The sequence below is a fragment of the Aliidiomarina celeris genome, assembly GCF_003316875.1.
GTDB lineage: Bacteria > Pseudomonadota > Gammaproteobacteria > Enterobacterales > Alteromonadaceae > Aliidiomarina > Aliidiomarina celeris.
The window spans coordinates 54,906-158,886 of sequence record NZ_QMIL01000007.1; the positions used below are offsets into that span (position 1 = coordinate 54,906).

Genomic DNA, 103,981 nt, shown 5'->3' on the forward strand with positions numbered 1-103,981 from the left:
GCGGGCCTTTATTTTTTTCAGTCGCATATTCCGTTACACTTCCTTCCATGTTCCAGTTCAATAACGAGAATTAAATTTGAATCAATATACGGTTACACCACCCCGTTTTGAGTGGTCATTTCTTCTCCCAAAATATTGGCCGACCTGGCTTAGTATTAGTTTCTTGTACCTTATTTCATGGCTTCCCTATCGGCTGCAACTCATGCTCGGCACGATGCTCGGGGTGGTGTTTTTCAAATTAATGAAAAAACGCGTGCAAATTACCCTTCGCAATCTCGAATTAGCCTACCCCGAAAAGCCCGACAGTGAACGGCGCCGTATAGCCCAAGAAGTATTTAAAAATGCAGGCATTGCACTGTTTGAAACCGGCATTGCGTGGTGGTGGCCCGACTGGCGGTTAAAACGAAAAGTAAAGCTAGAAGGGTTCGCGCTTGTTGAACAGCAACTCGCACAAAAAAAAGGCGTTTTCCTACTGCTCTTTCATTTTCTTCCACTCGAAATTCATGCGCGTGGGGTAGGTCTTTATCATCCGTCCGTTGGGCTTTATCGCCCCCATAACAACGCACTCATGGAATACATGCAAACAAAGGGGCGCAGCCGCAGCAATAAATACATGCTGGGCAAGAAAGACGTAAAAGGTATGCTCTGGTCACTCGCCCAAGGTGAGCTATGTGGTTACTTGCCCGACCAAGATTATGGGCCGAACCGAGCGGAATTTGTGCCCCTGTTTAGCGTTCCCGATGCAGCCACTACCACCGGCACTAGCATTTTTGCGAATCACTCCAACGCGGTTACATTGATTTCTACCATTGAACGCTTACCTTCTGGTCGTGGCTACTGTATTCGCTTTAACGAGCCTCAGGCAGCAATTCCGTCGGGTAACGACAAAGACGACGCCATACGGGTAAACCAAGAGGTTGAGCGGGCCGTAAATGCCAACCCTGAGCTGTACATGTGGATGCATCGGCGGTTTAAAACCCGCCCGCCAGGGCATGAAACAAGCTATTATCAGCGTTCTCACATTAAGAAAAAGCGCAGCAAGAAAAAGCGCAAGGACACAGCCTAATGGATATCAAAAAGCGACTTGAAAAAAGAAAAAAGCGCCAACAGCGTGCTGTTGTCTTTATTATTTGCGCCAGCATTGTTGCCGTCACAATAGCTTTTTTCGCCGCTCGCAACCTCTATTTTTCTGACCCCAGCGCAGAAAACATTAGTGACGCAATGGCAACAGGTACGAATCGTTCACGTAATTTACAGGGGGAAATTGAACGCTTCTTCGGCGGTGTGCGCGACAGCGCATGGGCGCGCAATGGTTCGTCGCAATGGATCATCGAACTCGAACCGAATGCGCGGCCACTTGCCGACATTATTGCCGAGCGAATTCGAGAGGAAGGCTACCCGCTCGACTACACATGGCGCGGGCCCGTGCAGTCTCGTTGGTTCATGGAGGGCGACTCATTAAAAGACAAAGCAGAGCAACTCGCAACCGAAGAAAGTGTGTATTTAATTTGGTGGCTCGACAAAGACTACATTGTGCGTGCGACCTTCGAGGTATATTCCGACTTAGTCAACTCGCTTGACCGCTTAGCCCGCTCGCTCAACGCGCAGCACGCAGACCAAGTCGAAGCCTATTTATGCCCACGTGCACGTGCAATTCTAATTGCTGGCTCAGAAGACGCCGCTCTGGTCAGCTCTGACTGCAGAGCGGTAAGCAGCTTGCCGCGTTAAGATACCCCCGAGTGTTCCTGTTAATTCGGCAGCAACTCTTGCCAAACAGCAACCACAATGTCGCGCTCATGCGACATTGAGTTGCCACTCAAGTTACCGAGCTCCGCCAACGCTAAACGGTGCAGCTCTCGACGCAGTTTTTGATAAATCTCAATTAATTGCTCACTCGAGCGTGCGCTAAGCAGCCGAACCTCAGCAGCCCGCTCTAATATCCGAATATTATCCGTATATTCAATTAGGTGCGGGTACTTGTGGGCGTAACTCAAGGCTAAGAATTGGGTAATAAACTCAATATCCGCAACGCCGCCTGGCATTTGCTTAATATCAAATTGCTCAGCGCTTTGCTTCCACAAATGCTCGCGCATTTTTTCCCGCATTTTCTTTATTTCAGCGCCCACTTCTTGCTGGTCACGCGGCTTGGTTAACACTTCTGCTCGGATGCTCTCAAACTGAGCTTTCGCATTCGCCGTACCGAAAACATGTCGTGCCCGCACCAACGCTTGTAATTCCCAAAGCCACGCGTCGTTGAGTAAATACTGCCGGTAGGTAGACGCCCTGACCACCAATAGGCCCGACTGCCCCGACGGCCTTAAGCGCATGTCAACATCGTAGAGCACGCCATTCATAGAGCGCGTGGTAAACAAGTGCAACACGCGCTGCGCCAAGCGCAAATAAAACTGTTGGGTATCAATTGGCTTCGCGCCGTCGGTTTGTCCTTCAAGCTCATCGTCACAAACAAACACGAGATCTAGATCGGAGCCGTAGCCTAATTCAAAGCCGCCGAGCTTGCCATAACCAATGACACTGAATCCGGTATTTCCTTCATGACGCCCCTGCGGCACGCCGTGCTTATCGGCCAGCTGACGCCACGCCATTAACACCACTTGTTCAATCATCGCTTCGGCCAACGCGGTTAAATGATCGCTCACTTTCATGAGTGCTACGCCGTCACTTAAGTCGGCAGCAGCAACACGCAGCTGAAAAATTTGTTTTACCTGGCGCAGCGACTCCATTTGTGCTTCTGCGTCGTCATGAGCAAAGCGATTCACATACTCTGCAACCTGCTGACGGTATTCCGAAATATTTGGCAAATCATAAAGCTGTTGCGGGTCGATCAATTCGTCGAGCAACATTGGGAAGCGAGCGATTAAATGAGCCACCCACGGGCTTTCGCGGCATAAAAACACCAATTGCTTGCGCGCTCCCGCATTACCCGCAAGGAGCTCGATATAGGTCGTTCTAGAGCTGATTTGCTCGAGTACGTCGAATACCCGCATTAAAACCTGTTCGGAATTTGCTTGCGCCACAAGGTCTTCGATGAGCCAAGGCACCAAGCTCGCGAGCAATTCACGGCCACGCGGGCCGCTCGAGCGCAGCCTTAAGCGCTGTCGAAAATCGCGAATACGCTGCCAGCAGAGCTCCGCCTGCTCAACTCCGGCTTCGGCTAAAACGTTTATCGCGGTTTCGTCTTCAATTAAATCTTGCCACAACAGTGCAAAATCACTGTCTTCGGCCGTAATCATTTCGGCTTCGCCGCCAATTACGTCCAGAAACTGCTGGTGCACTTGTTTGGTTATACGCTTGTAGTCGCTCATAAACGACGCCCAAGTTGAATACCCGAGAGCAATCAGCACACGCCTTTGGTTTGTGTCGTCCGCGGGCAAGGTTTGCGTTTGTTCGTCGTTTATTTCTTGCAGCGTGTGCTCTACTTTTCGCAACCAAGCATAGCCGTATAAAAGTTCGTCTCTATCCGCTTCGGAAATAACCCCAGCATGACTTGCCGCATGTAAAGCTTGCCGCAAGGAGCGGGTGCGAAACTCCACCTCGCGACCGCCGCGAATGAGCTGGAATACTTGAGCCACAAACTCCACTTCACGAATACCACCAATCCCGAGCTTTACATTGTTCTTTACCCCTTGCCGACGCGCCTCCTGATTAATCAGCAGTTTCATTTTTCTAAGGGCGTCAATTGCGCTGTAATCGAGATAACGACGATAAACAAAAGGCCGCATCAGCTCCGCAAACTGCGTTTGAATGTGCGCGTTGTTGGTAATTACCCGGCTCTTAACCATTGCGTAGCGTTCCCAGTTTCGTCCTTGCTCTTGGTAATAGTCTTCAAATGCTGAAAGGCTAGTAACCATCGGCCCCGAATGACCAAAAGGCCGCAACCGTAAGTCCACACGATATGCTTGCCCGTCTGCGGTCATTTCTCCGAGCACTTTCACTAACCGCTGTGCCACCTTAGTAAAATAGAGTTCATGCTCAATGGCTTTGCGCCCGCCGCGCGTTTCGCCTTGCTGTTCGAAACAAAAAATGAGGTCAATGTCCGACGAAAAGTTCAGTTCATGCCCACCCAGTTTACCCATGGCGATACACCACAGCCGTAACACCTTGCCATTCTCTGCATACGCTTGACCATAACGCTCAGCATACGACACATGAGACCATTCAAGCGCCGTAGTAATTAAGCCGTCGGCCAATGCACTAATGGCGTGTAATGCCTCAGATAGAACAAGTTCGCCGCGAAGATCCCAATAAGCAATGCGTGCCATTTCGAAGTTTCTGAGCTTGCGAATAATGGCTTGCGCTTGCTGCTCACGCTCAACTTGGTCAAGTGCATGAGCAAGTTGCGTGTTTGACCAACCGCTCGCATTTTGCATAAATTGCCACGCCGCTATGCCATAGCGCAGCAAAACTCTTGCAACAAAAGGGCTGAGCTCAATCACCCATTGCACGCTTAAGCGCGCTTCCTCAGCAAGCTCGGCAAACTCATTGTGTTGTTCGCAGAGCAATTTCCACTGCGTAAGTTCAGTGTCGAGTGACGGCTGCAGTTGCGTTGGCTTTAGGGGGGGTGCTGGAAATTCGCTCAAACTTCTTTCTCCGATAAGGAAGTCTCCGATAAGGAAGTCTCCGACAAGGAAGTCTCCAACAATGCATAGCCGCGTTGCGCTTTGCTTTTTGTGCCGGCTTGTAAATTGAAATGCTGAGTTAAATTTTCAGCCCATTTTAACAGGCTGCTTTCATTACCGCTTTTTAACTCTAGCTCAAGCTCGAGTATAGCTTCTTGCTTTCCGCCCGCTTTTATTAAGCCCTCATCCAGCGCAACTTCGAGTAAACTGTCCGCCGTATCCACATGCCAGAAACGGCGCTGGAAACTCACCTCGAACTGCAATTGTAAGCGCGGCGTAATCACCTGTGGGTCGATTCCTGCCGGCCATATATGAGCCGGAAAGCGGGTTAAGTCAGGCACAGACGCAGAGGTCGGTACATTATATTCGGGCCGTGCCGACAACGCGCCTTCTTCCCGCCCCTGCAGTTTAACGGTTTGCTCCGCTCCTCCTGGCCAGCGCCGAATGCGCAAACCAATCTTTTGTACGCCTAGTTCTTGTTCTTCCGTATCAAAATAAAGGTTCTCTAAGTGTTTTTGGCCTACCGCCATGGCATGCGCATTCAGCCATGCAACCAATGGCTCAACGTGCTCGGCCGTAAGCTGATACTTTAACTCTGTTTCCGCATTGACTAGGGTTGCCATTGTTGGTCCTTAAAGCCCAAAAATAGAAAAGTAGAAGGCTATTGTGAGTGCTGTTGAACATGGGCGTCAACATTCGTTTGCACGCATTTTAACTTAGCAAATGAACGCTCTGTCGAATGCCCGTGTAAAGAGGCAAATATTTCTTCAATTCTGTGCGACTTTCCTTTACTGCAGCAAAATTCTTCTTATACTTGCGCCCATATCCATACCGTGACAATCAACGTTTGATCATTCGGTATTTGGTCACAGGAGATGCAATGTTTAAAGCGAGTCAGGTGTTAACCCAGCGGTACGAACCCGCACAGTTGAGCGAGCTCTGGCAGGCCATCAGCAATAACTACATTGTGGATGAAAATGCGTACCTTGAAGAACTCATCAAGCTGGTCGACAGTGATCCAGAGCGAATGAGTGTACTCAATAAAAATGCTGAAGGATTGGTAAGCCGCGTGCGTGAGCAAGCGAAGGGCGGCGAAGCTGTCGATGCGTTTTTACAACAATACAGCCTGAATACCCAAGAAGGTATTGTGCTGATGTGTTTGGCTGAAGCGCTACTGCGCATTCCAGACGGTGCCACCGCCGACGCGCTCATTCGTGATCGGCTCGGCCTTGGTGCATGGCGCGACTATAAACGCAAAAGCGAGTCGTTGTTGGTCAATACCGGTACCTTTGCACTGAATTTTGCCAACAACGTGATCAACCCTGCAGGTCGCATTGAACTTGAGCCTGTGTCGTATTTTCGTCGTATGGTTCGGCGGTTGGGCTTACCTGTGGTCCGCCAAGCAACCTATCAAGCTATGAAAATGATGGGCAAGCAGTTCGTGCTTGGGCGTACCATTGAAGAAGCATTGAAGAACAGTCGCGATAAACGCGACCAAGGCTATACCCATTCATACGACATGCTCGGTGAAGCGGCTTTAACAGCCCACGACGCCGACCGTTTTCGCCAAGCTTATGTAAACTCGATTAATCGCGTTGCGGCGGAGAAGTTTAATAACCCAGACGTAGTGCGGCCAACCATCTCAATTAAGCTGTCGGCGCTGCATCCGCGCTATGAAGTTGCTAACCGCGACCGCGTATTAACGGAGTTAGCAACAACATTAACCGAGCTTATTACACTGGCAAAGAACGCCGACGTGGGCGTTACCATAGACGCTGAAGAAGTAGACCGCTTAGAGCTGTCGTTAGAATTATTTGAAAAAGTTTACCGTAGCGGCGTTTGCAAAGGCTGGCCTCGTTTTGGTTTAGTGGTACAAGCCTATTCTAAACGCGCCCTACCTACGCTTTGCTGGCTCACCGCACTAGCGAAAGAATGCGGCGACGAAATTCCCGTACGCTTGGTGAAAGGCGCCTATTGGGACACGGAAATTAAGCTTTCTCAACAGCTTGGATTAACCGGATACCCTGTGTTTACGCGTAAAGCGAGCACTGACGTTTCGTACATGGCCTGTGCGCGGTTCCTACTAAGCGAACACACCGAAGGGCTCATTTACCCACAATTTGCCACGCACAACGCCCACACTATTTGTGCAATTCAACAAATGGGCGGCAGTCGGCGTTATGAATTCCAGCGCTTACACGGCATGGGTAAAGAACTTTACGACCAAGTGCTGCGCGAAGATAAAGGCCGCAGCGTGCGAATTTACGCACCGGTTGGCGCACACAAAGACTTGCTACCTTACTTGGTTCGTCGCCTATTAGAAAACGGAGCCAACAGTTCGTTCGTGCACAAATTGCTCGACCCGAAAGTGCCCGCCAAAGCACTTGCCGAACATCCGCTCACCTTGCTACGCGAAAAGCCAAGCTTAGCAAATGATCAAATTCCGTTGCCGACTGAGATTTTCGGCACACGCAAAAACTCTTTGGGGTTAAATATGAATATTCAGTCGCAAGGCGAAGCCTTTTTCGAAAAAGTACGTAGTTTCCAGAACAACCAATGGCAAGGTGGCCCGATTGTTAACGGCCAGTTAGTTGAAACCGGGCAACGTGTAGGGGTAACCTCACCACAACAACGAACTCACCAAATCGGCACCATTGGTTGGGCCGACGCGGAACTCGCAGAAAAAGCTCTTGCGGTTTCTAATAGTGCATTCCAACGCTGGACGCGCACCGACGTAGACGTGCGGGCAAAGGCGCTCGAAACACTTGCCGACAAGCTCGAAGAAAATCTGCACGAACTCATTGCCCTGTGCACACTTGAAGCCGGTAAAACCCTACAAGACGGTATCGACGAAGTTCGTGAAGCGGTTGATTTTTGTCGTTACTACGCTATTCAAGCGCGTAAGCTCATGGGTGAAGGCGAAAAATTGCCAGGGCCTACGGGTGAAACCAATGAATTGTTTGTGCAAGGGCGCGGCACTTTCATTTGTATAAGCCCGTGGAACTTCCCGCTTGCTATATTTCTTGGCCAAATTACTGCAGCCCTCGCTACCGGCAACTGCGTAATTGCCAAGCCTGCGGAGCAAACTGGTTTAATTGCCTACCGTGCGATTCAGCTAGCGCACGAGTCGGGTATTCCCGGCGACGTACTTCAGTTCTTACCCGGCAAAGGCGCTGAAATTGGCTCATATTTAGTGAGCCAAGACGCCATTGGTGGTGTGTGCTTTACCGGTTCAACCACCACGGCACAAGCAATTAACCGCGCGCTAGCCGCTCGCACCGGCGCTATTGTGCCACTTATTGCAGAAACGGGTGGCCAAAACGCCATGATGGTTGACTCAACTGCGCTTCCTGAGCAAGCGGTGAACGACATTGTTGGCAGCGCCTTTAAGAGTGCCGGCCAGCGCTGCTCGGCGTTGCGGGTACTCTATGTACAAGACGACGTTGCCGACCGCATTTTGGAGCTGATGGCCGGCGCTATGCAAGAACTTACCGTAGGCGACCCGATTGATCATAAAACCGATGTGGGTCCGGTAATCGACGGTGTAGCCAAAACCAACCTTGAGCAGCACATTATTGATATTCAACACACAGGTAAAATTTTGGCCGAAGCGCCAATGCCAGACTACACGGCAAATGGTACGTTCGTAACGCCAACCGCTATCGAAATTGACAGCATTAGCATGCTGGTACGCGAGAACTTTGGTCCAATTTTGCACGTGATTCGTTTTAAGCGTGAGGATATTGATCAGGTTATCGACGACATTAACAACACCGGCTTTGGTTTAACCTTTGGTATTCATAGCCGTAATGAAAGCTTTGCCTACGACGTAGCCAAACGCATTAACGTAGGTAACGTGTACATTAACCGCAACCAAATTGGTGCTGTAGTTGGCGTACAACCTTTCGGTGGCCAAGGCCTTTCTGGCACAGGCCCGAAAGCCGGCGGCCCGCACTACCTGTATGCCTTTATGACCGAAAAAACCTTCACCGATAACATCACAGCAGTGGGCGGTAACGCCACGTTGTTGTCACTGGGTGACTAATTTAGGTATTTGAAAATACAAAAGGGCCGCTTTCGCGGCCCTTTTTGTTACCTCTTTAGCACCCTTAATACTCGTTTGCCTAAAAGTGCTTAGCCCCTTGGCCCGAGCAAAAACCAAATGATAAATCCAACATAGGGCGCCAAAATAACCAAAACAATCCACAGCGCTTTGTGCAAATTGGGCGAGCGACTTCCCGCAATATTCAATACCGCGTAAATAATTAACACTAAGTGCAGAATACTTAAAATAGTAGCGAGCATTACTCAACTCCTTTGTTGTTGTCATTCCAAGCTCCACGTACACTATTAGTATAGTCATTGAATTAGGAATTCGCCGTGCCGTCATTGTTAGATCGCCGTAAAGGTTTTCGACCACAGAAAAAGAAGCTGAGTCAGCAAGCTCTACAAACCGCTGTTGTCGGCGAACAGCAAGGCTGGCAAATTTTACGTTTAAACCATGACGGTCGCGGCGTTGCAAAAAATGTAAATGGAAAAACCGTTTTTGTTACCAATGCCCTACCCGGCGAGTCGGTGCGGATTCGTATTGATCAGAACCACTCACGGTTCGATGAAGCCACCGCCGTAGAAGTACTCAAGGCAAGTGCGCAAAGAACAGAGCCATTTTGTCCACACTACCAGAGCTGCGGAGGCTGCCAACTTCAGCATCTGCACTACGCGGAGCAAATGAATTACAAAGAGCAAGTGCTTCGCGAACAGCTTGATCACTATTCTGCGTTAAAGAATGTTACGTTCTCGGCCCCTGTCAGCTGTGCGCAGCAACAACAAGGGTATCGCCGCCGTGCCCGCTTAAGTATTCCCGCGCCAAATAGCGCAGCCCCTTACTTAGGCTTTCGTGGCAAAGGCAGCCAACGGGTTGTGGCGATTGAGCAGTGCGCCGTTTTGCACCCGTTATTGAATGCTTTGATTAAACCACTACAAGATTTAATTGCACACTTTCCAAAACGCCATACGCTTGGTCATGTTGAGCTGCAACTCAATGAGCACAATGAACAGAATACCGTTACCATAATTATTCGTACATTAAAGCCTTTTTTACCCAATGAGCGGGAGCTTATAGAAGAGTTCGCAGCACAACACGGCTGCGACGTTATTGCCGACTATGGCGACTCAGTAGAGGTACTGCACGCTCATAGCGCAGCACCACTCGAGCTTGGCTACAAACTGAAGCAAGCTCAGCTCACCTTTGGTTTTAACGAGTTTGTGCAAGTGAACCCTTTTGTGAATCAAGCTATGATCGACCAAGCTCTGGACTGGCTTAACCTTTCGGGTAATGAGTATGTACTCGAACTCTTTGCAGGCTTTGGTAATTTCAGTATTCCATTAGCCCAATCCACAAAAGCTGTAGTTGCAGTAGAAGTTGCCAGCGCTCAAGTTCAACGGGGGCAGCAGAATGCGGCGGCAAACGGCTGCCGCAACCTCGAGTTCCTGCAAGCAGACTTAAGCCAACCCTTTCGCCAGTTTCCATTTGGTCAAAAACCGGTCGACGTATTGTTTTTAGATCCCCCGCGCGCTGGAGCCTTGGAAGTGGTCGAAGATTTATCCACCATACAACCCAGCAGAATTCTTTATGTGAGTTGTAACCCAGCAACCTTAGCACGCGACATTGCCACCATGGTTGAGCAAGGGTATAGCCTCGAAAAGATTTGCGTGATGGATATGTTCGCCCATACTTCACATACAGAAGCCATGGCGCTGTTACACCGCAACCCCTGAGGGCGAAGAGAAACTTATGCAAAAATCGACATCGGCAATACTGGCCACACTCATGCTCTGGTCAATGTCTATGCAAGCAGTCGCAATGGAGCGCGTTCACGCTCAGCAGTTGTATTTAGACTTTGAGTCAAGTTTACATGGCAATGACGCAGCGGCAGCAGCGCTCTGGCTGAGCGAACAGTATCAACTCGAGCAACAGCAAGCGCTTTCGGGCTTTGCTGAAGAAAAGCGCACACTAAGCCGCGAACGTGTATTGGTTAATATTGAACAAAATGCTTATGCAAAGGAAGTGGCGAGCGTTCCTGCAAATGTTCAGGTTGTTACATTGGAGCCGGAGTACTTTTGTGTAGAAGCACAGGTTGAAGGGGAAACACAAAAGCTAGGCCGTACTTTATGGCAACATATCTCTCGAAATGCTTGTTTTTCATTGCAGGGCTCTCAGTGGCAAGTCGTTGAACACCGCATAAATACAACGCTTTTCCTTGCTAAACCGCCCCAAGGCGCTACTGCTTTTCCGGCAGAGGGTTAGGTAGAGGCGAAGACAAACTTGCCGCTAGCCATGTTGTGCCAGCAATAACGGCAAATACGGTGCTATACACGGCTTGGAATTCGGCCATGTTGAGCGCATGCGAAAGCAAAATCTGAACAATACCGAGCCCTGCAATTAAGCTGGCTACAAAAAGAAATGACTCGCTCGAAGCAACCCATAACATGGGGAACAGCAACGCGAGTAAAAGGAAGCTCGCTTCAAAACTCTGCAAGTGGCTGCTGAGGAGCAACAATCCCACCAAGCACAAAGTAGTTAGCAGCACTTTAAACGCCTTAACCCAACGCGAAGAGCCATTATTTAGTGCCAGAAAACTTTTTAATTCACGCGACAAATCAGTTTGGAATCGACTTAATAAAAATATACACAAGGGCGAGAAAACAATAACCGCCACTAAGTCACCGAGCCAACGCGGAAGAAACATTTCTGCGCGCATAAAATCGAACACGGCTTCGGTAGCAATCAGGGCTTCAACACCCACATAGGCCACGCCAGCGGTTGCCACGACCGACAACGCTAAGAATGAAAAGACAATGTAAGCAGGCGAATGGCGCACTTCGAGCATGATCTCACGCACCACATAAGCCACCAACCAATAAATAAGTGCATGTGCTACCCAAGAAAAGAGAATCGAAACCAGTAAGTTGCTCGTGCTTAATTGCGTATTGTACTGAATATTTGCAATCACCGAGGTAACCGCAATTCCAATGAGAACGCCGCCTACTGCGCGCAGCCCAAAGACGCAAAAAGCGGCAAAGCTCAACGCAGCGGGTGGAAACCACGAGCTTGCATACGGCGCATATTCTTGCAGCCCTGCAAACAGCCACAATAAAATCCATGCAGCAGCAAGTATCACTGTGAGATAAGGCGTTCCTAGCCTTAACGGGGTTTGCAGCAAACCAAAGGCCCTCTATTTTTGAATTATGTTATTGTACGAACAGAAGTTTATAGTGCCTTTATCGCCCGCTAAGAACAAGTAACTGCTCATAAAAAAGGAGCGCAAGCGCTCCTTTTTAGATAGAAAAGAATAATTAAAACTCGTCGTTACTGAATGCGAACAATTCCTTCGAGCCGGCTTCAATTGCTGGCAGTATTCCGTATACCCGCGGAAGAATTCGAGCGAAGTAAAACTGTGCCGTTTTTTGCTTGCTCTGAATAAAGCTTGCCGAATAACTAGAGCTTTCTGCCGTTCGCGCCATTTTCAGCCATAACCAAGCAAAGCTTACGTATCCCACAAGGTTCAAGTAATCTACCGCAACGCTATTAATAATGTTCTCGTCGCTGCTTACTTGCCCCAGCACTTCTTGGGTAATACGCTCGAGTTCATCCGTTACAATAGCCAGCTCTTCGTATTGTGCTTGCCATTCTCCAGCGTCACCGTCGAGGAAACCACGAATTTCAGCCAGTAGCGGCTTTAATAACTCACCACGCGAGCCTGCCACTTTACGGCCAAGCAGATCTAAAGCTTGAATACCGTTGGTACCTTCGTAAATTTGTGCAATACGACAATCACGAACCCACTGCTCTTGGCCCCATTCGCGTACATAACCATGACCGCCAAGAATTTGCTGACCATGAATCGTTGCTTCTAATCCAGTGTCGGTTAAAAAAGCCTTTGCTACCGGTGTAAGTAACTGCACTAAGGCTTCGGCGTCAGCTCTTTGCTGTTCACTTACGGCATATTTTGCCCGGTCAAGTTGCTGGCCTACGTACGTTGAGAACGCTCGGCCACCTTCGATAAAGGCTTTCATGGTTAACAACATGCGCCGAATGTCACCATGAACCAGTAATGGATCGGCTTCTGCACTTTGGTCTTGCGTCGCCTTAGCCCCACGCCCTTGTTTACGATCCAGCGCGTAGTCTAAGGCGGTGCAGTATGAGCGTGCTGCTGCACCTAAGCCTTGAATCCCTACACCTAGGCGCTCATAGTTCATCATGGTAAACATAGCCGCTAAGCCGCGATGTGGTTCGCCAACGAGCCACCCTTTTGCACCGTCGAAGTTCATTACGCACGTTGCCGACGCATGAATACCCATCTTGTGCTCGGTAGAGCCGGCCACAGCGCTATTCCGATCCGTAATATTACCCTGCTCGTCAGACAAAAATTTAGGCACTAAGAACAACGAAATGCCTTTAGTGCCCGCTGGTGCGTCGGGTAACTTGGCCAATACGAGATGAACAATGTTCTCGGCAAGATCGTGCTCGCCACCGGTAATAAAGATTTTAGTTCCGGTTATAGCGAAACTACCGTCTTCGCTCGGTACGGCTTTGGTGCGAATTATACCTAAGTCTGTACCCGCATGCGGCTCAGTTAAACACATAGTTCCGGTCCACTGGCCCGAGGTCAATTTCGGTAAATAATGCTTTTTGAGGGTATCTGAGCCATGTAAATCCAGCGTCATAATGGCGCCGGCGGTAAGGCCTGAATAGAGCGAGAATGAAATATCGGCGGCGCACATCATTTCTTCGTACTGTGCCGACAGAACCTTGGGCAAGCCCATACCGCCAAACTCAGGGTTCGCGGTTACACCAACCCAACCGCCCGCTGCAAGCTCAGCAAATTGCTCTTTGTAGCCTTTTGGCGTAGTCACCACACCTTGCTCAAAGTGAATACCCTCTTCGTCTGCTGCACGCGCATTGGGTGCAATAAGGGTTTCGGTGAGCTTAGCTGCTTCTTCAAGAATAGCTTTTGCCGTGTCTACGTCTACCATTTCGCTTAACGCAGGCATTTGTTCCCAGTCGTTGGCAACGTGGAAGACGTCGTCGAGCAAAAAGTTCATATCTTGTAAATTTGCTTTGTAATCGGCCATGGTGTTCTCCTCTTTTCAAACACGCGTTTGATTATGCCCACATCATCGCAAAGGTACGACCACTTCGCAAGCCTGAAAAGCAATTAAAGGCTTTCCAATGCTTCCACACGAAACAGCACATCGCCCTTCGCCAAAATGCTGTACCCTGCCTGAATACTGATCACCGTAACGCCCTCCAATTGGTCGCCCTCAGCTAACCGCTGATTGCCGAGTACAATCCAACGCTGCGCAGGGTCGCCACGGTAGTTATGTTGGTCATAGTTCAAGGCTGGTAAGTCGGCACGCGCATCAGCACTTAACTCGCTCAGCCACGGTAAAGTCGCGTTACTCGGCACTGGCTCCTCTGTTTCGGGTTCCTGAGAATCTGCCGCCTGCGGCTCTGGCACCTGCAACACGGGCACAGGGCTGTTCAAATCAAAGCTCCATTGTGTTGCTTCCACGGGGGGTGGAACATTACGAACTGCGTCGTCAAACAAAGCTCTCAGGGTATCTGACACAGGCGCTTCTGCAACCGCAGCTTTATCTTCGGTTGCCACTGTATTACTTTGTGCCGCAGCTACTCGTTCCGCTAATGCGGGCCATTCAATCTCAATAGGCGCTATAGCAAGCATCTCCATGGGCAAATTAGGCGAATCTGCAGCAAAGCCTGCTACAAAATCGGTCACTTCCATTACCGCATCGCTGTCGTTTGCGCTGTCATTATCTCGCGTTTTAAATAGGCCTCTGAGCGCGGCATAGCTTTCGCTACGGGCGAATAACCGTGCAAAAGTCCAACTGTCGTCGCTGGCAAAGGTTTTGCCGCTGTCGTTTAGCCATTGACGCTGCTGCTCTTGAGTGGCCGACTGCAACGACAAAGGCAGCAATTTAACCACGGCGCTATCGAGCCAATCTTGCCATGCCTCACTTTCATTGTTATTAAAAAATGACGGCTTAGGAATGAGCAACAACGCACCTTCACTTAACCCCGTTTGCAGGGAAGCTGTTGTTACCCAACGCTCTCCATCGGCATCGGCTATTAATACTTGGCTTTGCGCTTCATTGGCGCCGAGCACCGTAATAACACCTCCGGCCTGCACGCTTTGTATGAAAGGTATTTTTAACCGCAGAACATCCTGAAAAGGTGCGCTCGTTTGCACACAATGAAGGTTGTAGCCTTGCAATTGCACGCATGGCTGCTCTGTCATCGCCACCGCTCCAAGTTGCCAAGGCTCTCGCAAATAAGAAAAACCAGTCGCGGGTGTAACGCTTTGCACCACGGTTTGCGGCGTGCTAACCACTGTCACCGCCGGCTCGGGCTTCATTTCGTTTTCGCTGCTTGTACCAGCCAGGTAATACCAAGCTGAAGTGCTTATTAGTGCGATAACCAGCAGGCCAAGCGCAAAGCGCCCTCTAACAGGCCGAGAGGTTGGCGCTGTCGCGGTGCCGTAATGCTGCGACAAATAGTGCTGCGGCAAATAATGCTGCGGCAAAACGTCTCGTGCGTTGTGAATTGTCGCTACCGATACCGTTTTTTCCTTTGCCATTGCAGCACGCTGCAAGGCCCGATCACACAGTAAGTTAATTAACCGTGGTGTGCCTTGGGTTAATTTCCAAACCAAGCGCTGTGCTGCTTTGTCGAAAATTTCGTGCTTTGCCCCAGCTATTTCTAAGCGGTGCTGAATATACTGTTTGGTTTCAGCTTGGGTAAATGGCATTAACTGATAGCGCGCAACAATACGTTGTGCTACTTGGCGCAGCTGATTTTGTTGCAAGAGGTCATGGAGCTCAGGCTGACCAATTAAAACCACAGAGAGCAACTTACGCGCGTTTGTTTCTAAATTGGTGAGTAAGCGCAGTTGTTCTAATGCATTCGGGTACAAATGTTGCGCTTCGTCAATCAAAACTACAGGCAACTTGCCCACTGTGCTCGCGTGCTGCAAATACTGGCTAATAGCGTCGGTGAGTGATTTTAGCGAGTCGCTTTCACTGGCGTTTTTGAGCCCAAACCCTTGCGCTATAGCGGCAAGCAACTCGCGCTCGCTGAGCTTTGGATTTAGAATAAAAACGACCTCGAGGTTGTCGCCCAGCTCCGCCAATATAGCGCGCGACAAGGTGGTTTTCCCCGTGCCTACCTCTCCGGTTAACAGCAGGAAGCCACCGCTGCCCATAAGCCCATGGCGTAAGTGCTGCAGCGCCTCTTGGTGGCGTGGCCCCAAAAATAGAAAACGCGGATCTGGAGCAATTGAAAACGGTTGCTGAGAAAATCCAAAATAATCCACGTACATAACAGCGTTGCCTTTCAGTTTTCGGAGTGTGCAAACCCTAGCAGGCGTTGGGCCTTCGCGCAATCTATTGCTTTTCAACTGGGTTCACGGGATCATGACCCCATTATAACGACCCAAACAACGAACCAGAGTTCCTATGAAAATATACCTTGTCGGTGGTGCGGTGCGTGACGCTTTACTCAACTTGCCCGTGGTTGAACGCGACTACGTTGTGGTTGGCGCTACTGCCGAGCAGCTTATTGAACTTGGCTACCAACCTGTGGGCAAGGACTTCCCGGTATTTTTACACCCAAAAACCCACGAAGAATATGCGCTTGCGCGCACCGAGCGTAAATCAGGAAAGGGTTACACTGGCTTTCAAGTGTATGCCAGCCCCTCGGTTACTTTAGAGCAAGATTTAGCGCGCCGCGACTTGACCATTAACGCGATGGCGCAACAAAACGGTGTACTCGTAGACCCTTTTCATGGGCAGCGCGATATTGAGCGCAAAGTGTTACGCCATGTGAGCCCTGCTTTTGTTGAAGATCCGCTGCGAGTGCTTCGTGTTGCGCGTTTTGCTGCGCGCTTTGCTCACCTTGGCTTCACCATTGCAGCCGAAACACAAACACTCATGCGCCAAATTGTTGCACAAGGCGAAATAAGCCACTTAGTTCCCGAGCGTGTTTGGGCAGAAACGGAAAAAGCATTGGTAACGCAATCACCGGCCGTGTTTTTTCAAGTTTTACACAACTGTGGTGCATTGCAGGTTTTACTCGAGCTCCCAGACGAAGCCGCCGCAATGCTCAGTGACAACCGATGGCCTACACTCGGCCGTTCAACAACTATTGTCGAGAACATGGAGAAAGAACACTGTGTTTCTCTGCGCTACGCCTGTTTTGTCTACGACCTCGGTACCGCTATTAAGAATCATCATGCCGCTTATCAGCTTTGCAAACAGCACTTGCGCGCACCGAACCGATGTCACGAACTGGCGGCGCTAAACCTTGCCGCCACAGAGTTACTGGCACGCTCGAACATTAGCGCAGACACAGCTCTTGCTTTTTACCAACGGCTCGACATTTGGCGCAAACCCGAACGCGCTGAACAACTGCAACAACTACTCCAATGCATACCTACAAGCACAGAACAGCAACAGCGCGTTGATAAGCTTTTTGCAGCTATTCCTAAGCTCCGTTCAATTCAAGTGCAGGATCTGGTGGCCGAAGGATTAACAGGGCCAGAAATTGGTAAAGTATTAACACAGCGGCGCTTACAAGTTTTGCAGTCAATCTGGCACTAACGTCCAGTCAACGGCCACGCTACCCATTAATCCGTTCGGCGCTTTGAGCGAATTAAACTCACGCCAATGCTGGCGAAAAGACTTTTGTGTTTCGGGGTGTTTTAACAGCGGCGCTAACTCAGCCATTGGTTTTAACACATAGGCTTGGTGTAGTATTTCTTCGCGCGGTAATTTGGGGCTTTGAGGGGTTAATTCACAACACAAATTACCATAAAGCAAAATATCTATATCGAGCGTTTTCGAACAAAATCGTTCCGCGTTTACTGCGCGGCCATGGTGTTGCTCTACCTGCTTACACCACTGCTGCAAGTCAACGAGGCCTTTGTCGGTGTAAATACTCGCCACTAAATTGTAAAAGGGTGGGCCTATGAACCCTGCAGCTTCGCTTTCATACACCTTCGACAAGCGCACGGTTTCAAATTCTTGTTCTAAAGCACGTACCGCCGCCACAATGTTTTTATCGCGTTCAAGGTTAGAGCCTATGCCCAAAAACACTAAGGTCACGCGCTCGCCTCACGTTCAATACTCACCGCTACAGTAGTCGCTTGCTTTACTGCTGTGGGTTTGGCTACACGTACGCGAACTTGCGGTACCGAGAAGTCTTGCAAAATAAGTGCTGCAACACGCTCTGCCACGTCTTCAATCAGCCCCCACGGCTGCGCTGAAATAAGATTAACAACCGCGTCGCTCACCGCTGCGTAGTCAAGCGCGTCGGCTATATCTTTTGTTTGCGCCGGCTTGGCGTTATTCCATGCCATGTCGAGGTCAATTACCAACGGCTGTAAAATACGCTGTTCCCAATCAAAAATACCAATGGTTGCGTTAATGGTAAGCCCCTCAATTACTACTCTGTCCACCCGCACTCCCCTTATTATAATTCGCTTACATTTTATCAGTAGAAAGACCAAGAGGTCGGATAGCATTCATCGCCGTTTGCTTATATGCTAACCAAAACCCAAGGAAGACTATAAAGAATGACATCTGCCCTCGGCCTCTTAATGATACTGGTTGCTTATTTGTTCGGCTCTATTAGCAGTGCCGTGCTCATTTGCCGCGTATTTGGGTTAGACGACCCTCGCCTACGCGGTTCCGGCAACCCCGGCACAACCAATGTTTATCGATTAGGCGGCCCTTTGCCCGCCGGGCTCACCCTGCTCTTCGACGTACTCAAAGGCATGATCCCAGTTTGGAGCGCCTATTTTCTCGGTTTGTCGCCCATGGTACTCGGCCTCGTGGCAGTAGCCGCATGTTTGGGCCATATTTACCCACTGTACTTTCATTTTCAAGGCGGCAAAGCTGTTGCAACCGCCTTAGGTGCAATGTTCCCGGTTGCCTTTGAAATGGCTCTCATGCTTATTGCAACCTGGATTGTGGTATTTTGGGTTAGCCGGGTAAGCTCTTTGGCTGCACTTATTACGGTAAGCTTGGCCCCGCTTTACGCCTATTTGGTCAAACCCCAATACACGGTACCCGCTTTTATGCTCTCGGCCCTTATCATTTGGCGTCATCGCGCGAATATTGTGCGTTTATGGCAGGGCAAAGAGAGCGGCTTTCGCTCTTAGCCTCACCCGTATTTTGCTCCTATTTTAGGCGGCGCCGGGCACCTTTAGCTCAGTCATTGGCCAGCGCGGCCGCACTTTTACACTGTCGACAACCTGTTCACCCGCGGCTAACCGGTAAGCGCCAGCAAAGGCAATCATTGCGCCATTGTCGGTACAAAACTCCGAGCGCGGATAAAACACCTCCCCACCCAAAGCGGCCAAGGTTTCTGCAAGTGCGGCGCGTAGTTTTGTATTCGCGCTTACTCCACCCGCTATCACCAAACGCTTAATCCCCGTTTGCTTCAACGCTCTTCTGCATTTGATCACCAGCGTGTCAACCACTGCGTCTTGAAAGGCTCGGGCAATGTCTGCTTTGTTCTGTTCAGTTAAGCCATTACTCGATTGCTCGGTAGCACCATGAATTGCGTTAGCTGCAGCTGTTTTTAGCCCGCTAAAAGAAAAGTTCAAGCCTGGCTTGTCGGTCATCGGCCGGGGAAATTGATAAAGCCCTTCGTGCCCACTGTTGGCTAACGCGGCCAAGCGCGGCCCGCCCGGATAATCTAACCCTAACAGCTTAGCGGTTTTGTCGAAGGCTTCGCCGGCAGCATCGTCCACAGACTCACCGAGTAACACGTAGTCGCCCACTTGGTTCACTTGTACTAATTGCGTGTGGCCGCCAGAAACGAGCAAGGCAATAAAAGGAAATTCGGGTTTATTCGCTTCCAACATGGGCGCTAACAAATGCCCTTCCATGTGGTGCACCCCTATAGCCGGAATATTCCAGCCAAATGCCAAACTACGACCAATAGAAGCCCCCACCAACAGGGCACCAATCAGACCAGGCCCCGCAGTATAGGCAACACCGTGCAAATCGCTTGGTGTTGTGTTTGCCTCGCGTAATGCCCGCTCAATTAACGGTAGTGTTTTACGTACATGGTCGCGAGAGGCTAATTCGGGCACCACGCCACCATAATCGGCGTGCAGTTTTACTTGGCTATAAAGCGCATGCGACAACAGCCCCTGCTCCGTATCGTAAACCGCAATACCGGTTTCGTCGCACGAGGTTTCAATTCCTAATACACGCATGGGCTTACTCCTACTGCTATCGCTATTTAAGGCGCGCTAGTGTACTTAATTTCATCCGCTGTTTCACCCGCTCTGTCGCAAAATCGCGCGCCTTAGCCGCCTACTTGTTCAAGCTTAGCGCGCACCGCTTTCGGCGACACCACACCGGCGTCGAGTAATCGATTCAACGACTGCTCCATGGTTTGCATACCTAATGCGGCGCCGGTTTGAATAGACGAATACATTTGTGCAATTTTGTCTTCTCGAATTAAGTTCTTAATGGCCGGTGTAGCCAGCATAATTTCATGTGCAGCCACTCGGCCGCCGCCTTCTTTTTTCACCAACAACTGCGATATAACCGCCCGCAACGACTCCGACAGCATAGACCGAACCATTGATTTTTCGTCGCCGGGGAACACATCTACAATCCGGTCTATGGTTTTCGGTGCCGAAGTGGTGTGCAAGGTGCCAAATACTAAGTGCCCGGTTTCAGCCGCCGTGAGCGCTAACCTTATCGTTTCTAAATCGCGCATTTCGCCCACCAGAATTACATCAGGGTCTTCCCGCAGCGCCGCTCGAAGTGCATTGTTAAAACTCAAGGTGTCGCGGTGAACCTCTCGCTGGTTAATTAGGCTTTGCTTACTTTCGTGCACGAATTCAATTGGGTCTTCAATGGTTAAAATATGGTGCGGATAGCTGTGGTTAATATGATTCACCATAGCCGCTAGGGTAGTTGATTTACCCGAGCCTGTAGGCCCAGTAACCAGCACTAAGCCACGCGGATAATCCGATATTTTCCGCAGAATGTCGGGAGCATTCAGTTGTTCAAGCGATAAAACTTCACTGGGAATGGTTCGAAACACAGCCGCGGGCCCGTGACGCTGCATAAACACGTTAACCCGGAATCGAGCGAGATTGTCGATGGCAAAAGAAAAGTCCGACTCCAACTGCTCTTTAAATTCGGCCTGCTGTTTACTCGACATAATACTGTGCACCATCGACAGTACATTGTCGGCGGTAAGAGCTGTGTCGCCTATTTTTACTACGTCACCGTCGATTCTTAGCATCGCCGGCGAGCCCGCAGAGATATGTAAATCAGACGCGCCTTGCGCTACGCCTCGTTCGAGTAGTTGCTGTAAGTCCATACGTGCTCCTCGTTGCCTGTAACCAACCCTTGGTTTACCGCGAATATACTGTATATTTCAATGCCATAACGGTAGCATATTCTGCCTGAAACACAGACACAACAAGAAGGTACGTATGAGTAACGAAACAACAACGGGCTCTCCGGCCTTGGCCGAACGTATTGACAAGGTTCGCGCACGCATTCGTATGGCCGAAGTGGGCGCAGAGCGGCCAGAGAATAGTGTAACCCTTGTTGCCGTTAGCAAAACCAAGCCGACAAGTGCTATCGAGCAGGCGTATGCGACTGGCCAGCGCGCGTTTGGCGAAAACTACGTGCAAGAAGCCGTTGATAAGATCAACGCATTACAACACTTCACCGATATTGAGTGGCATTTTATCGGTCCTTTACAGTCGAATAAAACACGCTTAGTAGCCGAGTACTTTCATTGGATGCATACGGTCGACAGGCTCAAAATTGCTCAACGACTGAGCACCCAACGCCCCGCCGCATTGCCACCGTTACAAGTGCTGGTGCAGGTAAATATTGACGACGAAGACTCAAAGTCTGGGGTTGCCGCCCACGAAGCCTTAAAGCTCGCTAGCCAAATTCTCACTCTTCCCAATTTGCAATTGCGCGGCCTTATGGCCATCCCCAAAGCCAATGTAAGCGCCCACGAACAAAGCGAAACCTTAGCCGCCCTGCGCACTCTTTTTGTTGAATTGCAGCAACTCGACCCCAACATTGATACACTATCGGTTGGCATGAGTAATGATTTAGAAGCTGCGGTGGCTCATGGGTCTACCTTAGTTCGAATTGGTACAGATATTTTTGGACCACGCGAAACTGCAGCTTAGCCTGAACAAAAAACAAGGGGTTTTGAATAACATGACTGATTCGGCAAGCGAACGCATTATAGGCTTTATTGGCGCAGGAAATATGCCACGCAGTATTATTGGTGGCATGGTTCAGGGCGGCTATCCGGCGCATAAAATTTGGGCGAGTAACCCAAGCACACCCAAACTCGACAGCTTAGCCAACGACTTTAAAATTAATGTAACGCAAAACAACCACGAGCTTGTGGCCAACTGTGACGTTATTGTGCTCTCGGTTAAGCCGCAAATGATGAAAGACGTTTGTGCCGATTTAAAGGCGCATTGTCCTAACCTGGCAGATAAACTGGTCACTACCGTTGCTGCTGGCGTACCCATTGCCAAGTATCACCAGTATTTAGGCGAGGCGACACGCGTTATTCGCATTATGCCGAACACCCCAAGTTTGGTGGGTGAAGGTGTGTCTGGCTTATGCGCCGACGCCAAAGTTACTGCCGCCGATCGCGACTTCATTAACACGGTATTCCAGTTTGTTGGTATTACTATTTGGCTCGAAGAAGAAGCAAGCATAGATGTGCTCGGTGCGGTCGCTGGTAGTGGCCCGGCCTATTTCTTTGAATTTATGCATGGCTTACAAGAAGCTGCAGAACGCTTGGGCTTTAACGCTGAAACAGCCCGCGCCATGGTACAACAAACTGCTTTAGGCGCAGCTAAAATGGCCAGCCAAAGCGAGTTAAGCTTAGTGGAGTTGAGAAAGCAAGTAACCAGCAAAGGCGGCTCTACAGCGAAAGGCATAGAAGCGTACCAAGATGCAAAACTCAACGAGATTTCCGAAACAGCCGTACGCGCAGCTGTAGCGCGTAACCAAGAAATGGCCAAACTTTTCTAAGGAACCTAACCATGAATGAAGGTCTTCAATTTCTTATCTCCACGCTGTTTAGCTTATTTGCTATGGCGCTCATTCTTCGCGTGTGGATGCAGGCGGTTCAAGCGAATTATTTTTCCCCTGTGGCCAGCGCTATTCGCACAGTAACCGATCCGGTGGTATTGCCCGTTCGGAAAATTTTGCCAAGTATAGGGCGCTTCGATCTTGCCGCTATATTTCTGGCGTTAGTGTTCGTTTGGTTACGCTTTTTTATTACCAGCACAATGAACGGCATGAGCATTCATTGGCTGCCCCTGCTCGTTTTCTCAGTGCAGTATTTGTTCTTGTCAGTACTCCGTTTACTGTTCTGGATTCTCATTATCCGCGCAATTTTAAGCTGGTTTAGTCAGGGCCAAAACCCCATTGAACACGTACTTTATGAGTTAACTGAACCTATGTTAAGCCCAATTCGTCGGTTACTACCGCCTATGGGTGGGCTCGACTTGTCGGTGCTTGTACTGATTATTTTGGTACAGTTTTTAATGATTGTATTTGCGGTTTAACCGCTGGAGGTTGGTGTGTACTTACGAACCATTTTATTGAGTTTAGCGATAGCCACGGGCACTGTTTTTTCGGCAGGCACCGCCCTTGCCCAACAAGCAGAGGCGGTACAAGGTGGAAATTACCAACAACTCGGTAATTGGGAGGTTCATTACAGTGCCTTTCCAAGCACCTTTTTACAGCCAGAAGTAGCGCGCGCCAACAACCTACAGCGCAGTAATGCTCGCGGTATTCTGAACATTTCGGTACTCGACAGTAGCAAAACCGACAAACCAGGGGTTCGTGTGGCGATGAGCGGTTATACGCTCAACACGCTCGGCCAACGCCGCGACCTGAGTTTTAAACGCGTAGTAGACGAACCTGCGATTTACTATTTAGCCGAAGTGCCTCATGACCAAGAAGACAATCTCCGCTTCTTTATTACTTTACGGCAAGGCGATACGCAGCACACATTGCGTTTTAGCCATACCTTTTACCGTAACTAGAAGTGCAAAAAGAGTGAATATCTGGGGTTAAAGCAACGCAGCTTTAACCCCAACTTTCTTAATAGAGCCGTCGTCGTTGAGTTCACGCGCGGTAAACACCAAGTGCCCCACCACAATATGATCGCCCACCACGACTCTTCGGCGGAACTGCTGCGCAAACAGCTCTGCAATGGTTTCTTCCGGATGTTGCATGCCCTCAGGTAACACATAAAACCCAGCCAAGTCTGCCAAGGTAATGTCGGCATTGAGCACAAAGTCACCGAAGAACGACTTCTTGGTAAGCCGCTTGCCTTTACCATTCGCAGCAAGCACGTCACTAATACGCGGAATGTCTTCAGAGCGAGTCATCACCATCACGGTGTCGCCTGCGCGCAGTAAAGGATTACTCACCGTACGAATCCACTCACCGTTACGCACTAAACCAATAAACTCAACCGGTTCATGAATACTAATTTCGTCCCAGTGGTGGTCACAGGCTGGAGTGTCGTCGTCTATATTGAACCCCGCCACCTCTAAAATGCCGTCCGATGAAACTTGGTCAAGTGACATGCGAAAATTAGGCTCTGCTTCCGGTGGCACTTCCAGCCCTAACCAACGCGCCATCGGTGATATTGTCCAGCCTTGCAACATAAGCGACACTAACACCACAAAGAATGCGATTTCAAAATACAGTTGTTGGTTTTCTAGCCCCGAAATCCATGGGAATAACGCCAGTACAATGGGAACTGCGCCACGCAGGCCCACCCAACTAATAAAAAACTGATCGCGCCACGGGAAACGAAACGGCGCCAAACTGACTAAAACTGCTATGGGCCGAGCAATAAATATAAGAATACCGGCTAAGACGAGCGCGGGAAGCGCAATGTCAATTAACCTGCTTGGGGTCATCAACAAGCCTAACATCAAGAACATTACAATTTGGCTTAACCATGCTAAACCGTCATGCACACGCAAAATATTAATCACTTGCGGCAGCCGCGCATTACCCACCAAATACCCCATTAAATACACGGCAAGGAAACCGCTACCACCGAGCTGAGCAGTGACACCAAAGATTAAAATACTACCGCCTACCGCTAACAAGGGGAAAAAGGCCAAATGAAGTTTAAGTGCGCGGCACAACTTTACGAACAAGCGCCCGCCAATGTAGCCGACGGCTGCACCTACAACGGCCTGCTGTAAAACTGTAAACACCACCATACCGTTAACCGGCGTTTCTGGCATAGCCAAAACACTCACCAAGGTAACCGTAAGCATAACCGCCATGGGGTCGTTACTGCCCGACTCTATTTCGAGTGTTGCTGCCACGCGCTCTTTAATGCGTAAGCCTTGCGACTGGAAAATTGAAAATACTGCAGCGGCGTCGGTTGAGCCTAAAATAGCACCAAGTAGTAGCCCTTCTACCCAGCTAAAGCCAAATAGCCAAGCGGCACTAAGCCCTGTAATCAGGCAAGTAATAAGTACCCCAACAGAAGCCAACATTGCTGCAGGACCCAATGCCACGCGGAAGCGTTCTGGATGCGTGCGTAAACCGCCGTCAAACAGAATAACAATGAGCGCCAAGGTTCCAATAAGCAGTGCTAAATCCGGATTCGCAAATTCGATACCGAGCAAACCGTCTTCACCGGCAATCATGCCTAGCACTAAGAACACCAATAATAATGGCGCACCTAAGCGTACCGACACCTGCGTAGCCACAATACTGGAAAACAGTAAAAGCCCAGCAATAAGAATGGTGAAGTTAACGGCTTCCATGAATTAAGCTTGGCTCCTCTTTGAAGTTCCCTTCTTTCCCCGAACTTTCTTTTGCCCTTCTTTTACTTGGGATAAGTTGTTCTTTTTACTGGAAAGGACTGATTTCGTTGTGAAGCCATAATAACACAGCCTCATGAGTGCGCTATAATGGCAGGCTATTTTTCAGCGAAAGGAAAGCTTTTATGAAGCAGGTTGTGCTTGCCACCGGTAATCAAGGCAAAATTGTAGAGCTTGAAGACTTACTTGCGCCACTCGGCTTTGAAGTGTTGCCGCAAAGCGCTTTCCATGTGGAAGACGCAGAGGAAACCGGCCTCAGCTTTGTCGAGAATGCCATTATTAAAGCGCGCCATGCTTGTGCTGTTACTGGCCGGCCAGCCTTAGCCGACGACTCCGGCCTTGCCGTAGATGCCTTGCAGGGCGCACCGGGTATTTACTCCGCTCGCTATGCACAAGAAGTTACTGGCGAGCAGAGCATGGACCAAAAGAACATAGCAAAGTTGCTGCATGCACTTGAAGGCACACCGCAGCATGAGCGTGGCGCTGCGTTTCACTGCGTATTAGTATTTATGCTGCATGCCGGCGACCCAACTCCGCTGATAGCACACGGTATGTGGCACGGCGAAATTGCCACCAGCGCTCGAGGGGAAGGTGGTTTTGGCTACGACCCAGTATTCTATAGCCCTGAATTAGGCTGCACCGCTGCCGAACTGAGCAAAGAGCAGAAACGAGCGGTGAGTCACCGTGGCAAAGCACTTACAAAGCTCTATTCTCAACTGCAGGACATTGCAAAGTGATGTTGCCGCCCCTTAGCCTCTACATTCATATTCCATGGTGTGTGCAAAAGTGTCCGTATTGCGACTTTAATTCGCACGCTCAGCCTGAGGTGATCCCAGAAAACGTTTACATTAACTGCTTGCTCGACGATTTGCGTGCCGATCTCAACTATGTGCAACAACGCCCCTTGCAGTCCATTTTTATTGGCGGCGGCACGCCAAGTTTGTTCAGTGCAGAGGGTATAGCGCGGCTGTTAAAAGGGGTCGAGGCGCTTATTCCTTTCGCACCTAATATTGAGATTACCTTAGAAGCAAACCCCGGAACCTTTGAGCAAGAGCGCTTCAGTGGCTTTTTGCGGGCCGGAGTGAATCGGTTGTCGATTGGCATACAAAGCTTAAATAGCGAGCACCTGAAGCGCTTAGGCCGCATTCATGATCCGCAGCAAGCGCAACAGGCCGCCGCGCATGCTGCAAATTTACCGCTTACCAGCTTTAACCTTGATTTAATGCACGGTTTACCGAACCAAAGTCCTGAACAAGCACTCGCTGACTTGGACGGAGTGATCGCGCTCGGCGCGCCTCATATTTCGTGGTATCAACTCACTATCGAGCCCAATACTTTGTTCGCCAGTAAGCCGCCCACCCTGCCGAACGACGACGACTTATGGGCTATTTATGAACAAGGCCATGAAAAGCTTGCTGCCGCAGGCTACCAACAATATGAAGTCAGTGCTTACGGTAAAAAAGGCCACCGAGGTCAGCATAATGTGAATTACTGGCGCTTTGGCGACTATCTGGGCATAGGCTGCGGTGCACATGGCAAAATAACGCTACCGGCGGCAGGAGACCCGCCGGGTTTAACCATTATTAGAACGGAAAAAATAAAGCATCCGCGCGGTTACATGGACCTTACCCGCAACTTTTTAAACCGCCAATGGGACGTTGCTGCAGAAGAGCTGTGCTTTGAATACTTTATGAACCGGCTCCGTTTACTGGAGCCCGTGCCAAAACAAGAGTTTGTTGACCGAACGGGGCTCAGTGTCGGCAAAGCAGAAAGCAAGTTAGCGGCCGCAATTGCAAACGGCTTTATAACTTCTGAACCGGAGCATTGGCAAACCACAGAAAAAGGTCGACTGTACTTGAACCAAGTACTTGCCGACCTTCTCGACGACTAAACGGCTTTAAATTTCATGTCCCATACACCATGCCCCAATCGGTGACCGCGCTGTTCAAATTTAGTTAGCGGACGCTCATCGGGGCGTGGAATAAAGGTACCGTCTGTTGAGGTATTTTCAAAACCCGGCGCGGGGTTCATAACCTCGAGCATATGCTCAGCATAGTTTTCCCAATCGGTGGCTAAGTGCAATATGGCGCCATGCTTCATTTTGGTGCGTAACAACTGTACAAATTCTGGCTGAATGAGCCTGCGTTTGTGGTGACGCTTTTTATGCCAAGGGTCTGGGAAAAATATTTGCACCTTATCGAGACTATCGTTTTCAAGCCATTGCTCTAGCACTTCAACGGCGTCGAATTCAATAACCCGTAAATTCTCTACACCTTGCTCTTCTGCTTCCATAAGTAAGGCCCCAACGCCAGGACGATGCACCTCAATACCTATAAAATTCATTTCTGGAGCCGCCTTCGCCATGGCAACAAGTGAACGCCCCATACCAAAGCCAATTTCAAGCGCAACGGGCGCTTCACGACCAAAAAGCGCGGTAACGTTCAAACAACTACCCTGTGGCGGCGGGTTAATACCCCAAACTGGCCAGAGCCGCTCAAGTGCGGAGCCTTGGCCTTTGGTTAAACGCCCTTCGCGCTTTACAAAGCTGCGAATACGGCGCATGTATACTGAACCTGCATTTTCTTGTTCGGACATTAGATTTGAACCTGTTACACTGTTGGGGCGCTAATTATCCAAGCCTTGAGACAAAAAACAAGCAAACATGCAGATTAAAAACTTCGCCGAACGTGTTTTAGCCTGGCAGGCTAACCATGGCCGCCACGATCTCCCTTGGCAAAATCCCGCAACACCCTACCGAGTGCTGGTCAGCGAGATTATGCTGCAACAAACCCAAGTAGCCACGGTAATTCCCTATTTTGAACGTTGGATGCAAAGCTTTCCTACTTTAGAAGCGCTAGCCGCGGCAACCGAAGACCAAGTTATGGCACACTGGCAGGGCCTTGGTTATTACTCGAGAGCTCGAAACTTACACAAAGCAGCGCATTATTTATGTAAACACCACAATGGTGAATTTCCACAAGCGCTACCCGAACTCGAAAAAATACCCGGCGTAGGCCGCTATACAGCCGGGGCTATTCGGTCTTTTGCTTACAATGCTTACGGCCCTATTGTAGACGGCAATGTAAAACGCCTTTTCTGCAGACTCTTTGCTCTCAAAGGGCTACCAAATTCCACGGCCCTGACAAAAGAACTCTGGCAGTTAGCGGAGCAGCTTACCCCTACAACCAACAATCGTAAGTTTGCCCAAGGGTTACTCGACTTAGGCGCAACCCTTTGCAAACCGAAAGCGCCGCGCTGCAATGAGTGTCCATTCAATAGCGAATGCAAAGCCTTTAAGCTTGAGCAACAAGCGCTATTTCCTGAACGCAAAGCAAAAGTGAAGTTGCCAGAAAAAGACGCTCACTTTGCGCTGTATACCAAAAATGCGGGCCAAGCTCCGGCTATTCTAATTACCAAAAGACCAGACATTGGCCTATGGCGTTCACTGTGGTGTTTACCTACAATGGCGCAAGCTCCGGAAGCGGAGCCAAAGCCGAAAGTAAGTTTCCAACATACTTTTAGTCATTTTAAAATGCGCGGACACATTTGGCAGCAAAGCACCGCTCATACTCAGCAGCTGCATGAAAATAGCGAAAGCGCGTGGGTGACTGCGGCACAGCTCCACGAATTTGGCTTTCCGGCACCTATAATAAAAGAGTTGCGTAAGTTACTCGCAGCAGAAAGCAAATAAGAATACGCGAGTATAATTACAACGCATAAGTAGTATAAGAAGTATGAATAAAGCTTAGTGGGTGAATAGAAAATCAATTTAATTTTATTTTATGCAGCCTCGAATGCATAAAAACAAGGAGATATGCAATTATGTCACGCACCGTTTATTGCCAGTATTTAAAGCAAGACGCGCCTGGTCTCGCCTTTCAACTTTACCCTGGCGATCTAGGCAAAAAAATCTTCGACAATATCTCGCAAGAGGCATGGTCACTATGGCAGCAGAAGCAAACCATGCTCATTAATGAGAAGCGACTCAACTTAATGGATCCAGAAGCTCGCAAGTTTCTCGAAGCCGAAATGGTGGGTTTTTTATTTGAAGGTAAAAACGTAGAAATTGAAGGGTACACGCCGCCAAGCCCCTCTACCAAATAGTTTCAGTGCATACAATCAACTGCATAATCATTCATTTGATCAGCAGCGCATGCAACAGTGAACCCGCCTGCGCGTTCGAGAAACAGGGCCTGTTGTGTTAAGATATGCCGCTCATTTGCACCAACAAGGGAGTATTTTTCATGAAGATACCTACCTGGCGAAGAGCGGTTATCAAAGTCGGCAGTGCTCTTATTGCGCCAGATGGTAAAGGCTGCAGTTCCAAATACCTTCTCGCAATTGCACGCTTTATCAATGAATGTCGTGAACGTGGCCAAGAAATTGTTCTTGTGTCTTCAGGCTCGGTGGCCGCTGGTCGCCATCATTTCAAGTTCGATGAAAGTAAACCCATTCCTGTCGTGCTGAAAAAAGCCATGGCAGCGGTAGGCCAAACCCATGTTATGGAAAGTTGGTCGCGCTTTTTCGATTTCCCCAGTGCGCAAGTCTTAATGACACACGACGATCTTCGTGATCGTGAGCGCTATATTAGCATTCGGAACACTGTGAATGCCCTACTCGAGCAAGGCATTATGCCGATTGCGAACGAAAACGATGCACTGGCTACAGACGATCTCAAAGTAGGTGACAACGACAACTTGGCTGCCATGGTTGCAACTGTTGTTGACGCAGACGCTTTGTTTATTTGCTCGGACATTAACGGTCTCTACGACAAAGACCCAAATAAGCACAGCGATGCCACACTCATTCCAGAAGTCGAAACCATCGACCAAAGTATTTATGCGCTCGCGGGCGGTTCTGCTAGTGCGGTCGGTACCGGTGGCATGCGCACTAAAGTTGAAGCGGCGGAAAAAGCCACCACTCATGGTATCGACACCTATATTCTCAATGGTCGTAAAGGCACCATGTTCGAAGTGCTGTTACGCAATGAAAACCCAGGTACGTTGTTCCGCGCCAAAGAAGACCCACTCAGCAATAAGAAGCACTGGTTACGCCACACTCTTATTGCGCAAGGCGAGATTTTAGTTGATTCGCGCACTGTAGAAGCGATTCGCGACGAAGGCGCGTCGTTACTCACTACAGGCATTGTGGATATACAAGGTAACTTCAATCGTGGCGATGCCGTATTGGTGCGTAGTGCAGAAAGTACCGAAACCATCGCCAAGGGGATCTGTCGGTACAGTTCCCATGAGCTCCTTCATTTGAAGGGGCAAACCGACAGCAAGATCGCTGAAACTTACGGTTACAGCCCTATCAGCGAAGTTATTCACCGCGACGATTTAATGTTATGGAGTAAAGTATGAGTACGCTAAACCATAAAGAGTTAGCCCAACAAATTTCACAGCGCGCAGCGAAAGCCGCACGCACTATTGCCACTTTATCGACCGAAAAGAAAAATGCCGCTTTGCAGCGCATGGCCGACAGCATTCGATCCTACAGCGCCACTATTTTGGCCGAGAACGCCAAGGATCTCGCTGCAGGTAAAGAGAAAGGCCTCGACGCGGCCATGATGGATCGTCTCGAACTGAGCGAAGCTCGCATAGAAGATATGGCACGAGCCATAGAAGAAATTATTGCCCTGCCCGATCCGGTTGGTCAAAGCTACTTGTTAGAGGAACGCCCAAACGGCATGCGTATCGACAAAATGCGTATTTCCTTAGGGGTTATTTGCATGATTTACGAAGCACGCCCAAATGTGACCGCCGACGCCGGCGCTCTGTGCTTTAAAGCCGGTAATGCGGTTATTTTACGCTGTGGCCGAGAAGCCATTGGTAGTAGCAAGGCTATCGCAGCAGCCATGCATGAAGCCTTAGAGGCCTCTGGCATTAACAAAGACGTGGTAACGGTCGTACCCACGCCAGACCGCGACTTGATGGCCGAACTACTGCAACAAAAAGACTCTATTGACCTCGTGATACCTCGCGGTGGCGAAGGGCTCATTCACTACGTTAGCGACAACAGTAAAATTCCGGTTATTCAGCATTACAAAGGTGTTTGCCACCTGTATGTCGACAAAGACGCTGACTTAGATAAAGCCCTCGCCCTGCTGCTCAACGGCAAAACCCAGCGTACTGGTGTTTGTAACGCACTCGAAGGCTTGTTAGTGCATAAAGACGTTGCCGATAAGTTTCTGCCTATGGCTGCGAAAGCACTGGCCGAAAAACAAGTTAAAGTTCACGCCTGCAAAAGCTCGCTGAGTTACTTTAACGGTGCAGAAATTATTGCCGATGAAGACTTCGGCGAAGAATACCTCGCACTGGAAATTGCGGTACGCTTGGTCAACAGCTACGAGCATGCCATAGAGCACTTAGAGCAGTTTTCAAGCGGCCATACCGACGTAATTTGCACCGAGAACGAAGCCACAGCGAAACGCTTTATTGCCGATATTGACTCAGCCGTAACCATGTGGAATACGTCCTCTCGGTTCTCCGACGGCGGTCAGCTTGGTTTAGGTGCAGAAATCGGTATTTCTACGTCTAAATTACACGCCTACGGCCCCATGGGGTTAGAATCTCTTACTACAGAGAAATTCGTGGTGACGGGTAACGGACAAATTCGCGAATAAAATAAGCCACGCTCTTGACAGCAGCACAGAAAAACCGTTTAATACCGCCCGCTGTCAAGAACAGGCCCAGATAGCTCAGTCGGTAGAGCAGGGGATTGAAAATCCCCGTGTCGGTGGTTCGATTCCGCCTCTGGGCACCAAATACTAAAAAACCGCCCTTGTGGCGGTTTTTTAGTATTTGGTGTTTAGACGCCGGATGAGAACCACCTATCTGGTTCGACAAAATCGTCTGGAACGATTTTGGACGCACAACGTGCGGGCCGTAGGCCGAGCCCCAGGGATGGGGCGAGCATTCCGCGCATCCTTGCGCCTCCCCCCTTCGGGGCCGTTACTGCGTAACGTGCAATTTGTACGCGCGGCATTGCCGCGCTTACGACGCAAGAAGTGCGGGCCGTAGGCCGAGCCCCAGGGATGGGGCGAGCATTCCGCGCATCCATGCGCCTCTCCCCTTCGGGGCCGTTACTTCGTAACGTTCAAAATCGCTCCATGCGATTTTGTCCGCCTCTGTGTATTTGTACGCGCGGCATTGCCGCGCTTACGACTCACGAAGTGCGGGCCGTAGGCCGAGCCCCAGGGATGGGGCGAGCATTCCGCGCATCCGTGCGCCTCCCCCCTTCGGGGCCGTTACTGCGTAACGTTCAAAATCGCTCCCAGCGATTTTGTCCGCCTCTGTGTATTTGTACGCGCGGCATTGCCGCGCTTACGACGCACGAAGTGCGGGCCGTAGGCCGAGCCCTCGTTTATCAAAGCTTTTCGTCAAGAAACTCAAGCAATGCTTGCCAACTGGCACGGTCGGCTTTTAGATCGTAGTCTGAACTCCAAGGTACCGTAAACGAGTGCAAGGCACCGCCGTAAATCTCAGCGTTGTGCTCAACCCCTGCGGCCTGAAGGTCGTTCATTAAGGTTGCAAACTCGCTCATACCTGAAACCGGATCGGCAGAGCCGTGTAAAACGAGTACCGGAGCTGTTGCCGTACTGTAACTCTGCCCTTCGGGTAACCCTAAGCTTCCATGAAAAGACACAACACCGGCCAAGTCGGCGCCAGCACGCGCCATTTCTAACACAGCTTCACCACCAAAACAGTAGCCCATTGCCACTCTATTCTCGGTACCACCGGGAATATTTGGTACTTCAGAGAGGGCCGCCATTAGCCGTTGCTGAAAAAGTTCGCGGTTACCGCGAAGCTCACTCGCACGCGCTGCATTTTCGCGCATAGAGGTGGGCTGGCGGTCGCGGCCGTACACATCAATGGCAAAAGCGGTATAGCCTAGAGCCGCTAACTGGTGTGCGCGGCCTTTCTCGTAATCATTGGGGCCGTCCCAATCGTGCACAATAATAACGGTACCCAAGCTTTCTTCTAGCCGGCTATTATGTGCAACATAACCTTTCATAACTTGACCGCCTACGCGGTACTCATAGTCTTGCCCCACAATAGAAGCGTGAGCATTTCCACTCGACAATGCGAGCATGGTAACGCTCATCGCGAGCGCCATTAAACTATTCGATATTCTTGTCATTTTCTCTACCCCTCATTCAGCATGAATATGGACGCGAAGCAATCCACCGTTTTGAACTACAAGGATTATACGCGGAATACTCGCATTTCGGATTGCTCACTATCAGAGCACAAAAACCTAAATGATAATGATTGCTATTTGAGAGCAGTTAAATTAGAATAAGCCACAAATAAACGCGAGGTGTTTTTTATGAAATCTATCGTTAAACTCATTCCAGTTGCAGCGGCAATGGCCGCTTTCTTAAGTGCTTGCTCTCCTAGCCCCAGCCAAGAAGCAGTGAACATTTACTCGTCCAGAAACGAAGCGCTGGTAAAACCGCTACTCGACGAATTTACAGCGGAAACCGGTATTCAAGTAAACTTGCTCACTGGCTCTGGCGACGGTTTGCTCACGCGCTTACAGAACGAAGGTGAAAACAGCCCTGCAGATTTGTTCTTAACAGTAGACGCAGGCGCTCTTCACCGCGCTAAATCGGCGAATTTATTTCAAAGTGTGAATTCAACAACCTTAGCCAACGTTATTCCTGCTCACCTACGTGACAGCGACAACGAATGGTTCGGTTTAAGCATGCGTGCGCGCCCTATTTTTTATGCGAAAGACCGAGTTGACCCTGCGGAGTTAGGTTCGTATTTAGATCTTGCCGACGCTAAATGGCGTGGTCGTATTTGTGTTCGAAGTTCAGACAACATTTATAATCAGTCTCTTGTAGCCGCTATGATTGACCACTTCGGAGAAGAGCAAACTGAAGCCTGGGCGCGTGGTTTAGTGGCAAACTTTGCGCGCGATCCCGTAGGTGGCGACCGTGATCAACTTCACGCAGTAGCCTCTGGGCAATGTGATGTTGCTATTGCCAACACCTATTATTTCGGTGGTATGATCGCCAGTGGCGACGCGGCAAATTTGCAAACTACCGACCAGCTCGAAATTTTCTGGCCTTCGCAAGACGCTGAAGGTGTGCACGTTAACGTAAGTGGCATCGGCTTGTTACGTCACACCGAAAATACTGAGAACGCCATTAAGCTTATTGAGTTTTTAGCCAGCGAGTCGTCACAAGCTTGGTATGCAGAGGCAAATCAAGAGTATCCTGTGCGTCAAGACGCGGCCTTGAGCGATATATTACAGGGCTGGGGCGACTTTAAAGCCGACCAAATTCCAATGAGCCGGCTTGGAGAAAATAACGCTGCGGCGGTTCGCCTCATGAATAGAGCGGGCTGGCGCTAGTAAACAACCCCAAGACTAAAGAGCTGTATCTTTTGAGTCCAGACCGAACAACATCTTATCGGAACTATAAAAGCCTGCCCATGCAGGCTTTTAATCTACTGCGTAACGCGTCTCTCCCCGGTGTCGCGCTGCTCGTATGCATGCCGCTTCTGATTGTAGTAGGCGCTTTCTTTGTTGGCTTGTTCGGCGCTGAACAACGCGAAACTCTGGCGCACCTTTGGCAGTTCGTTATCGGCGAGTATATTCACCATACCGTCATTTTAATGGTGGGCGTTGCTTTGTTGGTGTCTGTTATTGGCGTAGCTACCGCGTGGTTAACCACTGCATGTACCTTTGCGGGCGTGAGCTGGCTCCGCTGGGCTTTATTGCTACCTTTAGCAATGCCTGCCTACATTACGGCTTACACCTACAGTGGCATGCTCAGCTTCGAGGGGCCGGTGCAGTCGTTTCTGCGGGCCGTTACCGGATGGCAATTCGGCGACTATTATTTTCCCGAAATTCGTTCCATTACCGGGGCCACTTTGGTAATGGGGTTTGTGCTCTTTCCTTATGTGTATTTAATTACCCGCGCAGCGTTCATTGAGCAGTCTAGAGCGGCAATAGAAGCAGCGCGAACTCTCGGCTTAACCCCGTGGCAAAGCTTTTGGCGGGTAGCATTACCCATGGCGCGCCCTGCTATTGCTACCGGCGTAACTCTGGCCCTTATGGAAACCCTAGCCGACTATGGCACCGTTCATTTCTACGGCGTAACTACCTTTACCACCGGTATTTTTAGAACCTGGTACGGTATGGGCGATCCGCTTGGCGCCCTGCAATTGGCCAGTATTTTGTTAAGCGCAGTAGTTGTACTTATTGTAGTTGAACGTATTTCTCGGCAAAAATCTAAATACCACCACGCAGGTCGCTCACAACAAAAAGCTCGGCCTTTTAAACTTACTCGTGGTAAAGCCTTTGCTGCCTTTGCTGTGTGCTTTACTCCGGTATTATTGGGCTTTATTTTGCCTGCGCTACAACTGCTGTTATGGAGTGCCGACCAACTCCATGTCTGGCTTGAGCCTGCCTTCATTAAACTTATTACGAACAGTGTGATGCTTGCAGTTGTGGCTTCGCTCGTTACGGTATTAGTTGCCCTTTGGTTGTGTTACGGAAAACGCCGTACGCCAACCCTACTTACCCGCGTGAGCATAAATTTTGCGTCGTTAGGTTATGCCATTCCTGGCGTGGTGGTTGCTGTGGGCGTTATTATTCCATTCGCTTGGCTCGACCACAGAATCATCGACATTTCCCGTTCGCTTTTTGGTTACAACCCCGGTTTGGTTTTGTCGGGAACTATTGTGGCCATACTTTTTGCTTATTTGGTGCGTTTTTTATCGGTTTCCATCCAAACCATCGACAGCGGTTTAGCACAAATTAAAACCTCTATGGACGAGTCGGGCAGAATTCTCGGGTTAAATCCACGCCAAATATTAACCCGCATTCATTTTCCGCTGCTGCGTACGAGTATTCTAACCGCTACGCTACTGGTGTTTGTGGACGTGCTGAAAGAACTGCCCGCAACCCTAATACTGCGCCCGTTCAACTTTAACACCTTAGCAGTACGCGCCTATGAGCTTGCCGGCGACGAACGCCTCGCCGAAGCAGGTCCTGCTGCACTGATGATCGTGCTCGCTGGTTTAATTCCTGTCATACTGCTAAGCCGCGCCATGCAAGAACGACATAATGACAAAGGCGCTGTAGTGGCCCCAAAAGTTGAGGAAATTTATGAGCCTGTTAAAGCTTAATCATGTTGCTGTAGGCTTCGACAGCCAGCTTATTGTAAACGATGTAAGCTTTAGTTTAGAGCCCGGTGACATTGGCTGTTTGTTAGGCCCAAGTGGCTGTGGCAAAACTACTTTATTAAGAGCCATCGCCGGTTTTGAGTCGCTGCGCAGTGGCAGTATCGAAATTAGTATGCGCTTGGTGAGCTCGCAAGCACAACACGTGCCACCAGAACAGCGTGGCGTAGGTATGGTTTTTCAAGACTTCGCTTTGTTTCCTCACCTCACCGTGGCGCAAAATATTAGCTTTGGTATTCGCACCCAAACACAGGCCGAACAAAGCGCTCGCGTTCGGCAACTGCTCGAACATGTAGGCTTAGAGGGCTATGGCCCTCGCTACCCGCATCAACTTTCGGGGGGCCAACAACAACGCATTGCACTGGCTCGAGCGCTCGCGCCGCGCCCGCGCCTATTACTTCTCGACGAGCCTTTTTCGAGCCTCGACGCCGAGCTTCGTGAGTCGTTGGCAACCGACGTGCGGGCGCTGTTAAAACGCGAAAAAATCACAGCTTTATTGGTTACTCACGACCAACAAGAAGCGTTCGCTATGGCCGACAAAGCGGGCGTAATGTACCACGGCAAGATGTTGCAGTGGGGCACCCCGTATGGGCTTTATCATGAGCCTGCACACCACTTGGTAGCCGACTTTATAGGTCACGGAGTGTTGCTGCGCGGTGCGATAACCCCTGAACAAGGTGTTGCTACGCCGCTCGGTATTTTGCGCGGAGACGAAGTGCCAGCCAATGCCGAAGGTGAAGCTGTCGACGTGTTGGTGCGGCCCGACGATATTTTGATTGACGACAGTAGTGAACGGCGAGCCAAAATTGTGGGCAAGGGGTTTCGTGGGGCGCACTACTTGTACACAGTAGCGCTTTCCGATGGCAGCCAGATTCTGTGTATGGCACCTTCACACCACCAATACGCCATGGGTGAAGAAGTGGGTTTACGCCTTAACCTTGACCACTTGGTGCTATTCCCTGCGGGCTACTGCGACACCTAGCCCGCGCTTGGCCCGCGCACGGAACACCCCACAGAATTACTTTAGGCTGCTGCATTAATTACCCAATATGCTAATCTAGGTTTTATAACAACAAGATTCGTAAAACAGGGTTCCTTATGGCTAACGCCGCACAAACGTCTCACCACCTAAATAGAATTCGTCGTTTAAATGCTATTGGCGTTGCCTTATCGGCGGTCGACGATCATATCGAACTTTTAGAGCAGATTTTAAATGGTGCGCGTGAACTTACCTGTGCCGACGCAGGAACCCTCTACTGGGTTAATTCAAACGCCGAAGGCAAACCGCAAAGCCTTTCATTTACCTTGGTACAAAATGACACCTTGAATATTCATTTGGGCGGCAGTGGTGAGCCGGTGGGCGGTACATTTTCCGAAATTCCATTGTATTTAACGAACCACGAGCCCAATGAACGCATGGTCGCGGCTTATGCGGTTTTGCATGAAAAAACCGTGTGTATAGCCGACGCCTACGAAGAGCAAGGCTTCGACTTTTCCGGTACCCGTAAATTCGATGCCAGCACAGGTTATCGCTCTCAGTCCATGTTGGTTGTGCCGCTCAAAAACCATGAAAACGACGTTATTGCGGCTCTGCAATTACTGAACAAGCAAGACAACGCAGGCAATACCGTTCAGTTTGACCAAGACGATATTGAAATTGCCTGCTCGCTCGCCTCGCAGGCCGCCATTGCGCTCACGAATCGCAAGCTTATCGACGACCTGCATACACTGTTTGAAAGCTTCACCCACGTAATCGCCAGCGCTATTGACGCGAAGTCGCCACAAACCGGAGCGCATTGTCGGCGCGTACCCGACGCAACCTTAATGCTGGCAAAAGCGGCAAGTGGTTCGAATTATCCGGGCCTCGAAGGGTTCAAGATGTCGAAAAAAGACATGTATGAACTGAAAACCGCAGCCTGGATGCACGACTGTGGCAAGATAGTTACGCCCCCTCATGTGGTGGAAAAGTCGAAAAAGCTGGAAACCATATACGACCGCATCGGCACTATTGAAGCAAGGCTTGAAGTGTTAGCGCGCGACGCCAAAATTGCTGAGCTTGAGGCTGAATTAACAGCGCTGAAAAACAACACTCCAAGCTCGCGCCCGGCGCCAAGCAATGCCCCCTCACAGGGGTTCTACCAAGAGGCGCTTGAGTTCCTGCAACGGGCAAATACTGGCGGCGAATTTATGGCCGACGACGATCTTGAGAAAGTGCAGTCGCTCGCAGCACTTAATTACACAACATTGAACGGCCAAACCCAACCCTTATTAACGCCCGAAGAATGCGAAAATTTATGCATTCGTAAAGGTACCCTCACCGACGCTGAACGAAAAATAATGGAAGACCACATGGTGCACACCATTAATATGCTAGAACAACTGCCCTTTCCTAAGCACCTGAAACGGGTTCCTGAGTATGCTGGCGGCCACCATGAACGAATGGACGGTAAGGGCTATCCTCGGGGGCTTACCCGCGAGCAAATGTCCATTCCCGCTCGAATTATGGGTATAGCTGACGTGTTTGAGGCCTTAACAGCGCCAGAGCGGAGCTACAAAAAAGCCATGAGCCTGTCGCAAACCCTTACCATTATGGGCAGAATGGTTGAAAACAATCACCTCGACCCTGATTTGTTCGCATTGTTTGTTGATAAAAAAGTATATTTAACTTACGCGAACAAACATTTAAAGCCGGAACAAATAGACAACGTCGACTTGAGTAACTTGCCGGGCCTTTCCCGCAACCAACACGCTGAATAGGGTAACAGCATGAACATAGACATATTAGGCAGCAGCGGCGGTGTAGGTGGGCAAAGTGGTAGCACCTCGTTGTTAATTAGTAACCGCATTCTTGTTGATGCAGGTTCCGGGCTTGGCGCTTTGTCGTTAGAGCGTATGCGTGGAATCGAAGCTGTGTTTATTACTCATAGCCATATGGACCATATTTCAGCGCTTCCGCCTTTTTTAGCTAATCTGTTTGGTCATCGAACAACGCCATTACCTATTTACGCGTTACCCGAAACCATTGAGGTACTGAAAAGCTGTATTTTTAATGGCCAAATATGGCCAGACTTCACTGCGATACCCAGCGCTGCAGACCCCATTATCGAATTTCGTGCCCTAACGCCTTGGCAAACCCTACGGCATAACGAACTCAGCCTAACGCCATTTTCGGTGGAACATACGGTCCCCACCGTTGGCTACAGCATTCAAGACCAAAACCAGCACTTTGTATTTTGTGCCGACAGCAAAAGCTCTGCTGAATTTATCGACCAACTGAACCGGCTACCCGCAATTCACACCCTGATGATCGAATGCTCTTTCCCCGACCGTTATCAGCAGCTGGCTGATATGTCGGGGCATTTAACCCCGCAAACACTTTACAATACGGTGCAAAAGCTTCTGCAAGCACCACAGCAGGTTTGGATTACTCATTTAAAACCGGCCTATGAAGATGAGCTGCGCGCGTTATTCAGCCAAGACACTCGCTTTAACAACTGGCGCGTACTCTAGCTTATGCGCAAGGCAATTAAACACTTTTTTTCCTCTGCCAAAACCTTGCAATGGTTTGTTAGTTTGTTGCTGGTAGCGGGGCTTGTGGGCGAGCAAATTGGCCTTTGGCCTTCACAAGTACTGCAGCGCTTAGAATGGCTAAGCTACGACGAGCGTGTGTTATCGCGGCTCAGTTATGAGCAAGACCCGAGTGTCGTCATTGTTGATTTAGACGAGCGCAGTTTACAACAAGTGGGCCAATGGCCGTGGCCACGCGCGCAGGTGGCCACGCTGTTATTTCAACTGTTTGAAGACTACGACGTGCAACTTGTTGGCCTCGACGTTATTTTTGCAGAGCCCGAGTCTAACCTGCTGGCAACGCAATGGCAGCAGCTACGTAGCCAATTTCCGAACTTACCCGAAACCCCTAGTATTGCGAGCGGCGATCAACTGCTTGCTGAAGTATTAATGAGCTACCCTATTGTGTCTGCTTTTTTCTTTGACCAGCAGCCGCAGCAACATTCGCTGTCAAGTTCGACCGGCGCTTTGCCGCCACCACTTATGGTGAATCAACCCGCAGAGCAGTGGCAACAGGTGCCAATTCCAACGCCCGCACGTTTCACCAGCAATAGTGACGCTGTGCAGCCCTATGTTATGGCGGGTGGCTATTTTGACAACCCTTTGGTTGATAGCGATGGCGTATTTCGTCGCGTTCCTCTTATGCAGCAATGGCAAGGTGAACTCTATGGAAGTTTACCCTTAGCCATGTTTTATACCCTGCTCGGTCAGCCTCCTATCGACATGGCTATTTTTAGCGGTGGTGGGCAACTGCATTTAGAAGGCGTGGATGTGGGCGGCTTCTATTTCCCAACTGACCCAAACGGCGCGGTATTAGTACCCTGGTTTGGTGAGCGTAATCACTTTTCTTATATTTCAGCAGTCGACATTTTAACCGGCACGCCACCCGCCGACGCTCTCGCTGGCAAAATTGTGTTGCTCGGCACTTCAGCCCCCGGCCTGATGGATTTACGCTCAACACCGGTCGGCGGCGTTTTTCCCGGTGTTGAAATTCACGCCAGTATTCTTGCTGGCATGCTACAAATGGCTTTCAAACATGAGCCCGGCTACAGTATTGCCATTACTGTGCTTGGTCTACTAATCGCCGGCATACTTATGACGCTGTTTTTCCCAAAACTACGCGCCGCACAACTTATTTCCATTAGTGTGGTTATTGCTGCGTTGCATATTCATCTCAATTTATATGCATGGGACAACGGCTTAGTGCTACCGCTTGCGTCTGGAATTCTCCTGCTGGTGTTCATGGCGGGTTGGCATCTCACCATGAACTTCTGGCGAGAAAGTAGCGCTAAACGCCAGGTGGCGGAACAATTTGGTCGCTACATTCCGCCCGAACTGGTGCAAGATATTGTCGCGCACCCAGAAGCGCAAGACATGCAAGGCCAGGAAAAGGAGCTCACGGTATTGTTTTCTGATATTCGTGGTTTCACCTCTTTTTCGGAGAAAATCCCACCGGCAGAGCTCACAACGGTGATGAACCGCCTGCTTACCCCGGTAACCAAAGCTATTCATGCGCACCAAGGTACCATTGATAAATACATGGGCGACGCCGTAATGGCCTTCTGGGGTGCACCATTACCCGATCACGCACATGCGGTCCATGCGCTCAATGGCGCGCTGGCCATGCAACAGGCCCTGAGCCGCATTAACGAAGAGTTTCAAAGCGAAGGGAAACAAGCTATTGCCATGGGCATTGGTGTGCATTCTGGAGTTATGAACGTAGGAAACATGGGGTCTGAGTTCCGCATGGCTTACACCGTATTAGGCGACAACGTAAACTTAGGCTCGCGGCTTGAAGGGCTGACAAAAAACTACGGGGTAAAAATTCTTTTTAGTGAGAACACGCTAGCGCAAATTCAGCAACTCGCGCCGGAACAATTTATTTATCGCAAAATCGACCGTGTGCGGGTGAAAGGGCGCACTACACCGCTCACCATCTTCGAGTTAATGAACAGCAGTGAGCATGCAAGCGCACAAGAAAAGGCTCAATGCGCTCGCTTCGAAAAAGCTCTCAGCAGCTATGAGGACAGCAATTTCAACGCCGCGCTCGAACAATTTCAAGCCCACCTTACAGAATGGCCGAACGATCCTGTGGCACAACTGTATTGTGGCCGCTGCGAGAATTACATCGACTCACCACCACCTACCGACTGGGACGGGGTGTTCACGCACAAAGAAAAATAATTTAGCTTGCCGGCAGGGTTCTCAGGGCAGTGATAACCACCGTAAACCAAATAAAATGGCTGCCAGCCACAACAAAAGTAATGGGCTTGCGCAAACGCTCATACCATGGCTCTGGCACTTTGCTAAGGTCGTAATTAAGCCACAATAAATATGCGGCCGCTAAAACCACCAAGGCGTAAAGTTCGGGCAATAGAGCAACCGCTATCCATCCCACTAACGAAGGCAGCATACACAATAACAACGCCCGCTCTGGTTGGTCTAATTTTCTAGCCATAACCAGCCCCCAATGAATGCCTCCAAGGAAAGACAAAATAACAGCACTGTAAACAAGAAAGATGGGCAACAACAGTTCGCTCCATAAGCCAACAGCACCAAGCACTGCGCTCCCCATAAACGGAATTAAGCCAGCCCACGCTAACCGGTTTGCTCGAATTTCCAATGCTGCATTCATGTTGCGTTACCTACCTTGTCTTATTAACGAATAACGGTCCACACCAAATAACTGACATAAGCCACATAGATACCTACAAAAGTAACGCCCTCGAGCCGATTTATTCGCCCCGGCCGCTTTGGCGACCAACTTTTCGGCCGCCACGCAAATGCGGCAAGCAGCAGCGTGAGTACCAGCATGAGCACCCAGTCTCGTGTCAGTACTTCCGCCGCTACCGAAATAGGGTGAATGGCACCAGCAATACCCACCACTGCAAGCGTATTGAAGAGATTCGAGCCAATGAGGTTACCGAGCGCTAAGTCATGCTGTTGCCGGCGAATAGCCACAATTGCGGCGGCTAACTCAGGTAACGACGTGCCAAGCGCCACAATAGTTAAACCAATAATTAGTTCGTCTACGCCCAGTGATACCGCTATTTCAACAGCGCCCCACACCAACAACCGCGAGCTCAGAATTAACAAAATAAGCCCTGCTACAAGCCATAGCACCGACTTCTTTAAGGAAATATTTTCTTCAATAAGGTCGTCTTCGGCACTTTTACCAATAAGTTCATTCGGATCAGCTTGTTGGCGCACGGTCCAGAGCATTACGGCCACAAATAAAACCAGCAGAACAGCTGCGTCTACACGCGATATTTCACCGTCTATAATTTGGTAACCTGCCAACAAAGTTACCGCCAGCAACATAGGAATTTCTCGGCGTAACACACTGCTTTGCACAGTCATTGGCAGCAGTGCGGCACTTACCCCTAAAACCAACGCTATATTGGTAATGTTTGACCCAAACGCATTACCTAAAGCTAAGCCAGGGCTGCCTTCGAGTGCCGCAAAGGCCGACACCACCATTTCAGGCGCCGAAGTACCGAAGCCTATGACCAGCATACCGATCACCAATGGCGGCACCCCCAAGAGCTTCGACGTATTAGCGGCGCCGTCGATAAATTTATCGGCACTCCACACCAGAACCACTAGCCCAATAATAAGTGCCAAAATAGGCATTAGCATAAATCTGTCCTAATCAATTGTTTTTGTAAGTTGCTCGCGCACCCACTGCATGCGAGGGTCGTTATGATACCTTTCGTGCCAGTATAAATAAAAGCTAACTTTTGGTGCACTGAAACATTCTGGCAATGGCCGAATACACAGTTTTCGACCTTCTTGAATGCGCTCTGCTAGTCGTTTCGGTAGCGTAAACAACAAATCTGAATGCTCGCAAAAGTCGGCCACCGACATAAAGCCAGCAAGTCGAACTGCTACCTCGCGCTGTAAGTGATGCTCTGCTAATACCGCGTCCATGGTTGCCGGGCCTTTGCCGGTAATCGATACAATTCCATGCATGGCGGCCGCATACCCTTCTGCTGTCATGGGTTCATGGGCCAGTGGATGCTGCTCCGACATTAAACACACCATGGGCATTTCGTCGAGCAACTTACGGTGTAAACTGCTCTGCGCGCGCACTGGCGCTAAACCACTCAAGCTAAAATGCACCTCATTGCGCTCCAGCATGGGAAAGCTGTCTTCTTGCTGCCTTACGGTTTCTAACTTGATAAAAGGCGCTTGTTTGCGAATACGCCGAAACAAGGTTGGCAGGTAAATACCGAGCTCTAAATCTAAGCCCGTAATTTTGAGAGTGAACTGATCGCGACTCGGCTCGAACTGAGGCGGCTCTATTAAATGCTCGAGCGCCTGAATAATTCGCGCTAACTCTGGTGCCATTTGCTGCGCTCGGGCACTGAGGTCGTAGCCACCACTCACCCGCACTAAAATGGGGTCTGATAACGCCTTGCGAAGGCGTTGTAAGGCGCGGCTCATTGCCGGCTGGCTCATTGCCAAAGCGCTGGCCGCGCGAGACACATGGCGCTCGTTGATCAGCTCTTGCAATACCAATAATAAGTTTAAATCGAGTTGCTTTAATTCCACAGCCTGCTCACCTATGCAAATAAGATATACATAGTATACAAGATATGCATTGGACGCATAGCTCTTTAAACTCTAAACTGCCAGCGTTAACTTTTATCAAGGAGTAAGCACATGAACTTCACCAAATCATTAAGTGCCGTTGCACTCGCGGCTAGTTTAACTTCAGTTGCACTGCTCCCTCAGGCGCAGGCGGCAGATTATGTAATCGATACCGACGGCGCGCACGCGTCTATTAACTTCACAATTAGCCACTTGGGCTACAGCTATGTGGTGGGCCGTTTTAACGAATTTACCGGCACCTTTAGCTACGACGCCAACAACCCGAGCAGTAATAAAATTGAAGTTACTGTAGACACTGCGTCTATCGACTCGAACCATACTGACCGCGACAACCATGTGCGCAGCAGTGATTATTTAGACGTGAACAAATTTCCTGAAGCCAGCTTTGTGAGTACTCGCTACCAAGATAATGGGGACGGAACCGGTGTTATGTACGGTAACCTCACGCTGTTTGGCAGCACCAACGAAATTGCAATTAACGTAACGGTTGTAGGCGAAGGTGAAGACCCATGGGGCGGCTACCGCGCTGGTTTCGCTGGTACTGCCGAGTTAAATCTGCCAGACTTTGGCATGAACTTTAATCTCGGTCCTGCGGCAGAAACCGTGTACATGGACCTTCATGTAGAAGGTATTCGTCAGTAACTATGATGATTCGTAGCGCGGCGCCGGCCGATATGCCGGCGCTTTTTGATCTTGAAGCACAAACCTACGGTAGCGAAGCCTACCCTAGCCTTTTCCTCCACCAAGCCCTGTTGCAATGGCCTGATTTACTTTATGTAGCCTGCAATGAGCAAAACGAAATCTTAGGGTACGCGCTCTTTGCGCCGGCCGCACCGAAGGTAAACACTCCCAACTCCGCTTGGCTAATGTCGCTGCTGGTAAGCCCGCAAGCGCGTGGGCAAGGCGTGGGTAAAGCACTTACCACGTTTGGTTTACAACACTTAGTAGAGCAAGGCATTGTACAGTGCATGCTCACTGTTGCTCCCGACAATGCCAGCGCCATTCAGCTTTATCAAAAGCTAGGATTCAATACCGAAGTAACCATAGCGCATGCACTTGGGCACAATGAGCACCGTTTGTTGCTCAAGTGGCAACACGCATAATTTGCGCCATTCCATAGCCGGCGAAGGTGAAAGTAGTTACTATTTGCGGAACCGATAAATAAAGTGAATTAATCATCTAGCTAGAGGACCCGCCAGAATGGAAGATGTTTGGCAACAGCGACGTTCCAATGACGCTCCCGCGCGCCCCGGCGACCGCAGAAATCCATGGCAACGCGACCGCGCTCGTATTCTTCACTCCGCCGCGTTCCGGCGCTTACAGTCGAAAACACAAATAATGAACGTGGGCGAAAACGACTTTTATCGAACGCGCCTCACCCATTCTCTGGAGGCGGCTCAAATTGGCGCCTCTTTAATTAACCAAATTGCTTTTACGGGCTCGGAACAGGCAAAGCTATTGCTGCCCGACAATAACTTAATGGAAGCCCTGTGCCTTGCTCACGACATTGGTCACCCCCCTTTTGGCCACGGCGGCGAAACCGCTTTAAATTACAAAATGCTGCAGTCGGGAGGCTTTGAAGGCAACGGCCAAACTTTTCGTATTGTCGGTAGGCTCGAGAGTTATCATGCTCACCATGGTATGGACTTAACCCGCCGCACCTTACTCGGCCTGCTTAAATATCCGGTACTTATGCCCGAACTCCCAGCGCTCAATACCCAAGCAAATCCGACAAGCTTGGCACAATGGAAGCCGGCCAAGGCACTGTATAAAGCCGACGAAGAAATTTTAGACTGGGTATTAGCCCCCTTGTCTGCAGCTGATCGGCGCTTGTTTCAGCAGGTTGAAACTTTGCATGCATCGCCTTACCAACGCTCGCTGCATAAAGCCTTCGACGCCTCCATGATGGAACTCGCAGACGACATCGCCTACGGGGTGCATGACTTAGAAGACGCGGTAGTAACCGGAACGCTTTCTGCAAAAGACTGGCATAGCTTTATGGACTCGCGGCTTGCAGAGCTACCCAAGCCGTTACAGCAATTAATGGAAAAGCTCGTTCAACAGCTTTTTTCCAATGAACACCATCTAAGAAAAAATGCCATTGGCGCACTAGTGAATATTTTTGTTACCGCAGTTGCCGTACAAGAAGTACTACCCGCCGCAGAAGAGCCATTAATTCGGTTTAATGCGGTGTTACCAGAGGGTGAGCGCCAACTACTTAATGCGCTTAAATCGGTGGTTTTTGAGCACGTTATTAATACCCCAGAAATTCAGCAGCTTCGTTATCGCAGCCAAAATATGCTGTTGCAGCTGTTTAGTGCCTTTCATGCTGAGCCCACTCGTTTATTACCGAAAAACTCGCGGGCACGCTGGGAAGCTGCATTCACGGCTGAAGGGCAAGCCGGTGCCGACCGCGCTTTATGCGACTATATTGCAGGCATGACCGACGACTACGCCGGCCACATGTACCGGCGTATGTTTGGAACGTTATAAGCAAAAGAATTAGAACAGGGCAATTTCTTCCACTGTAAGCTCGCGGGCTTCGCCGGGCGCTAGGCTTGGATCAAGCTGCAAAGCGCCAACTTGCTCGCGGTGTAGCGCTACAACTTTATTGCCCACAGCAGCAAACATGCGGCGCACTTGGTGATAGCGCCCCTCATGTAGCGTTACTAAGGCTTCGCGTTCAGAAATAATTTCAAGCTTCGCCGGTTGCGTGAGTTCCACCTCGCCACGCAATTTAATACCCTGAGCAAACGCATTCACGTTTTCCGGCTGCAAGGGGTCGGCCAGCTCTGCACGATAAACTTTCGGGCACTTGCGTTTGGGTGACGTAATGCGGTGCGACCACTGGCCGTCGTTGGTAATCAGTAATAAGCCTGTTGTATCTACGTCTAAGCGCCCTACCGTATGCAACTTGTCCGGATTCGGCACGTCCAAATAAGCAAAAATCGTTAGATGATGCGGGTCGTCGTTCGAGCAAACACAGTCTAACGGCTTGTGCATCATCATATAGGTGGGGCCTTGCAGTTTCAGTGTGGCACCGTTAAACATCACCTCCGACGCAGTATCGACTTGTACCACGCCCTTCTTCACCACTTCGCCATTTAAAGTAACGTCGCCCCGATGCAACGCCTTCGTGGCTTCCTTTCGGCTCATGCCGGTTGATTCAGCTAAAAATCGGTCTAAACGCATAACAAGCCACACACCTTAAAATCTAATTTCAATACTGCGGCGTATAATACACCATGATTGATGTGTTGTGGTTTAAACGTGATCTGCGCTTGCATGATCACGTTCCTTTTTTTCAAGCCTGCAAAAGCGAGAGGCCGGTCCTTTTGCTTGCCATTTTTGAGCCCATGCTTGATCAGGACAAACACTACGGCGAACACCACTGGCGTTTTTGGTATCAAAGCATTTGCCAGCTTAATCAACAACTGCAACGCCATACAAACAATCAGAGCCAAGTCTATATTGCCCAGGGTGAAGCCCTTGACGTACTGAACCAGATTCATCAGAAGCTCAGAATCTGGCGCATATTGAGCCATGAAGAAATTGGTTTAAACAATACCTTTCAGCGCGACCTTGCCGTTCAACGTTGGTGTAGTGCGCAGGGTATTCAGTGGTTAGAACAGCCTTCGAACGGCGTTATTCGCGCTTTAAAACAACGCCAAGGTTGGAACCAAGCGTGGTACAAGACCATGCATGAACCTATGCTTGCCCCAGACTTCTCTGCCCTACGCACGCTAACACCAACCGAGGTTAACGCTGCCGTCAAACCCTTTAATCTTCCGAAGGCGTGGACTCAGCATCAAAATCGTTATCAACATGGCGGTGAGCTCTCGGCGCACAAATGGATGCAGGACTTCTTTCAAGGTCGAGGTAAACGCTACCACGTCGACATTTCGAAACCCCAAGCAAGCCGAACCAGTTGTTCGCGACTGTCTGCGTATCTTGCCTTTGGCAATCTCAGCATTCGGCAAGTGTATCAGCGCTGCCTCCAACAGAAATCACAAAGCGGCTGGAAGCGCCCCATGCAAGCACTCATGTCGAGGCTACGTTGGCATTGTCATTTTATTCAAAAGTTTGAGAGCCAAACGGAAATGGAGTTTCGGTGCTTGAATCCCGCCTATGAAGGGCTGACGCGCACGGGCAACCTCGACCATTTAACTGCTTGGCAGCGGGGTAAAACTGGCTACCCACTGGTAGACGCTTGCATGCGCGCTTTACAGCAAACTGGCTATATTAATTTTCGTATGCGCTCCATGCTGGTCAGCTTTTTGACCCATCACTTGTGGCTAGATTGGCGAGTGGGTGCCGCACACCTAGCTCGCCTCTTTCTTGATTTTGAACCCGGCATTCACTACCCACAGTTTCAAATGCAAGCCGGGGTAACCAGCATCAATACCATTCGCATTTATAACCCCGTAAAGCAATCTGAAGAGCACGATCCAGAGGGCGAATTTATTCGCAACTGGGTGCCAGAGCTCCACGCAGTGCCCATTGAATACATTCACCAACCTTGGACCATGCCGCCATTGCTGCAACTGGAAATAGACTGTGTGATTGGTAAAGACTACCCTGCTCCTATCGTAAACCTCACTGCGAGTGGCAAACGCGCGCGGGATTTACTCTGGGGTTGGAAAAAGCTGCCAGAGGTAAAACAACATCAAGCGAGCATACTGGCTCGTCATGTAGAGCGAGATAGCGAGGAGTGACTGCTCCCCGCCCTAAGCGCTAAAGCGCCACGGGCGAGGCTTCCAACTTCTCAGGCAGCAACTGGTACGTGACCAGATTGACGCTTGCCTCCATTGGCAGAAACCGACAGTCCTGCGGCCTTTAATTTCAAAATACCCTGCGCTCGAATATTGAGCGCAGCATTGATGTCTCGATCTTGCCATGCTGAACAAGCAGGACACTGCCAGTCGCGCACCTTCAGCGATAACGCTTCCAGCTTGTGTCCACAGCAAGAGCAAGTTTTAGAGCTGGCAAACCATTGATCAATTTTAACCAGATGCTTGCCTTGCTCTTTAGCCTTGTATTCCAACTTTTGGATCAAGCCTGACCAACTCGCATCGGCAATGTGCTTGGACAATTTCCTGTTCTTCAGCATGTTTTTGACTTTCAGTGTCTCGACAATTACCGCTTGGTTTTCGTCAATAACGTGTCGAGACAGCTTGTGCTGAAAATCAGCACGAGCATTCGCCAGACGCTGATGCGCCTTAGCGAGTTTAAGTCGGGCTTTGGCACGACCTTTGCTACCTTTCTTGCAGCGTGATAAGGCTTTTTGTTTACGGCGCAGATTGGCACTGGCTTTCTTCAAAAAGCGTGGATTCTGTTTTTTCGTGCCGTTTGAATCAATGGCAAGATGCGTTAAACCCATATCCAATCCGAGCACCTGAACAGCATTCAGGCTTTGAATGGTCGCAGGAGCCTCTTGCCCATCTTCGTGCAGCAGTGAGGCATAGTATTCACCCGTCACTGTGCGGGACAAGGTGATGCTTTTCAGTTTCCCTTCAACCTTGCGGTGAATACGTGCCTTGATGGGCTGCTTTAACTTCGGCACTTTAATCCAGTCATCTCCACATTCAACGCTCATGCAATGATAGCTGGACTGCCTGCCATGCTTGCGCTTGAACTTGGGATAACGAGAAGGCAGTTTGGGATCAAAGAAACGTTGAAAGGCTTTATCCAGATTGATACATGCCTGCTGGAGTGCAATCGAATCAAAATCTTTGAGCCAGTGATACTTGCGAGATTTCTTCGTAACAGCCAACAGCGGCTTGAGGTCTTTTTTGGCCTTCAATTTCAGGCCGTGACGCTTGTACTGGCTGCTGATGATATGCAAAGCCTTGTTGTACGCAAAGCGCACAGCGCCGAACTGGCGATTTAAAAATTCCGCCTGCTCAGGTGTGGGATATATGCGTACTTTCCTGGCCTTTAACATCGTTACTTTACTACTGGTTTTATATACAGCATGCTTGCACATGTGTGCGTCTTAATCAAGACCGTTCACGACATTAAAACCAACGCCTTATATCCCCGCCCGACTGGGCGAGGGTTTACGGCGTGATTGCTAAGTTATGAAATTGAAGAAGTAGCCTCAGCAGTATGAGGAACAAATTATAGGTGCTGGTTCCATGAGCTGGGACCTTTTCGGGCATGAAAAACCGCAGTAACTATTATCTGATCATCCTGAACAAGATAAAAAATACGATAGGGAAAGCGGCGTATCCCTATTCGTCTCAGTTTCTTATGAATCTTACGATAGATTAGAGGGTTGCGAATAAGCTTGTCTAACGCTTCCTCAATGCACAGCAAAAGTCATGACCAAGGCCAATTCTTTTATCTTCATAAAACTTGAAACACTCAACAATATCAAACTCAGCTTCTTCTCGGAGTGTTAGCCTGTAACTCATTTATTTCGTGACTATTTGAGCTTTAATAGTTGAACAAGAGCGACCTGTATCTCCGTCCGTCTCGAAAGCAGCGAGGCGTTTGTCTAGCTCCCTTATTTGCGGTTCTGTGAGTTCTATTTCTGAACCTTCAGCAACCACACTATCCCAAAGCGCTTCAGCGAGCATGATACGTTCAGATACGGTAAGCGATTGCATTTTTATACTCTCCACTGGCTCATCTCCAACAAACCTCACAACGAATAAGTTTACCACAACTCCTTTCCTCGTAAAGAAGCGACCCAAATAGCCTTTTCTTTCGTAGTCTGTTGTTACAAGCCTAGTTGAGAAGCTCCTTTGAAAAAACAGCATTTACCCGAGAAAACCTGTCCTGTTTGCCAGCGACCTTTTCACTGGCGCAAAAAATGGGCGAAGGTGTGGGATGAGGTTCGTTATTGCTCCGAGCGGTGCAGGCGCAATCGTTCCTCGGCAAAAGCTGGAAATGAACGACCCGAACATGAACGACCCGAATATGGACACGCCAAACATGAATAGCCGAATCACCCCCGAGCAGACTGCTTTCACACAAACCGAGCTTGCGAATTTACCCTCACGCAAACGCGCACGGCTCATCAATAGCTTATCCGGCTACAAAAGTGCCAATCTTATTGGTACACAAAACCAACAGGGGCAAACTAATCTTGCAGTCGTGAGCTCCGTCGTGCACCTTGGTTCCTCACCCGCATTGTTTGCGATGGTTATGCGCCCTCACACGGTGCGCCGGGACACTTTGGAAAATATTCGTGAAACCGGAGTATGGACGCAAAATGCCATTTGCCAGGGTATGCTTGCTCAAGCGCATCAAACCTCTGCAGCTTACCCACGAGAACTATCTGAATTCGAAGCGGTAGGCTTAACCGCCGCCTATTATCCAAATTTTTTAGCGCCTTACGTCGTCGAGTCTCCTTTACAGTTGGGGTTCCGTTGCGTAGAAATAACACCCATAAAACACAATCAAACAGAGCTCGTGATCGGTGAAATGCAATGGGTAAAGTTCCCCTCCAGTGCGCTGCAAAAAGACGGCTATTTAGATTTAGCGAGCTTCGGTACTGCTGCCATTTCTGGGCTCGACGCTTACCATGTTCCAAGCGCACCGCAACGCTTCGCCTACGCAGAGCTGGATAAAAAAGCTCGGTTACTACCGCCAACCGGTACTGAGGAGTAACGCTTTAATGCCTTATTATCAAAACCTCGCGGAATTACCAAAACGTTTCGGCGCGGTACACTTGGTACTGGGCGATCAATTGCACGCCGGTCATTCATGGTTTCAAACACGCAACGATGACGTTTTGTTTGTGATCATGGAAATGCGCCAAGAAACTGATTACGTGGTACACCACCGACAGAAAGTACTCGCCTTCTTCGCTGCCATGCGTGCTTTCGCCAAGGCGATTTCGAGTAAACATCATGTGCTCTACCTCACCTTAGCTCATGCAGACAACACGCAAAGTCTTGAGCGGAACCTCAAACGCATTTGCACCCATGTTCACGCTCAACAATTTGCTTATCAGCAGCCCGACGAGTATCGGCTAACACAGCAACTCACTGCACTAAGCGAGGAGCTTAAACAGCAGCAACCCGCTCTAAAATGCTACTGCGCTAGCACCGAGCACTTTTTTACCGAAATTGATGACTTAGTTCGTTACTTTCCAAAGCTCATTCAGCAACCGCATACCAACCTGATGATGGAAACCTTCTATCGCCAGGTTCGCAAAGAAACCGGCTATTTGATGGAACACGGCAAACCCGCCGGCGGCAAATGGAATTTTGACCAAGACAATCGCAACAAACTCCCCAAAACAGTCAGCATTCCCGAGCCCTTGCTGTTTTCCCACGACGTGCGTGATATCGACGCTATGCTCAGCGAGCAAGGGATAAAAACGATTGGCAATGTAGACGCCAAACGCTTGCTCTGGCCAATCACTCGCACACAATCCCGAGAACTACTGGACCATTTTATCGAGTATTGCCTACCTGCATTTGGTCAGTATCAAGACGCCTTAACCACCCGTGGCTGGAGCCTTTTTCACGCACGCATTTCGTTTAGTTTAAATAGTAAAATGCTCACACCAAAAGAGGTGATCGAAAAGGCCATTGCTCACTATGTGAAACATCAAGATGAAAGCGACCCAGCCCATATATCGTTACCGCAAATTGAAGGCTTTGTGCGGCAAATTCTTGGTTGGCGAGAGTATGTGCGGCTCATATACTGGCACTTTATGCCCAATTACGCGGCGCAAAATCAACTACAGCATGAGCGGTCGCTCCCTGCGTTCTACTGGACCGGCAATACCAAAATGCGCTGTGTGTCTCATGCAGTGCATCAGTCTCTCGATTTCGCTTATGCACATCATATTCAACGGCTAATGGTCACGGGTAATTTCGCACTGCTCGCAGGCTGTGCTCCCGATGCCGTCGACCAGTGGTATATGGGTATTTATATCGACGCTATTGAATGGGTTGAGCTGCCGAATACCCGTGGTATGAGCCAATTTGCCGACGGTGGAATCTTGGCTACCAAGCCCTATGTGTCCAGCGGTAACTACATTCACAAAATGAGTGATTACTGCAACAGCTGTTATTACAGTGTCGCGCTTAAATCAGGCACAGGTAACAATACACCCAGCTGCCCTTTCAACAGCTTGTATTGGCACTTTATTCACCGCCACCGAGAGCGATTTGCTCACAACCCTCGAATGGCCATGATGTACCGCCAATGGGAAAAACGAGAAGTCAGTGAACGCGATGATATTCTGGCGACTGCCGAGCACTATCTCGCTCACATTGAGGAGCTTTGATCAACATGACCATAACCGACGCTACAAGGTTGAATACACAACGCCTCGGTATCCATTGGTTTCGGCGCGATTTACGGCTGGCTGACAATGCGGCTTTGCAGGTACATAACGGCCAACCACTATTGGGTGTATTTTGCTTCGACGACGCCTATGCCGAAGAACGATGTAGCTCGCGGCGCAAGGCCTTTCTCTGGCAGAGCGTGTTGAAATTAAAGCGAAAAATGGAAGCGGTTGGTGGTCAATTATTGATTCTCGCCGGCGAGCCCGAGCACGAATTGAAATCAATTATCGAAGTCCTACAGCAACAACAAATAGTGCTCACTCAAGTCACCACGCAAACACTGCCCTGTTCTGACGAGCAACAGCAAGAGCAGCGTGTTCGCCAAATGCTCCTTGATACATGTAATCTCGAGCTGCACAGTGTTGATAGTTACACTCTCTGGCCCCTCGCTGAAGTACAACAATGCATGCACAAGCCATTAGTCGGCTATAGCCCCTTTCGAAAGAAGATGGAGCCGTTGTTATCGAACTTCAGGGCAATCGACATCGAAACACCGACGCCACAATTTATCTCGATTGCAGAAAGTGTCTTGTACAATCTGCACTCACTTTGCCTCACGGATGTCGACCCGTCGTCCAGTCTGTTCTCGTTCTATGTTGAGGTAGGAGAAAACAAAGCACGAACCCAACTGCAACGCTACTGCGCCAGCAATGGCGCAATTCGTCATTACAAAGACACACGCAATGGCTTGGTTGCAAATGCTAACGTGGGCCCTTGGTTCTCAAGTAAGCTTTCAGCTTGGTTAAGTATCGGAACCCTTTGCGTTAAACACGTAATGGCCCATATTTTTCAGCATGAGCAACGCTACGGCGCCAACAACTCTACCTATTGGCTAAAACTTGAACTTCTGTGGCGGGAGTTTTTCCAACACCTTGCATTTCAACAACAAGAAAAGTTGTTTTATGGCTCAGCACAAAGGCATCGCCACCTTGCCCCCGCTCAGGTAACAGGCTCACTTACCGATTGGCAACAGGGAACAACCTCGAATGCATTTGTAAATGCAGCGATGCGCGAGTTGAATAGCAGCGGCTACATGAGCAATAGAGCACGGCAAAATGCGGCCTCCGCGCTCATTTACGATCTCGCACTGGATTGGCGTGAAGGGGCTATGTGGTTTGAAAAGCAGCTGTTGGATTATGACCCCGCCTCAAACTACGGTAACTGGCAGTATATTGCAGGCATTGTTGCCAACAGTCGCGGAGGTAGTCGTTTTAACCTACAGAAACAACAAGCCCTCTACGATGCAGAGGGCTTGTTCGTGAAAACCTGGTCTCAAGCTTAAATCGTGGCGGCTAGCTCAGCACCTTGGCGAATGGCTCGTTTAGCATCGAGCTCAGCAGCAACATCGGCGCCACCGATGCGATGCACGTCAATACCCGCGTCACGCAGCGGTTGCTCAAGTTCACGCAGCGGTAATTGACCGGCACAAACAATAATGTGATCAGCAGCCACCAGTTCGCGTTTGCCGTTACGGGTAATCTCGATGCCTTCGGGCACAATGCGTTCGTAGTTGACACTATTGAGCATTTTAACGCCTTTGTGACGTAGGGTATTTCGGTGTACCCAGCCTGAGGTTTTACCCAGTCCCGCACCCACTTTCGTTTCTTTGCGCTGCATCAGCACCACTTCTCGTGGCGAAGGCTCTGCAATCGGCTGCGCAAGTGCACCGCGGTGCTCATAACCTTGGTCAATCCCCCACACCTTGTGCCAATGGTCGCTATTGAGCGTCGGCGACTGCTCTGTGGTTAGATATTCAGATACATCAAAACCAATACCGCCAGCGCCAATCACCGCGACTTTTTTACCCACTGGTTTGTGATCGCGCAGAACATCGAGGTAACCATACACATGGGGTAAATCGGCTCCTTCAATATCGAGTTTCCGCGGGACTACACCCGTCGCAATCACCACACTGTCAAAGCCACCTTGCTGCAAAGACGCCACCGTTTGCTCACTAGCGAGATGAACATGCACACCAGCGTCTGCCAAACGGTTTTTAAAATAACGAATGGTTTCGTGGAACTCTTCTTTGCCCGGCACTTGTTTGGCAAAATTAAATTGCCCGCCTATGTTATCGGCGCGATCAAACAAATGCACTTCGTGCCCGCGCTCGGCGGCAAAACAAGAAAACGACAAGCCCGCTGGGCCTGCACCCACTACGGCAACTTTCTTCTTCGTTGTCGCCGGGGTCATGACCAACTCGGTTTCGTATGCTGCAAGAGGGTTCACCAAACAAGTGGCACGCTTGTTCTCAAACACATGGTCTAAACAGGCTTGGTTACAGGCAATACAGGTGTTGATACGATCGGCTTTACCAGCCGCTGCTTTATTCACAAATTCAGCATCGGCTAAGAAGGGTCGTGCCATGGACACCATATCGGCTTCTTCACGACCCAGAATGTCTTCCGCCACTTCCGGTGTATTGATTCGATTGGTAGCTACCACAGGCACCTTCAGCTCTTGCTTTAAGCGTGCGGTGATCCAACGAAATGCTCCCCGTGGCACCGAGGTAACAATGGTCGGCACTCGCGCTTCATGCCAACCAATACCGGTATTGATTATCGTGGCACCGTCTTGTTCCACGCCTTTGCCAAGCGCAACCACTTCATCTAGGGTGTTGCCGTCTTCTACCAAATCCAACATCGACAAACGATAAACAATAATAAAATCTTCGCCCACGGCTGCACGCACCGCGCGTACGATTTCTCGGGGAAAGCGCGAACGGTTTTCAAAGCTCCCCCCCCAATCGTCATCACGCTGATTAGTCCGGCGGCAAATAAACTGGTTAATCAGGTAGCCTTCTGACCCCATAATTTCAACACCGTCGTAGCCCGCTTTTTTTGCCAGCTTAGCGGCGCGTGCGTAATGACGAATAGTAGTGCGAATTTGGCGTTCGCTCATGGCTTTAGGTTTGAAAGGGGTAATCGGTGCTTTAATGGCGCTCGGCGCAACACTGAGAGGGTGATACCCATAACGACCCGCATGCAAAATTTGCATACATATTTTGCCGCCTTCACGATGAACCGCGTCGGTAACTTTTTTATGTTTAGCAACCTGCCAAGGATAACTCAGCTGGCAGGCAAAAGGTGCTAATCGACCGCGCACGTTCGGACTAATACCGCCGGTTACAATTAAGCCCACACCACCTTTGGCACGCTGTGCATAAAACTCGGCAAGTTTATCGAACCCTTGTTTAGCTTCTTCGAGCCCCGTATGCATGGAGCCCATCAAAACCCGATTTTTCAGTGTGGTAAAGCCTAAATTAAGGGGCTCTAGCATTTTTGGATACGGCGTTGTCATTCCCAACCTCTTCTGGTCTAACCTGTTGCGAACACTTTATCGGCTCCGCGAGCGAACAGCAAGCCGATTATGTGTGCTCAAAGGTCAGTATGGTTAACATGAGTCGCGATAAAATCAAAACTTGGTTCGTTTACGTAGCTAGTGTGGAGACAAAATGCATGTAACAATGCCCCTTACCTTGGTCACTGAACTCACGAAGGAAATTATGAGCACGCTCAGAACTGTTCGTATTCGCACCGCCGCATTTTTGTTAGCGTCGCTCGCGTCGGTGGTATTAGGGTCTGTGTTGCAATCACAGTTAAACCTCGTTGCCATAAGTGCTATTGGCCCCGCAATTACTTGGCAACAGCGTATCGACACAACCTTACACGATCTCATTCATTTTTCGCCGTTGTTTGCCCTCGTTGTTTTACTCACCTTCGCGCTAGCTTTGCCCTGCGCTCACTTTGTTGCGCGTTATCAAAAGCGACAGTTCGCTTCGTGGTGCATGGTTGCCGGAGCCGTCGGTTTATGGGTGGCGTACCAAGTGCTCAATAATCTAGCCCCTATGCCTACACTGATTGCCGCCACTCGCGGTGGTATTGGTACCCTTATTATGTTGTTGCCCGGCATATTAGGAGGCTACGTGTATGCCCGCCTTACCCGCTCTATTCATAAAATCACCCGCAGCCAGAGTGCGCGTAAAAAAGCGAGCTCTAGCGCCAGCGAACAAGGAACACCTCATGCTTAAGTGCTACCAGACAGGTGCTCGCCTTTGTTCGGTGAGCTTGTGTGCGGTGAGCTTGTTTTTTTGCGCTTTTCTACACCCCGTATTTGCTACCGAAGTGCAAAAAGAATCATCACCGCTAGAACTCAATACCACTCTTGTGCATGAGTCGCTCGAATTTCCTTGGGCATTGGAGTTTTTACCGAACGGCGGCTATCTCATTACCGAGCGAACAGGTTACGTTTCGGTTTTTAACAATCAACACGAAAGCGTAGCTCGGCTGCAACTGCCACTCGACGAGCTTTGGGTGAATGGCCAAGCAGGACTCTTCGAAGTTCGCGCTGCGCCAAACTTCAGCACCTCGAATCAGCTATTTTTCAGCTACGCCTGCGGCAGCGAACGCGCCAATACAACCTGTTTAGCGTCTACCACATTTCGCCTAGATTCGGCAGGCACTGCTACATTCTCAGATTTCACCCCTATTTTTGAAGCGCGTCCACGCCGCCAAGGGTCCGCGCATTACGGTGGCCGAATCGCCTTTTTACCCGACCAAACCCTAATACTTACGCTTGGTGACGGCTTCGATTACCGGGAACAAGCGCAGCAAACAAGCAACCATATTGGAAGTATTGTTCGGCTAACGTTAAATGGTGCTGTACCGAGTAATAACCCGCTGGTTGCACGGGAGCATAGTGCGACTGAAATATACAGTTACGGGCACCGCAACGTACAAGGCATTGCTTGGCATGAGCCTTTGCAGCTTTTGCTCAGCACTGAGCATGGCCCACGCGGCGGCGACGAATTAAATCATATAGAAAGCGGAAACAATTATGGTTGGCCGCTACTTACCCAAGGCATTGACTACACGGGTGCCCGTATCTCGCCGCATCAAACCCTACCGGGCATGACCATGCCATTATTAAACTGGACACCCTCAGTTGCGCCAGCGGGTTTAACCGTATACCAAGGCTCGTTATTTCCCAAAGAATGGCAGGGCAACCTGCTCGTGCCCACATTGGCGGCCAAGCAACTGTTGCGTATTAATATACAGAATGTCGGCGGAGAATTAGTAGTCACCCCGCCAGAGGTTTTAAACACCGGCTTGCAACAACGCATTCGCGACGTTCGCGTACACCCATCAAGCGGTGCTATTTATATGCTAACCGACGGGAACCCCGGCGCACTTTACCGAATTACTCCACAGCAGGACATAACAAATGACCGCCATAGCAATTGAAGAAATTGTAACGCAACTGCACCATAGTTTTTCCGCGCAACGCAGCCGCCCATTGAACTGGCGGATTGCACAGCTTCGCAATATGGAGCGCATGCTCACTGAGCACAGTAGCGTTTTTAGTGCCGCACTTGCTGAAGACCTTGGTAAGTCAGAAACAGAGGCTTGGACGACTGAAATTGGTTTTTTGCTCAACGACATCAAGCATACGTTAAAACATATTCGCAAATGGGTTAAACCGCGTAATGTTAGCAGCCCGCTTGCAATGCAACCTGCAACCTCGCGCTTAACACCGGAGCCTTTGGGTGTAGTGCTGGTATTCGGCGCTTGGAATTACCCCCTTCAGCTCACTTTGAGCCCTGTTATTGCCGCTATTGCAGCCGGTAATTGTGTTTGCGTCAAACCTTCTGAGGTTTCGCCTGCTGTTTCTGCCGCAATCGCTCAGTATCTGCCGCAGTACCTCGACACAGATTGCGTTCAGGTTGTTGAAGGCGATGCACAAGTTGCTGGGCAACTGCTTTCGCAACGCTTTTCGCATATTTTCTACACCGGTGGCGGCCAAGTAGGCAAAAAAGTGATGCGCGCAGCGGCCGACCACTTAACCCCGGTAACATTAGAGCTTGGCGGCAAGAGCCCTGTGGTGGTTAGCCGACACGCTGACATTGCCGCTACTGCTCGGCGCATTGTTTGGGGGAAATTTTTAAATGCGGGGCAAACCTGTATTGCCCCCGATTACGTGTTAGTTGAAGCATCAGTACACACGCAATTGGTTACCGAGCTAAAAGCGGCGCTTACGCAGTTTTATGGCGACGACCCTGAACAAAGCGACGACTACGGCCGCATTGTAGCAGAACGGCATATCGACCGCTTAGCCGGCCTACTCAACGACCCAGAGCTTCAGCATGCTCAAGTACACGGTGGCGAAGTGAATCGCGCGTCACGTTACTTCGCTCCCACCGTAATTGACCACTGCCCTGCTCACGCAAAGGTTATGGACGATGAAATTTTCGGCCCTATTTTACCGATTATAGAAGTGGAAAACCTGCCCGAAGCTTATGCGTTTATTCAGAGTCGGGCCCACCCACTCGCTTGTTATGTTTTTACCAAAGACAAGTCTGAGCAAGTGCATGCGGAGCATATTATTCAGTGCGGTTCACTCTGCTTTAACGACACCATGGTGTTTATGCTCAATCCCGCTCTTCCTTTTGGCGGGGTTGGCGCGAGTGGCATGGGTCGATACCACGGCCAATGGGGTTTTGATCAACTCAGCCATTTAAAACCCGTCGTACACCGCTCCTTTATGTTCGACATTGATGTGCGCTATCCGCCTTACACCAAAGCAAAGCAGAAAATGCTTAAAAAGCTTTTGTAATTGTTATGAATAACTATAAAGCGAACAACTGAGCCTATTGAAAAGCGCAACTTCGCCCCCATTCAATAAGCACATTCGAACAGCAAGAATAGAGAGAAACATGGTAACTGCGGCAAATATTGTAAACCTGACTATGGAAAACGCTCGCGACGTTCTTCTCGAACAGTCGAAAACCAAAGTGGTGTTGATCGACTTTTGGGCCGACTGGTGTGAGCCGTGTAAGCAACTGATGCCCACCCTCGAGCGTATTGCCAGTCAATACCCAGACACGCTCGTTATTGCCAAGGTAGATTGCGAAGCGGAACAGCAACTTGCTGCACAGTTTCAAATTCGTAGCTTGCCAACGCTTATGGTGTTTGTGAATGGTCAGCCCGTAGACGCACTGCAAGACGCACAAACCGAACAAGCCATTAAAGACATGCTCGCGCCTCACTTACCCCAGCCAGAAGATGACGCTCTTGCGAATGCACAACAGGCGTTGCAAGAAGGCGACGAAGAGCGCGCCTACACCGAAGCAAAAAAAGCTTATGATCTTGCTCCAGAGAATATGAATGCGCGCTTACTTCTTGCCGACGCGGCAGCCCGCGTCGGCCATACAGAGCAGGCTAAGTCGTTACTGGAGGGCTTAACTGTGGCTGAACAAGCCGATCCGCGCTACCAACATGTTTTGGCCAACATTGACCTAGCCGAGCAAGCAGCCGACAGCCCTGAAGTTAGAGCATTAGAAGAACAAGTTGCCAAGAGCCCGAACGATTTAGCTGCGCGGCAGCAACTCGCATTACAATACTACCAAGTGAAGCGGTATGAAGAAGCCTTGAACACACTGTTCTCGGTACTTGAGGCCGATTTAAACTTTGCTGAGGCCAAAAAACACACCCTCGATATTTTAAATAATTTACCTGCCGGTGATCCGCTCGCCGCCACCTACCGTAGAAAATTGTACAGTATGCTTTATTAGCAACTGTTCGCTAGCAACGAGCTTGAGCCGACTTCCCCCAAGTCGGCTCTTTTTTTTGTGCATTGTAATTCAGGCTTAACCTTGTTAGCGTTGCAACACGGCTAATTGCTTAGCCACGGAAAAGGCTTTTCGACCGCTATGCTGCAACCTTTAACACAATTTTTCGGGGCTTTTGGGCAGTTTTCTCTTAAACTCCCGCGCTACCTTTTTAGTATTCTACTGTTCACTTTGCGGGTTCTAAATCCACGCCAACAAGGCCGTGTGCGCATCAATAAAGCCTCTATGCGTACCCTTGTAAACCAGCTTATCTTCTCAGGTGTAGACGCCCTTCCGGTTATATCTTTACTTGGCATTGCCTCTGGCCTTGCCATTACCGCGCAAGTTATTCTTACTATTCAGCTTATTGGCGAGCGCACAGAGGTTATCGACATTTTAACGCGGGTTGTAGTGTACGAGTTAAGTGCGTTACTCACTGCTATTGTACTCATTGGGCGAAGTGGCTCTGCAATTACCGTTGACCTCGGTAATATGAAGCTCAACCGAGAGCTTGAAGGCTTAGAAATGCTCGGAATGAACTTAAACCGCTTCCTCGTAACGCCGCGCGTTGTCGGCACCGCAATCGCCCAAATGATATTGTCGATTTACTTTGCGTTTTTTTCGATTGCGAGTGGTGTTTTGTTTTTAGCGTATACCGAAAATCCAGGCTACTTAAATTACCTTACCGACATAGCGAACGCTTTACACCCAAAAGACCTCTCTCTGTATTTAATTAAAAACCTTATGTTTGGCGCACTAATTGGCTCTATTGCAAGTTACCACGCTTTGCAGGTACAGCAATCGCGAACGGAATTACCACAGCAAACGCAACGCGCAATTGTAAATAGCCTGAGCATTATTTTTGTGCTGAACGCACTCTTTATTTTGGCTATGCAAACTTCGTTTTTATAGGACAAAGCAATGCAACCCGAATTGGCGGCAATACATGCACACCAGTTACAACCAGAGCTCAGCTCAGGCGAAGCTGGCTGCCCTATAAATCTGCGTACAAAAAAAGGCCACATTGTGTGCTTATTGGGTATGAACACCCAACTGCTGGATATTTATTTAAGAACCCTTGCCGGTGTTCACGCTATTTCTGCCGGTACATTAGAGTTGTACGGACAAAACGTAGCGACCATTCCCGAGCTAGAATGGCCGCTACTTAGACAAAAAATTAGCTACATTTCAAAAGCAACGCCACTACTTAGTGTCGCCAGCGGCTTTAACAATCTCATTATGCCCAGCCAATACCACAACAAAGACGAGAAGCCTGCGCTTATTAAGAAAGCCCAACAACTTCTTATGGATATTGATTTTCAAGGAAATAGCGAGGCGTTACCTGCTTATTTGTCACCATTAGAGCGTGTGCAACTCAGTATTATACGTGCCGTAATGCTTGACCCGGAAGTACTCATACTAGACGATCCTTGGTATGCACTCGATCCATTTGAATACAGCATTTTGAATCAATTTTTTGTAACATGGGCCAAAGCAGGCACATTAATTACCGCCACAAGTAATGTAAGTTTTGTCCGCAAGCATGCACAACAGATTTATTTTGTGGGTAAAACCGAAGTACATTTTTTTTCGTCTTGGTACGAATTTTGTGCAAGCACGCACTCCGAAGTGAAAGAATATCTCGCTCTTTTTCATGAGTAGCAGAGCATAATCAAAGCGCAACGGCATAGCGCAAGGAATGAAACGAATGGGCAGCACCAAACCACATTATATTCACCGTTTAAACTATTCTACGGTAGAAAAGATCGTTGGCATTTTTGTGGTGCTTGCGCTGTTACTTTTTATGAGTTTATTTGTAGTCAATGGCCGTAATTTACATTTATTCGAAGACTACATTCACATTGACCTATTCGTAGAAAGCGCCGAAGGCGTAGCGCTCGACACCCCGGTACGCGTTGCCGGAATTGCAGTAGGTAGGGTAGACGAAGTTGAAATTACCCCCGAGCACCTTATTCGCATTCGAGTTCGCATTTACGAGCGTTACACCAGCATGCTCCGGACTGACTCCAAGCCATCTATTGTACTTTCCCTACTTGGGCGAACAAGTATCGACTTTAGCACCGGCAACCCGGAGCTACCCATGCTTGAAAGCGGCACCGCCATGAATGTAGAAGCTCCGCTCAGTATCGAAGACCTCATGGCTGGCGTTACGCCTCTCATGGAAGGCGTACAAAATGCAATAACACACCTTACTCAACTTATTCTTGCCGTCGACGAAAAAGACGTATCATCACTACTTGACAATACCACCCAAATTACAAGGCACCTCGAGTCTATTTTGGCTAGTATCGACAATGGCGAGGGCCTCGCGGGCAAAATGGTAAAAGACCAACAATTCGCATCTCAAGTTGCAGAAGTTTTACGGGCGGTAGATGTTACGTTGCAACAAACCGAGCAGCGGCTACAACAGCTTCAGCCCGTATTAGAGCAACTTGCTCCGATAATGGAGAATGTAGCCGAAGCGGCGCCTTATATTCCAACTGCAATGACAGAAATGGTACTTATGCTAGAGCAAGTGAATGCAACGCTTAACAGCTTACAACCAGAACTGCGAAATTTGCCCGATCTAATGAACCAAGTGAATATTCTTATGGAACAAACCGACTTACTGATGCGTCGAATTATGGGAACTTGGCCGCTAAGTATCGGCCAAGAGCCAGCTCGGCAAAACGTGGAAATTATCCCCCATGACTAAATGGATTACAGTAGTCGCTTTTGCTTTAGTTTTATTGCTTGGCTGCTCAACGCAAACAGCACCAGCTCCTTACGCCATCACTAATGCCAATCAACTTCAAGAGCGAGGCGTTGCACTATATGAGCGTGGCGAATACAGTGACGCCATAATGTACTTTTCGCGGGCTGCTAGCGAATATCAGAGCCTGAACCAACAAGAGAAACTTCTTGTAGCACAGCAAAATATGGCTGAAGCTGCATTTCTGGTAGCGCAGTATGAATTTTCAGAACACGCCGCTGCCGTTGCACTCAAACTTGCTACCGAGCAAGGAGACAGTGCTTCAAAGGTACGCGCGAGCCTAACACTTGCACGTGTATACATAGCGCAACAAAAATACCTACAAGCGCAGAAAGAAATAAGCATTATTCAAGCAGCCCTTGTTGATGAGCGTAATCGAATGCGCAAGGCCCCACGCGACTGGTCGGCACTGGAGCGTAGCGCTCTTTTAACCCTTGCCCAGTTTACTTTACTCACAGAGCCACAGAACACTCAATGGCTTGAACAAGCGAACCAACCCAGCCTATTTGCCGACAACCCGTTGTACCATGCGCGCTACCTGCGCTTAATTTACGCGCAAAAGCAGCATGTTAATGCGCTTGAGCAGGCGCTTAGCATTTACACTTCCCAAGGTTTTCGGCCTGGCATTGCAACATGTTTGGAAGCCCTCGCGGCACATTACAGCACGCTTGAACAAAAAGAAGATGCGCTAAACACATACAGACGCGCACTCTATGTTCGACTGGCACTTAATGACGCACACCATACACATTTCAATCTTATGGCACTCAGTGCACTCTATGAGGAAATGGAGCAACCCGAAGTTGCAATTCAGTATCGCGAACTTGCTCAACGATTAGTCTCAAATACACGAATAATGACTGAAATTCGTGACGCATTGTAAGTGGAAGGCGTGAAACATGTCGGACCGTTACTATCCTTTTAAGTCAAAACGCGGCCCCAGCGGCAAACGCGAGCGAGAAGAAGCTCCTCTCCTGTACTTCCAGAAAGCGCTCACGCATTTAAAGAACAACCCACAAGACATGGCAATCTTAAAGCAGAACCTCGCTTTTTATGAACAGCAGGTTCACTTACCCAAGCAGGCTAAGCTTGGGATGCAGCGCTACCGGCATTTTTTAGCGGTAAGTAACAACCCTGATGAACTCGAAAAATGGGTACTTCAAGACAGTTACGAGGGCATGCGTTTTCGGCAATTCCCATTAATTTTTAAAGGGCTCGTAGAATGACTATTCAGCAGCGTCATGCCAAGAATCGATACTATATATGGAATAACCATGTTTTGTCGGCCGTTGAACCGCACTACTTTAGCCCCACTTTTTGGCAGCAGAAAAACAGCATTGTAGGGAGTTCAAAAGGCAGAAACACCGCATACTTCATTGATTACGAAGAACTACAAATGGTGCTTCGCCGTTATTATCGTGGAGGCTTTGTTGGCAAAATTTTTACCGATCAGTTCTTTCTCGCCCCGGCCCACAAAAGCCGAGCAGTGCAAGAGTTTCAATTGCTGCAATGGATGCACGAGCAAGGTCTACCTGTACCTCAACCCTACGCGGCTTTTTATGAGCGTTCAGGGCTTTTCTACCGAGCAAGCATTTTGATAGAGCGCATTCCATGCGCACAAGACTTCTTCAGCTTTCTCCTCACAAAAGAAGCAGCGAACATGGAGCGCGAGCAGCAACTTACCCTTTGGTTCAACATTGGTGTCGCAATACAAAAGTTACACGCGGCACAGGTGTACCACTCCGACTTAAACTGCCACAATATTTTGCTGGATAATACGCGTAAAGTTTGGCTTATTGACTTCGACAAATGTGAGCGGCGAGTAGGCCAAACAAGCCCATGGAAGAACGAGAACCTTAACCGCCTGAAGCGCTCATTAGAAAAAGAGCGTAGCTTACACCCAAGCTTTGATTGGCACGACATTCAATGGCAAGCACTTATTCAAGGCTACAACGATTACACTCAGTCAGTACCACATTTTACTCCGAGCTAGGAATCAGAAGAAAACCAGCGGGTAAACTGGAAATTACAGACGAATTGTTGCTTTATCGGTTGCTGGGTCGTAGTCTATCTCTTGCAGGTAAGGGTTACTGCCAGCCTTTTTGCTCGATATACTCACTTAAATCACTAATCACAATTTCATCCGGGCACAAGGAGAGTGTATTTTCAGGGTGAGACTGAATACTAAGATATATACGGAAATCACTGTTTATGGGCAAACAACCCGACACAACAGAATCTTGGCCTTCGTGAACCACAGGCATACCGGTCACTAAAATAAGATCATTATTACTTCCGAATAAACTTAAACTAACTACATATCTGTTATTCATTGAGGTCCTATCCGCTAATGCAGACAGTTTTAAATCAATCGGCGTACACTCTTCATCAACTGCGTCTGAGAAAACTGTCACATCCAAAACTCTCATGTCAGACACTGCGACAGGTGGGAATAAACTTATGAGAACACAGCACCTTACTAAGAAATCTATATACTTTTGTATCACAAGCTATCCTCCATTTGGATAAAAGGTTATCCATGCACCTCCGGCCGCTAGCCCATTATGCACGTTTGATTTAAACAAATACGGAACATTCGGGGCTGTCACTGGCTGGCCCGACTCATTCGCCAACGATTGACCGAAGGAGTGATCCCCCGTCCCCGTCTCGCAAGAGTAGAGTTTTATGGGTTGGGTTCCGTCGTAACCGGCAGCTCGCATTTTGGCCAGTAGTTGGCCAGCAGAGAAAGAACGGAGGCATCGTAGTCGTTCTCTGCATAGCTTCTATGTGATAACGCCACAACACCAATACCAGCATCTAAAGCCGTCCCAATCGCCGCAGCTGGCGCCCATAGCCGGCCTAACGCAGCGGAGGTCACACCAACGCCTATTCCTGCAATCGTGTAGTTTCTTGAAACATCACTATTCATAGTATTGGCTTGTTTACGATAGTCTTGAGTTAAACTTTTTTCACAAACTCCGACTTTAGCTTCATAGCGCCTACACCATCAATTTTACAGTCGATGTCGTGATCGCCGTCTACTAGACGAATATTTTTTACTTTGGTGCCTACTTTTACCACAAGCGAGCTTCCTTTCACTTTCAGGTCTTTAATTACCGTTACTGTGTCGCCGTCTTGTAGGGGTTGACCATGAGCGTCGGTTATCGACTTCGCCTCGTTTTCGTTAGTAGCAAGAGGATTCCATTCATGCGCACATTCTGGACAAATAAACATAAGGCCGTCTGCATACGCATACTCTGAACCACACATTGGGCATGAAGGGGTAGTCATTATTTTTCCTTTCGTTATTGAGTTACTATTTCCAATAGTATACCTGTATCTTTATGATCTCTTCCCGCTCTATTTTACTCTTTGGGGTTTTTATGAACATGCAAAGCAACACCAATTACCTTCTCGCACTGCGCGAAAAGTGTTTAACACTTCCCTTTGGCGAACGTATTTTTTCGTTAATGTTTGCCCGCAAGGCGCCTTATTTTAAAAGTATTCGACCGCATATTACACAACTTCGCGAGAACTATTGCGAACTTCGTTTTAATAAGCGCAAAGCCGTTCAAAATCATATTGGTACTGTGCACGCCATTGCGCTGTGCAATGGTCTAGAAATGGCAATGGGAGCACTAGCCGAGGCGTCTATTCCAAAAGGTTTACGATGGATACCAAAGGGCATGAGTGTGCAGTACACAGCTAAAGCAAATGACCATATTCGCGTAATTGCGGAAATAGAGCCCAATGCTTGGCAGGTTGGAGATGTACCCGTATCGGTTCGTGCGGAACGCGAGAGCGACGGAACTGTGGTTATCTCTGGCGAGATTATTATTTATGTGTCTGAAAAGCCTAAGCAGGCTCATCAATAAACTATTTTTCATCGTCATTTTTGTTTAACAAGGTAACGCTATCCGTGCCAAGCCCATTGCGTAATTTCTACAACCACCAATGCGACCATAATTCTCGAACGCTTATTCTTTGGAATGCGCCCGCTGATAATGAACCCAGTACCGAGCTAGTGGTGGAGCTTCTGCGCGAACATGGTGCACTGGAGATTACCGGGCGAAGCGACTTTCGTATGCAGCTGGGGAAAGAGCATGCTTTGCTGTATGCAGACTACAGAAACGGTTGGAATGCCGACCAATGGGCAGCATTAACAGGAACCGTTGTTGGCGGCGGAATTATTGTGGTGAGAGCAAGCCCTCAGTTGTTAAAAACACCCTCGTTTTGCCATTTTTTGCGATTTTTCAAGCCAACCGACTATTTCAATTGCCAGCAAGATCAATCGCTTATTGACTTTTTTGGCGGGTGGAAGCCACCCCAGAGCAACCCTGCGTTTAACCCAACACAATCGCAGCAAGACATTATACATAGCCTACTGAGCTTACAGTCGAACCAAGTGCTGATACTGAATGCAGCTAGGGGTAGAGGAAAAACCGCAACGTTAAATGCTTGGCTTCGGCAAACATTGGCTTTACCACAGCATACACATTCACGTTTTTTTGTTTGTGCTCCTTCAAAGCAACAGGCGGTTGTTTACCCACTCGAACACAGTAACGTTTATTTTTTATCACCGGACCAACTTGAGCAACATGAATGGCTCATTTACGACACTCTCATTTTTGATGAAGCGGCAACGCTGCCGGTTCGAGCCCAAAATGCCATACTAACTTTCCCGGGCATATTAGTACTTGCCACTACAACCGAGGGATATGAGTACGCGGGTAGGGGCTTTCGCATTCGCTTTGAGGCTGAGCTTGCAAAACATTTTGGGCAAGTAACACTTGCCACCTTACAGCAGCCTATTCGTTGGGGAGTAAATGACCCAGTTGAGCACGCGAACAAAGAGGCTTTTGCACTTTACTCGCCAGTAAGTGACCCTACGAGTGAATACGTGCCACAAGAGTTCAAATACCATCGGCAAGGCGCATTTCAATTTAGCTGTAATCAAGCGCACTCCCTCATACTGCAGGAACGCCTTGAAGTATTTCAATTGCTAAGCGACGCACATTACCAAACGCGACCAAGTGATTTTCAGCTGTTACTGGACGACACGAGTCAAGTTTTAATGACTTTACATATTAGCAATGTGCTTGTTGGTGTAGCTTGGCTTGCCGCAGAAGGCCCCTTGATTGCAGACTTAATTGAACCCATTACCAAGGGCATTCGACGCCCACCTGGTAACTTGTTACCACAAAGTTATGCCTATTATTCGAAGCAACCAGAGTTGGCGAGCATGCGCCATATTCGTGTGGTTCGTATTGCCATTAAAGAGGGCGTTCGAAGCCTCGGCTTAGGCTCTGCCCTGCTCTACGCCATAACTCAGTGGGCTATTGAGCAAAAGTTTGATGCGCTCGGTACGAGTTTTGGTTTAACGCAAAAGCTCGCGCATTTTTGGAGCCATAATAATTGGTTACCAATTCGTATAGGCCATAAACCTGATCCTGCAAGTCGGTATCCGTCTGCTATTTTTGCTTACCCTATTTCAAAACGAGCACAGCACGCCTTGAGACTGTTAGCGCAATTTCTTATTAGCGAGTTACAGTTCCGTACTGTCGGTAAGCTTCATTACTGGCAATCAATAGATACCGACATGGCGGTTTTTCTGCGCCACCAAAGTGGTGTTGAACAGGCGCCAAAAGAGCGTTTACGACAACGTTGGCGTGAACTTGGCCAAGCATTTGCTCATGGTGAGTTGAATTTTTTAGATTACAAACCATGGCTTGCGGCCGCATTTGCCTGGCATTGGATCCCTCATGATTTTGTACAATCTGAGTTACTGAGAGCAGCCCTAGATGACCCTGGCGACCTCACTGAACTTGCTGAAAGACACGGATTCAGCGGTAAAAAAGCCGCTTTGAAGCAGTTGCGTGAAGTTTGTCTGCAACTGCATCAGGCAGTATAGTAAGGCCATTCGTTATTATCCAAGGTGCATTTTGCATGAACATTATTGGCAGAAATCTGCTCATCTCAGGTTTGTTCTTTTTCGCGCTATTTATGATCGTGAGTTGCGCGCAGAGGCCAGCACAAGACACGACGCCACCAACCGGCTTAGAATATCCTTACACGCCTGAAAGCGACCAAAACGACAAGTACCACGGCGTAGACGTAGCCGACCCGTATCGGTGGTTGGAGAATTTAAACAGCACTGAAGTTCAACAGTGGGTTGCCAGCCAAAATGCGTTTACCCGTAACACGCTCAACATTCGTAACCAAAGCGACACTTTTAAGCAGCGCCTAACCGACTTATGGAATTACGAACGTATTGGCACGCCGTTTCGCCATGGCGATCGCTACTTCTATTACCGTAACGACGGTCTACAAAACCAGTCTGTACTCTATGTTACCGATCATCCGGGTAATGTTGGAAAAGCACTGATAGATCCGAACGGGTTCAGTAACGACGGTACCGTTGCTCTTGCCGATGCCTACGTAAGCCCGCAAGGAAACTACGTTGCCTATGGGGTTTCGGACGGTGGCAGCGACTGGCGTTCGTTTCGAATTCGTAACGTTCAAACGGGGCGCGATCTGGCCGACGAAATTCGCTTCACCAAATTCACTAATATTGCTTGGCTAGCAGACGAAACAGGTTTTTATTACAGTCGCTACCCTACCGGAGCAAATACACCGAACGGTGACGACCAACAACCTGTGGCTATTTATTTTCATCGGCTCGGTACAGCTCAGCAAAACGACCCTCTAATTTATAGCATTGCCGATAACTCAAATCACAACCCTTATCCACGTGTAACGCGTGACGGTCGTTTTCTCGTTGCCGTTATTACTGACGGCTTCTTTGCCAACGCCATTCATATAAAAGAGCTGGGTACAGACTCTCGCTGGGTGCGGTTGTTCGACGATTGGCAGTCGCAGAATGAACTCATCGACACCGACGGCAACTTGTTCTTTTTCAAAACCAACAATGGTGCTGAAACCGGTCGAGTGATTGCCGTTGATATTAGACGCCCCGCTGCCGAGCATTGGCAAGAGCTGATTGCCGCCCAAACAGAGACACTCACAAATGTGAGCTACGTAGGAGGCAAGTTTTTCGCCCATTACCTTCGCAATGCGCAGTCTGTGGTTCACGTGCACGACGCGTTTGGGCGCTTCGAAAAACAATTAGAGCTGCCAGATATTGGCACCGTGTCTGGCTTCACCGGTAACGCCAATCACTTAGAAACGTTTTTCTCGTTAACGGGTTTCACTAACCCCGGCACGGTTTATCGGTACGACATTCGAAATGACATAACTGAAGTGCATCGGCGTACTCAGTTTGCTGCCGATTTGTCGGACTTTACAACCGAACAAGTTTTCTATGAAAGTAAAGACGGCACCCGCATACCGATGTTTTTGGTATACCAGAAAGGCTTACAGCGCAATGGGAAGAACTCGGTATTGCTGTACGGTTATGGCGGTTTTGATATTTCATTAACGCCTTCCTTTAGCGCCGCCCGCATTGCCTGGATTGAGCAAGGGGGTGTTCTCGCCATTCCGAACTTACGCGGGGGCGGTGAATATGGAGCGGCATGGCACCGCGCCGGAACTCAACTGCAGAAGCAAAACACCTTCGACGACTTTATTGCTGCCGCAGAATGGCTCATAAACGCTAATATTACGGCACCTGAGCACCTTGCAATTCAAGGTGGCAGTAACGGTGGCTTGCTCGTTGGTGCCGCAATGACACAGCGCCCAGAATTGTTTGCTGCCGCTTTACCTGCCGTAGGAGTACTCGATATGTTGCGCTATCACGTATCGAGCGCAAACGCTCGCGCGTGGAGCAGCGACTATGGCTTAAGTGAGGACCCAGAGCATTTCGCCAACCTTTATGCATACTCTCCTGTGCACAACACACAAGCAGGCACCTGCTATCCTGCTACTTTAATTACGACCGGCGACCACGACGACCGGGTTATGCCGTGGCATAGTTATAAGTTTACAGCCGTTTTACAGCGCGACCAAGGGTGCGAAAAACCTATTCTATTAAAAGTAGAAACCCGTGCTGGACACGGTGCCGGCACTCCTATTTGGATGCGTATTGAACAAATTGCGGAACAGTGGGCGTTTGCATTTTTATACACCCAGAAAAACGCGCAAGAGCAGACAAATAGAACAACAGAATCAGAATAGAAACATTGCATTTCTGAGCGGGCGTAGGCACAATCGCGCCCATTCATAACGTTCGGGTTTGCACCCGAAAGAGCAGGATTTCAACCCAACACAAAGGGGTAATATTATGTCTCGAGTTCTCATTATTGGTGCCGGTGGTGTCAGCGGCGTAGTGGTAAAAAAATGCGCGATGTTGCCGGAATATTTCGGCGAAATTCACTTGGCTTCACGCACTGTGTCCAAGTGTGAAAAGCTCCAACAAGAAGTGGGCAGCGATCGTGTGGTTGGCGTGTACGCGGTAGACGCAGACAACGTTCAAGAGTTAGTTGCTCTTATCAATAAAGTTAAGCCAGACTTAGTGATTAACGTAGCGCTGCCTTATCAAGACTTGCCCATTATGGACGCTTGTCTTGAAACGGGCGTACACTATCTCGACACGGCCAACTATGAGCCAAAAGACGAAGCGAAATTCGAGTACTCATGGCAGTGGGCGTATCATGACCGCTTTAAAGAAGCTGGCTTAATGGCGCTTTTAGGGTCTGGTTTTGATCCGGGCGTTACCAACGTTTACACCGCCTACGCAGCAAAGCACTATTTTGATGAGATTCACTATTTAGACATTGTCGACTGTAACGGCGGTGATCATGGCCAAGCTTTTGCGACCAATTTCAACCCGGAAATAAATATTCGAGAAATTACCCAACGGGGTAAATACTGGGAAAATGGTGAGTGGCATGAAACGGATCCAATCAGTGTACGCGAAGATCTAGACTACCCAGGTGTTGGGGTTCGTGCATCTTATTTGCTGTTTCACGAAGAGCTCGAATCGTTGGTTAAACATTTCCCAACCCTAAAACGTGCGCGCTTCTGGATGACCTTCGGCGACGCTTATTTGAACCATTTACGGGTGCTGGAAGGCATTGGCATGACTTCGATTCATCCGATCGACTTTAACGGCCAACAAATTGCTCCGTTAGAGTTTTTGAAAGCTGTATTACCAAACCCAGGTTCTCTGGCAGAAGGCTATGAGGGCATGACCTGTATCGGAACCTACATTACGGGTATGAAAGACGGTAAAGAAAAAACTATTTTCATCTACAACAACTGTGATCACGCTGAATGTAACCGCGAAGTGGGCGCGCAAGCTGTGTCTTACACCACTGGTGTACCGGCTATGATTGGGGCGTCACTAATGCTCGAAGGCACGTGGATGAAGCCCGGCGTATGGAATATGGAGCAGTTCGATCCGGATCCCATGATGGAGCGTTTGAATAAGTACGGCTTGCCGTGGCAAGTAGTAGAGAACATCGAAAGTCCGTTTAAACGCTAATATAACAACAGAGAGAAACGCACTATGGACCATAATGAAGCCGTACTGATGTCTTCAGCTATTCCGTCACCTTGCTATGTGCTTGAGGAAAGCAAACTGATTCGTAACCTCAAGCTTATGGAGCGGGTTCAACAGGAAAGTGGCGCTGAAATTATATTGGCGCTGAAAGGCTTCTCTATGTGGTCCAGTTTCTCTACTGTTCGCCAATACTTGGCCGGCTGTACTGCAAGCTCGGTGTGGGAAGCAGAACTTGCTGCCGACACCTTCGGCAAGGAAGTGCATGCCTACTCACCCGCGTATAAAGCCAGTGAAATGCAGCGCTTATTGGAGCTTTGCAACCATATTTCGTTCAACAGCGTTACACAGTTAGAGCGCTTTAAAGAGCAAGCGCAAAAAGCTGGCGTTTCGGTGGGTATTCGGATTAACCCAGAGCAACGCGAAGCTGAAACCGAATTGTACGATCCCTCAGCGCCAGGAAGTCGCTTAGGTATTCGTGCAGAGCAACTCGAAGGCGTAGATTTAACCGGTATTGATGGTTTTCACATACACAACCTCTGTGAGTGTGATTCTTTTGCATTGGAACGAACTCTCGCTGCGGTCGAAAAGCGTTTTGGTAAGTATTTGCACCAGCTGAAGTGGATTAACTTAGGCGGAGGTCACTTGATGACTCGCGCCGGTTACGATGTGGATCATCTGATTGCTCAGCTCAAACGGTTAAAAGAAACCTACAATGTGCAGGTTATTTTAGAGCCTGGTTCCGCTGTTGCTTGGCAAACCGGCCCGCTTGTATGTGAAGTTGTGGATATTGTGGAGAATCAGGGCAAGGTATTGATTTTAGATATTTCAGCCACGGCCCACATGCCGGACGTTTTAGAAATGCCCTATCGCCCGGTATTAACCTTTAAAGGTGAAAACGGCGGCGAAGCGGGTGAGAAAACCTTTACTTATCGTATTGGTGGTAACTCCTGTTTGGCCGGTGATGTGATTCCGGGCTACAGTTTCTCTAACGAAATTGAAATTGGCGACCGCCTGTTATTCCAAGACATGATGCATTACACCATGGTGAAAACCTCGTTCTTTAACGGCGTCGAGCATCCCTCTATTGGTATCATTAAAGACAATGGTGAATTTCAATTGGTCCGCCAGTTCACCTATCAAGACTTCAAAGCGCGCTTGTCTTGAGCGCGCATGCCGCATACTAAACTTATATTGTATACGGCATTTGCCTTACTGGCTTTTGCTGGTAACTCCTTACTCTGTCGGCTGGCGCTCGCCAGCACCTCAATAGACCCAGCAAGTTTCACAACGGTTCGACTCATTTCCGGAGCCCTCGCCTTGTGGTTGCTTGTAATTATTTCGCGCGCAGCCGCGAAGCAACCTTCTCGCTCTGTAAAAGCCGATAACATAAGTGCAGTGGCGCTTTTCGTATACGCCGCCGGCTTTTCATTTGCTTATGTAAGCTTGCCCACGGGAACTGGGGCGTTGATTCTCTTTGGCTCTGTACAAGTGACTATGATTGGTTTCGCACTATGGCGAGGTGAGCGTTTTAGCACACTACAAACGCTAGGCTTCCTCGCTGCGATGCTCGGCTTGGTGTATTTGCTGATGCCTGGAGCTTTTGCGCCGTCATTGAGCGGCGCCGCGCTGATGCTGCTTTCGGGCATGGCGTGGGGTGTTTATTCACTGCGCGGGCGCGGTTCAGTTTTACCCCTTCAGTCTACACTGCGAAACTTTACCGGTGCCGTTCCCTTTGCTGTTGTGCTGAGTTTACTTGGCGTGTCGGCTAGCACTATAGACACCACAGGGTTCACCTATGCCGTGCTGTCGGGAGTTGTTACGTCTGGATTAGGTTACGCGGTTTGGTACACAGTGCTCCCACACTTGCGTGCAACAAGCGCCGCTACGTTGCAACTTAGTGTACCGGTTATCGCCACTCTGCTCGGTGTATTTACGCTTAACGAGCAACTCTCATTGCGGCTTGTACTTGCGTCTTTACTCATACTCGGCGGCATTGCACTTACCCTTAAACGCACCAGCGCACCGCAGAGTTGAGCAAAAGATTTTAGGAGTTCAAAGGCAAGCGCGCTCGCTCAACAATGCGCGTAGGCATTTTCTCTTCAAGAGCGTTCAGTAAACGTTGAATTTCGCGGTGCTCGGTTGTGTCTGCTGTTACCGTGTTGTGAAGGTAGTGATAAGCTGCTTCAAAGTCGAGAGCGCTGCCATGACCGTTTAGCAGAATCTGTGCAAAACGCTTTTGCGCCGGTAAATTCCCGAGACTTGCCGCTTCGCGAAGATACAAAATCGCACGCCGCATATCCGGCTGCACCAATTGCCCTACATGGTAATAACGACCAAGTTGTTCAAGCGCTTCGGGTAACCCTTGCTGCGCGGCTTGCTCCATATACGACACTCCGAGTGCCACGTCGCGCTCATAACACACCGCGTAGGCAAGCATATCGCCGTACAAAAACTGATACGTAGGGCGACGCTCAATTTCCGCTTGCGCTTGAATGTCTTGGTAAAGTTGGCAGTCGTCTATGTCGCGCACCCGCTGTAAATGGGTGTTTTGCCGAATGAGCCGTACCAGCTCGTCGTCGGTGTAAAGCTGCACTGCTTCTGGCACACGAAACTGCGCTATGGCCGAAGTGCTGAACAGGGAAAATACGCCGACAGATGCAACCATTGCAAAAAACAGTGCTACGGTGTTGCTGCGCTTGTTTTCTCTGCTTACATTCATCTGGTTACCTTTCGTTGGACTTTTATTCGTTGGGCTATCATTCATTGGACTATCACTTACAGTGAACATTTCGGCTTGGCGACTGCCTGCCTGTTCTTTATATCGGCAGCTCAACAGGAAATTAAAGCCGTTCTTTTGCCCATGCTTGCAAGCCTTCTAATACTAGGTGAGGCCTTAATTGATGCGGCGGTAATTGAGCAAGGTTTAAATGCCGCACCCCCCCACCGGTAAGGTACAACTCGTAAGGTTGCCTATTGAGTACTCCATTCGCCGTTTGAATAGCTTGCTCAACAAAGCCTTGCAGTGCCGCCGCACAGCCCAAGCTAATCGCTTCTTCGGTGCTTGTTCCAAGCAAATGTTGAGGTTCATGCTCGTGCACTGCTAGCCGACGACTACGGCTCACGAGTGACTCTTGCATTAGCAGAAAACCAGGGGCTATCCATCCGCCCAAATGCACACCACCTATATTCATAACGTCGAGCGTAATCGCTGTTCCTACGTCAACAATAGCCACGGGCAAAGGCCGGTCTCGCAAAGCCACCATAGTGAGCCAACGGTCTACCCCTAACTTTTCAGGCATAGTATAGCAATGGGTGAAATGGGTTATGTCACTGGTTTGTACCCGATAAATCTCGTAACCACGCTGCTGCAGTTCACTCACCAGCAAAACAGCGTCGTTTTCGTCGCCGACAGTAGCCAACACAATGCGTTGCTCAGGACGTTCGCGTAACCAGTTGCGGAGGCTTCCAAAGTCGCTTCCTCGGCTACAGTATTCCAGCGCGTTTGCTCTTAAACGCGCCGCCTTCCAAGACGAGTTACCCGACTCAATCAATAGGGTGGGTTGTGCTTCGAACACTTATTTCACCTCCAAAATAACGCTTTAACTGGCCTTTGTGGTCGACTAAAAATGCGCCCATTTCGTCGATACCGCGGCCAACGCCGCTGTATTCATGTTGCCCCAACACGACTCGTACAGGCTGCTGATAAAACCGATCAAACTCGGGCCAACGTTTTACCACTTGGCTTAAACCATGCTGATCATGCTCGGCTAATGCACGGTAGCAGGTGCTAACCAACGCGGCGGCCCATTGGTTCCGATTAATGGGTTGTTCTTTATGTTGCTGTACGGTGGTGAACGGTTGATCAATGAGCGCGGTTTCCGGCATGGTTAAATTAAGCCCAATGCCAACAATAGCTATACCTTCCCCGTCGGCCTGCCCTTCGAGCTCAACCAAAATACCCGCTACCTTTTTTTGGTCAATATATACGTCGTTTGGCCACTTTACCGAAACCTTCTCAATACCTTGCTCGGCTAGCCACAGGGCAAGTTCCAAACCCAATGCCACACTCATACCTATTGCCGCGTTTAGGCCTTGCTGTAACGGCCAATACATCGACATATAAAGGTTACTGCCAAAGGGAGAGAACCATGGTTTGCCACGCCGCCCGCGGCCTGCAGTTTGCATTTCTGCCAATACCGTAGTGCCGCGGCGCGGTGTGGTGCTACCATTCAATAGAGCACGTAAGTCGTCGTTGGTTGAACCGGTAATGGGCGTTAGCGTTAGGGGTAGATGGTGCAGTTCATGTGGTAAATACTGCTGAACCTCATTGAACTGTAGCAACTGCAAGGGCTGTGCAAGCCGGTACCCTTTGCCGTTCACGCGAAAAATATCGAGCCCAATTGTGGCCAGCTTGTCGATACGCTTATTGACCGCCATTCGGCTTACGCCCAGCGCCTCACCCAAAGAAGAGCCAGAATGAAAGCGACCGTCGGCGAGCAATTGAATTAAATCGGCGTCATTCATGGTGTTAAGCCTTCCTGCACTAAGCTTGATAACAATCCGTTACGACCAATCAACCGTGCTTCAGGTTCAAGCTCCACGCCATATCTTTCAAGCACACAGCGCTGAATGTCGGCCGCAAGCTTAAGCACTTGCTCCCCCGTAGCCCCACCATGATTAACCAAAACTAAAGCTTGCTGCTTGTGCACCGCAGCTGCCCCAACATGCAATGCTTTAAGGCCTGCATGCTCAATAAGCCAGCCGGCAGCCAATTTCGCGTGTTTATCGCCTATTGGGAAGATTGGCATTGCAGGAAATTTTGCTTTCAGAGCTTCGGCTTGTGCGTTGCTTACCGTTGGGTTTTTAAAAAAAGAGCCGGCATTCGGCAGTTGGGTTGGATCTGGCAGCTTTGCGCTGCGAATCTGTATTATCGCTTTTAACAGCGTTGCAGCCTTTGCCGGCGTTGCTAATTGTTGCAGTTCACCATACGACAGCACCGGTTGCCAAGCTTTTGGTATTTCAAAATGAACCAAGGTAATAAAGCGTAACGCTTCTGCTTCGGTTTTAAAGCGGCTACTACGATAGCCAAACTCGCACTCTGCCGCAGTCCAGCATTGAAAGCTTCGCTCACAAAGCGAATAGAATTCTACAGACTTTATAAAGTCGGCCACCTCAACACCATAAGCGCCAATATTCTGTACCGGCGCGGCACCCACTGTGCCTGGGATCAGCGCCAAGTTTTCGAAGCCGTGGATACCGCGAGCGTGGAGCGTTAACACCAATTGATGCCAATTTTCGCCACCGGCTGCGGAAACACTCCAGTGGTGTTTATACTCAACAATATGGACACCGGCTAACTTGTTGACCAACACCTGGCCTTGAAAGTCTTCAACAAAAAGAGTGTTTGTGCCTTCGCCCAAAATAAGGCATGGCGAACCAAGCTCAACATGTTCGAGCTGATGCTCGCTATGAATTTCCACAAGCTGTAATGCCTTTGCCGGCAAGCGAAAACTATGGCGTGTGGTGAGCTGGTTGTCGGTTGCAGATACCGCGGGCACTTAATCCCCCCTCAAAAAGGAAACGAAATAACCGCGGCAGTGTACCACTCATTCTAATGGCCTTCAGCAATCTCGTGTCGCTTTTCAGGGCCTGGCATAAAGGAAACAACAACTGTACTTGCTATCAGAAAAGCAAAGCTTACCCAGAGGCAAGCGACCAGCCCTGCGTATTGGAAAACAACACCGGAAAGCACAGTACCCACCAAGCGGCCTAAAGCATTTGCCATGTAATAAAAACCAACGTCTAAAGAAACTCCGTCGGCCCGCGCATGGCGAATAATTAAATAGCTGTGGAGGGAAGAGTTAATCGCAAACAGCAAGGCAAATAGCAGCAAACCAGCAATAATAACCCACTGCGGACTAAGCCAAGATAAATCAACCGTTAAACCCAGCGCAATAACAGCAGGAACCACAGCCAATAATGCCGCCCAAATAGAGGTACGTGTATGGGTGCCGGTAATGCGTGGAGCAATGGCTTGAATAAAGCCATAAAAAATAACCCAAATAGCCAAAAAGGCACCAACGCGCCAATGATCCCAATCGAATTGAGCACTGAGGAAAATAGGCAAGGCAATAACAAACCATACGTCGCGCGCGCCAAACAAAAACAAGCGCGCGGCCGCAAGCACGTTAATCGGAGCGCTTTTAGAAAACAAAGCTTTAAATTTAGGCTTGGCTTTTGCTACACCCAACTCACTGGTGAGCAAAATCATGCTGAGCACAAAGACCAACGCCAAGGCTGTGAGCATAACCCACATGGCGCCAGCAAAACCGATCCAAGTTAACAACACGCCACCGAGAAAAAACCCCACGCCTTTCAGAGCATTTTTCGAGCCGGTTAAAATAGCAACCCATTTATATAAAGTGGATTGCGCATCGTTTGGCACCAAGAGCTTTATGGCGCTCTTTGCGCTCATTTTATTTAAGTCTTTGGCGATACCAGATAAGGCTTGCGCAGCCATAACCCAAATAACGGTCAGGTATTCCACTGGGACCGTCAGCGCCAGCAAAGCCAGCACTTGCAATGCCAAACCGAGTTGCATGGTTCGATTCAAACCAATTCGTGCACCCAAATAACCACCGACCAAGTTGGTGATGACGCCGAAAACCTCGTAAAACAGAAACAAGGCTGCGATTTCGAGCGGTGCATAGCCGAGCTGGTGGAAATACAACACTACCAACATACGAAGGGCGCCATCCGTAAGGGTGAACGCCCAGTAGTTTCCGGTAATAACCAAGTATTGCTTAATATTCATTATTATTTTTTACTTTGCGCTATGCGTTGCACCAAATCGACAGTACGCTGCGCATAACCAAATTCATTGTCGTACCAAGCATATATTTTCACTTGTGTGCCATTCACCACCATGGTGCTCAGAGCGTCAACAATGGAACTCCGCGGGTCACTCTTATAATCAATCGACACCAGCGGCTTTTCTTCATAGCCTAAAATGCCTTTTAATTCGCCTTCCGAGGCCTTTTTCAGTGCTGCATTCACCGCTTGTACTGTCGTTGGCGTTTCAACTTCAAACACCACATCGGTAAGCGACGGGCACATAATAGGCACCCGCACAGCATGCCCATTAATACGGCCTTCAAGTTCCGGGAATATGCTTACAATGGCTTTTGCAGAACCGGTAGTTGTGGGTATTAACGACTCGCCGCAGGCTCTTGCTCTGCGTAAATCTTTGTGGGGTGCGTCTAAAATAGTTTGCGTGTTGGTAAGGGCATGAATAGTGGTCATGCTGGCATGTTTAATACCAAACTGCTCTTGAATAACCTTTACCACAGGCGCCAAGCAATTTGTGGTACACGACGCAGCGCTTACAATTGTGTGTATTTTGGGGTCGAACTCTTCATCGTTCACGCCCACCACAATATTCGGCACAGACTTTGACTTTACCGGTGCTGTTACCACCACATAGTCTACCCCTTGGTCGAGGTAATCTTGCAGTGCGTCTGTCGTTTTATTTTTGCCCGAAGCCTCAATTACAATATCGCAATTTGACCAGTCGGTATTCGCGATATCACGCTCGGCGGTACAACGCACGGTTTTGCCGTCTACCGTGAAACTTCCGTCGCTGCTACTCATGCTTCGATTCCAACGACCATGCGCCGAATCGAACTCGAGTAAATGCGCCAAGGTTTCGCTATTTGCCCCCGGGTCATTCACCTGCACAATTTCAAACTCTGAACAGTTGTACGCCGCACGAAAGGCCAAGCGGCCAATGCGCCCAAAGCCATTAATACCTACCCGAATTACTTTGCTCATAATTTTTCCTTTTTCGTTGAAAATTTTCATTACTCCCTGTGAATATAGACCTCCTTTTCGGCTTTATCTCGCTGTAGAACGGGCCTCCAGTCGCGGGGATAATCTATTCATTAATGCCACGAGTGAGAGCATTACGGGAACTTCAACCAATACGCCCACTACCGTGGCTAGCGCAGCCCCCGAACTCAAACCAAACAACCCGATGGCAACCGCAACTGCAAGCTCAAAAAAGTTAGAGGTTCCAATCAAGCATGCTGGCGCTGCAATTTGCGGCCTGAGGCGCCAAAGGTAAGCTGCAATAAATGCGATAACAAAGATAAAGTAGGTTTGAATGACCAAAGGTACGGCAATCAGTACCATCGCCATAGGCTGTTTTATAATCGCATTGGCCTGAAACCCAAAAAGAAGCACGACGGTGAGACAAAGTCCAATCATACCCATTGGCTTGATGCGCTCTTGTAAGCGCTGTAAGGCGGGGGCTCCCCCTTTAGACAAACTCCAATGCCGCGCAATCCATCCCATAATGAGAGGAATGACTACGTATAGCACTACCGACAAAACTAACGTTTGCCACGGTACAGTGATATCGGTCAGTCCGAGCAGTAAAGCAGCAATAGGTGCGAATGCAAAGATCAGAATGACATCATTCAAAGACACTTGAAGTAAGGTGTAGCTGGCATCGCCCCGCGTTAGTTGACTCCAAACAAAAACCATAGCAGTGCAAGGAGCAACGCCCAGCAGGATTAATCCGGCCAAGTATTGATTGGCATCTTGAGGGGAAATCCAATTTTTGAAAAACACAAAGAAAAACACATAGCCCAAGCCAAACATGGAAAAAGGCTTGATTAGCCAATTCACCACCAAAGTAATGATTAACCCTTTTGGCTCTCGCGTAGCACGCTTCAGCGATGGCAGATCAACTTGCGTCATCATTGGGAAGATCATTGCCCAGATCAGAACACCCACGACTAAGTTTACCTGAGCGATCTCATACCCTGCTATCAGACCGAAAATATCCGGAATTAAAACACCGAGCACTAAGCCCGCAAGAATACAAAGCAGGACCCAGACAGATAAATAGCGTTCAAACGTACCCATTAACAGCCCTTTTTCTCAGTTAAACACCAATTCGACTTTTGCTCGATAATAGAAGCTGCTAGTGGCAACGACGTGATTAAAAGCTCCTGCAGCCACGGCTCTAACTCTGATTTTAGCCCATAGTGCATCCACTTCCCTCGCCGTTCACTGTCAACTAGCCCAGCTTGTTTCAAAATGTTCAGCTGCCGAGATATGGTAGGCTGTGGCAAGTTAACAGCATCGACGAGTTCACAAACACATAAAGACTTTTGACTAAATATTAGCAACATAAGCCGTAGTCGCGATTCATCACTGAGCGCTTTCAGCATCTGCAGCCGTCGTTCTGTTTGCATAAGGGGTATTCTCATCTCATTCATATTCACATATTGCCATATATAAATATGAAGTCAATCGCTTGCTTAAAACCGAACCAAGTCGCAATAATACCCTGAATGGGATTATCGGAGAATTTATGGAATTTGTTACCCTTTCAATGAGTTTAGGCGGCTTAGGGCTGCTGCTGCTTGGTATGCACATGATGACCGAAGGTTTGAAAAGTGCTGCGGGTCACCAACTTAATGACTTTCTCGAACGCTCCACCCAAACCCGCCTGCGCGCGGCGCTCACGGGGTTCGGGCTAACTGCCGTGGTACAGTCTTCTAGCGCGGTAATTGTAACCACACTAGGCTTCACTAACGCCGGCATGCTAAGGCTGCGGCAAGCTGCATGGGTAGTGTTCGGCAGCAACCTCGGCACCACCATGACAGCTTGGATAGTCGCAATTATTGGTTTGCAGCTCAATGTCAGCGCATTTGCTATGCCACTTATCGGTATTGGTATGCTACTCAAGCTACTTTTTAGTAAAGGTCGGACACAGCATATTGGCTTGGCCATTGCCGGCTTTGGGGTTCTATTTTTCGGCTTAGGCTTACTCAAAGACGCTTTCGACGGTGTTGCCGAGTGGATCCCGATGGAACAACTCGGAACCGCTGGCGGGCTTGGCATTGTAATTGGCGTATTGGTAGGCGCTATTCTTACTGCGCTCATTCAGTCTTCCTCCGCCTCCATTGCCATAATTCTCACGGCGTCTGTTACCGGTGTGCTTACCCCATTGCTCGGCGCAGCTTTAATTATTGGCGCAAATATTGGCACCACGGCAACGTCGCTACTTACCACCATTGGCGCAACCGCAAATGCCCGGCGCCTCGCACTTATTCATGTTATTGAAAAAGCCACAACTGCAGTGGTGGCATTAATTCTGTTAGTCCCGCTTTGGTTTGTTGCCGAAGCGCTTACCGACGGCGAAACCGGCCGCACAAATATTAGTGCCGGCTTGGCATTGTTCCATACCCTTTTTAACGTGCTCGGGCTGTTCTTAATGTGGTTATGGTCGAACAAACTTATTCGCTTTGTTGAAAGGCTGATTAAACAACCTGAACGCAATTCAGAAAAACCGCGCTACCTCGACAACACGGTACTGCAAATTCCGGCGATGGGCATTGGCGCAATGCACTCTGAGCTCAAGCGAGTATTTAAGCAGCTGCTGGCCCGTGGCCGCAAAATATCCAATCCACAGGTCCCCATGGGCGAAGACGCCGAGTATGTGAATACCAGCGTACTGTTGCGCACTATTGAAGAGTACGGCATTAAAGTGGCACAACACGGTTTGTCGGGTGTGTCTGAAACCTTTATTAACTTGAACTGGGCTATTCAGGAATGTAATGAGTTACGTACTTCATTGCACGATCTTGAAGCCTTTGGTGAAGCCACGATCAACGCTTCTGTACCCGATTCTATTCGCACTATTCTGCTCGAGGTATTTGCTAGCGGGCAATTAAAAGCGAAATCAACCGACCAGCGTCATGCGTTGTTAGACACCCTAAAACAAGCAAGAAAACAGGAGCGGGCTCGGCTTTTAAGCGCTGTACAAAGCAATGAAATAACAGCCCCCACAGCCACCAAACACCTACAGATTATTGCTTTATTTGAAGAAAGCGCGCGCCGAGTTATTCGTATCGCAGACGTTGTTTATCCGGCTGAGTTCGATATAGAGACGCCTGAAAACGATTAATTTCGAGCATTCATCAAACGAATACCGCTTTAGCACGAAGGCTGATAGTCTGAAATACTGACCAGCGAGAGGTATTCAAGCATGGGCCTGTACACTAGCAACACGCAAGCAAATGACACAAAAGACAACTGTGGCTTTGGTTTAATAGCACAACTCGACGGCGAGCGTAGCCATACTATCGTGGAACGTGCAGTTACTGCACTTGCGCGTATGATGCATCGCGGTGCCATTGGTGCAGACGGTAAAACCGGCGACGGTTGCGGCCTACTCATGCAACTACCCGACACTTTTTTTCGCGAGCTCGCCGCTGAAAACGGCTGGTCGCTCGGTAAAAAATTCGCCATAGGCCAAGTATTTCTGAGCCAGAATAAACAACAGCGTGAGCACGCTAAACGCATTGTCGAGCAAGAACTCGCCAAAGAAACACTCACCGTTCATGGTTGGCGGCAAACCCCGGTGAATGCCAGTGTGCTCGGTGAAATAGCCGCGTCTACCCAGCCGCACCTTGAACAAGTATTTGTGTCTGCGCAGCCTGGCTGGCGAAAAAAAGACTTGGAACGTAGGCTCTACATGGCTCGCCGGCGTATTGAAAAGCAACTCGAGGAAGACCACCAGTTCTATATCCCCTCGCTATCGTGCCTCGTCATTGTTTACAAGGGCTTAATGATGCCGGAGGCCTTGCCCACCTTCTATTTAGACTTACAAGACCCACGCCTACAAACCAGCATTTGTGTTTTCCACCAACGTTTTTCAACCAATACACAACCCCAGTGGCCACTCGCCCAGCCTTTTCGTTTTCTAGCCCATAATGGCGAAATTAATACCATTGCCGGCAATCGCCAGTGGGCCAAAGCACGAAGCTATAAATTGCACTCACCGTTACTTCCCGACTTGCAAGACGCCGCGCCTTTCGTGAATGAGCGCGGCTCAGACAGTGCATCACTCGACAACATGTTGGAGCTGTTACTTGCGGGCGGTATGGATTTATTCCGCGCAATGCGTTTGCTTATTCCGCCGGCGTGGCAAGGCGACCCTACCATGGACCCAGAATTACGCGCCTTTTACGAATTCAACTCCATGCACATGGAGCCGTGGGACGGCCCTGCGGGTATTGTAATGACCAACGGCCGCCATGTAGCCTGCTCGCTAGACCGTAACGGTTTGCGCCCTGCGCGTTACATTCTCACCCATGAGCGGGTACTTACCATTGCTTCTGAAGTGGGTATTTGGGACTACGCCGAAAGTGACGTACTGGAAAAAGGCCGACTCGGGCCTGGGCAAATGATGGCTGTAGACACCTATACCGGAAAAATCTGGCAAAGCGACGCAATAGACCAAGATTTACAGTCTCGACACCCTTACCCACAATGGCTGCGCGACCACATAAAACGCCTTACGCCCTTTGAACAACTCAGTGCCGAACACATTGGTAAGCGCCTGTTCACTAACGATACGATGGCGCAGTACCACAAAGCATTCGGCTACAGCCGAGAGGAAATAGAGCAGGTTATTCGGGTGCTTGCAGCAGATGCGCAAGAAGCAACGGGGTCAATGGGCGACGACACTCCTATTGCCGCATTGTCAGCGCAACCACGCATTCTTTATGACTACTTTCGCCAACAGTTTGCACAGGTTACCAACCCGCCTATAGATCCTATTCGAGAACGCCATGTTATGTCGCTCGCAACCTGCATTGGCCGCGAACAGAACATGTTTAACGAAACCTCAGGCTATGCAAATCGCGTTGTCTTTGACTCGCCAATTCTAATGTATACAGACATGCAGCAACTTCGCGAGCTTGGCAGTGAGCACTATGGCTGGCACAAGTTCTCGCTGCATTACAATTACCACGAAACGCCTTTAGAAACCGCACTACAAAGGCTCTGTGAACAAGTGGTTGAGGCTGTTCAACATCAGCAAACTGTTATTGTAGTGCTGTCGGATCGCGAGTTACACGAACAACATATTCCCGTACCAGCTGCCATGGCGGTTGGCGCTGTTCACCAAGCATTGATTGAACAAAACCTTCGCTGTGACGCCAATATTATTGTCGAAACGGCTAGCGCCCGCGATCCGCACCACTTTGCGGTTCTTATTGGTCTTGGTGCCACCGCGGTGTACCCATTTTTAGCGTACGAAACCATAGAACAGTTGGTCGAGCTCGACAAAATTCAATTGAGTGCACGTGAAGCCGTAGTTAATTTCCGCACTGGCATTACCAAAGGCTTACTCAAAATCCTTTCAAAAATGGGCATTTCGACGATTTCAAGTTACCGCGGTGCCGGGCTTTTCGAGCTTTTAGGGGTAGCAAGAAATATTCATCAGCGCTGTTTTTCCACCTGCCACCTTCGTATGAGTGGTGTGACTTACCAGCAACTCGAAAGCGATACCTTGAAGCTTCATCAAAGTACCTTTAATGCCCACCAACGGCTCCCCCATGGCGGTTTACTTAAATATGTGCACGGCGGTGAATATCACGCATACAACCCCGACGTGGTTACGCAGTTGCAGCATGCTGTAAATTTTAATGATCAAACAGCCTACAACCGTTACAAAGACACCGTGAATAATCGCGCACCGTCAATGCTGCGAGATCTCTGGCAATTAAGAAGCAGTGGCCCGCTTGCTAAGGAGCAAGAGCCCGAACCGGCGGAGTCTTTGTTTGAACGCTTTGACAGCGCCGCCATGTCGATTGGCGCGCTCAGCCCAGAAGCGCACGAGTCGCTGGCCATTGCCATGAATAACCTTGGCGGTCAGTCAAACTCGGGCGAAGGCGGAGAAGACCCCGTGCGCTTTAACACCGCAAAAAACTCCCGCATTAAACAAATTGCCTCGGGTCGTTTTGGGGTAACGCCACACTACTTGGTAAATGCCGACGTTTTACAAATAAAAATAGCCCAAGGAGCAAAACCCGGTGAAGGCGGCCAACTCCCCGGTGAGAAAGTGACGGCAGAAATAGCCAAACTCAGGTTTTCTGTTCCCGGTGTGACCTTAATTTCGCCGCCACCGCACCACGACATTTATTCCATTGAAGATTTGGCCCAGCTTATTTTCGACTTAAAGCAAGTCAATCCAAAAGCATTGGTGTCGGTTAAGTTAGTGTCTGAACCCGGCATAGGCACTATTGCCGTGGGTGTTGCAAAAGCTTATGCCGACTTTATTACCGTTTCAGGCTACGACGGCGGCACGGGTGCAAGTCCGCTCACCTCGGTGAAATATGCAGGATCACCATGGGAGCTTGGGCTCGCAGAAGTTCATGAAGCATTGGTGGTGAACCAATTACGCCACAAAATTCGGTTGCAAGTAGACGGCGGTTTAAAGACCGGGCTCGACGTAATTAAAGCCACTATTTTGGGGGCCGAGAGCTTTGGCTTTGGCACTGGCCCTATGGTGGCTTTAGGCTGTAAGTACTTGCGTATCTGCCACTTAAATAACTGTGCAACAGGGGTTGCTACCCAAGATCGGCAACTTCGGGACAAATACTTCACCGGCTTACCAGAAAAAGTAGAGCGTTATTTTCGCTTTTTGGCTGAAGAAGTACGGGGGTATTTGCGCGAACTCGGTGTTGAGAAACTTACCGACTTAATTGGTCGTACCGACCTGTTGCAACCCTTGCAACTACGCGCAAACAGCAAACCCGCAAGTTTAAACGTAGCGCCGATTTTGGCCGCAGCGGGCATAGTTTCCGATAAACCAGTTCATTGCACCGAAACAAACCCACCGCACGACCAAGGTGAACTCAACCAACAATTACTGCAGCTTTGCGAGGCAGCTATTCGCAGCCGTTCGCGGTGCCAACATCGGCTTTCCATTGCTAATACCGACCGTTCTGTCGGTGCTCGATTGTCTGGATTTATCGCTCAGCAGCACGGCCAAAAAGGTATGAGTGGGCACGCCATTGAATTGTATTTTACCGGTACTGCGGGGCAAAGTTTTGGAGTATGGAATGCACTAGGCCTACATTTACATTTACGCGGCGACGCCAACGACTATGTGGGTAAAGGTATGGCGGGCGGCCTGATTAGCCTGCAGCCTCAACGCCTTGTTCGTTTCAATGCCAGCAACGCCGTGATTATGGGCAATACCTGCTTATATGGTGCCACCGGCGGCAAACTATTCGCGGCAGGACGTGCAGGCGAGCGTTTTGCTGTGCGCAATGGCGGGGCCACTGCTGTAATAGAAGGTACTGGCGATCATGCTTGTGAATATATGACCGGCGGCGTAGTAGTGATTCTCGGCGAAGTAGGCATTAACTTCGGCGCGGGAATGACGGGTGGACTGGCGTTGGTGTACGACCCTAAAAAGCAACTAGCACAAAAAATCAACCCTGGCTTAGTTGAGGTCATCGACCTTAGCCACGAGCGCCTTAAGGAACATTTGCGAGCCTTACTCAACGAACATGAACGCTTTACTCAGAGTATAAAAGCACACGAATGTTTAAATGACTTTGAACGCCAAGTAACTCATTTTAAGGTGGTAAAGGCAAAGAGCAGCAACGTAGAAGACTTGCTCGGGCGCCGAGCGCGCGGTACCGAAGAAATTCGGGTGGAGGTTATGTAATGAATAAAAACATCCATCAGTTTGTCGACGTAGGCCGTGCAGAGCCGCCGAAACGGAGCATTGACCAACGCACTATTGAGTTTGTTGAAATTCACCACCCCATGGGCGAAACACAAGTGGCCGGGCAGGCCGACCGTTGTATCGACTGTGGTAACCCCTATTGTGAATGGAAGTGCCCAGTTCATAACTATATTCCGCAGTGGCTCGAACTCGCTGCCGCCGGTAAAATTATTGAGGCTGCAGAACTCTCTCATGAAACCAATAGTTTGCCGGAAGTCTGCGGGCGCGTATGCCCCCAAGATCGGTTGTGTGAAGGCGCCTGTACCTTAAACGATGAGTTTGGCGCTGTAACCATTGGCGCGATTGAAAAATACATTACCGACACCGCGTTTGAGCAAGGTTGGCGCCCCGACATTTCTCACATTACAGCCCTGCCTTATAAGGTGGCCGTTATTGGCGCTGGCCCTGCAGGGCTTGCCTGTGCCGACGTTCTTGCCCGCCGTGGTATCGCCGCTACAGTGTTCGACCGCTACCCAGAAGTTGGCGGTTTGCTCACCTACGGAATTCCGGCTTTTAAGTTGGAAAAATCAGTAATGAAGCGGCGCCAGCAAATTTTTGAGAGTATGGGCATAACCTTCGAACTGAATTGTACAATTGGCAGCGACCGCTCATTTTCTTCGTTACTCGACTCTTTTGACGCTGTTTTTCTCGCCCTTGGAACTTACAAAGCTATCGACGGAAAACTAGTAGGAGCGGACGCTCACGGCGTGTATCCGGCGCTCTCTTACCTCATTGGCAACACCGCCGAACTTATTGAAACCCCCATGCCGAGTTACCCGAAAATTAATCTTTCGGGAAAGACAGTAGTGGTACTTGGCGGTGGCGATACGGCTATGGACTGTGTACGCACAGCCATACGGCAACAAGCTCAGTCGGTAACCTGTGCATACCGGCGCGATTTTGAGAATATGCCCGGCTCTCGTAAAGAAGTACAGAATGCAGAAGAAGAAGGAGTATGCTTTGAGTACAACGTGCAGCCTATTGCGATTGAGCAGGAGCATGGCGCTGTTATCGGTGTTCGCTTTATTCGCACTGAGTTAGGCAATGCCGACGCGCAAGGCCGCAGACGCCCAGAGCCAATCGCCGGAAGCGAATTTATAATGCCCGCCGACGCCGTTATCTTGGCTTTTGGCTACCAAGCAAACCCGCCAGAGTTTGTTACCGAAGCCGAAATAGAAGTGAACGACTGGAGCCTTATAAAGGCGAGTGTGCACTCAAACTACCCCATGCAAACTTCTAATCCAAAAGTTTTTGCGGGTGGTGATATGGTGCTGGGCGCTGATTTGGTGGTTACGGCAATTGCACAAGGCAGAAAGGCTGCAGAAGGGATTCACGCATGGTTAACGCGTGAACCCGATTGCTGACGGCTGAATTAATGCAACAACAGTGCTTAAACTTGCCCTTGTAAATAAAGCTCAAGACCAAGCGTATCAATAAGCCTGAGCTGCTGTTTGAGCCAGTAGGCGTGGTCTTCTTCTGTGTCTTTTAAAATACCAACAAGCATTTGCCGAGACACAAAATCTTGCTCTTGTTCACACAGTTGAATAGACGCTTTTAAGTCTTTCGCATTGGCCAGCTCTAGATCGAGATCAGCGGTAATCATCTGCTTAACGTCATCGGCTGGAGGCAACGCATGGCGCGCTTCTAAATCGGGTTTACCACCTAAAAGTAGAATACGGTCAATAAGTAGCTTCGCATGCCCCCGCTCGTCGTCTGCTTCATGTGCAATCCGAGCATGAAGCTTAGTAAATCCCCAGTCTTCATAAAGTGCCGAATTGCGTGTGTATTGGTCAATCGATGTCAGTTCCCACTTGAGTAGGGTGTTTAATGCTGCAATAACTTTACTCATTTTCAACGCCTCCTTCGGAACAACCGTACTTAAGCAGTCGCCATTTTGGTTTGTAAATAACGCTCTGCGCCAAGCCGCTCAATTAAATCAACTTGGGTTTGCAACCAGTCTAAATGCTCTTCTTGTTGCTCCAGAATTTCGGTAAGTAAATCTCGGGTTACGAAATCTTGCGCGGTCTCAATCACGGCAATCGATGCGCGTATCGCATTTACGTCAGCCTGTTGCACTTTAATGTCGAGCTTTAAAGCCTCTACCGGTTTCTCACCAATATATAATTTGCCTAAGTCTTGGAGGTTCGGCAGCCCTTCGAGTATTAAAATGCGTTCGATAATTTTGTCGGCATGCACCATTTCCGCAATAGACGCTTTATAAATCACCTTATTCAGTGGTTCAAAGCCCCAATTGCGCAGCATACGCGCGTGCAAAAAATATTGGTTAATTGCCGTTAATTTACGCGTTAAAACCGCATTTAGTTCAGCGATAACAGTAGCGTTAGACGTCATTAGTGCACCTCAGCATTTGATGTGTAGCAAAATTCACTAAGCGCATTACTATGCGCCAGTAATTTAGCTCAAGCTCTATACTAAGTGTAGCAGACCTCTATGTCGATATGTGCAGCAGGGTGAATTTCTACGGGTTGGAAATTGTTATGAATGGTGTCGTGCAATACATCGCGGGCATGGCTAGTGCAGCGCCCACATTGGGTGCCCAAACCAAAGCATTTTTTCAAATCGCGTACACTATGACAGCCCTCGCTCACCGCTGCCTCAATGTCACTGTCTGTAATACCTTTGCATAAACACACGTACATACTAAACCTCATCTAAGAGGCCTTATTATAAATCTAAATGCGAATTGTTATCAACAGTATTTTGAGAAATGGCGTGCGCCTTACGGGTGTTGCTTCGCAACATACAAAACAGCTTCCTGCCGTTTTGCCGAACCCAAGGGCTCTCATCAAATCCTCACCTATCATCAGATACTAAAAAACCGCCACAAGGGCGGTTTTTTACTCATTGCCGGGAGGGATTTACGCACGCCATCCATGGCGTGCGCCCTACGGGTGTTGCTTCGCAACATACAAAACGGCTTCCTGCCGTTTTGCCGAACCCTAGGGCTCTCATCAAATCCTCACCTATCATCAGATACTAAAAAACCGCCACAAGGGCGGTTTTTTAGTATCTGGCGGATAGGGAGGGATTCGAACCCTCGATACGGGGTTACCGTATACACACTTTCCAGGCGTGCGCCTTCAGCCGCTCGGCCACCTATCCTTTAAGCGGCGCTATGTTAGGGAATTCAGCGCCGTTAATCAAGCAAAAGCAGCGGAAATCTTGTCGGCCAGCGCCTTTATTTTTCCAGCGCCAAAGAACACGAGCACAAATGCAATGGGCCATGCAATGTAAAACGCAGTCCACCAACGCCCAATAAAACCTTCCCCAAGGCCTGTGTTCACCCAAGTAATTAATCCTGTCATCAACAATGACATATACACCGACATCAAAATAGGAAAAACAAAACGCTTCACTCTTACTGCCTCTTTAACCGTTGATTACACAAAAACCAGAACCACAATGGTGGTGACAATCGCCATCAGAATATTGAGCACAAAGCCTTCTCGAGCCATTTCTTTTATAGTGACTTTGTTCGACGAGAAAACGATGGAGTTCGGTGGTGTTGCAACAGGCAAACAGAACGCGCAACTACAAGCGATAACCGCGGGGATCATCAAAACTTCAATAGGAATATTGGCCGCCCCTGCGGTCGCGGCTAGAACGGGCATAAGCAAGGTTGCCGTGGCGGTATTTGAGGTCACCTCCGTTAAAAACGACACCGTAATTGCAATACCGAAAATTAATAACCACAGCGGCAACACGGTGAATTGTGCTAACGCACCGCCGATAATGTCACTTAAACCACTTGCCATAACCCCAGCGGCTAAACAAATCCCTCCCGCAAACAGCAAAAGAATTCCCCACGGAATATTAATCGCTTGTTCCCAGGTGAGTAAGCGCCCACCGCGCCCGTTACTGACAATGAACATGGCAACAACGCCTGCTAATGCTATGGTCGAGTCGCCAATTCCGCTTAAACCCAGCCACCCTGTCCACCCTCCAAAGGGCTCAGTGCGTAACACCCAAAGGGCCACTACCGAGCCAAAAACCAGTAGTACCCGTTTTTCATTAACCGTCATTTGCTCTTGCGACGGTAAGGTTAGTGGTGAATCAAGCTGAACACCTCGGGTGAGCCACCATGCGATAACCGGCAAACCGATAATCACCATAGGCACGCCAATGGTCATCCAGCGGGCAAAACCAAAGTTTTCGCCCGCATAGGTTTCATACACTGAAGCAAAAATAAGATTTGGAGGAGAGCCAATTAAAGTAGCAATACCACCTAGCGATGCGGAATACGCCAAACCGAGCAACAAGGCACGCTGAAAACGGTGCTGATTGGACGCTTCCGCGAGTGCTAGCGCTACGGGCAACAAGGCGAGTACAGCCGCTGTATTAGAAATCCACATCGACATAAACGCCGAGGCCACCATAAAAGCCACAATCATTAACTTGGCTCGAGATGCTCCTATCAAGGAAACGAGGTTAAGGGCGAGCCGACGGTGAACACCACTGGCTTCCACGGCTTTCGCCAACATAAATGCGCCCATAAATAAAACAATAACGTGGTCGCCCAAGGAACGGCTTGCGTCTCGTGCGTCTAAAATGCCACCAAGGGGGAGTAAAACAAAGGGCAGTAAAGACGTTACTGGTAATGGTAAGGCTTCAGAAATCCACCACCAGCCGACCCAAACCACGGTCGATAATGTCCATGCCGCTGGTTGTGGCATACCTAAATACACTGAAAAGAAATAAACCAATAGTGCGAGCAGAGGCCCCAGTAGCACATGAAGAGACTTGCTCTGCGGTTGTTCTGTAAGCGGAGACGTAGAGACCATAGCAAACCTAGATGTCGGAACAATAGCCGTTATACTACGACAGAGCATAAGTTATGGCTAATGCTCAATAAGTTCGCTATATCCTTTTTGGTAGTTAGGGTAGTAAAGCTTGAATCCTGTTTGCGTTAACTTCCGATTCGAAATACGTTTACTTCCCCGCGTAGAGCCCTCGGTAACACGCGCCTTCGCTTCTGGATTCAGTCGTTCCGCTAACCAGTGCATTACTTTCGCCTGCTGCACCGGCATGTCGTCGGTTACATTGAAATAAGCGGCGGTAGGTAACGCCAAGTCGCGTTCTATTACGTGAGCGATTGCGCGAGCCACGTCGGTGGCATGAATACGGTTTGTCCAACTGTCTGAAACGGAATATTGCCCACTTTTTATGTGCTCAATTAATCGCGTACGCCCTGGCCCGTAAATACCCGAACAACGTAACACAGCAACCTTCACTGGAGCCGCTTCCAGCACTCGTTCACATGCACGAATCGCCTGCCCAGAGAAACCGTCAGGTTCAGTTGGTGAGTCCTCACCTACGAACTCGCCATGGGTTTGGCCATACACGCTGGTACTCGAAATAAATACAACTTGCCCTGCAAACTGGGTTTGCGTTATGGCTTTGCAAGACTCTTGAATAGGCTTGAGATAACCTTGTTCATAGGCCTCAGCTGAAAATGCTCCGGGCGTCAGCGAAATAACTACCGTATGTGGCTTTAACGCTAACCAACTCAGCCAATCTTGGAGCTTGCGAGCGTCGCCCTGGATAACTCGAACACCAGCGCTGTTATCGTCCGTTTTCGAAGCGCTTCGACGTACGCCGATCACCTCAAATTTAGGTTGCAAAAAAGCGACAGACCGATGACCGAGATCGCCAAATCCCACCCAGAGCAACAAAGGCTTTGGCATTAGCGCTTTCCTTGGTTGAATTCCAGCATGCGCGTGAGCGGCTTCATAGCCCGCTCAGCGAGCCCGCTGTCTACATGGACTTCATGGGCTATGCCATCGGTACTTAGCGCTTGCTCAATCGCCGCTAGGCCGTTCATAGCCATCCATGGGCAATGCGCACAGCTTCGGCACGTTGCCCCGTTGCCTCCAGTCGGCGCTTCAATGAACGATTTTTCCGGAGACAGTTGCTGCATTTTGTAGAAAATGCCCTTGTCCGTTGCCACAATAAAGCGTTGATGCGGTAGAGTTTGGCTCGCTTTGATTAATTGCGAAGTGGAACCTACCGCGTCGGCCATATCAACAATCGCTGCCGGAGACTCCGGATGCACTAAAACTGCCGCATCGGGATACTGCTCTTTCAGCTGCAGCAGCGCGCGCGCTTTAAATTCGTCATGCACAATACAGGCTGCATTCCAAAGCAGCATATCAGCTCCGGTCTGCTTCGCAATGTAGCCGCCTAAGTGCTTATCCGGCGCCCACAGAATTTTCTCACCCTTGGCGTCTAAATACTCCACCACGTCGAGCGCAATGCTCGAGGTTACTACCCAATCCGCCCGCGCTTTCACTGCTGCCGAGGTATTCGCATACACGACTACTGTGTGGTCAGGGTGTGCATCACAAAACTCGCCAAAAGCATCTGCAGGACAACCTAAGTCCAATGAACAGGTGGCTTCTAAGGTGGGCATAAGCACACGTTTTTGTGGGGTTAATATTTTCGCCGTTTCGCCCATAAATTTCACCCCGGCGACAATAAGGTTTTTTGCTTCATGCGCTGCCCCAAAGCGGGCCATTTCTAATGAATCTGCAACACAACCACCCGTTTCTTCTGCAAGTGCTTGAATTTCAGGGTCCGTATAGTAGTGCGCTACCAACACTGCATTTTTTTCTTGCAGCAGTTTTTTAATGCGCGTACGGGCAGCGTCCTTCTCACTCGCAGTGAGCGGTGCTGGCTTGGGTGGAAAGTCAAACTGAAAAGGTTCTACTACGTCTAGGTTGGCCATGATTATTCCGAATATGTGAGTACTAAGCCTATGAGGCTTATTATACTAGGAAACGGTTGAAGGATCACTTTCAGGAACTATTGCGGTATTGGGATGTTACGATGTTGATTCACAGAGTGGTGGGTCGTGCTGGATTCGAACCAGCGACCAATTGATTAAAAGTCAACTGCTCTACCAACTGAGCTAACGACCCAAATCTGTGTTCTATATTGACTGTTTTCGGAAAGTGGTGGGTCGTGCTGGATTCGAACCAGCGACCAATTGATTAAAAGTCAACTGCTCTACCAACTGAGCTAACGACCCTTTTCCGCTTACTGTTACTTTGCAACACTGTGCTAGGCAACGGGCGCATAGTTTACTTAAAACGACGCTGCTTGCAACTTAAAACCGTATTGAAATTGCAATTTTTTTCTTTTTTCACACCTGTTCGACGAATTACTAAACAATTCGAGGGGGTCAAGCCCCCTCGATTAACGTACTCTTAACCTTTAACGGAGTGACTCAAGTTGGCGCGCGGCCATTCCCGCTTCGGTAGAATCAGGGTACTCTTGCCTCACCTGTTCAAATAACGAACGCGCCTGCTCAGCATTTCCTTCCGTTGCTGCAATAATCCCTAACTTCAACATGCAATCGGCACGTTTGGTTGAGTCTGGAAAATCACTAACAACTTTTTGGAAGTTCACTTTGGCGTCGGCATAGTTTTCTTGCGCAAAATGCAACTGGCCGAGCCAGTAATGTGCGTTACTTAAGTAGCTCGAATCCGGATTAGCCGCAATGAAGGCTTCAAATTCTGGAATGGCTAAGTCATACCGACGCTCCTCAAGCACCAAGCGTATTGCTCGGTCGTAGGCTTCACCTTCATCTACACTTGAATTCGCCACAGCGGAGTTTACCGCGCCACCTACAGCTGCACCGGCAAGCCTCGCTTCGGAAATTCGACGGTCAATTTCCTGGTACAAATCCCGCTGTCGATCCAGTATTTGCGCCAATTGGTTGGCGTGGTCTTCCGTAATGCCTCGTAACTCGCTAATTTCTTGTTGGAGCTGCTGTAATTGTTGCAGCATTCGAACTTGGCCTTCCTGCCGCGCTTCAAATGCTCTTTCGAGCCGGTCTACTCTCGCTTCAACCGACTCTTGTGCAATCGCCGGCAAAGTAGCCAACGGCAACGCGAGCGCTGAATACTTTAACCAACTCTTAATGGTGTTTGTTTTACACTTCATATTCCAACAGCTCCAAGCAAAATCCGAAGATTAGGCGTTATTAATAAACCAGAATCGCGCGACGATTTTGTGCCCATGCTCTTTCATTACTTTGGCGAACAACTGGACGCTCTTCGCCATAAGACACAACACTCATTTGCCGTGAGGAAACGCCAAGGCTCTGTAAATAGTCAACCACCGACTTCGCTCGGCGCTCGCCCAGTGCAATGTTGTACTCCGGCGTACCGCGTTCGTCTGTGTGGCCTTCGATTACAACCGTTACAGAAGGATTGCGGGTGAGGTAATCCGCGTGAGCTGCGAGTAACTCTGCGAATTCACCGCGAATCGAGGCATCGTCGAAATCGAAATAAAGCGTTTGCTCTTGGCGTAAGTCAGCATAGCGTTGCTGGCGTTCTTCACGAGCCTGAGCACGCTCTTCTTCCGGAGTTAATACACGGTCTGCAGCACCGGTTTCAACGCCACGTCTGCGTTCGCTTTCAGTCGCACCAGAGCCGATACTTTGTTGTGACCCGGCCTCTGCACTTCTACGTTCATCTACCGTACTTTCGTCACTGGTGGAGCTACACGCTGCAAGAAACAACATAGACGCCGATAAAATAACACCTTTCATTACCGTTTTGTGTTGCATAAGTTGGGTTTCCTTCTAGACCGAGTTCAAATTGCTCTTAAACCAAAAACATACCACGTTTTTAAAGTTAGAGAAACGGTGACCACGCTGGCGACTTTACCTGCCCCTCTCGAGAAGGCAGCCGCGCCTGAAAACGCCCGTCCATTGATACTAACGCGAGCACCTGCCTGTTTTGGTACGTTGTACTGTAAATAATCATACTGCCATTCGGCGCTACACTGGGCGACTCGTCGAGTGAGGTTTGCGTCAACTCCTGAAAATTGCCTGTAGGAAAGTCTTGGCGTGCTATGTGAAAACGACCGTTCGTTTGATTCACAACAACCAGTGAACGGCCATCGGGCGACACAGTTCCACCGAGATTCGCTTCGCCATTAAAAGTTAAGCGCCGAACCTTCGCAGTATCAAGGTCTACTCGATAGAGCTGTGGCCTGCCACCGCGCTCCGAGGTGAACACTAAGGTATTACTGTCGGGTGTCCACGAAGGCTCGGTGTCAATTCGCCAATGGTTGGTGATTTTCTGCAACCGTTTGCTTTCTAGGTCCATCACATAAATATCAGGCGCTCCATCCTTTGAAAGCACCATTGCCATTTTTTTACCGTCAGGAGACCATGCAGGCGAACCATTTATCCCCGGAAAGGAGGTTAGCTTCTCACGCTGCGTGGTATAAATGTCTTGGGTAAATATTTCTGCGCGGCGATTTTCAAAGCTAACATAGGCAAGTTGAGAGCCGTCTGGCGACCATGACGGTGACATAATCGGTTGTGGAGAACGAAGCAATACCCGTTCATTTTCCCCGTCATAATCGGCAACCATAAGTTGGTACGGCAAATCCGCATCAGGGTCAACAAATACATAGGCAATGCGAGTTAAGAACGCACCACGCTCGCCTGTAAGTGCTTCATAAACAACATCCGAAATTCGATGAGCATACTGGCGAAACTGCGTGTCCAAAACCACCGACGTACGTGAATCGAGAATATGGTCTTGTTCAAAAGCAAGATCTTCATCTTGTAAATAGCTGGATAGTCCGCCGGTAATCTGCCCACGTAGCGGATCAATTACCTGGTAGGTCACTTCATAACGACCTGGAGCAAACTCATCAACCGTACCCACTAATACCGCTTCAACGCCAAGCCGCGCCCATGCTGAATAATCCGTAATGTCGGCGTCGGACGACGGAAGGCCCGGCAATTCACTTAACGCCACGGGTTTAAAGCGACCACTACGCAACAAGTCTGCAGAAACAACTTCCGTAAAGTCGTAGGGGCTCTCTCCCTCTCCGAACCAATGAAAGGGAACAACCGCTACTGGTCTTGCGCTATCGGTCCCCTCAGTAATTACAATCTCTAAGGTCGAGTGAGCCGGTTGCATTAAAAACAAACCAAAGCACGCGATAATAACAAGAGTAAACTGCTTCATTGACACTCCAGGCCTTATAAGTTTGGTTCAACACGTAATAGAATATTGTTCATTTCTCGATACACATCCGGATCTTCCGAAACCGGTAGACTACCCGCTCGTAACACCGCCGCTTGAGCCGACTCACACACGGCTCTGTCGCCTTCCATAATTTGCACGTTGGTTACAAACCCGTCTCGAGCAATACTAATACGAAGCTCACACGATTTTCCGCGCATACTTGGGTCCGTTAACCAATTGCGTTGAATCGTCTGACGAATCAACACTTGGTACCGCTCTACCTCGCTCAGCACACGACGCTGACGCGCTTGCTCGCGCTCTGCTCGCTCCTGCTCCGCAGCTTCGCGTAATTGGCGTTCAAATTCTGCTTGAGCACGAGCAGCTTCTTCCTCTCTGCGCTCTTGTTCTTCACGCTGTCGACGTTCTTCCGCCAACCGTTCCTCTTCGAGTCTTTGCGCTTCTAAACGTTGCTCTGCTTCCCGGCGCGCTTGCTCTAAACGCTCAGCTTCTGCTCGAGCTAGACTTTCTTGCTCTCTGCGTTGTTGTTCGGCTCTACGCGCTTCTTGTTGTTCCCGTTGCCGGCGTTGCTCTGCTTCGCGCGCGCGGCGTTCAAGTTCAGCAACCCGAGCTTCCTCAGCTCGGCGCGCTTCTTCGCGCTGGTTCTGAATTTGCGCCACTTGCTCTAAAACACGCGCTTCATCAACCGCAACCGCTTCGATAATTTCTCGCTCTTGCGGTTCATTTGCTCCCAACTCAATAACATGGGGAGAGTCTGTTTTGAATAGTGCGCCGGCTACCACGGTTAAAACAATAGCGCCGTGCAAAACAAGCGACTTAGTAACTGCAATTCCAATACTAGACTCAGACATAACTATTCTTCCGGTGACTGTGTCATCAGGCCCACCGACGGCACACCTGCTCGTTGCAACAACACCATGAGTTGAACCACTTTGGCATAGTTAACATCACCGTCGCCCCGAACCAAAACGGGAGTATCTGGATCTAGCTGCAAATGAGCTGCAACTAAAGTTGCTAAATCGACGGCCGACATTTCTTCGTCGACGCCGCCGTCTACGGCGAGAAAATATTGCCCTTCACGATTCACACTGGCCACAATAGGAGGTGGTGTATCACCTCCTAATGTTTCAGCTTGAGCTGTCGGTAACTCCACTTCAACGCCCTGGCTCATTAAGCCAGCAGTGACCATGAATATAATTAACAAAACCAACATTACGTCGATGTAGGGCACTACGTTCATTTCCGCAATTGGCCTACGTTTTTGACGTTTTCTGATGATTTCTGTCATAGAGAGCTCACCTCTTCAGTCCCTGAAGATTGAGTATTCGACGCAGACTGGCGTTGTAATATAGACGTAAATTCTTCTGCGAAATTCACATATGCGTTGTCGAGCAACTCGACTCTATAAACAAAACGGTTATACGCCATTACCGCAGGAATAGCAGCAAACAAACCCATCGCCGTGGCAACCAATGCCTCCGCAATACCAGGGGCAACCATTTGTAAGGTAGCCTGCTGTACTTCGCCAAGCGCGATAAACGCATTCATAATGCCCCAAACGGTACCAAAGAGACCGATGTAGGGACTAATTGAGCCTATTGTAGCCAAAACTGACAAGCTCTTTTCCAATCGATCAAGCTCCCGTGAATGCGCTACTCGCATTGCACGCTGCGACCCGCTAATAACCCCGGCACTATCAATGGAGCGATTCCCTCTCAACCGAGCGAACTCCCGAAAGCCAGAATGGAACAAATGCTCCATGCCGCTGAGGCGATTACCTTTTGCTGAAACCTCTTTAAATAGCTTCGCTAAATCAACACCTGACCAAAATTTATCTTCAAACTGAAGGCACTCCTTGTGCGCAACTTTGAGAATCCTGCGCCGTTGGAAAATAAGTGCCCAAGACAAAATAGACATCAACACTAGTAGCAGCATCACACCCTGAACAACGAGACCCGCTTGCAGGAAAAGATCAAAAAATGAGAAATCAGCTTGCACCACGTATAACCTCAATAATAGACGACGGAATAGCTTTTGTTTTTACCGCAATAATATCAACGCAGGCAGCAACGATACGCGCACGACATAACAGTTCACCCGTTGCGTTGTATATATTTTGGGAGAATTCGATTGATGCCTTACGAAGCCGTTCGACCTCACAGGTTACCGTTAGTTCATCATTAAAACGAGCGGGAGCTCTTAAATCTAACTCCGCTTTTCTTACAACAAACCCTACACCTTTTTGTAGCCAAGTATCTTGCTCAACTCCAAGCGAGCGTAACCACTCTGTACGCGCTCGTTCGCAGAACTTTAAGTAGTTCGCATAATAAACGATACCGCCGGCATCGGTGTCTTCATAATAAACTCGGACGGGCCATTCGAAACTCACGTTTTATAACTCTCGGCGCTAATCAATAGCGCTCTACTATACCTGAACCGTTGGGCGTTTTGAAAGCGTAGCTGGCGCCTATAGAAAATCAACGTAAACAGAGCGTAAAGGCTTTATTTAATCTAAAGCCAACAAAAACCGAAAAGTAGAATTTTTAGACAGACTTTTATTTATCAATAGCAATAAAGCGAAAACAAATATAGCCTGTAAATACAATTAGTTACGAAATACGTGTACTAAAAAGAAACGCTCAATAAGCGTTACAGATATTTAACACATTAGTTTTTCTAATATGAGAGCGCATTTTTTCTCGTTTGATCAACTCCCCTATCTGCTTATAATACGCTCGTGTTCTGGGGCAAGGCCCCTGTCAAATCTAAAGGTTGTCGCTTTTAATTTTGGCAAATGAGTTTACTCATTGTAGTTCCTGGATTTACTTCCTCCTTGTTGTTGTTATTTTAACCGCCCTCTGGGCGGTTTTTTTTTGTGAAAATGTAGGCGATATCTGATTTTTTTTGCGAGAGTTAACCCTAACTTTCATAATCAGAGCTTAACGATTCTCAGGGAGGAAAATCAATGTCAACGATCGCCGGTGCACTTTTCTTTAACACTTTGCTTGTTCACGGAAATACCAGTCTTGAACTTAAGCTTCAAGCAGTTCCCTCTACCGAGGAAGTAAAAGCGCCCTATAACACCGAAGAACTACCGATAATGCACTCGGTAACCTATAACGGGTTAACAGATTACGAAAATTACTTTGTCAGTGAGAAACTCGATGGCGTGCGCGCATTTTGGAACGGAACTACACTTCGAAGCCGCCAAGGCATACTTATACAAGCGCCGCTCTGGCTGTTAAAGTCACTACCTAATACATCTTTGGACGGCGAACTGTGGCTAGGTCGAGGAAAATTCCATAAAGTTAACGCTTTAGTTGCAAGAAACAATCCCACCGATCCAGAATGGCGAGACGTGCAATACGTAATATTCGACAGCCCGAACCATACCGGAACATTCTCAGAGCGGTATTTTGCATTAAAGAATATGCTACCGTTTCGAGATCCAACCGACCCAGGTGCTCCTGTATATGTGCTTCGCCAGCACCAAATTCACGCAAAGGAACAAGCTGATAACTTTTATCAAGACATTATTTCCAATGGAGGTGAAGGCATCATGTACCACCACCAATTCAACTACTATTCTGGATTAAGAACCCCTTACTTATTAAAGCGTAAGCCTGTCGACGAAATACGCGCTCGTGTCATCGGATACAAACCCGGTCAGGGGAAATACTCAGGCCAAGTAGGTTCTTTACTAGTAGAAGACGACGAGCAACAACAATTCCACGTAGGTAGTGGTTTAACCGACAAGCTAAGAAACTCGCCCCCAAGTATAGGGGCATATGTTTGTATTCGTCACTCAGGGTTAACGCACAAGAACGTACCTAGATTCCCGCGTTATGTAGAGTGTGAGCAATAGATAGCGATCCAATATCCAATTATAGAAATTCCGAGCTGCAATGTACACCGACGGATGGTGCAAACGCTCCCGAGGGGCACGCCAACAATTTCCTCTGAAAATTGTTCCCGCGCTGGTCGGTCGCTTGGCGGGATCTGCATCTGCGTCGGCAACGTTACAACGTTGGCGCAATGGATCTCGGAATCGTGGCCACGGGCCATTCCGTGTTAAAGGCCTGGCGTGACGCGTGATTTGAATGACATGGAGCAACGCGCGGCGGTGCCGCGCCTTGTATCTCTCACGGTGAAATGTTTAGCTAGCATTTCACCAATGAAGTAAGTGAGGTAGTGCCGCGCCTTAGTCATCGAGACTGTGACGT

Annotated in this window: 98 protein-coding genes and 4 tRNA genes; 52 read left to right on the top strand and 50 right to left on the bottom strand. The window is 49.2% G+C overall.

The features are described from left to right. The first annotated feature begins 76 nt into the window (after positions 1 to 76). Both lpxL and DQW12_RS11845 read left to right on the top strand, forming a co-directional pair. A complete protein-coding gene (gene lpxL, locus DQW12_RS11840) occupies positions 77 to 1,066 on the top strand; it encodes an LpxL/LpxP family Kdo(2)-lipid IV(A) lauroyl/palmitoleoyl acyltransferase (protein ID WP_113908081.1) in 990 nt (329 codons plus the stop codon). After that, positions 1,066 to 1,728 (top strand): TcpQ domain-containing protein, encoded by a 663-nt coding sequence (locus tag DQW12_RS11845; protein WP_113908082.1) that lies wholly within the window; start codon positions 1,066 to 1,068, stop codon positions 1,726 to 1,728. The genes lpxL and DQW12_RS11845 overlap by 1 nt, the downstream gene beginning before the upstream one ends. 20 nt (positions 1,729 to 1,748) lie before the next feature. Here the strand turns inward: DQW12_RS11845 and glnE are convergent, their stop codons facing one another. Both glnE and DQW12_RS11855 read right to left on the bottom strand, forming a co-directional pair. Further along, entirely contained in the window at positions 1,749 to 4,598 is a 2,850-nt protein-coding gene (glnE, locus tag DQW12_RS11850; RefSeq protein ID WP_232819968.1) for a bifunctional [glutamate--ammonia ligase]-adenylyl-L-tyrosine phosphorylase/[glutamate--ammonia-ligase] adenylyltransferase, read from the bottom strand. Then, positions 4,595 to 5,260, bottom strand: coding sequence for a CYTH domain-containing protein (locus DQW12_RS11855; protein WP_113908084.1), 666 nt, complete (start codon positions 5,258 to 5,260; stop codon positions 4,595 to 4,597). Before DQW12_RS11855 ends, glnE begins: the two co-directional genes overlap by 4 nt. Positions 5,261 to 5,517: 257 nt before the next feature. On the opposite strand from DQW12_RS11855, the gene putA reads away from it, so the two are divergent. After that, positions 5,518 to 8,682 carry a bifunctional proline dehydrogenase/L-glutamate gamma-semialdehyde dehydrogenase PutA gene (gene putA, locus DQW12_RS11860; RefSeq protein ID WP_113908085.1) on the top strand — a complete coding sequence of 1,055 codons (3,165 nt, stop codon included), beginning with the start codon at positions 5,518 to 5,520 and terminating at the stop codon, positions 8,680 to 8,682. Between the two features lie 89 nt (positions 8,683 to 8,771). On the opposite strand, the gene DQW12_RS11865 is transcribed toward putA, so the two are convergent. Continuing rightward, positions 8,772 to 8,942 carry a PLDc N-terminal domain-containing protein gene (locus DQW12_RS11865; protein WP_113908086.1) on the bottom strand — a complete coding sequence of 57 codons (171 nt, stop codon included), beginning with the start codon at positions 8,940 to 8,942 and terminating at the stop codon, positions 8,772 to 8,774. A gap of 75 nt (positions 8,943 to 9,017) precedes the next feature. Between DQW12_RS11865 and rlmD the strand changes: the two genes are divergently transcribed. Together rlmD and DQW12_RS11875 are read left to right on the top strand one after the other, a co-directional pair. Continuing rightward, a complete protein-coding gene (rlmD, locus tag DQW12_RS11870; protein WP_113908087.1) occupies positions 9,018 to 10,415 on the top strand; it encodes a 23S rRNA (uracil(1939)-C(5))-methyltransferase RlmD in 1,398 nt (465 codons plus the stop codon). A 16-nt stretch (positions 10,416 to 10,431) separates the two neighbouring features. After that, positions 10,432 to 10,944, top strand: coding sequence for a hypothetical protein (locus DQW12_RS11875; protein WP_157957919.1), 513 nt, complete (start codon positions 10,432 to 10,434; stop codon positions 10,942 to 10,944). On the opposite strand, the gene DQW12_RS11880 is transcribed toward DQW12_RS11875, so the two are convergent. From DQW12_RS11880 to DQW12_RS11890, 3 genes are all read right to left on the bottom strand, one after another. Beyond that, positions 10,919 to 11,860: a hypothetical protein gene (locus DQW12_RS11880; RefSeq protein ID WP_157957920.1), complete on the bottom strand. Its 942-nt coding sequence runs from the start codon at positions 11,858 to 11,860 to the stop codon at positions 10,919 to 10,921. The two genes, DQW12_RS11875 and DQW12_RS11880, sit on opposite strands and share 26 nt — an antisense overlap. A gap of 133 nt (positions 11,861 to 11,993) precedes the next feature. Beyond that, positions 11,994 to 13,772, bottom strand: coding sequence for an acyl-CoA dehydrogenase C-terminal domain-containing protein (locus DQW12_RS11885; RefSeq protein WP_113908090.1), 1,779 nt, complete (start codon positions 13,770 to 13,772; stop codon positions 11,994 to 11,996). 83 nt (positions 13,773 to 13,855) lie between these two features. Continuing rightward, on the bottom strand, positions 13,856 to 16,036 hold the full coding sequence (locus DQW12_RS11890; protein ID WP_113908091.1) for an AAA family ATPase: 2,181 nt from the start codon (positions 16,034 to 16,036) through the stop codon (positions 13,856 to 13,858). 136 nt (positions 16,037 to 16,172) lie between these two features. Here DQW12_RS11890 and DQW12_RS11895 point away from each other — a divergent pair, with 136 nt between their 5' ends. Further along, complete coding sequence (locus DQW12_RS11895; RefSeq protein WP_113908092.1) at positions 16,173 to 17,315, top strand: tRNA nucleotidyltransferase/poly(A) polymerase-related protein; 1,143 nt, start codon at positions 16,173 to 16,175, stop codon at positions 17,313 to 17,315. Here DQW12_RS11895 and folK read toward each other — a convergent pair. Together folK and folB are read right to left on the bottom strand one after the other, a co-directional pair. Continuing rightward, a complete protein-coding gene (folK, locus tag DQW12_RS11900) occupies positions 17,301 to 17,819 on the bottom strand; it encodes a 2-amino-4-hydroxy-6-hydroxymethyldihydropteridine diphosphokinase (protein WP_113908093.1) in 519 nt (172 codons plus the stop codon). The genes DQW12_RS11895 and folK overlap by 15 nt on opposite strands. Continuing rightward, a complete protein-coding gene (gene folB / locus DQW12_RS11905; protein WP_232819969.1) occupies positions 17,816 to 18,172 on the bottom strand; it encodes a dihydroneopterin aldolase in 357 nt (118 codons plus the stop codon). Before folB ends, folK begins: the two co-directional genes overlap by 4 nt. 117 nt (positions 18,173 to 18,289) lie before the next feature. Between folB and plsY the strand changes: the two genes are divergently transcribed. After that, positions 18,290 to 18,877 (top strand): glycerol-3-phosphate 1-O-acyltransferase PlsY, encoded by a 588-nt coding sequence (gene plsY / locus DQW12_RS11910; RefSeq protein ID WP_113908095.1) that lies wholly within the window; start codon positions 18,290 to 18,292, stop codon positions 18,875 to 18,877. Positions 18,878 to 18,901: 24 nt separating this feature from the next. Here the strand turns inward: plsY and tsaD are convergent, their stop codons facing one another. Further along, complete coding sequence (tsaD, locus tag DQW12_RS11915) at positions 18,902 to 19,942, bottom strand: tRNA (adenosine(37)-N6)-threonylcarbamoyltransferase complex transferase subunit TsaD (protein ID WP_113908096.1); 1,041 nt, start codon at positions 19,940 to 19,942, stop codon at positions 18,902 to 18,904. Between the two features lie 92 nt (positions 19,943 to 20,034). Continuing rightward, on the bottom strand, positions 20,035 to 21,066 hold the full coding sequence (locus DQW12_RS11920; protein WP_113908097.1) for a type IV pilus twitching motility protein PilT: 1,032 nt from the start codon (positions 21,064 to 21,066) through the stop codon (positions 20,035 to 20,037). Between the two features lie 115 nt (positions 21,067 to 21,181). Between DQW12_RS11920 and DQW12_RS11925 the strand changes: the two genes are divergently transcribed. From DQW12_RS11925 to DQW12_RS11940, 4 genes are read left to right on the top strand one after another with little or no spacing between them, the layout of a single operon-like run. Beyond that, positions 21,182 to 21,901 (top strand): YggS family pyridoxal phosphate-dependent enzyme, encoded by a 720-nt coding sequence (locus tag DQW12_RS11925; RefSeq protein ID WP_113908098.1) that lies wholly within the window; start codon positions 21,182 to 21,184, stop codon positions 21,899 to 21,901. 31 nt (positions 21,902 to 21,932) lie between these two features. Beyond that, positions 21,933 to 22,766 (top strand): pyrroline-5-carboxylate reductase, encoded by an 834-nt coding sequence (proC, locus tag DQW12_RS11930; RefSeq protein ID WP_113908099.1) that lies wholly within the window; start codon positions 21,933 to 21,935, stop codon positions 22,764 to 22,766. 11 nt (positions 22,767 to 22,777) lie between these two features. After that, positions 22,778 to 23,305, top strand: coding sequence for a YggT family protein (locus DQW12_RS11935; RefSeq protein ID WP_113908100.1), 528 nt, complete (start codon positions 22,778 to 22,780; stop codon positions 23,303 to 23,305). Between the two features lie 15 nt (positions 23,306 to 23,320). Beyond that, positions 23,321 to 23,788 carry a DUF4426 domain-containing protein gene (locus tag DQW12_RS11940; RefSeq protein WP_232819970.1) on the top strand — a complete coding sequence of 156 codons (468 nt, stop codon included), beginning with the start codon at positions 23,321 to 23,323 and terminating at the stop codon, positions 23,786 to 23,788. Between the two features lie 27 nt (positions 23,789 to 23,815). On the opposite strand, the gene DQW12_RS11945 is transcribed toward DQW12_RS11940, so the two are convergent. Continuing rightward, positions 23,816 to 25,543, bottom strand: a complete 1,728-nt coding sequence (locus tag DQW12_RS11945; protein ID WP_113908101.1) for a potassium/proton antiporter — start codon at positions 25,541 to 25,543, stop codon at positions 23,816 to 23,818. Between the two features lie 182 nt (positions 25,544 to 25,725). On the opposite strand from DQW12_RS11945, the gene rdgB reads away from it, so the two are divergent. Further along, positions 25,726 to 26,337: an RdgB/HAM1 family non-canonical purine NTP pyrophosphatase gene (gene rdgB, locus DQW12_RS11950; RefSeq protein ID WP_113908102.1), complete on the top strand. Its 612-nt coding sequence runs from the start codon at positions 25,726 to 25,728 to the stop codon at positions 26,335 to 26,337. Further along, the gene (gene hemW, locus DQW12_RS11955) at positions 26,337 to 27,491 is read left to right on the top strand and encodes a radical SAM family heme chaperone HemW (protein ID WP_113908103.1); all 1,155 of its coding nucleotides are present in this window, start codon (positions 26,337 to 26,339) and stop codon (positions 27,489 to 27,491) included. The genes rdgB and hemW overlap by 1 nt, the downstream gene beginning before the upstream one ends. Here the strand turns inward: hemW and trmB are convergent. Next, a complete protein-coding gene (trmB, locus tag DQW12_RS11960) occupies positions 27,488 to 28,195 on the bottom strand; it encodes a tRNA (guanosine(46)-N7)-methyltransferase TrmB (protein ID WP_113908104.1) in 708 nt (235 codons plus the stop codon). The genes hemW and trmB overlap by 4 nt on opposite strands. Before the next feature lie 67 nt (positions 28,196 to 28,262). Between trmB and mutY the strand changes: the two genes are divergently transcribed. The 5 genes from mutY to DQW12_RS11985 all read left to right on the top strand — a co-directional run bounded on the left by mutY (position 28,263) and on the right by DQW12_RS11985 (position 32,365). Then, positions 28,263 to 29,291 carry an A/G-specific adenine glycosylase gene (mutY, locus tag DQW12_RS11965; protein ID WP_113908105.1) on the top strand — a complete coding sequence of 343 codons (1,029 nt, stop codon included), beginning with the start codon at positions 28,263 to 28,265 and terminating at the stop codon, positions 29,289 to 29,291. Positions 29,292 to 29,422: 131 nt separating this feature from the next. Further along, complete coding sequence (locus tag DQW12_RS11970; protein WP_113908106.1) at positions 29,423 to 29,704, top strand: oxidative damage protection protein; 282 nt, start codon at positions 29,423 to 29,425, stop codon at positions 29,702 to 29,704. A 140-nt stretch (positions 29,705 to 29,844) separates the two neighbouring features. Then, positions 29,845 to 30,963 carry a glutamate 5-kinase gene (gene proB / locus DQW12_RS11975; protein ID WP_113908107.1) on the top strand — a complete coding sequence of 373 codons (1,119 nt, stop codon included), beginning with the start codon at positions 29,845 to 29,847 and terminating at the stop codon, positions 30,961 to 30,963. Further along, positions 30,960 to 32,225 (top strand): glutamate-5-semialdehyde dehydrogenase, encoded by a 1,266-nt coding sequence (locus tag DQW12_RS11980; protein ID WP_113908108.1) that lies wholly within the window; start codon positions 30,960 to 30,962, stop codon positions 32,223 to 32,225. The genes proB and DQW12_RS11980 overlap by 4 nt, the downstream gene beginning before the upstream one ends. 64 nt (positions 32,226 to 32,289) lie before the next feature. Next, a tRNA-Phe gene (locus DQW12_RS11985) sits at positions 32,290 to 32,365 on the top strand. Between the two features lie 603 nt (positions 32,366 to 32,968). On the opposite strand, the gene DQW12_RS11990 is transcribed toward DQW12_RS11985, so the two are convergent. Beyond that, positions 32,969 to 33,742 (bottom strand): dienelactone hydrolase family protein, encoded by a 774-nt coding sequence (locus DQW12_RS11990; RefSeq protein ID WP_113908109.1) that lies wholly within the window; start codon positions 33,740 to 33,742, stop codon positions 32,969 to 32,971. Between the two features lie 189 nt (positions 33,743 to 33,931). On the opposite strand from DQW12_RS11990, the gene DQW12_RS11995 reads away from it, so the two are divergent. From DQW12_RS11995 to DQW12_RS12020, 6 genes are all read left to right on the top strand, one after another. Continuing rightward, a complete protein-coding gene (locus DQW12_RS11995) occupies positions 33,932 to 34,963 on the top strand; it encodes a Fe(3+) ABC transporter substrate-binding protein (protein WP_113908110.1) in 1,032 nt (343 codons plus the stop codon). Between the two features lie 80 nt (positions 34,964 to 35,043). Beyond that, positions 35,044 to 36,744, top strand: a complete 1,701-nt coding sequence (locus DQW12_RS12000; protein WP_113908111.1) for an ABC transporter permease — start codon at positions 35,044 to 35,046, stop codon at positions 36,742 to 36,744. After that, positions 36,731 to 37,780: an ABC transporter ATP-binding protein gene (locus DQW12_RS12005; RefSeq protein ID WP_370444365.1), complete on the top strand. Its 1,050-nt coding sequence runs from the start codon at positions 36,731 to 36,733 to the stop codon at positions 37,778 to 37,780. Before DQW12_RS12000 ends, DQW12_RS12005 begins: the two co-directional genes overlap by 14 nt. 116 nt (positions 37,781 to 37,896) lie before the next feature. Continuing rightward, positions 37,897 to 39,555 carry an HD domain-containing phosphohydrolase gene (locus DQW12_RS12010; RefSeq protein WP_113908113.1) on the top strand — a complete coding sequence of 553 codons (1,659 nt, stop codon included), beginning with the start codon at positions 37,897 to 37,899 and terminating at the stop codon, positions 39,553 to 39,555. A gap of 9 nt (positions 39,556 to 39,564) precedes the next feature. After that, complete coding sequence (locus DQW12_RS12015; protein ID WP_113908114.1) at positions 39,565 to 40,308, top strand: 3',5'-cyclic-nucleotide phosphodiesterase; 744 nt, start codon at positions 39,565 to 39,567, stop codon at positions 40,306 to 40,308. Between the two features lie 3 nt (positions 40,309 to 40,311). After that, entirely contained in the window at positions 40,312 to 42,549 is a 2,238-nt protein-coding gene (locus tag DQW12_RS12020; RefSeq protein WP_113908115.1) for a CHASE2 domain-containing protein, read from the top strand. A gap of 1 nt (position 42,550) precedes the next feature. Here the strand turns inward: DQW12_RS12020 and DQW12_RS12025 are convergent, their stop codons facing one another. The 3 genes from DQW12_RS12025 to DQW12_RS12035 are packed head-to-tail and all read right to left on the bottom strand — an operon-like array spanning position 42,551 to position 44,919. Continuing rightward, entirely contained in the window at positions 42,551 to 43,000 is a 450-nt protein-coding gene (locus DQW12_RS12025) for a DUF3429 domain-containing protein (RefSeq protein ID WP_113908116.1), read from the bottom strand. 23 nt (positions 43,001 to 43,023) lie between these two features. Then, a complete protein-coding gene (locus tag DQW12_RS12030) occupies positions 43,024 to 44,004 on the bottom strand; it encodes a calcium/sodium antiporter (RefSeq protein ID WP_113908117.1) in 981 nt (326 codons plus the stop codon). Between the two features lie 9 nt (positions 44,005 to 44,013). Further along, a complete protein-coding gene (locus DQW12_RS12035) occupies positions 44,014 to 44,919 on the bottom strand; it encodes a LysR family transcriptional regulator (protein ID WP_232819971.1) in 906 nt (301 codons plus the stop codon). A 111-nt stretch (positions 44,920 to 45,030) separates the two neighbouring features. Between DQW12_RS12035 and DQW12_RS12040 the strand changes: the two genes are divergently transcribed. The 3 genes from DQW12_RS12040 (at position 45,031) to DQW12_RS12050 (ending at position 47,472) form a co-directional block, all read left to right on the top strand. Then, positions 45,031 to 45,621 carry a YceI family protein gene (locus DQW12_RS12040; protein ID WP_113908119.1) on the top strand — a complete coding sequence of 197 codons (591 nt, stop codon included), beginning with the start codon at positions 45,031 to 45,033 and terminating at the stop codon, positions 45,619 to 45,621. 2 nt (positions 45,622 to 45,623) lie between these two features. Continuing rightward, entirely contained in the window at positions 45,624 to 46,082 is a 459-nt protein-coding gene (locus DQW12_RS12045) for a GNAT family N-acetyltransferase (protein WP_113908120.1), read from the top strand. Between the two features lie 97 nt (positions 46,083 to 46,179). Then, on the top strand, positions 46,180 to 47,472 hold the full coding sequence (locus DQW12_RS12050; protein WP_113908121.1) for an anti-phage deoxyguanosine triphosphatase: 1,293 nt from the start codon (positions 46,180 to 46,182) through the stop codon (positions 47,470 to 47,472). Positions 47,473 to 47,481: 9 nt separating this feature from the next. Here DQW12_RS12050 and rsuA read toward each other — a convergent pair whose 3' ends face one another. Beyond that, on the bottom strand, positions 47,482 to 48,171 hold the full coding sequence (gene rsuA, locus DQW12_RS12055) for a 16S rRNA pseudouridine(516) synthase RsuA (protein WP_113908122.1): 690 nt from the start codon (positions 48,169 to 48,171) through the stop codon (positions 47,482 to 47,484). A gap of 53 nt (positions 48,172 to 48,224) precedes the next feature. On the opposite strand from rsuA, the gene DQW12_RS12060 reads away from it, so the two are divergent. Then, a complete protein-coding gene (locus DQW12_RS12060) occupies positions 48,225 to 49,694 on the top strand; it encodes a cryptochrome/deoxyribodipyrimidine photo-lyase family protein (RefSeq protein WP_113908123.1) in 1,470 nt (489 codons plus the stop codon). 50 nt (positions 49,695 to 49,744) lie between these two features. Here the strand turns inward: DQW12_RS12060 and DQW12_RS12065 are convergent, their stop codons facing one another. The 3 genes from DQW12_RS12065 to DQW12_RS12075 all read right to left on the bottom strand — a co-directional run bounded on the left by DQW12_RS12065 (position 49,745) and on the right by DQW12_RS12075 (position 51,743). After that, complete coding sequence (locus DQW12_RS12065; protein ID WP_198683956.1) at positions 49,745 to 50,965, bottom strand: RNA-guided endonuclease InsQ/TnpB family protein; 1,221 nt, start codon at positions 50,963 to 50,965, stop codon at positions 49,745 to 49,747. Between the two features lie 134 nt (positions 50,966 to 51,099). Continuing rightward, the gene (locus DQW12_RS13795) at positions 51,100 to 51,297 is read right to left on the bottom strand and encodes a type II toxin-antitoxin system RelE/ParE family toxin (protein ID WP_198683957.1); all 198 of its coding nucleotides are present in this window, start codon (positions 51,295 to 51,297) and stop codon (positions 51,100 to 51,102) included. Positions 51,298 to 51,395: 98 nt separating this feature from the next. Continuing rightward, positions 51,396 to 51,743, bottom strand: a complete 348-nt coding sequence (locus tag DQW12_RS12075; protein WP_232819972.1) for an addiction module protein — start codon at positions 51,741 to 51,743, stop codon at positions 51,396 to 51,398. Here DQW12_RS12075 and DQW12_RS12080 point away from each other — a divergent pair. Genes DQW12_RS12080 through DQW12_RS12095 form a run of 4 tightly spaced genes read left to right on the top strand, consistent with a single transcriptional unit; the run spans position 51,729 to position 55,572 of the window. Then, positions 51,729 to 51,926: a DUF2256 domain-containing protein gene (locus DQW12_RS12080; RefSeq protein ID WP_113908124.1), complete on the top strand. Its 198-nt coding sequence runs from the start codon at positions 51,729 to 51,731 to the stop codon at positions 51,924 to 51,926. The two genes, DQW12_RS12075 and DQW12_RS12080, sit on opposite strands and share 15 nt — an antisense overlap. Further along, complete coding sequence (locus DQW12_RS12085; RefSeq protein WP_113908125.1) at positions 51,919 to 52,596, top strand: flavin reductase family protein; 678 nt, start codon at positions 51,919 to 51,921, stop codon at positions 52,594 to 52,596. Before DQW12_RS12080 ends, DQW12_RS12085 begins: the two co-directional genes overlap by 8 nt. 7 nt (positions 52,597 to 52,603) lie before the next feature. Further along, positions 52,604 to 54,229: a cryptochrome/photolyase family protein gene (locus tag DQW12_RS12090; RefSeq protein WP_113908126.1), complete on the top strand. Its 1,626-nt coding sequence runs from the start codon at positions 52,604 to 52,606 to the stop codon at positions 54,227 to 54,229. Between the two features lie 5 nt (positions 54,230 to 54,234). Beyond that, on the top strand, positions 54,235 to 55,572 hold the full coding sequence (locus DQW12_RS12095; protein ID WP_113908127.1) for a DASH family cryptochrome: 1,338 nt from the start codon (positions 54,235 to 54,237) through the stop codon (positions 55,570 to 55,572). Here DQW12_RS12095 and DQW12_RS12100 read toward each other — a convergent pair. Further along, a complete protein-coding gene (locus DQW12_RS12100) occupies positions 55,569 to 57,590 on the bottom strand; it encodes an NADPH-dependent 2,4-dienoyl-CoA reductase (protein WP_113908128.1) in 2,022 nt (673 codons plus the stop codon). The genes DQW12_RS12095 and DQW12_RS12100 overlap by 4 nt on opposite strands. Before the next feature lie 154 nt (positions 57,591 to 57,744). Here DQW12_RS12100 and DQW12_RS12105 point away from each other — a divergent pair, with 154 nt between their 5' ends. The 10 genes from DQW12_RS12105 (at position 57,745) to DQW12_RS12150 (ending at position 66,662) form a co-directional block, all read left to right on the top strand. Next, positions 57,745 to 58,320, top strand: a complete 576-nt coding sequence (locus tag DQW12_RS12105; RefSeq protein WP_113908129.1) for a hypothetical protein — start codon at positions 57,745 to 57,747, stop codon at positions 58,318 to 58,320. Continuing rightward, positions 58,313 to 59,533 (top strand): PQQ-dependent sugar dehydrogenase, encoded by a 1,221-nt coding sequence (locus DQW12_RS12110; protein WP_113908130.1) that lies wholly within the window; start codon positions 58,313 to 58,315, stop codon positions 59,531 to 59,533. The genes DQW12_RS12105 and DQW12_RS12110 overlap by 8 nt, the downstream gene beginning before the upstream one ends. Continuing rightward, the gene (locus DQW12_RS12115) at positions 59,514 to 60,902 is read left to right on the top strand and encodes an aldehyde dehydrogenase family protein (protein ID WP_113908131.1); all 1,389 of its coding nucleotides are present in this window, start codon (positions 59,514 to 59,516) and stop codon (positions 60,900 to 60,902) included. Before DQW12_RS12110 ends, DQW12_RS12115 begins: the two co-directional genes overlap by 20 nt. 100 nt (positions 60,903 to 61,002) lie before the next feature. Next, entirely contained in the window at positions 61,003 to 61,860 is an 858-nt protein-coding gene (trxA, locus tag DQW12_RS12120; protein ID WP_113908132.1) for a thioredoxin, read from the top strand. A gap of 282 nt (positions 61,861 to 62,142) precedes the next feature. Next, positions 62,143 to 62,808: an ABC transporter permease gene (locus DQW12_RS12125; protein ID WP_157957921.1), complete on the top strand. Its 666-nt coding sequence runs from the start codon at positions 62,143 to 62,145 to the stop codon at positions 62,806 to 62,808. 9 nt (positions 62,809 to 62,817) lie between these two features. Next, on the top strand, positions 62,818 to 63,558 hold the full coding sequence (locus DQW12_RS12130) for an ATP-binding cassette domain-containing protein (protein ID WP_113908134.1): 741 nt from the start codon (positions 62,818 to 62,820) through the stop codon (positions 63,556 to 63,558). A gap of 46 nt (positions 63,559 to 63,604) precedes the next feature. Beyond that, positions 63,605 to 64,612, top strand: a complete 1,008-nt coding sequence (locus DQW12_RS12135) for an MlaD family protein (protein WP_157957922.1) — start codon at positions 63,605 to 63,607, stop codon at positions 64,610 to 64,612. Next, on the top strand, positions 64,605 to 65,552 hold the full coding sequence (locus tag DQW12_RS12140; RefSeq protein ID WP_113908136.1) for a hypothetical protein: 948 nt from the start codon (positions 64,605 to 64,607) through the stop codon (positions 65,550 to 65,552). Before DQW12_RS12135 ends, DQW12_RS12140 begins: the two co-directional genes overlap by 8 nt. Before the next feature lie 16 nt (positions 65,553 to 65,568). Beyond that, a complete protein-coding gene (locus DQW12_RS12145; RefSeq protein WP_113908137.1) occupies positions 65,569 to 65,895 on the top strand; it encodes a hypothetical protein in 327 nt (108 codons plus the stop codon). Next, positions 65,892 to 66,662 (top strand): 3-deoxy-D-manno-octulosonic acid kinase, encoded by a 771-nt coding sequence (locus DQW12_RS12150; protein ID WP_113908138.1) that lies wholly within the window; start codon positions 65,892 to 65,894, stop codon positions 66,660 to 66,662. The genes DQW12_RS12145 and DQW12_RS12150 overlap by 4 nt, the downstream gene beginning before the upstream one ends. 94 nt (positions 66,663 to 66,756) lie before the next feature. Here DQW12_RS12150 and DQW12_RS13495 read toward each other — a convergent pair whose 3' ends face one another. Genes DQW12_RS13495 through DQW12_RS12160 form a run of 4 tightly spaced genes read right to left on the bottom strand, consistent with a single transcriptional unit; the run spans position 66,757 to position 67,963 of the window. Continuing rightward, on the bottom strand, positions 66,757 to 67,176 hold the full coding sequence (locus tag DQW12_RS13495) for a hypothetical protein (protein ID WP_157957923.1): 420 nt from the start codon (positions 67,174 to 67,176) through the stop codon (positions 66,757 to 66,759). A 3-nt stretch (positions 67,177 to 67,179) separates the two neighbouring features. After that, positions 67,180 to 67,389, bottom strand: coding sequence for a DUF8616 domain-containing protein (locus DQW12_RS13850; protein WP_502243685.1), 210 nt, complete (start codon positions 67,387 to 67,389; stop codon positions 67,180 to 67,182). Next, positions 67,353 to 67,598, bottom strand: a complete 246-nt coding sequence (locus tag DQW12_RS13500) for a hypothetical protein (protein WP_157957924.1) — start codon at positions 67,596 to 67,598, stop codon at positions 67,353 to 67,355. Before DQW12_RS13500 ends, DQW12_RS13850 begins: the two co-directional genes overlap by 37 nt. A 29-nt stretch (positions 67,599 to 67,627) precedes the next feature. Continuing rightward, entirely contained in the window at positions 67,628 to 67,963 is a 336-nt protein-coding gene (locus tag DQW12_RS12160; RefSeq protein ID WP_113908140.1) for a zinc ribbon domain-containing protein YjdM, read from the bottom strand. Positions 67,964 to 68,058: 95 nt separating this feature from the next. Here DQW12_RS12160 and DQW12_RS12165 point away from each other — a divergent pair, with 95 nt between their 5' ends. The 6 genes from DQW12_RS12165 to DQW12_RS12190 all read left to right on the top strand — a co-directional run bounded on the left by DQW12_RS12165 (position 68,059) and on the right by DQW12_RS12190 (position 76,163). Beyond that, entirely contained in the window at positions 68,059 to 68,544 is a 486-nt protein-coding gene (locus tag DQW12_RS12165) for a hotdog fold domain-containing protein (RefSeq protein ID WP_113908170.1), read from the top strand. A gap of 44 nt (positions 68,545 to 68,588) precedes the next feature. Beyond that, positions 68,589 to 70,580 (top strand): tRNA(Met) cytidine acetyltransferase TmcA domain-containing protein, encoded by a 1,992-nt coding sequence (locus DQW12_RS12170; RefSeq protein WP_113908141.1) that lies wholly within the window; start codon positions 68,589 to 68,591, stop codon positions 70,578 to 70,580. 35 nt (positions 70,581 to 70,615) lie between these two features. Beyond that, a complete protein-coding gene (locus DQW12_RS12175) occupies positions 70,616 to 72,802 on the top strand; it encodes a prolyl oligopeptidase family serine peptidase (RefSeq protein ID WP_232819976.1) in 2,187 nt (728 codons plus the stop codon). Positions 72,803 to 72,908: 106 nt separating this feature from the next. Continuing rightward, positions 72,909 to 74,111 (top strand): saccharopine dehydrogenase family protein, encoded by a 1,203-nt coding sequence (locus tag DQW12_RS12180; RefSeq protein ID WP_113908142.1) that lies wholly within the window; start codon positions 72,909 to 72,911, stop codon positions 74,109 to 74,111. A gap of 24 nt (positions 74,112 to 74,135) precedes the next feature. Further along, positions 74,136 to 75,293 carry a carboxynorspermidine decarboxylase gene (nspC, locus tag DQW12_RS12185; protein WP_232819978.1) on the top strand — a complete coding sequence of 386 codons (1,158 nt, stop codon included), beginning with the start codon at positions 74,136 to 74,138 and terminating at the stop codon, positions 75,291 to 75,293. Positions 75,294 to 75,299: 6 nt separating this feature from the next. Further along, positions 75,300 to 76,163, top strand: a complete 864-nt coding sequence (locus DQW12_RS12190; protein ID WP_113908143.1) for a DMT family transporter — start codon at positions 75,300 to 75,302, stop codon at positions 76,161 to 76,163. 10 nt (positions 76,164 to 76,173) lie between these two features. Here the strand turns inward: DQW12_RS12190 and DQW12_RS12195 are convergent, their stop codons facing one another. The 8 genes from DQW12_RS12195 to DQW12_RS13800 all read right to left on the bottom strand — a co-directional run bounded on the left by DQW12_RS12195 (position 76,174) and on the right by DQW12_RS13800 (position 83,413). Next, positions 76,174 to 76,794: a tetratricopeptide repeat protein gene (locus DQW12_RS12195; protein ID WP_113908173.1), complete on the bottom strand. Its 621-nt coding sequence runs from the start codon at positions 76,792 to 76,794 to the stop codon at positions 76,174 to 76,176. Positions 76,795 to 76,969: 175 nt separating this feature from the next. Beyond that, entirely contained in the window at positions 76,970 to 77,704 is a 735-nt protein-coding gene (locus DQW12_RS12200) for a type III pantothenate kinase (RefSeq protein WP_113908144.1), read from the bottom strand. Continuing rightward, a complete protein-coding gene (gene birA / locus DQW12_RS12205) occupies positions 77,673 to 78,653 on the bottom strand; it encodes a bifunctional biotin--[acetyl-CoA-carboxylase] ligase/biotin operon repressor BirA (RefSeq protein WP_113908145.1) in 981 nt (326 codons plus the stop codon). Before birA ends, DQW12_RS12200 begins: the two co-directional genes overlap by 32 nt. Next, the gene (gene murB / locus DQW12_RS12210) at positions 78,650 to 79,687 is read right to left on the bottom strand and encodes a UDP-N-acetylmuramate dehydrogenase (protein WP_113908146.1); all 1,038 of its coding nucleotides are present in this window, start codon (positions 79,685 to 79,687) and stop codon (positions 78,650 to 78,652) included. The genes birA and murB overlap by 4 nt, the downstream gene beginning before the upstream one ends. 53 nt (positions 79,688 to 79,740) lie before the next feature. Further along, positions 79,741 to 80,943 carry an organoarsenical effux MFS transporter ArsJ gene (gene arsJ, locus DQW12_RS12215; protein ID WP_113908147.1) on the bottom strand — a complete coding sequence of 401 codons (1,203 nt, stop codon included), beginning with the start codon at positions 80,941 to 80,943 and terminating at the stop codon, positions 79,741 to 79,743. Positions 80,944 to 80,945: 2 nt separating this feature from the next. After that, a complete protein-coding gene (locus DQW12_RS12220) occupies positions 80,946 to 81,959 on the bottom strand; it encodes an ArsJ-associated glyceraldehyde-3-phosphate dehydrogenase (RefSeq protein ID WP_113908174.1) in 1,014 nt (337 codons plus the stop codon). A 63-nt stretch (positions 81,960 to 82,022) separates the two neighbouring features. Next, entirely contained in the window at positions 82,023 to 83,057 is a 1,035-nt protein-coding gene (gene arsB, locus DQW12_RS12225; RefSeq protein ID WP_113908148.1) for an ACR3 family arsenite efflux transporter, read from the bottom strand. Next, on the bottom strand, positions 83,057 to 83,413 hold the full coding sequence (locus DQW12_RS13800) for an ArsR/SmtB family transcription factor (protein ID WP_368732019.1): 357 nt from the start codon (positions 83,411 to 83,413) through the stop codon (positions 83,057 to 83,059). The genes arsB and DQW12_RS13800 overlap by 1 nt, the downstream gene beginning before the upstream one ends. Before the next feature lie 95 nt (positions 83,414 to 83,508). Between DQW12_RS13800 and DQW12_RS12235 the strand changes: the two genes are divergently transcribed. The 3 genes from DQW12_RS12235 to DQW12_RS12245 all read left to right on the top strand — a co-directional run bounded on the left by DQW12_RS12235 (position 83,509) and on the right by DQW12_RS12245 (position 91,091). Continuing rightward, positions 83,509 to 85,107 (top strand): Na/Pi cotransporter family protein, encoded by a 1,599-nt coding sequence (locus DQW12_RS12235; protein WP_113908149.1) that lies wholly within the window; start codon positions 83,509 to 83,511, stop codon positions 85,105 to 85,107. An 81-nt stretch (positions 85,108 to 85,188) separates the two neighbouring features. After that, entirely contained in the window at positions 85,189 to 89,667 is a 4,479-nt protein-coding gene (gene gltB, locus DQW12_RS12240; RefSeq protein WP_113908150.1) for a glutamate synthase large subunit, read from the top strand. Beyond that, on the top strand, positions 89,667 to 91,091 hold the full coding sequence (locus tag DQW12_RS12245) for an FAD-dependent oxidoreductase (RefSeq protein ID WP_113908151.1): 1,425 nt from the start codon (positions 89,667 to 89,669) through the stop codon (positions 91,089 to 91,091). The genes gltB and DQW12_RS12245 overlap by 1 nt, the downstream gene beginning before the upstream one ends. Before the next feature lie 26 nt (positions 91,092 to 91,117). On the opposite strand, the gene bfr (DQW12_RS12250) is transcribed toward DQW12_RS12245, so the two are convergent. The 17 genes from bfr (DQW12_RS12250) to ybgC all read right to left on the bottom strand — a co-directional run bounded on the left by bfr (DQW12_RS12250) (position 91,118) and on the right by ybgC (position 102,147). After that, on the bottom strand, positions 91,118 to 91,576 hold the full coding sequence (gene bfr, locus DQW12_RS12250; protein ID WP_113908152.1) for a bacterioferritin: 459 nt from the start codon (positions 91,574 to 91,576) through the stop codon (positions 91,118 to 91,120). A 29-nt stretch (positions 91,577 to 91,605) separates the two neighbouring features. Next, positions 91,606 to 92,079 (bottom strand): bacterioferritin, encoded by a 474-nt coding sequence (gene bfr, locus DQW12_RS12255; protein WP_113908153.1) that lies wholly within the window; start codon positions 92,077 to 92,079, stop codon positions 91,606 to 91,608. Between the two features lie 80 nt (positions 92,080 to 92,159). Continuing rightward, positions 92,160 to 92,399, bottom strand: coding sequence for a bacterioferritin-associated ferredoxin (locus tag DQW12_RS12260; RefSeq protein WP_232819980.1), 240 nt, complete (start codon positions 92,397 to 92,399; stop codon positions 92,160 to 92,162). A gap of 360 nt (positions 92,400 to 92,759) precedes the next feature. Further along, a tRNA-Ser gene (locus DQW12_RS12265) sits at positions 92,760 to 92,850 on the bottom strand. 38 nt (positions 92,851 to 92,888) lie between these two features. After that, positions 92,889 to 93,104: a DUF2798 domain-containing protein gene (locus tag DQW12_RS12270; RefSeq protein WP_232819982.1), complete on the bottom strand. Its 216-nt coding sequence runs from the start codon at positions 93,102 to 93,104 to the stop codon at positions 92,889 to 92,891. 24 nt (positions 93,105 to 93,128) lie between these two features. After that, entirely contained in the window at positions 93,129 to 94,529 is a 1,401-nt protein-coding gene (locus tag DQW12_RS12275) for an SLC13 family permease (RefSeq protein WP_113908155.1), read from the bottom strand. A 57-nt stretch (positions 94,530 to 94,586) separates the two neighbouring features. Beyond that, positions 94,587 to 95,432 carry an NAD-dependent epimerase/dehydratase family protein gene (locus DQW12_RS12280; RefSeq protein ID WP_113908156.1) on the bottom strand — a complete coding sequence of 282 codons (846 nt, stop codon included), beginning with the start codon at positions 95,430 to 95,432 and terminating at the stop codon, positions 94,587 to 94,589. Beyond that, positions 95,432 to 96,472, bottom strand: a complete 1,041-nt coding sequence (nadA, locus tag DQW12_RS12285; protein WP_113908157.1) for a quinolinate synthase NadA — start codon at positions 96,470 to 96,472, stop codon at positions 95,432 to 95,434. The genes DQW12_RS12280 and nadA overlap by 1 nt, the downstream gene beginning before the upstream one ends. 117 nt (positions 96,473 to 96,589) lie before the next feature. Next, positions 96,590 to 96,665 (bottom strand) — tRNA-Lys (locus DQW12_RS12290). A 34-nt stretch (positions 96,666 to 96,699) separates the two neighbouring features. Beyond that, positions 96,700 to 96,775: transfer RNA gene (locus DQW12_RS12295), tRNA-Lys, on the bottom strand. 185 nt (positions 96,776 to 96,960) lie between these two features. Next, on the bottom strand, positions 96,961 to 97,692 hold the full coding sequence (ybgF, locus tag DQW12_RS12300; protein WP_113908158.1) for a tol-pal system protein YbgF: 732 nt from the start codon (positions 97,690 to 97,692) through the stop codon (positions 96,961 to 96,963). Between the two features lie 40 nt (positions 97,693 to 97,732). Beyond that, complete coding sequence (gene pal / locus DQW12_RS12305; protein ID WP_113908159.1) at positions 97,733 to 98,320, bottom strand: peptidoglycan-associated lipoprotein Pal; 588 nt, start codon at positions 98,318 to 98,320, stop codon at positions 97,733 to 97,735. 67 nt (positions 98,321 to 98,387) lie between these two features. Continuing rightward, the gene (gene tolB, locus DQW12_RS12310) at positions 98,388 to 99,692 is read right to left on the bottom strand and encodes a Tol-Pal system beta propeller repeat protein TolB (protein ID WP_232819987.1); all 1,305 of its coding nucleotides are present in this window, start codon (positions 99,690 to 99,692) and stop codon (positions 98,388 to 98,390) included. A 62-nt stretch (positions 99,693 to 99,754) separates the two neighbouring features. Beyond that, on the bottom strand, positions 99,755 to 100,609 hold the full coding sequence (tolA, locus tag DQW12_RS12315; RefSeq protein ID WP_113908161.1) for a cell envelope integrity protein TolA: 855 nt from the start codon (positions 100,607 to 100,609) through the stop codon (positions 99,755 to 99,757). Positions 100,610 to 100,611: 2 nt separating this feature from the next. Beyond that, on the bottom strand, positions 100,612 to 101,046 hold the full coding sequence (tolR, locus tag DQW12_RS12320; RefSeq protein ID WP_232819984.1) for a protein TolR: 435 nt from the start codon (positions 101,044 to 101,046) through the stop codon (positions 100,612 to 100,614). After that, positions 101,043 to 101,756, bottom strand: a complete 714-nt coding sequence (gene tolQ / locus DQW12_RS12325; RefSeq protein ID WP_113908178.1) for a protein TolQ — start codon at positions 101,754 to 101,756, stop codon at positions 101,043 to 101,045. The genes tolR and tolQ overlap by 4 nt, the downstream gene beginning before the upstream one ends. Then, complete coding sequence (ybgC, locus tag DQW12_RS12330; protein WP_113908162.1) at positions 101,746 to 102,147, bottom strand: tol-pal system-associated acyl-CoA thioesterase; 402 nt, start codon at positions 102,145 to 102,147, stop codon at positions 101,746 to 101,748. Before ybgC ends, tolQ begins: the two co-directional genes overlap by 11 nt. Positions 102,148 to 102,723: 576 nt before the next feature. Between ybgC and DQW12_RS12335 the strand changes: the two genes are divergently transcribed. Then, the gene (locus DQW12_RS12335; RefSeq protein ID WP_113908163.1) at positions 102,724 to 103,623 is read left to right on the top strand and encodes a DNA ligase; all 900 of its coding nucleotides are present in this window, start codon (positions 102,724 to 102,726) and stop codon (positions 103,621 to 103,623) included. Positions 103,624 to 103,981: the final 358 nt, after the last annotated feature.

Excerpts from the sequence above, each read along its gene's own strand:
- DQW12_RS11845 (WP_113908082.1), top strand. The coding sequence starts at position 1,066 with ATGGATATCAAAAAGCGACTTGAAAAAAGAAAAAAGCGCCAACAGCGT.
- DQW12_RS11855 (WP_113908084.1), bottom strand. The coding sequence starts at position 5,260 with ATGGCAACCCTAGTCAATGCGGAAACAGAGTTAAAGTATCAGCTTACG.
- putA (WP_113908085.1), top strand. The coding sequence starts at position 5,518 with ATGTTTAAAGCGAGTCAGGTGTTAACCCAGCGGTACGAACCCGCACAG.
- DQW12_RS11865 (WP_113908086.1), bottom strand. The coding sequence starts at position 8,942 with ATGCTCGCTACTATTTTAAGTATTCTGCACTTAGTGTTAATTATTTAC.
- DQW12_RS11875 (WP_157957919.1), top strand. The coding sequence starts at position 10,432 with ATGCAAAAATCGACATCGGCAATACTGGCCACACTCATGCTCTGGTCA.
- DQW12_RS11885 (WP_113908090.1), bottom strand. The coding sequence starts at position 13,772 with ATGGCCGATTACAAAGCAAATTTACAAGATATGAACTTTTTGCTCGAC.
- DQW12_RS11890 (WP_113908091.1), bottom strand. The coding sequence starts at position 16,036 with ATGTACGTGGATTATTTTGGATTTTCTCAGCAACCGTTTTCAATTGCT.
- DQW12_RS11895 (WP_113908092.1), top strand. The coding sequence starts at position 16,173 with ATGAAAATATACCTTGTCGGTGGTGCGGTGCGTGACGCTTTACTCAAC.
- plsY (WP_113908095.1), top strand. The coding sequence starts at position 18,290 with ATGACATCTGCCCTCGGCCTCTTAATGATACTGGTTGCTTATTTGTTC.
- tsaD (WP_113908096.1), bottom strand. The coding sequence starts at position 19,942 with ATGCGTGTATTAGGAATTGAAACCTCGTGCGACGAAACCGGTATTGCG.
- DQW12_RS11920 (WP_113908097.1), bottom strand. The coding sequence starts at position 21,066 with ATGGACTTACAGCAACTACTCGAACGAGGCGTAGCGCAAGGCGCGTCT.
- DQW12_RS11925 (WP_113908098.1), top strand. The coding sequence starts at position 21,182 with ATGAGTAACGAAACAACAACGGGCTCTCCGGCCTTGGCCGAACGTATT.
- proC (WP_113908099.1), top strand. The coding sequence starts at position 21,933 with ATGACTGATTCGGCAAGCGAACGCATTATAGGCTTTATTGGCGCAGGA.
- DQW12_RS11935 (WP_113908100.1), top strand. The coding sequence starts at position 22,778 with ATGAATGAAGGTCTTCAATTTCTTATCTCCACGCTGTTTAGCTTATTT.
- DQW12_RS11945 (WP_113908101.1), bottom strand. The coding sequence starts at position 25,543 with ATGGAAGCCGTTAACTTCACCATTCTTATTGCTGGGCTTTTACTGTTT.
- rdgB (WP_113908102.1), top strand. The coding sequence starts at position 25,726 with ATGAAGCAGGTTGTGCTTGCCACCGGTAATCAAGGCAAAATTGTAGAG.
- hemW (WP_113908103.1), top strand. The coding sequence starts at position 26,337 with ATGTTGCCGCCCCTTAGCCTCTACATTCATATTCCATGGTGTGTGCAA.
- trmB (WP_113908104.1), bottom strand. The coding sequence starts at position 28,195 with ATGTCCGAACAAGAAAATGCAGGTTCAGTATACATGCGCCGTATTCGC.
- mutY (WP_113908105.1), top strand. The coding sequence starts at position 28,263 with ATGCAGATTAAAAACTTCGCCGAACGTGTTTTAGCCTGGCAGGCTAAC.
- DQW12_RS11970 (WP_113908106.1), top strand. The coding sequence starts at position 29,423 with ATGTCACGCACCGTTTATTGCCAGTATTTAAAGCAAGACGCGCCTGGT.
- proB (WP_113908107.1), top strand. The coding sequence starts at position 29,845 with ATGAAGATACCTACCTGGCGAAGAGCGGTTATCAAAGTCGGCAGTGCT.
- DQW12_RS11980 (WP_113908108.1), top strand. The coding sequence starts at position 30,960 with ATGAGTACGCTAAACCATAAAGAGTTAGCCCAACAAATTTCACAGCGC.
- DQW12_RS11990 (WP_113908109.1), bottom strand. The coding sequence starts at position 33,742 with ATGACAAGAATATCGAATAGTTTAATGGCGCTCGCGATGAGCGTTACC.
- DQW12_RS11995 (WP_113908110.1), top strand. The coding sequence starts at position 33,932 with ATGAAATCTATCGTTAAACTCATTCCAGTTGCAGCGGCAATGGCCGCT.
- DQW12_RS12000 (WP_113908111.1), top strand. The coding sequence starts at position 35,044 with ATGCAGGCTTTTAATCTACTGCGTAACGCGTCTCTCCCCGGTGTCGCG.
- DQW12_RS12010 (WP_113908113.1), top strand. The coding sequence starts at position 37,897 with ATGGCTAACGCCGCACAAACGTCTCACCACCTAAATAGAATTCGTCGT.
- DQW12_RS12015 (WP_113908114.1), top strand. The coding sequence starts at position 39,565 with ATGAACATAGACATATTAGGCAGCAGCGGCGGTGTAGGTGGGCAAAGT.
- DQW12_RS12020 (WP_113908115.1), top strand. The coding sequence starts at position 40,312 with ATGCGCAAGGCAATTAAACACTTTTTTTCCTCTGCCAAAACCTTGCAA.
- DQW12_RS12025 (WP_113908116.1), bottom strand. The coding sequence starts at position 43,000 with ATGAATGCAGCATTGGAAATTCGAGCAAACCGGTTAGCGTGGGCTGGC.
- DQW12_RS12030 (WP_113908117.1), bottom strand. The coding sequence starts at position 44,004 with ATGCTAATGCCTATTTTGGCACTTATTATTGGGCTAGTGGTTCTGGTG.
- DQW12_RS12040 (WP_113908119.1), top strand. The coding sequence starts at position 45,031 with ATGAACTTCACCAAATCATTAAGTGCCGTTGCACTCGCGGCTAGTTTA.
- DQW12_RS12045 (WP_113908120.1), top strand. The coding sequence starts at position 45,624 with ATGATGATTCGTAGCGCGGCGCCGGCCGATATGCCGGCGCTTTTTGAT.
- DQW12_RS12050 (WP_113908121.1), top strand. The coding sequence starts at position 46,180 with ATGGAAGATGTTTGGCAACAGCGACGTTCCAATGACGCTCCCGCGCGC.
- rsuA (WP_113908122.1), bottom strand. The coding sequence starts at position 48,171 with ATGCGTTTAGACCGATTTTTAGCTGAATCAACCGGCATGAGCCGAAAG.
- DQW12_RS12060 (WP_113908123.1), top strand. The coding sequence starts at position 48,225 with ATGATTGATGTGTTGTGGTTTAAACGTGATCTGCGCTTGCATGATCAC.
- DQW12_RS12065 (WP_198683956.1), bottom strand. The coding sequence starts at position 50,965 with ATGTGCAAGCATGCTGTATATAAAACCAGTAGTAAAGTAACGATGTTA.
- DQW12_RS12075 (WP_232819972.1), bottom strand. The coding sequence starts at position 51,743 with ATGCTGTTTTTTCAAAGGAGCTTCTCAACTAGGCTTGTAACAACAGAC.
- DQW12_RS12085 (WP_113908125.1), top strand. The coding sequence starts at position 51,919 with ATGAATAGCCGAATCACCCCCGAGCAGACTGCTTTCACACAAACCGAG.
- DQW12_RS12090 (WP_113908126.1), top strand. The coding sequence starts at position 52,604 with ATGCCTTATTATCAAAACCTCGCGGAATTACCAAAACGTTTCGGCGCG.
- DQW12_RS12095 (WP_113908127.1), top strand. The coding sequence starts at position 54,235 with ATGACCATAACCGACGCTACAAGGTTGAATACACAACGCCTCGGTATC.
- DQW12_RS12100 (WP_113908128.1), bottom strand. The coding sequence starts at position 57,590 with ATGACAACGCCGTATCCAAAAATGCTAGAGCCCCTTAATTTAGGCTTT.
- DQW12_RS12105 (WP_113908129.1), top strand. The coding sequence starts at position 57,745 with ATGCATGTAACAATGCCCCTTACCTTGGTCACTGAACTCACGAAGGAA.
- DQW12_RS12110 (WP_113908130.1), top strand. The coding sequence starts at position 58,313 with ATGCTTAAGTGCTACCAGACAGGTGCTCGCCTTTGTTCGGTGAGCTTG.
- DQW12_RS12115 (WP_113908131.1), top strand. The coding sequence starts at position 59,514 with ATGACCGCCATAGCAATTGAAGAAATTGTAACGCAACTGCACCATAGT.
- trxA (WP_113908132.1), top strand. The coding sequence starts at position 61,003 with ATGGTAACTGCGGCAAATATTGTAAACCTGACTATGGAAAACGCTCGC.
- DQW12_RS12125 (WP_157957921.1), top strand. The coding sequence starts at position 62,143 with ATGCGTACCCTTGTAAACCAGCTTATCTTCTCAGGTGTAGACGCCCTT.
- DQW12_RS12130 (WP_113908134.1), top strand. The coding sequence starts at position 62,818 with ATGCAACCCGAATTGGCGGCAATACATGCACACCAGTTACAACCAGAG.
- DQW12_RS12135 (WP_157957922.1), top strand. The coding sequence starts at position 63,605 with ATGGGCAGCACCAAACCACATTATATTCACCGTTTAAACTATTCTACG.
- DQW12_RS12140 (WP_113908136.1), top strand. The coding sequence starts at position 64,605 with ATGACTAAATGGATTACAGTAGTCGCTTTTGCTTTAGTTTTATTGCTT.
- DQW12_RS12145 (WP_113908137.1), top strand. The coding sequence starts at position 65,569 with ATGTCGGACCGTTACTATCCTTTTAAGTCAAAACGCGGCCCCAGCGGC.
- DQW12_RS12150 (WP_113908138.1), top strand. The coding sequence starts at position 65,892 with ATGACTATTCAGCAGCGTCATGCCAAGAATCGATACTATATATGGAAT.
- DQW12_RS13850 (WP_502243685.1), bottom strand. The coding sequence starts at position 67,389 with ATGCGAGCTGCCGGTTACGACGGAACCCAACCCATAAAACTCTACTCT.
- DQW12_RS13500 (WP_157957924.1), bottom strand. The coding sequence starts at position 67,598 with ATGAATAGTGATGTTTCAAGAAACTACACGATTGCAGGAATAGGCGTT.
- DQW12_RS12165 (WP_113908170.1), top strand. The coding sequence starts at position 68,059 with ATGCAAAGCAACACCAATTACCTTCTCGCACTGCGCGAAAAGTGTTTA.
- DQW12_RS12175 (WP_232819976.1), top strand. The coding sequence starts at position 70,616 with ATGAACATTATTGGCAGAAATCTGCTCATCTCAGGTTTGTTCTTTTTC.
- DQW12_RS12180 (WP_113908142.1), top strand. The coding sequence starts at position 72,909 with ATGTCTCGAGTTCTCATTATTGGTGCCGGTGGTGTCAGCGGCGTAGTG.
- nspC (WP_232819978.1), top strand. The coding sequence starts at position 74,136 with ATGGACCATAATGAAGCCGTACTGATGTCTTCAGCTATTCCGTCACCT.
- DQW12_RS12190 (WP_113908143.1), top strand. The coding sequence starts at position 75,300 with ATGCCGCATACTAAACTTATATTGTATACGGCATTTGCCTTACTGGCT.
- DQW12_RS12195 (WP_113908173.1), bottom strand. The coding sequence starts at position 76,794 with ATGGTTGCATCTGTCGGCGTATTTTCCCTGTTCAGCACTTCGGCCATA.
- birA (WP_113908145.1), bottom strand. The coding sequence starts at position 78,653 with ATGAATGACGCCGATTTAATTCAATTGCTCGCCGACGGTCGCTTTCAT.
- arsJ (WP_113908147.1), bottom strand. The coding sequence starts at position 80,943 with ATGAATATTAAGCAATACTTGGTTATTACCGGAAACTACTGGGCGTTC.
- DQW12_RS12220 (WP_113908174.1), bottom strand. The coding sequence starts at position 81,959 with ATGAGCAAAGTAATTCGGGTAGGTATTAATGGCTTTGGGCGCATTGGC.
- arsB (WP_113908148.1), bottom strand. The coding sequence starts at position 83,057 with ATGGGTACGTTTGAACGCTATTTATCTGTCTGGGTCCTGCTTTGTATT.
- DQW12_RS13800 (WP_368732019.1), bottom strand. The coding sequence starts at position 83,413 with ATGAATGAGATGAGAATACCCCTTATGCAAACAGAACGACGGCTGCAG.
- DQW12_RS12235 (WP_113908149.1), top strand. The coding sequence starts at position 83,509 with ATGGAATTTGTTACCCTTTCAATGAGTTTAGGCGGCTTAGGGCTGCTG.
- gltB (WP_113908150.1), top strand. The coding sequence starts at position 85,189 with ATGGGCCTGTACACTAGCAACACGCAAGCAAATGACACAAAAGACAAC.
- DQW12_RS12245 (WP_113908151.1), top strand. The coding sequence starts at position 89,667 with ATGAATAAAAACATCCATCAGTTTGTCGACGTAGGCCGTGCAGAGCCG.
- bfr (WP_113908152.1), bottom strand. The coding sequence starts at position 91,576 with ATGAGTAAAGTTATTGCAGCATTAAACACCCTACTCAAGTGGGAACTG.
- bfr (WP_113908153.1), bottom strand. The coding sequence starts at position 92,079 with ATGACGTCTAACGCTACTGTTATCGCTGAACTAAATGCGGTTTTAACG.
- DQW12_RS12260 (WP_232819980.1), bottom strand. The coding sequence starts at position 92,399 with ATGAGGTTTAGTATGTACGTGTGTTTATGCAAAGGTATTACAGACAGT.
- DQW12_RS12275 (WP_113908155.1), bottom strand. The coding sequence starts at position 94,529 with ATGGTCTCTACGTCTCCGCTTACAGAACAACCGCAGAGCAAGTCTCTT.
- DQW12_RS12280 (WP_113908156.1), bottom strand. The coding sequence starts at position 95,432 with ATGCCAAAGCCTTTGTTGCTCTGGGTGGGATTTGGCGATCTCGGTCAT.
- nadA (WP_113908157.1), bottom strand. The coding sequence starts at position 96,472 with ATGGCCAACCTAGACGTAGTAGAACCTTTTCAGTTTGACTTTCCACCC.
- ybgF (WP_113908158.1), bottom strand. The coding sequence starts at position 97,692 with ATGAAGTGTAAAACAAACACCATTAAGAGTTGGTTAAAGTATTCAGCG.
- pal (WP_113908159.1), bottom strand. The coding sequence starts at position 98,320 with ATGCAACACAAAACGGTAATGAAAGGTGTTATTTTATCGGCGTCTATG.
- tolB (WP_232819987.1), bottom strand. The coding sequence starts at position 99,692 with ATGCAACCGGCTCACTCGACCTTAGAGATTGTAATTACTGAGGGGACC.
- tolA (WP_113908161.1), bottom strand. The coding sequence starts at position 100,609 with ATGTCTGAGTCTAGTATTGGAATTGCAGTTACTAAGTCGCTTGTTTTG.
- tolR (WP_232819984.1), bottom strand. The coding sequence starts at position 101,046 with ATGACAGAAATCATCAGAAAACGTCAAAAACGTAGGCCAATTGCGGAA.
- DQW12_RS12335 (WP_113908163.1), top strand. The coding sequence starts at position 102,724 with ATGTCAACGATCGCCGGTGCACTTTTCTTTAACACTTTGCTTGTTCAC.